The 110,805-nt window shown below is 64.2% G+C and carries 109 protein-coding genes, 1 tRNA gene and 1 pseudogene (2 of these 111 only partly in view); 52 read left to right on the top strand and 59 right to left on the bottom strand.

The genetic code is table 11. The annotated features are described in order from the left end of the window. The 3 genes from LRP30_RS42970 to rpmB all read right to left on the bottom strand — a co-directional run. Positions 1-640 carry the 5' portion of a hypothetical protein gene (locus LRP30_RS42970; protein ID WP_249758751.1) on the bottom strand. The gene continues 284 nt to the left of window position 1, outside the view, so only the first 640 of its 924 coding nucleotides appear in the window; it begins with the start codon at positions 638-640; the stop codon falls past the left edge of the window. Beyond that, entirely contained in the window at positions 641-1,615 is a 975-nt protein-coding gene (locus LRP30_RS42965) for a thymidylate synthase (RefSeq protein WP_249758750.1), read from the bottom strand. Positions 1,616-1,849: 234 nt separating this feature from the next. Continuing rightward, on the bottom strand, positions 1,850-2,158 hold the full coding sequence (gene rpmB / locus LRP30_RS42960; RefSeq protein ID WP_249758749.1) for a 50S ribosomal protein L28: 309 nt from the start codon (positions 2,156-2,158) through the stop codon (positions 1,850-1,852). Between the two features lie 552 nt (positions 2,159-2,710). Between rpmB and LRP30_RS42955 the strand changes: the two genes are divergently transcribed. The 5 genes from LRP30_RS42955 (at position 2,711) to LRP30_RS42935 (ending at position 9,507) form a co-directional block, all read left to right on the top strand. After that, entirely contained in the window at positions 2,711-3,520 is an 810-nt protein-coding gene (locus LRP30_RS42955; RefSeq protein ID WP_164934783.1) for a DUF3108 domain-containing protein, read from the top strand. A gap of 724 nt (positions 3,521-4,244) precedes the next feature. Further along, positions 4,245-7,604, top strand: coding sequence for a helicase-related protein (locus tag LRP30_RS42950; RefSeq protein ID WP_249758748.1), 3,360 nt, complete (start codon positions 4,245-4,247; stop codon positions 7,602-7,604). A 49-nt stretch (positions 7,605-7,653) separates the two neighbouring features. Continuing rightward, entirely contained in the window at positions 7,654-7,878 is a 225-nt protein-coding gene (locus LRP30_RS42945; protein WP_245473591.1) for a S4 domain-containing protein, read from the top strand. Positions 7,879-8,010: 132 nt separating this feature from the next. Then, entirely contained in the window at positions 8,011-8,349 is a 339-nt protein-coding gene (gene fdxA / locus LRP30_RS42940; RefSeq protein WP_018643465.1) for a ferredoxin FdxA, read from the top strand. Positions 8,350-8,694: 345 nt separating this feature from the next. Next, positions 8,695-9,507: a CarD family transcriptional regulator gene (locus LRP30_RS42935; protein ID WP_091893477.1), complete on the top strand. Its 813-nt coding sequence runs from the start codon at positions 8,695-8,697 to the stop codon at positions 9,505-9,507. A 140-nt stretch (positions 9,508-9,647) separates the two neighbouring features. Here the strand turns inward: LRP30_RS42935 and LRP30_RS42930 are convergent, their stop codons facing one another. Further along, positions 9,648-10,016 (bottom strand): helix-turn-helix domain-containing protein, encoded by a 369-nt coding sequence (locus LRP30_RS42930; protein ID WP_249758747.1) that lies wholly within the window; start codon positions 10,014-10,016, stop codon positions 9,648-9,650. A 108-nt stretch (positions 10,017-10,124) separates the two neighbouring features. Here LRP30_RS42930 and LRP30_RS42925 point away from each other — a divergent pair, with 108 nt between their 5' ends. After that, the gene (locus LRP30_RS42925; RefSeq protein WP_249758746.1) at positions 10,125-10,829 is read left to right on the top strand and encodes a glutathione S-transferase family protein; all 705 of its coding nucleotides are present in this window, start codon (positions 10,125-10,127) and stop codon (positions 10,827-10,829) included. A 41-nt stretch (positions 10,830-10,870) separates the two neighbouring features. Here LRP30_RS42925 and LRP30_RS42920 read toward each other — a convergent pair whose 3' ends face one another. The 7 genes from LRP30_RS42920 to cyoA are packed head-to-tail and all read right to left on the bottom strand — an operon-like array spanning position 10,871 to position 17,799. Beyond that, on the bottom strand, positions 10,871-11,404 hold the full coding sequence (locus tag LRP30_RS42920) for a response regulator transcription factor (protein ID WP_091893483.1): 534 nt from the start codon (positions 11,402-11,404) through the stop codon (positions 10,871-10,873). Beyond that, entirely contained in the window at positions 11,394-12,800 is a 1,407-nt protein-coding gene (locus LRP30_RS42915; RefSeq protein WP_249758745.1) for an ATP-binding protein, read from the bottom strand. Before LRP30_RS42915 ends, LRP30_RS42920 begins: the two co-directional genes overlap by 11 nt. Beyond that, the gene (locus LRP30_RS42910; protein WP_249758744.1) at positions 12,772-13,623 is read right to left on the bottom strand and encodes an SURF1 family protein; all 852 of its coding nucleotides are present in this window, start codon (positions 13,621-13,623) and stop codon (positions 12,772-12,774) included. The genes LRP30_RS42915 and LRP30_RS42910 overlap by 29 nt, the downstream gene beginning before the upstream one ends. Further along, a complete protein-coding gene (cyoD, locus tag LRP30_RS42905; protein WP_128937029.1) occupies positions 13,620-14,000 on the bottom strand; it encodes a cytochrome o ubiquinol oxidase subunit IV in 381 nt (126 codons plus the stop codon). The genes LRP30_RS42910 and cyoD overlap by 4 nt, the downstream gene beginning before the upstream one ends. Next, the gene (cyoC, locus tag LRP30_RS42900) at positions 13,997-14,626 is read right to left on the bottom strand and encodes a cytochrome o ubiquinol oxidase subunit III (protein WP_128937028.1); all 630 of its coding nucleotides are present in this window, start codon (positions 14,624-14,626) and stop codon (positions 13,997-13,999) included. The genes cyoD and cyoC overlap by 4 nt, the downstream gene beginning before the upstream one ends. Beyond that, positions 14,627-16,624, bottom strand: a complete 1,998-nt coding sequence (gene cyoB / locus LRP30_RS42895; protein WP_249758743.1) for a cytochrome o ubiquinol oxidase subunit I — start codon at positions 16,622-16,624, stop codon at positions 14,627-14,629. It abuts the gene before it with no gap. An 11-nt stretch (positions 16,625-16,635) separates the two neighbouring features. Next, positions 16,636-17,799, bottom strand: a complete 1,164-nt coding sequence (cyoA, locus tag LRP30_RS42890; protein ID WP_249758742.1) for a ubiquinol oxidase subunit II — start codon at positions 17,797-17,799, stop codon at positions 16,636-16,638. A 182-nt stretch (positions 17,800-17,981) separates the two neighbouring features. Between cyoA and LRP30_RS42885 the strand changes: the two genes are divergently transcribed. Further along, entirely contained in the window at positions 17,982-19,310 is a 1,329-nt protein-coding gene (locus LRP30_RS42885; RefSeq protein ID WP_128937025.1) for an MFS transporter, read from the top strand. 140 nt (positions 19,311-19,450) lie between these two features. Here LRP30_RS42885 and LRP30_RS42880 read toward each other — a convergent pair whose 3' ends face one another. Both LRP30_RS42880 and LRP30_RS42875 read right to left on the bottom strand, forming a co-directional pair. Beyond that, positions 19,451-20,842 (bottom strand): M48 family metalloprotease, encoded by a 1,392-nt coding sequence (locus tag LRP30_RS42880; RefSeq protein ID WP_245508796.1) that lies wholly within the window; start codon positions 20,840-20,842, stop codon positions 19,451-19,453. Positions 20,843-20,976: 134 nt separating this feature from the next. Further along, entirely contained in the window at positions 20,977-21,747 is a 771-nt protein-coding gene (locus LRP30_RS42875) for a thermonuclease family protein (RefSeq protein WP_249758741.1), read from the bottom strand. 472 nt (positions 21,748-22,219) lie between these two features. On the opposite strand from LRP30_RS42875, the gene LRP30_RS42870 reads away from it, so the two are divergent. The 4 genes from LRP30_RS42870 (at position 22,220) to LRP30_RS42855 (ending at position 27,406) form a co-directional block, all read left to right on the top strand. Further along, positions 22,220-23,425: an ABC transporter substrate-binding protein gene (locus LRP30_RS42870; protein WP_249758740.1), complete on the top strand. Its 1,206-nt coding sequence runs from the start codon at positions 22,220-22,222 to the stop codon at positions 23,423-23,425. A 150-nt stretch (positions 23,426-23,575) separates the two neighbouring features. Continuing rightward, positions 23,576-24,364 carry an enoyl-CoA hydratase gene (locus tag LRP30_RS42865; protein ID WP_128940316.1) on the top strand — a complete coding sequence of 263 codons (789 nt, stop codon included), beginning with the start codon at positions 23,576-23,578 and terminating at the stop codon, positions 24,362-24,364. A 2-nt stretch (positions 24,365-24,366) separates the two neighbouring features. Then, on the top strand, positions 24,367-25,113 hold the full coding sequence (locus LRP30_RS42860; RefSeq protein WP_249758739.1) for a hypothetical protein: 747 nt from the start codon (positions 24,367-24,369) through the stop codon (positions 25,111-25,113). Between the two features lie 178 nt (positions 25,114-25,291). Beyond that, positions 25,292-27,406 carry an acetate--CoA ligase family protein gene (locus tag LRP30_RS42855; protein WP_249758738.1) on the top strand — a complete coding sequence of 705 codons (2,115 nt, stop codon included), beginning with the start codon at positions 25,292-25,294 and terminating at the stop codon, positions 27,404-27,406. Positions 27,407-27,592: 186 nt separating this feature from the next. Here LRP30_RS42855 and LRP30_RS42850 read toward each other — a convergent pair whose 3' ends face one another. The 3 genes from LRP30_RS42850 to LRP30_RS42840 form a co-directional block, all read right to left on the bottom strand. Beyond that, entirely contained in the window at positions 27,593-28,411 is an 819-nt protein-coding gene (locus tag LRP30_RS42850; RefSeq protein ID WP_128940313.1) for an enoyl-CoA hydratase/isomerase family protein, read from the bottom strand. 190 nt (positions 28,412-28,601) lie between these two features. Continuing rightward, positions 28,602-29,762: an acyl-CoA dehydrogenase family protein gene (locus LRP30_RS42845; RefSeq protein ID WP_249758737.1), complete on the bottom strand. Its 1,161-nt coding sequence runs from the start codon at positions 29,760-29,762 to the stop codon at positions 28,602-28,604. A 16-nt stretch (positions 29,763-29,778) separates the two neighbouring features. Next, positions 29,779-30,843 carry an acyl-CoA dehydrogenase family protein gene (locus LRP30_RS42840; protein WP_249758736.1) on the bottom strand — a complete coding sequence of 355 codons (1,065 nt, stop codon included), beginning with the start codon at positions 30,841-30,843 and terminating at the stop codon, positions 29,779-29,781. Between the two features lie 248 nt (positions 30,844-31,091). Between LRP30_RS42840 and LRP30_RS42835 the strand changes: the two genes are divergently transcribed. Beyond that, positions 31,092-31,877: an SDR family oxidoreductase gene (locus LRP30_RS42835; protein WP_128937017.1), complete on the top strand. Its 786-nt coding sequence runs from the start codon at positions 31,092-31,094 to the stop codon at positions 31,875-31,877. A gap of 207 nt (positions 31,878-32,084) precedes the next feature. Here the strand turns inward: LRP30_RS42835 and LRP30_RS42830 are convergent, their stop codons facing one another. Together LRP30_RS42830 and LRP30_RS42825 are read right to left on the bottom strand one after the other, a co-directional pair. After that, the gene (locus tag LRP30_RS42830; protein WP_206732771.1) at positions 32,085-32,357 is read right to left on the bottom strand and encodes a GlsB/YeaQ/YmgE family stress response membrane protein; all 273 of its coding nucleotides are present in this window, start codon (positions 32,355-32,357) and stop codon (positions 32,085-32,087) included. A gap of 28 nt (positions 32,358-32,385) precedes the next feature. Further along, the gene (locus LRP30_RS42825) at positions 32,386-32,952 is read right to left on the bottom strand and encodes a YidB family protein (protein WP_249758735.1); all 567 of its coding nucleotides are present in this window, start codon (positions 32,950-32,952) and stop codon (positions 32,386-32,388) included. Between the two features lie 164 nt (positions 32,953-33,116). On the opposite strand from LRP30_RS42825, the gene LRP30_RS42820 reads away from it, so the two are divergent. Continuing rightward, positions 33,117-34,124: a 2-dehydropantoate 2-reductase gene (locus LRP30_RS42820; protein WP_249758734.1), complete on the top strand. Its 1,008-nt coding sequence runs from the start codon at positions 33,117-33,119 to the stop codon at positions 34,122-34,124. An 18-nt stretch (positions 34,125-34,142) separates the two neighbouring features. Further along, positions 34,143-34,358 carry a hypothetical protein gene (locus tag LRP30_RS42815; protein WP_249758733.1) on the top strand — a complete coding sequence of 72 codons (216 nt, stop codon included), beginning with the start codon at positions 34,143-34,145 and terminating at the stop codon, positions 34,356-34,358. Positions 34,359-34,485: 127 nt separating this feature from the next. Here LRP30_RS42815 and LRP30_RS42810 read toward each other — a convergent pair whose 3' ends face one another. Then, positions 34,486-35,103: a hypothetical protein gene (locus LRP30_RS42810; protein ID WP_164934765.1), complete on the bottom strand. Its 618-nt coding sequence runs from the start codon at positions 35,101-35,103 to the stop codon at positions 34,486-34,488. A gap of 208 nt (positions 35,104-35,311) precedes the next feature. On the opposite strand from LRP30_RS42810, the pseudogene LRP30_RS42805 reads away from it, so the two are divergent. The 5 genes and pseudogenes from LRP30_RS42805 to LRP30_RS42785 all read left to right on the top strand — a co-directional run bounded on the left by LRP30_RS42805 (position 35,312) and on the right by LRP30_RS42785 (position 40,128). Then, positions 35,312-36,333, top strand: a pseudogene (locus LRP30_RS42805) (alpha/beta hydrolase). Positions 36,334-36,474: 141 nt separating this feature from the next. Then, complete coding sequence (locus LRP30_RS42800) at positions 36,475-37,992, top strand: AMP-binding protein (protein ID WP_128947638.1); 1,518 nt, start codon at positions 36,475-36,477, stop codon at positions 37,990-37,992. A gap of 25 nt (positions 37,993-38,017) precedes the next feature. Further along, positions 38,018-38,656, top strand: coding sequence for an RraA family protein (locus tag LRP30_RS42795; RefSeq protein ID WP_128947639.1), 639 nt, complete (start codon positions 38,018-38,020; stop codon positions 38,654-38,656). A gap of 27 nt (positions 38,657-38,683) precedes the next feature. Then, on the top strand, positions 38,684-39,055 hold the full coding sequence (locus LRP30_RS42790; RefSeq protein ID WP_249758732.1) for a cupin domain-containing protein: 372 nt from the start codon (positions 38,684-38,686) through the stop codon (positions 39,053-39,055). 164 nt (positions 39,056-39,219) lie between these two features. Next, on the top strand, positions 39,220-40,128 hold the full coding sequence (locus tag LRP30_RS42785; protein ID WP_346016243.1) for a tripartite tricarboxylate transporter substrate-binding protein: 909 nt from the start codon (positions 39,220-39,222) through the stop codon (positions 40,126-40,128). A 57-nt stretch (positions 40,129-40,185) separates the two neighbouring features. Here LRP30_RS42785 and LRP30_RS42780 read toward each other — a convergent pair whose 3' ends face one another. Beyond that, the gene (locus LRP30_RS42780) at positions 40,186-40,479 is read right to left on the bottom strand and encodes a GYD domain-containing protein (protein ID WP_014490344.1); all 294 of its coding nucleotides are present in this window, start codon (positions 40,477-40,479) and stop codon (positions 40,186-40,188) included. A gap of 123 nt (positions 40,480-40,602) precedes the next feature. After that, the gene (locus LRP30_RS42775; protein WP_249758730.1) at positions 40,603-40,956 is read right to left on the bottom strand and encodes a VOC family protein; all 354 of its coding nucleotides are present in this window, start codon (positions 40,954-40,956) and stop codon (positions 40,603-40,605) included. Positions 40,957-41,101: 145 nt separating this feature from the next. On the opposite strand from LRP30_RS42775, the gene LRP30_RS42770 reads away from it, so the two are divergent. The 3 genes from LRP30_RS42770 (at position 41,102) to LRP30_RS42760 (ending at position 43,864) form a co-directional block, all read left to right on the top strand. Continuing rightward, positions 41,102-41,178 (top strand) — tRNA-Arg (locus LRP30_RS42770). A gap of 268 nt (positions 41,179-41,446) precedes the next feature. Continuing rightward, positions 41,447-42,577 (top strand): DUF2252 family protein, encoded by a 1,131-nt coding sequence (locus LRP30_RS42765; protein WP_249758729.1) that lies wholly within the window; start codon positions 41,447-41,449, stop codon positions 42,575-42,577. Positions 42,578-42,724: 147 nt separating this feature from the next. Then, entirely contained in the window at positions 42,725-43,864 is a 1,140-nt protein-coding gene (locus tag LRP30_RS42760; RefSeq protein WP_249761960.1) for an amidohydrolase/deacetylase family metallohydrolase, read from the top strand. Positions 43,865-43,870: 6 nt separating this feature from the next. Here the strand turns inward: LRP30_RS42760 and LRP30_RS42755 are convergent, their stop codons facing one another. From LRP30_RS42755 to LRP30_RS42745, 3 genes are read right to left on the bottom strand one after another with little or no spacing between them, the layout of a single operon-like run. Beyond that, positions 43,871-44,467, bottom strand: a complete 597-nt coding sequence (locus tag LRP30_RS42755; protein ID WP_128940301.1) for a TlpA disulfide reductase family protein — start codon at positions 44,465-44,467, stop codon at positions 43,871-43,873. Beyond that, positions 44,460-44,921, bottom strand: a complete 462-nt coding sequence (locus LRP30_RS42750; protein ID WP_249758728.1) for a DsrE family protein — start codon at positions 44,919-44,921, stop codon at positions 44,460-44,462. The genes LRP30_RS42755 and LRP30_RS42750 overlap by 8 nt, the downstream gene beginning before the upstream one ends. Positions 44,922-44,936: 15 nt before the next feature. Then, positions 44,937-45,365, bottom strand: a complete 429-nt coding sequence (locus LRP30_RS42745) for a DoxX family protein (protein WP_249758727.1) — start codon at positions 45,363-45,365, stop codon at positions 44,937-44,939. A 105-nt stretch (positions 45,366-45,470) separates the two neighbouring features. Here LRP30_RS42745 and LRP30_RS42740 point away from each other — a divergent pair, with 105 nt between their 5' ends. Next, positions 45,471-46,355 (top strand): LysR family transcriptional regulator, encoded by an 885-nt coding sequence (locus tag LRP30_RS42740; protein WP_249758726.1) that lies wholly within the window; start codon positions 45,471-45,473, stop codon positions 46,353-46,355. A 4-nt stretch (positions 46,356-46,359) separates the two neighbouring features. Here the strand turns inward: LRP30_RS42740 and LRP30_RS42735 are convergent, their stop codons facing one another. Both LRP30_RS42735 and LRP30_RS42730 read right to left on the bottom strand, forming a co-directional pair. Beyond that, positions 46,360-47,505 (bottom strand): acyl-CoA dehydrogenase family protein, encoded by a 1,146-nt coding sequence (locus LRP30_RS42735; protein WP_128940402.1) that lies wholly within the window; start codon positions 47,503-47,505, stop codon positions 46,360-46,362. A 140-nt stretch (positions 47,506-47,645) separates the two neighbouring features. Next, positions 47,646-48,587, bottom strand: coding sequence for an SDR family oxidoreductase (locus LRP30_RS42730; protein ID WP_249758725.1), 942 nt, complete (start codon positions 48,585-48,587; stop codon positions 47,646-47,648). A gap of 72 nt (positions 48,588-48,659) precedes the next feature. Between LRP30_RS42730 and LRP30_RS42725 the strand changes: the two genes are divergently transcribed. Further along, positions 48,660-49,316, top strand: a complete 657-nt coding sequence (locus LRP30_RS42725) for a TetR/AcrR family transcriptional regulator (protein WP_249758724.1) — start codon at positions 48,660-48,662, stop codon at positions 49,314-49,316. Between the two features lie 19 nt (positions 49,317-49,335). After that, positions 49,336-50,013, top strand: coding sequence for an alpha/beta family hydrolase (locus LRP30_RS42720; protein WP_249758723.1), 678 nt, complete (start codon positions 49,336-49,338; stop codon positions 50,011-50,013). Positions 50,014-50,016: 3 nt separating this feature from the next. Here LRP30_RS42720 and LRP30_RS42715 read toward each other — a convergent pair whose 3' ends face one another. Next, complete coding sequence (locus tag LRP30_RS42715; protein ID WP_249758722.1) at positions 50,017-50,991, bottom strand: ketopantoate reductase family protein; 975 nt, start codon at positions 50,989-50,991, stop codon at positions 50,017-50,019. Between the two features lie 155 nt (positions 50,992-51,146). Between LRP30_RS42715 and LRP30_RS42710 the strand changes: the two genes are divergently transcribed. Continuing rightward, positions 51,147-51,950 (top strand): enoyl-CoA hydratase-related protein, encoded by an 804-nt coding sequence (locus LRP30_RS42710; protein WP_249758721.1) that lies wholly within the window; start codon positions 51,147-51,149, stop codon positions 51,948-51,950. A 3-nt stretch (positions 51,951-51,953) separates the two neighbouring features. Here LRP30_RS42710 and LRP30_RS42705 read toward each other — a convergent pair whose 3' ends face one another. Next, entirely contained in the window at positions 51,954-52,178 is a 225-nt protein-coding gene (locus tag LRP30_RS42705; protein WP_249758720.1) for a hypothetical protein, read from the bottom strand. Between the two features lie 189 nt (positions 52,179-52,367). Beyond that, a complete protein-coding gene (locus tag LRP30_RS42700; protein WP_249758719.1) occupies positions 52,368-53,252 on the bottom strand; it encodes a LysR family transcriptional regulator in 885 nt (294 codons plus the stop codon). A 111-nt stretch (positions 53,253-53,363) separates the two neighbouring features. Between LRP30_RS42700 and LRP30_RS42695 the strand changes: the two genes are divergently transcribed. From LRP30_RS42695 to LRP30_RS42680, 4 genes are all read left to right on the top strand, one after another. Continuing rightward, a complete protein-coding gene (locus LRP30_RS42695; RefSeq protein ID WP_249758718.1) occupies positions 53,364-54,728 on the top strand; it encodes an FAD-dependent oxidoreductase in 1,365 nt (454 codons plus the stop codon). Positions 54,729-54,770: 42 nt separating this feature from the next. Further along, positions 54,771-55,775 (top strand): ABC transporter substrate-binding protein, encoded by a 1,005-nt coding sequence (locus LRP30_RS42690; protein WP_091893558.1) that lies wholly within the window; start codon positions 54,771-54,773, stop codon positions 55,773-55,775. A gap of 286 nt (positions 55,776-56,061) precedes the next feature. Then, the gene (locus tag LRP30_RS42685) at positions 56,062-56,835 is read left to right on the top strand and encodes an ABC transporter ATP-binding protein (RefSeq protein WP_249758717.1); all 774 of its coding nucleotides are present in this window, start codon (positions 56,062-56,064) and stop codon (positions 56,833-56,835) included. Further along, the gene (locus LRP30_RS42680; protein WP_249758716.1) at positions 56,828-57,652 is read left to right on the top strand and encodes an ABC transporter permease; all 825 of its coding nucleotides are present in this window, start codon (positions 56,828-56,830) and stop codon (positions 57,650-57,652) included. Before LRP30_RS42685 ends, LRP30_RS42680 begins: the two co-directional genes overlap by 8 nt. 282 nt (positions 57,653-57,934) lie before the next feature. Here the strand turns inward: LRP30_RS42680 and gtdA are convergent, their stop codons facing one another. Next, positions 57,935-58,975 (bottom strand): gentisate 1,2-dioxygenase, encoded by a 1,041-nt coding sequence (gene gtdA, locus LRP30_RS42675; protein ID WP_249758715.1) that lies wholly within the window; start codon positions 58,973-58,975, stop codon positions 57,935-57,937. A 104-nt stretch (positions 58,976-59,079) separates the two neighbouring features. On the opposite strand from gtdA, the gene maiA reads away from it, so the two are divergent. After that, the gene (gene maiA / locus LRP30_RS42670; RefSeq protein ID WP_128945503.1) at positions 59,080-59,712 is read left to right on the top strand and encodes a maleylacetoacetate isomerase; all 633 of its coding nucleotides are present in this window, start codon (positions 59,080-59,082) and stop codon (positions 59,710-59,712) included. After that, positions 59,702-60,214 (top strand): MarR family transcriptional regulator, encoded by a 513-nt coding sequence (locus tag LRP30_RS42665; RefSeq protein WP_164934761.1) that lies wholly within the window; start codon positions 59,702-59,704, stop codon positions 60,212-60,214. Before maiA ends, LRP30_RS42665 begins: the two co-directional genes overlap by 11 nt. Before the next feature lie 219 nt (positions 60,215-60,433). Here the strand turns inward: LRP30_RS42665 and LRP30_RS42660 are convergent, their stop codons facing one another. From LRP30_RS42660 to LRP30_RS42640, 5 genes are all read right to left on the bottom strand, one after another. Further along, positions 60,434-62,047 (bottom strand): benzoate-CoA ligase family protein, encoded by a 1,614-nt coding sequence (locus LRP30_RS42660; protein WP_249758714.1) that lies wholly within the window; start codon positions 62,045-62,047, stop codon positions 60,434-60,436. Further along, positions 62,044-63,183: an FAD-dependent monooxygenase gene (locus LRP30_RS42655; RefSeq protein WP_164934760.1), complete on the bottom strand. Its 1,140-nt coding sequence runs from the start codon at positions 63,181-63,183 to the stop codon at positions 62,044-62,046. Before LRP30_RS42655 ends, LRP30_RS42660 begins: the two co-directional genes overlap by 4 nt. Before the next feature lie 193 nt (positions 63,184-63,376). Continuing rightward, entirely contained in the window at positions 63,377-63,592 is a 216-nt protein-coding gene (locus tag LRP30_RS42650) for a hypothetical protein (RefSeq protein WP_249758713.1), read from the bottom strand. Between the two features lie 130 nt (positions 63,593-63,722). Next, complete coding sequence (locus tag LRP30_RS42645; RefSeq protein ID WP_249758712.1) at positions 63,723-64,547, bottom strand: cysteine rich repeat-containing protein; 825 nt, start codon at positions 64,545-64,547, stop codon at positions 63,723-63,725. Positions 64,548-64,778: 231 nt separating this feature from the next. Continuing rightward, a complete protein-coding gene (locus LRP30_RS42640) occupies positions 64,779-65,777 on the bottom strand; it encodes an NADP-dependent oxidoreductase (RefSeq protein ID WP_249758711.1) in 999 nt (332 codons plus the stop codon). 211 nt (positions 65,778-65,988) lie between these two features. Here LRP30_RS42640 and LRP30_RS42635 point away from each other — a divergent pair, with 211 nt between their 5' ends. Both LRP30_RS42635 and LRP30_RS42630 read left to right on the top strand, forming a co-directional pair. After that, positions 65,989-67,287 carry a dicarboxylate/amino acid:cation symporter gene (locus LRP30_RS42635; protein WP_128936980.1) on the top strand — a complete coding sequence of 433 codons (1,299 nt, stop codon included), beginning with the start codon at positions 65,989-65,991 and terminating at the stop codon, positions 67,285-67,287. Positions 67,288-67,296: 9 nt separating this feature from the next. After that, complete coding sequence (locus LRP30_RS42630; RefSeq protein WP_249758710.1) at positions 67,297-68,229, top strand: amino acid ABC transporter substrate-binding protein; 933 nt, start codon at positions 67,297-67,299, stop codon at positions 68,227-68,229. Positions 68,230-68,417: 188 nt separating this feature from the next. On the opposite strand, the gene LRP30_RS42625 is transcribed toward LRP30_RS42630, so the two are convergent. Then, positions 68,418-69,218: an ATP-grasp domain-containing protein gene (locus LRP30_RS42625; RefSeq protein WP_249758709.1), complete on the bottom strand. Its 801-nt coding sequence runs from the start codon at positions 69,216-69,218 to the stop codon at positions 68,418-68,420. Positions 69,219-69,595: 377 nt separating this feature from the next. Between LRP30_RS42625 and LRP30_RS42620 the strand changes: the two genes are divergently transcribed. The 3 genes from LRP30_RS42620 to LRP30_RS42610 all read left to right on the top strand — a co-directional run bounded on the left by LRP30_RS42620 (position 69,596) and on the right by LRP30_RS42610 (position 72,752). Further along, a complete protein-coding gene (locus tag LRP30_RS42620) occupies positions 69,596-70,369 on the top strand; it encodes a ferredoxin--NADP reductase (protein WP_249758708.1) in 774 nt (257 codons plus the stop codon). Between the two features lie 418 nt (positions 70,370-70,787). Beyond that, positions 70,788-72,413, top strand: coding sequence for an FMN-binding glutamate synthase family protein (locus tag LRP30_RS42615; protein WP_128945719.1), 1,626 nt, complete (start codon positions 70,788-70,790; stop codon positions 72,411-72,413). A gap of 99 nt (positions 72,414-72,512) precedes the next feature. After that, complete coding sequence (locus LRP30_RS42610; protein ID WP_249758707.1) at positions 72,513-72,752, top strand: PilZ domain-containing protein; 240 nt, start codon at positions 72,513-72,515, stop codon at positions 72,750-72,752. A 261-nt stretch (positions 72,753-73,013) separates the two neighbouring features. Here LRP30_RS42610 and LRP30_RS42605 read toward each other — a convergent pair whose 3' ends face one another. Further along, positions 73,014-74,309, bottom strand: a complete 1,296-nt coding sequence (locus LRP30_RS42605) for a hemolysin family protein (RefSeq protein ID WP_249758706.1) — start codon at positions 74,307-74,309, stop codon at positions 73,014-73,016. Between the two features lie 241 nt (positions 74,310-74,550). Between LRP30_RS42605 and LRP30_RS42600 the strand changes: the two genes are divergently transcribed. Beyond that, entirely contained in the window at positions 74,551-76,626 is a 2,076-nt protein-coding gene (locus tag LRP30_RS42600) for a HAMP domain-containing methyl-accepting chemotaxis protein (protein WP_249758705.1), read from the top strand. A gap of 203 nt (positions 76,627-76,829) precedes the next feature. Here LRP30_RS42600 and LRP30_RS42595 read toward each other — a convergent pair whose 3' ends face one another. From LRP30_RS42595 to LRP30_RS42585, 3 genes are all read right to left on the bottom strand, one after another. Next, the gene (locus LRP30_RS42595; protein WP_249758704.1) at positions 76,830-78,800 is read right to left on the bottom strand and encodes a carbohydrate porin; all 1,971 of its coding nucleotides are present in this window, start codon (positions 78,798-78,800) and stop codon (positions 76,830-76,832) included. Between the two features lie 397 nt (positions 78,801-79,197). Further along, a complete protein-coding gene (locus tag LRP30_RS42590; protein ID WP_164934759.1) occupies positions 79,198-79,461 on the bottom strand; it encodes a hypothetical protein in 264 nt (87 codons plus the stop codon). A gap of 140 nt (positions 79,462-79,601) precedes the next feature. Beyond that, positions 79,602-80,408 carry a creatininase family protein gene (locus tag LRP30_RS42585; protein WP_249758703.1) on the bottom strand — a complete coding sequence of 269 codons (807 nt, stop codon included), beginning with the start codon at positions 80,406-80,408 and terminating at the stop codon, positions 79,602-79,604. A gap of 162 nt (positions 80,409-80,570) precedes the next feature. On the opposite strand from LRP30_RS42585, the gene LRP30_RS42580 reads away from it, so the two are divergent. From LRP30_RS42580 to LRP30_RS42555, 6 genes are all read left to right on the top strand, one after another. Next, positions 80,571-81,593, top strand: a complete 1,023-nt coding sequence (locus LRP30_RS42580) for an ABC transporter substrate-binding protein (RefSeq protein WP_128940276.1) — start codon at positions 80,571-80,573, stop codon at positions 81,591-81,593. Between the two features lie 200 nt (positions 81,594-81,793). Continuing rightward, positions 81,794-82,609, top strand: coding sequence for an ABC transporter ATP-binding protein (locus LRP30_RS42575; RefSeq protein WP_249758702.1), 816 nt, complete (start codon positions 81,794-81,796; stop codon positions 82,607-82,609). Further along, a complete protein-coding gene (locus tag LRP30_RS42570) occupies positions 82,606-83,424 on the top strand; it encodes an ABC transporter permease (protein ID WP_128940274.1) in 819 nt (272 codons plus the stop codon). Before LRP30_RS42575 ends, LRP30_RS42570 begins: the two co-directional genes overlap by 4 nt. Continuing rightward, positions 83,424-84,413 carry a 2-hydroxyacid dehydrogenase gene (locus LRP30_RS42565; protein WP_128936969.1) on the top strand — a complete coding sequence of 330 codons (990 nt, stop codon included), beginning with the start codon at positions 83,424-83,426 and terminating at the stop codon, positions 84,411-84,413. The genes LRP30_RS42570 and LRP30_RS42565 overlap by 1 nt, the downstream gene beginning before the upstream one ends. Beyond that, complete coding sequence (locus LRP30_RS42560; protein ID WP_128940272.1) at positions 84,413-85,105, top strand: AprI/Inh family metalloprotease inhibitor; 693 nt, start codon at positions 84,413-84,415, stop codon at positions 85,103-85,105. Before LRP30_RS42565 ends, LRP30_RS42560 begins: the two co-directional genes overlap by 1 nt. 109 nt (positions 85,106-85,214) lie before the next feature. Beyond that, complete coding sequence (locus LRP30_RS42555; RefSeq protein ID WP_091896841.1) at positions 85,215-85,589, top strand: hypothetical protein; 375 nt, start codon at positions 85,215-85,217, stop codon at positions 85,587-85,589. A gap of 47 nt (positions 85,590-85,636) precedes the next feature. Here LRP30_RS42555 and radC read toward each other — a convergent pair whose 3' ends face one another. The 4 genes from radC to LRP30_RS42535 all read right to left on the bottom strand — a co-directional run bounded on the left by radC (position 85,637) and on the right by LRP30_RS42535 (position 89,746). After that, entirely contained in the window at positions 85,637-86,350 is a 714-nt protein-coding gene (gene radC / locus LRP30_RS42550; RefSeq protein ID WP_249758701.1) for a DNA repair protein RadC, read from the bottom strand. A gap of 229 nt (positions 86,351-86,579) precedes the next feature. Next, a complete protein-coding gene (locus LRP30_RS42545; protein WP_249758700.1) occupies positions 86,580-87,401 on the bottom strand; it encodes an intradiol ring-cleavage dioxygenase in 822 nt (273 codons plus the stop codon). Between the two features lie 81 nt (positions 87,402-87,482). Further along, positions 87,483-88,301, bottom strand: coding sequence for a type I methionyl aminopeptidase (map, locus tag LRP30_RS42540; RefSeq protein WP_128940269.1), 819 nt, complete (start codon positions 88,299-88,301; stop codon positions 87,483-87,485). A 128-nt stretch (positions 88,302-88,429) separates the two neighbouring features. Then, positions 88,430-89,746: a mechanosensitive ion channel domain-containing protein gene (locus LRP30_RS42535; protein ID WP_128936964.1), complete on the bottom strand. Its 1,317-nt coding sequence runs from the start codon at positions 89,744-89,746 to the stop codon at positions 88,430-88,432. Positions 89,747-89,955: 209 nt separating this feature from the next. Between LRP30_RS42535 and LRP30_RS42530 the strand changes: the two genes are divergently transcribed. After that, positions 89,956-91,749 carry a potassium/proton antiporter gene (locus tag LRP30_RS42530; protein WP_249758699.1) on the top strand — a complete coding sequence of 598 codons (1,794 nt, stop codon included), beginning with the start codon at positions 89,956-89,958 and terminating at the stop codon, positions 91,747-91,749. A 261-nt stretch (positions 91,750-92,010) separates the two neighbouring features. Beyond that, positions 92,011-92,271, top strand: a complete 261-nt coding sequence (locus tag LRP30_RS42525; protein WP_128936962.1) for a PepSY domain-containing protein — start codon at positions 92,011-92,013, stop codon at positions 92,269-92,271. 102 nt (positions 92,272-92,373) lie between these two features. On the opposite strand, the gene modC is transcribed toward LRP30_RS42525, so the two are convergent. The 4 genes from modC to mepA all read right to left on the bottom strand — a co-directional run bounded on the left by modC (position 92,374) and on the right by mepA (position 95,793). Beyond that, on the bottom strand, positions 92,374-93,039 hold the full coding sequence (gene modC / locus LRP30_RS42520) for a molybdenum ABC transporter ATP-binding protein (protein WP_128940266.1): 666 nt from the start codon (positions 93,037-93,039) through the stop codon (positions 92,374-92,376). A gap of 2 nt (positions 93,040-93,041) precedes the next feature. Continuing rightward, positions 93,042-93,737, bottom strand: coding sequence for a molybdate ABC transporter permease subunit (gene modB, locus LRP30_RS42515; RefSeq protein ID WP_128936960.1), 696 nt, complete (start codon positions 93,735-93,737; stop codon positions 93,042-93,044). Positions 93,738-93,750: 13 nt separating this feature from the next. Beyond that, positions 93,751-94,536, bottom strand: a complete 786-nt coding sequence (gene modA / locus LRP30_RS42510) for a molybdate ABC transporter substrate-binding protein (protein ID WP_249758698.1) — start codon at positions 94,534-94,536, stop codon at positions 93,751-93,753. 312 nt (positions 94,537-94,848) lie between these two features. After that, complete coding sequence (gene mepA / locus LRP30_RS42505; protein ID WP_249758697.1) at positions 94,849-95,793, bottom strand: penicillin-insensitive murein endopeptidase; 945 nt, start codon at positions 95,791-95,793, stop codon at positions 94,849-94,851. Between the two features lie 460 nt (positions 95,794-96,253). Between mepA and LRP30_RS42500 the strand changes: the two genes are divergently transcribed. Further along, a complete protein-coding gene (locus tag LRP30_RS42500) occupies positions 96,254-98,422 on the top strand; it encodes an EAL domain-containing protein (protein WP_128936957.1) in 2,169 nt (722 codons plus the stop codon). Positions 98,423-98,606: 184 nt separating this feature from the next. Here LRP30_RS42500 and LRP30_RS42495 read toward each other — a convergent pair whose 3' ends face one another. The 5 genes from LRP30_RS42495 to LRP30_RS42475 all read right to left on the bottom strand — a co-directional run bounded on the left by LRP30_RS42495 (position 98,607) and on the right by LRP30_RS42475 (position 103,459). After that, a complete protein-coding gene (locus tag LRP30_RS42495) occupies positions 98,607-99,758 on the bottom strand; it encodes an acyl-CoA dehydrogenase family protein (protein WP_249758696.1) in 1,152 nt (383 codons plus the stop codon). Positions 99,759-99,860: 102 nt separating this feature from the next. Beyond that, complete coding sequence (locus tag LRP30_RS42490; RefSeq protein WP_249758695.1) at positions 99,861-100,334, bottom strand: GNAT family N-acetyltransferase; 474 nt, start codon at positions 100,332-100,334, stop codon at positions 99,861-99,863. A gap of 156 nt (positions 100,335-100,490) precedes the next feature. Beyond that, positions 100,491-101,417, bottom strand: a complete 927-nt coding sequence (locus LRP30_RS42485; protein ID WP_249758694.1) for a complex I NDUFA9 subunit family protein — start codon at positions 101,415-101,417, stop codon at positions 100,491-100,493. A gap of 175 nt (positions 101,418-101,592) precedes the next feature. Then, complete coding sequence (locus LRP30_RS42480; protein ID WP_091896907.1) at positions 101,593-101,826, bottom strand: hypothetical protein; 234 nt, start codon at positions 101,824-101,826, stop codon at positions 101,593-101,595. 1,201 nt (positions 101,827-103,027) lie between these two features. Beyond that, positions 103,028-103,459: a hypothetical protein gene (locus LRP30_RS42475; protein ID WP_249758693.1), complete on the bottom strand. Its 432-nt coding sequence runs from the start codon at positions 103,457-103,459 to the stop codon at positions 103,028-103,030. 184 nt (positions 103,460-103,643) lie between these two features. On the opposite strand from LRP30_RS42475, the gene LRP30_RS42470 reads away from it, so the two are divergent. After that, positions 103,644-103,853: a hypothetical protein gene (locus LRP30_RS42470; protein WP_063707793.1), complete on the top strand. Its 210-nt coding sequence runs from the start codon at positions 103,644-103,646 to the stop codon at positions 103,851-103,853. 120 nt (positions 103,854-103,973) lie between these two features. Here the strand turns inward: LRP30_RS42470 and LRP30_RS42465 are convergent, their stop codons facing one another. The 6 genes from LRP30_RS42465 to LRP30_RS42440 form a co-directional block, all read right to left on the bottom strand. Next, entirely contained in the window at positions 103,974-104,156 is a 183-nt protein-coding gene (locus LRP30_RS42465; protein ID WP_249758692.1) for a hypothetical protein, read from the bottom strand. 12 nt (positions 104,157-104,168) lie between these two features. Beyond that, positions 104,169-104,597 (bottom strand): hypothetical protein, encoded by a 429-nt coding sequence (locus tag LRP30_RS45330; protein ID WP_346016200.1) that lies wholly within the window; start codon positions 104,595-104,597, stop codon positions 104,169-104,171. 146 nt (positions 104,598-104,743) lie between these two features. Further along, positions 104,744-105,430 (bottom strand): Crp/Fnr family transcriptional regulator, encoded by a 687-nt coding sequence (locus tag LRP30_RS42455; protein ID WP_249758691.1) that lies wholly within the window; start codon positions 105,428-105,430, stop codon positions 104,744-104,746. A gap of 324 nt (positions 105,431-105,754) precedes the next feature. Then, positions 105,755-106,723, bottom strand: a complete 969-nt coding sequence (locus LRP30_RS42450; RefSeq protein WP_249758690.1) for an ABC transporter substrate-binding protein — start codon at positions 106,721-106,723, stop codon at positions 105,755-105,757. Between the two features lie 91 nt (positions 106,724-106,814). Next, positions 106,815-107,222, bottom strand: coding sequence for a cupin domain-containing protein (locus LRP30_RS42445; protein WP_249758689.1), 408 nt, complete (start codon positions 107,220-107,222; stop codon positions 106,815-106,817). Positions 107,223-107,682: 460 nt separating this feature from the next. Then, entirely contained in the window at positions 107,683-107,931 is a 249-nt protein-coding gene (locus LRP30_RS42440; protein ID WP_249758688.1) for a hypothetical protein, read from the bottom strand. Between the two features lie 175 nt (positions 107,932-108,106). On the opposite strand from LRP30_RS42440, the gene LRP30_RS42435 reads away from it, so the two are divergent. The 4 genes in view from LRP30_RS42435 to LRP30_RS42420 are tightly spaced (at most 50 nt apart) and all read left to right on the top strand, a layout consistent with a single transcriptional unit that may run on beyond the window. Beyond that, positions 108,107-108,361: a DUF2933 domain-containing protein gene (locus LRP30_RS42435; RefSeq protein WP_249758687.1), complete on the top strand. Its 255-nt coding sequence runs from the start codon at positions 108,107-108,109 to the stop codon at positions 108,359-108,361. Beyond that, positions 108,361-109,035, top strand: coding sequence for an isoprenylcysteine carboxylmethyltransferase family protein (locus LRP30_RS42430; protein WP_249758686.1), 675 nt, complete (start codon positions 108,361-108,363; stop codon positions 109,033-109,035). Before LRP30_RS42435 ends, LRP30_RS42430 begins: the two co-directional genes overlap by 1 nt. Positions 109,036-109,085: 50 nt before the next feature. Then, positions 109,086-109,793, top strand: a complete 708-nt coding sequence (locus LRP30_RS42425; RefSeq protein WP_249758685.1) for an ABC transporter ATP-binding protein — start codon at positions 109,086-109,088, stop codon at positions 109,791-109,793. A gap of 4 nt (positions 109,794-109,797) precedes the next feature. Further along, positions 109,798-110,805: the beginning of an ABC transporter permease gene (locus LRP30_RS42420; RefSeq protein ID WP_249758684.1), read on the top strand. The gene runs 1,356 nt beyond the window's last position; 1,008 of the gene's 2,364 nt are visible here — the first part of the coding sequence; it begins with the start codon at positions 109,798-109,800; its stop codon lies off the right edge, out of view.

The following is a 110,805-nucleotide window of genomic DNA, read 5'->3' as shown; positions in this document are numbered from 1 at the left end:
CGATCCTGAGTTCGCGATACGCCGCGTCGAAAATAGTGTGTGGATCATTACCGCCCCTTCGTACGAGATCGCGAAACCATTTTTCTGGTGATCGATCGACAGCCCGCACGAAACTTTGAATTACCGCGAGCGTACCTGCTCGAGAGTCAGGCCTTAGGCTTTCGTATTTTCGGTGATTACCGAATGCGCCGCCGATCTTGTCGTGGTTGGCCGTTATCCACTTCCTGAAGTCGTCAGGATTTTCCGATACCTCCTTCCAAGTCCAATTGTGTTGGCCTAGTCCGGAGTAAATATCCTGCATACGCCGCCAGCCGAATCGACCGTGCTTCCCCGTATGGGTAGCTAAAAAGATTAACCAGATGGCTTCATCCGGATTGCCCAACTTTGCATGAAGTAGGGCTGCTCTTTCAGGATCGAATAGGGGGCTGGTTGGATCAGCACGGGCAGCATCAATTGGTCTGCTTTTCAGGATGCGCGTATAGTCCATGCGCCGCAAACTTGCGACCATTTGCATCGCAAGTGTCTTGCGAGCCTCTTTGTCGTTGATTCCGCGAAGGGGGTAGACTTTATCCGAGAACTCCCGAAGTACTCGATCTAGTCGCTTGAGTTCAGATTGCCGAGATGGCCAGAGAACCGACACTTAGCTACTCGCTTGTCCGCCGAACCGATCCTTCATAGGAAGGTTGGTTCGGCTATCAATGTAGTATTTGTAGCAATCAGATGTCATTGCTTGCCGAAGGTCAGCGATAGCAGTTTGGTTGCCCGTTGCTGCGAAGACCTGCAGTAGTCGAATTAGGTCGGACCAGTAAGGGTCTAACCCGAGAGCGCTCGCATCGACCGCTTGGCCTGACCTTATTTCCTCTAGCGCGCTCATTACATGAGCAATCGATGGCCAAGGATCACCATTCGGCATTGAAGGCATTTCGATGCGCGATTGAAAGCCTTCTTCGGTGAGCCGCACTGCATCGTCGCAATTATCGTCATATAGGTGCATGCTTCCCGCGAAGTGTCGGTACGGACCTATGTCGTAGCTCAATGTCCGGGCGAGCATTTCTTGGAGCATTGTGAAGCAGAACACGTCGTGCGGAAGGCCCTTGTACGCGTCGTTGGAGCGCATTGTCGTGATCATCTCCAATTTTCCATCGCGTTGAAGGAACTGAAGAGTTGTAGTGCAGGGGATTTCCGAACGATGTCCGCTCAGATCCTCCGCATTGAAGATTTGAATTAGCGCGCGGCGTGTCGTCGGCCGGTTACTCAGTAATTTTAGAACATTGGCAATCTGGTCTTGCCCTCTTTGCCGGAATAAGCGTGGACCATAGCCGCCATAAACCGTTTTGCCGTCGTCGCTCTCTGTTTTGTAGGCAGGAACGAAAGGAACGATGAAGTCTAGCTGGTTGTCCTTAGAGAGATACCAGAGCAATTCGCCGAGCGCGCTAAACGGCTTGCCGCGTGTTTCAGTGCGGCTCAATCGTGCGCGGGGCTTCATGATCTCGACCGTGACTCCGCGCAGCTCTCTATTGCTCCCCCGTGTTGCGCCATCGACCTTTGGCGCCTTGAGCAGCTGGGGATACAGCTGAAGAAGCGCGTCATCGAGAGTGTCGGCAATGAATTCCATCTCGAAGGGACAAATTTTGAAGCAAATTGAATCTGGAAGGCGCCGGCGACTCAACGATTGGCAACTAAAAGATGCTTAGCGAATTGATGGCACGCAAGTGCACTTTCGTCGGTGGGCTGCATCTCTGCACAAACAAAAACGGCCGGATCTTCCGATCCGGCCGCTACTCAAACTCTACTGGCTAAGCCTACGCCACGCGACGCAACTTAGCCCCCGCCCTAACAGGGAATCTTCTTAGCTCGCCTTCTTGACCGGCGCGGTGTCGCCGACCTTCTTCTGGATGGCGCGCTTCAGCTCGAGGGCGCGCGGCGACAGGAGGTCCGGGTTGGCCTTGAGCAGGAAGGGGTCGAGGCCGCCATTGTGGTCGACGCTCTTGACCGCGGTGGTGGAGACGCGCAGGCGCACGTTGCGGCCCAGGGCTTCCGAGATGAACGTCACGTTGACGAGGTTCGGCAGGAAGCGGCGCTTGGTCTTGATGTTGGAGTGGCTGACCTTGTGGCCGACGAGGGGGCCCTTGGCCGTCAGTTCGCAGCGGCGAGACATGGCAAAAATCCTTATCCTAAACCCCCAACGAGTTGCGGCCGCCATTCTGGGCGCCACGGGGGCGAATTCTCTGTCCTTGCAGGGAGCGGGCGGACGTATAGGGGGGAAGGGGCGGGTAGTCAAGGATTTGGGGTGGGTTTCGTGCCCGCCCCGGCGGTGGTGCGCCCCTCTCCCGCTTGCGGGGAGGGTTGGGGGAGGGGGCTGCCTCCGCGGTGGGGCAAGCGTTTATCACGGGTGGTGCCTCCAAGGAGAGTCCCCAAGAGGAGAGAGCCCTCACCCGCGCGTTGCGCGACCTCTCCCGCAAGCGGGAGAGGTGTCGAAGCCCGCGGCGCCCCGATCACCAAAACGGCAATGATCGGAACGCCTTACCATCACATAAAGGGCGTAATCGCGCCGGAAGAATCCGGTGGAGTTCCGCGTCTGCGCGCCCGGACGCATTGCCTGCCGCCGATTTCGGCTTAAGTAACGCATCGATTGGCGCCCCGATTGGAAAGCTTCGTGCCCACCTCGTCCCCCGTTTCGCCCCGGCGGCGCTCTGCCGGCCAGCTCGCCCTGGCGGCCCTGTGCGGCCTCGCGTTGGCGTGGGCGGCCGAGCCCGTGGCGGCGCAGGGCAAGCTCGAGGCGCAATATGAGGCGACGCTGGCGGGCATTCCCGTCGGCAGGGGCGCCTGGAACATCGACATCCAGGACGACGTGTTCGCGGCCGCGGCCTCCGGCGGCACCACCGGGATCTTGAAGTCGTTCACCGGCGGGTCCGGCACCGGCGCTAGCCAAGGCCGCGTCGTCAATGGCGCGCTGGTTGCGACCGGCTATCAGGCCTCCACCACCACCTCGAAGAAGACCGAAGAGATCCGCATCACCCTCGACAAGGGCAATGTGAAGGAGTTCGCGATCCTGCCGGAGCCGCCGGTCGATCCGGACCGCATCGTCGTCACCGAGGCGCATCGCCGCGGCGTCTGGGACCCCATGACGGCCTCGCTGCTGCGCGTGCCCGGCACCGGCGATCCGGTCTCGCCCGAGGCCTGCCACAACGCCGCGCCCGTGTTCGACGGCCGCATGCGCTACGACCTCAAACTCGATTTCAAGCGCATGGAGAGCGTCAAGGCCGAGAAGGGCTATCGTGGCCCGGTCGTGGTTTGCGCGCTCTATTTCGTGCCTGTGGCGGGCTACATCCCCGACCGCCCCGTGATCAAATACCTCGCCGCCCAGCGCAACATCGAGATCGCGTTCGCGCCGGTTGCGGGCACGCGCATCCTGGTCCCGTTCTGGCTGAAAGTGCCGACGCCGCTGGGACCGGCCATGCTGGAAGCGACCAGCTTCATCACCTCCCCCCAGCCGCCGCGCGTCGCGAAGACGCAGTAGCGCCTTCACCCTCCCCTGGAGGGGGAGGGTCGATAGCGCGAGCGGGGTGGGGTGATCTCTCCACACGAACAGTGCCCGTGGGGAGAGATCACCCCACCCCGTCGCGCATTTCGCTGCGCTCCATGTGCGCCGACCCTCCCCCTCCAGGGGAGGGTAAGAAAGCGTGTAAATTCAATCACATGCTACTGTGCATGGGGTTGTTTTCGCACTTTTTGTTGTGGCAGGCCGGTGGGACGGGAATCCATTTGACTCCCGCCCGATTCTGATTCGACGCCGCGCCATCCCCAATTTTAAGAAACCCGCCGCCGAAACGTCGCTTGTGCGGACGGGCAAAACTCCATCTAGTGCGCAATCAATACGAGTCCCGCGACATGTTGCGTGAACGGAACGGGACTCATCAGGGAGTCAGCGATTCGGCCGCGATTCGTTCTAGAGTCGTTCCGAAGCTTAAGGCCAACGGGAAAAGCGTCGCAAAGTGAGACAGTTGCGCGAGGTTTGGGGAGCTCTCTCTTCTCCCTCTCCCCGTTCTTACGGGGAGAGGGTTGGGGTGAGGGGCTGCATCCGCGAAAGCGGTAACAGTTCGACTCGCGGAGAGCCCCCTCACCCGGCGCTTCGCGCCGACCTCTCCCCGCAAGCGGGGGCGAGGTGACTTTCAAGCGCTTCGCGCTCCCGCCCCAAAACGGCACTGACATTCGCCCAAATCGCCACTACCTAATCCCTGGATATGGCTTTCTCTCCCTCCCCCTTCGCTTCCGAGCGCGCGCCCGGCGCCGGCGTCACTGCGGTGCTCGGTCCGACCAACACCGGCAAGACCCATCTCGCCATCGAGCGGATGCTGGCGCATCCCTCCGGCATGATCGGGCTGCCGCTGCGCCTGTTGGCGCGCGAGGTCTACAACAAGATCGCCGATCGCGCGGGGCCAGAGAGCGTCGCGCTCGTCACCGGCGAGGAGAAGATCAAGCCGAAGAAGCCGCGCTATTGGGTCTCGACCGTCGAGGCGATGCCGCGCGACCTCGACGTCTCGTTCCTCGCCATCGACGAGGTCCAGATCGCCTCGGACCTCGAACGCGGCCACGTCTTCACCGACCGCATCCTCAACCGCCGCGGCCGCGACGAGACGCTGCTGCTCGGCGCCGCGACGATGCGCCCGATCATCGAGCGGCTGTTGCCGGGCGTGTCCATGATCACGCGGCCGCGCCTGTCGAGCCTCGAATTCGCCGGCGACCGCAAGATCACGCGCCAGCCGCGCCGTACCGCCATCGTCGCCTTCTCGGCCGACGAGGTCTACGCCATCGCCGAGCTGATCCGCCGCCAGCATGGCGGCGCCGCCGTGGTGCTGGGCTCGCTGTCGCCGCGCACCCGCAACGCGCAAGTGGCGATGTTCCAGAACGGCGATGTCGACTATCTCGTCGCCACCGACGCAGTCGGCATGGGCCTCAATCTCGACGTCGACCACGTCGCCTTCGCCTCCGACCGCAAGTTCGACGGCTACCAGTTCCGCCGCCTCACCCCGGCCGAGTTCGCGCAGGTCGCCGGCCGCGCGGGCCGCGCCACGCGCAACGGCACCTTCGGCACCACGGGCCGCTGCGCGCCGTTCGAGCCAGAGCTCGTCAACGCGCTGCAGAACCACACCTTCGATGCCGTGAAGATGCTGCAATGGCGCAACTCGAAGCTGGATTTCTCCTCGCTCGGCGCGCTCCAGGTGTCCTTGAACTTACCTCCGGGGCACGAGGCGCTGACGCGCGCGCCTGTTGCCGAGGACATGCGCGTGCTCGACCACGCCGCCCGCGACGGCGAGGTGCGCGATATCGCGCATGGCAAGGACGCCGTGGAACGCCTCTGGGAGGCCTGCCAGGTCCCCGATTACCGAAAGCTGTCGCCCGCCGCCCATGCTGAGCTGGTGACGACGCTCTACGGCTTCCTGATGCAGAAGGGATGCGTCCCCGATGCCTGGTTTGCCGCCCAGGTCGACCAGGCCGACCGCATCGACGGCGACATCGACACGCTGTCGGCCCGGATCGCGCAGATTCGCACCTGGACCTTCGTCGCCAACCGCCCGGACTGGCTGAAAGACCCCGAACGCTGGCAGGGGATCGCGCGGGAGGTCGAAAATAAATTATCGGATGCGCTCCATGAACGCTTGACTGAGCGTTTCGTTGATCGCCGGACCAGTGTATTGATGCGCCGCCTGCGGGAGAACACGAGCTTGAATACTGAAATCGGCAAGACCGGCGAAGTCATCGTCGAAGGCCATGTCATCGGCCGCCTCGACGGCTTCACCTTTGCACCGGACGTGGCGGAAGCCGGCTCGGATGCGAAAGCCTTGCAGGCTGCAGCGCAAGCGGTGCTCGCCGGCGAGATCAACACGCGCGCCGAGAAGCTGGGCAACGCGCCGGACGAGCAGTTCGTGCTGACCTCGGAAGGCATCATCCGCTGGACCGGCGATGCCGTGGCGCGCCTGTCTGCCGCCGACGACGCGCTGCATCCGCGCATTCGCATCATCTCCGACGAGCGCCTGACCGGCGGCCCCCGTGAAAAAGTGCAGGCGCGGCTCGAGCTCTGGCTCAAGACGCATATCGAAAAGCTGCTCGGGCCGATGTTCGAGCTGTCGAAGGCCGAGGATGTCACCGGCATCGCCCGCGGCATCGCTTATCAGCTGGTCGAGGCGCTCGGCGTGCTCGAGCGTCCCAGAATCGCGAACGAGCTGAAGGATCTCGATCAGCCCTCGCGCGCGGTCCTGCGCAAATATGGCGTCCGCTTCGGCGCCTATCACATCTATTTCCCCGGCCTGCTCAAGCCCGCCGCGCGTGCGCTGGCCGCGCTGCTCTGGGCGCTGAAGCAGGACAATGTCGATCTTTCCGCGCTCTCGGGCGCGCAGCATCTGGCATCGTCGGGCCGCACCTCGTTCCCAGTCGACAAGCAGCTGCCGCGCGATGCCTATCGCGTGCTCGGCTACAAGCAGGCCGGCGAGCGCGCCGTGCGCGTCGACATTCTGGAGCGGCTCGCCGATCTGATCCGCCCGGCGCTGGCCTGGCGCGAGAACTCGCCCGGCGAAAAGCCCGCCGGCGCATTCGACGGCCGCAGCTTCGTGGTGACGCAGGCGATGACCTCGCTGACGGGATCGGCCGGCGAGGATTTTGCGTCCGTGCTGCGCGCGCTCGGCTATCGCATGGAGAAGCGTCCGCCGCTGCCGCAAAAGCCTGTGGTGACCGAGACCGTCGCGGCAGAGATGCCGCCCGTCGAGGGCAGCGCGGAGACCTCGACCGAGACCGCGGCGGAAGCCGTGGCGGGCCTGCCCGCGGAGGCATCCACGGATGCCGCCGCTGAACCCGTCACCGTCGAAGACGCGCCCGGCGTGGAACCGCAGGACGAGGCAGTGCCGGCGGAGCCGGCGCTGGAAGTATCGCCCGAGGCTCCCGTCACGCCCGAAGATGCCCCCGGCATCGCGCCGCCGGCGGAAGAGACCGCTGCGCCGGCGGAAGCTGCCGGCCTCGAAGCCGCTGCCGCCGAGACCGCGGCAACGGAAGCTGCCGTATCGCCCGACGCTGCCGCGCCTGAGGCTGCGGCGGAGCCCGAGCTCGTCGAGGTCTGGCGTCCCGGCGGCCGTCACGAGGACCGCAAGCCGCGCCACGAGCGCCATCGCCATCAGCGTCACCATCACCGTCCGCAGGCGGGTGCAGAGGGCGCGACGGCCGCGCCGGGCGAAGCAGCGCAGTCAGCCGACGGCGAGAAACGCGGCGAGCGCCATCGCCATGGTGGTCATCGCCGCGATGGGGCTAAGGATTTTCGCAAGCCGCGTGAAGGTGGCGAGGGCGGTGATCGCCGCGAGGATAGGAATCGCAGCTTCCAGGGCAAGGACCGCGACAACAAGGGCAAGTTCGGCGGCGATCGCGACAAGGGTCGCGAGCATCGTGGCCGCGACCGCGACAAGGGCCGCGACCGCCGCGACCGTGAGTCCGGTCCGTCGCTGCGTCCCTATGCCTCCAGCGCGAATCCGCGCGAACGCGATCGTCCGGTCGATCCGAACTCGCCCTTCGCCAAGCTTGCCGCGCTGAAAGAGCAGCTGTCCGGCCGGAAGGAGTAATCCTACGACCGAGCGGCAGCGCATCGACAAATGGCTGTGGCACGCCCGGGTGGTGAAGGCGCGCACCTCCGCCGCTGAGCTGGTCGTCACCGGCCATGTTCGCGTCAATGGCGCACGCGAGACGTCGCCGGGGCATGCGATCAAGATCGGCGATGTCCTCACCATCGCGCTCGATCGCACCGTGCGCGTCTTGAAGGTCACCGCCTTCAGCGAACGCCGTGGCGATGCAGCCTCGGCCCGCGTGCTCTATGAAGAGCTAGTCGAGCGCAATTAATTGCGCTTTGTATTCATTTCTTGGCCGATCAAACGCACACAAGTGTCATGATCGGCTGTTGCCGACCTTGCAGCGCCGGGCCATCCGCGCTACGCAAGCCGCGACTTTTAAAAGAGCTTTTCGGAGCGTTGGATGACTTACGTCGTCACTGAAAACTGCATCAAGTGCAAGTACACCGACTGCGTCGAGGTCTGCCCGGTCGACTGCTTCTACGAGGGTGACAACATGCTCGTCATCCATCCCGACGAGTGCATCGACTGCGGCGTGTGCGAGCCGGAATGCCCCGCCGACGCCATCAAGCCGGACACGGAACCGGGCCTGGAAAAGTGGCTCCAGGTCAACGCCGACTATGCCAAGAGCTGGCCGAACATCACCCAGAAGAAAGAATCACCCGCCGATGCCAAGGAATTCGACGGCATGGAAGGCAAGTTCGAGAAATATTTTTCTCCGAACCCGGGCTCGGGAGACTAATTAGGGCCCAAACTTAACCCTAATAGCGGCGCCGGCGCCGAAAACCAGCCCTCAAGACCCCTAAATCATTGATTTTTGCGGGAAATGTGCTATATTGGGCGCATTAAGCCGAACCCCGTCAGCCCCGTTGGCCCCTCTGGGTTCCCGTGAAACCAAATGTCGAACAGGGGCGTGGCAGTTTTCCGCGCGCAGGCTGTGTCACAGAAAACGCGTAAAAAGAGTACTTCAGCGAGGGCTTCCCATAAGGAGGCCAAAAAAGTCGCCGCGGCCAGCCGTAGCGCATCCAAGGGTCGGACCGCGACGAAGGCGCCGGCTGCAAAGTCCTCGAAGAACAAAAGAAGCGCAATGCCTAACAAGACTGCCAAACCGGCCGCGAAAGCGACCGTTGCCAAGCCTGCTGCTGCCAAGGCTCATCCTGCGAAGGCTCACGCTGCCAAGCCCGCCGCGCCGAAGGCTCCCGTTGCTGCTGCTCATGCCAAGGCTCCTGCCGCTGCCAAGCCGGCCGCCAAGCCCGCTGCTGCGCCGAAGGTCGAGGAAAAGAAGGTCGTGACCCAGCGTCAGGGCTTCAAGGCCAACGAATTCGTCGTTTATCCCGCTCACGGCGTCGGCCAGATCCTGGCCATCGAGGAGCAGGAGATCGCCGGTGCCAAGCTCGAGCTGTTCGTCATCAATTTCATCAAGGACAAGATGACGCTGCGCGTTCCGACCGCCAAGGTCGCCAATGTCGGCATGCGCAAGCTGTCCGATCCGGCGCTGGTCAAGAAGGCGCTGGAGACGCTCAAGGGCCGCGCCCGCGTCAAGCGCACCATGTGGTCGCGCCGCGCCCAGGAATACGAAGCGAAGATCAATTCGGGCGACATCGTCGCGATCGCGGAAGTCGTGCGCGACCTCTACCGCTCGGAGTCGCAGCCGGAGCAGTCCTACAGCGAACGCCAGCTCTATGAAGCGGCGCTCGATCGTCTCTCCCGCGAGATCGCGGTGGTGCAGCACTCGACCGAGACCGAAGCGGTCAAGGAGATCGAGGCCCAGCTCGCCAAGAGCCCGCGCCGCGCCAACGCCAAGGCGGAAGCCGCCGACGGCGAAGCCGATTCGGATGCCGAGGGCGATACCGACGACACCGATGGCGACGATACCACCGTCGCCGACGAGGCCGCGTAAGCGCCTCGTTGCACGGATCGCAACAGATCGAAAGCCCGGCCATTCGGCCGGGCTTTTCGTTTGGGGCGGAGGCCGTCCTCGTTCGGCGACGTGTCAAATCGGGCAGGTGATCGATTGGGACCGCTCGATCCCGACCAGGATCAAATCCGCGGCGCGTTTCGTGACGAGCCGATCCCGGTCTCGCGGCCTTCGCCGGCCACCGGCGCAACCGTCGACCACCAGTCACCCAATGCATCGATCAACGGCACGAGCGTGTGACCGGCGGAGGTCAGGTCATACTCGACCCGCAGCGGATACCCGTCGAATTCGGTGCGGGTGACGATACCGGCGTCCTCCAGCTTGCGAAGCTCGAGGGTCAGCATTCTGTGCGAGATGGTTGGATTGTCCCGGCGCAAGTCGCTGAAGCGCTTGGTGCCCTGCTTCAAATAGTAGATCAGAAGCGTAGGCCAGCGACCGCTCAGAATCTGCATCACTTCCTCGATGGGGCATCTCGAAACGAGATCTTTCATCGGTCGACTCCAGGTTACAAAAAAGTTCGTAATTTACTTGACGCAGCGAGTGGCTAGGGTCCGGCACCGCTGCGCAGCGTGATCATCAGAAATCACGGAGAATGGATCATGGACCCAATTCTAATCTACGGCTTCCCGATGGGAAGCTCCATGGGACTCGTTGCGGCGCTCGAATGGCTGGGCAAGCCATATCGGCTGTGTCGCGTCGATATGCTGGGCGAGATGCGAAGCCCATCATACGCCCGGATCAATCCGCGACATGAGACGCCCACGTTCATCACGGACGAAGGCGCGGTGCTGACCGAAACAATGGCGATCGCGGCCTGGCTCGAAGCCAGGGACGTCGAACGGCGCATCAGCTTCGATCCGCTGTCGCGGCAAGCCGACCGAATGCATCAGCTCATGGCGTTCGTGAATACGGGCTTTACCGCGGCCTTCGCGCCGCTCTGGGCCGCAATGGAAGGTGAAGCCATGGAGCCCGCAATGAAGTCGGCCCTGCGGGATTTTGGCAGAAGGAAGGTGATCGAGCGCCACGACAAGTTCGAAGAATTGATCGAAGGGACGCGCTTCTTGCTCGGCGACAGGCCGACGCTGGCCGACGCGTTGCTGACAGGCGTGGCGCGCTGGCTCGACTTCCACGCCGTCGCGGAGCGGAGCCGCTGGCCAAAGCTGGCGGCGCTGCGAGAACGCCTCGAAGCTGATCCTGCCGTCGTCTACGCCACCGCCTTGGAGAACGGAGTCTCCGATCCGGGAGCAGGTTTCTGCGCAGGCCATTGCGCGCTAGCCGATATCATTGCGCGGTTCGGCAAATAGACGCTACGAGGGAAGGGAGGAGGGATCTCGATCCCTTCCTCCTACTTCACCGGCCGCTTCTCGAGCTTCCGCGCTAGCGTCCGCCGATGCATCCCCAATCGCCGTGCCGCCTCCGAGATGTTGAAATCCGTCTCGATCAGGGTCTGGTGGATGCGCTCCCATTCCAGCGTCTTGATCGATGTCGGCCGGGTGTCGAGCGCGACCTCGGCGTTGCCCTCGGCCTTGTTGAAGGCGGCCTCGATGTCGTCGGTGTTGGACGGCTTCGCCAGATAGTGGCAGGCCCCCAGCTTGATGGCCTCGACGGCGGTGGAGATGCTGGCGAAGCCGGTCAGCACCACGATCAGCATGTCGGGATCATGCGTGTGCAGAAGCTCGACGCAGGCGAGCCCCGAGGCGCCGCCGAGCTTGAGGTCGACCACGGCATGGCCGAAGGATCGCTCCTCCAGCACTTGGCGCACCTCCTCGATCGAGGCGGCCAGCACGACCTCGTAGCCGCGTCGCTCGAACGAGCGCTTCAGCGTGCGGGCGAAGCCGGCATCGTCCTCGACGACGATGAGCGAGCGGTCAGGCGTCAAAATTCCCTCCGATCGCGAGCGTTGCGAGCGGCAGCGTGAGGCGCACGGTGGCGCCGCGCTTCCTGTGGTTCTCGGCGGTCACGCTGCCCCCTAACTTGCGCACCACGTTCACCACCAGGAACAGGCCGAGCCCGCCGCCGGCACGACCCTTGCTCGACTGATAGGGCTTTCCGAGCTGCGCCAGCATCTCCGGCGCAAAGCCCGGGCCGCGGTCGCTGATCGCCAGCACGAGATTGTCGCCCTCGCGCTCGGCGACGAGCTCGACCCATTCCCGCGAGACCTCGTAGGCATTGTCGAGCACGTTGAAGATCACCTGCTTCAGCGCGACGTCGGAGACGATCGCGACGTCCTCGCCGAACGTATTGACGAAGTAGAGCGTGCGCGCCGAGCGCGCGTCGCGCCATTCCTCCACCAGCGCAGTGACGAAGGCCGTCACCGTCGTCGGCGAGGAGCCTTCGCCGCGCGCTTCGCCCGCCGACACCAGGATGCCCGTGACGATCGATTTGCAGCGTTGCAGCGAGGTTTCCATCTCCGCGAGATCTTCGGCGAGTTCCTGATCGGCGGCGAGATCGGGCATGCGGCGCCAGTCGCTGAGGATCACCGAGAGCGAGGCCAGCGGGGTGCCGAGCTCATGGGCCGCGCCGGAGGCGAGCAGGCCCATGCGCACGATGTGATCCTGCTCGGCCGCGTGCTGGCGCAGCGCCGCCAGATGCGCGTCGCGCTCGCGCAAATTCCTGTTGATGCGGGTGACGAAAACCACCAGCAGCACGGCGTTGAGAACGAAGCCCAGCAGCATGCCGGTTACGGTAAGGCTGTAGGTCTCGCTGATGGGATTTGGCGGCAGGTCGAGCGGCCGGTAAGCGAGCGTCAGCCACACAAAACTCGCGCAAGTCAGTGCCACCAGCGACCAGGTCGAGCGGGCGTCGAGCAGCACCGCGCCCAGCGTCACCTGGAGCAGGAACAGCGAGGTGAAGGGATTGGTGGCGCCGCCGGAGAGGTAGAGCTGCGCGGTCAGCGCGGCGACATCCAGCATCAGCGCGACCAAAAGCTCATTGTTGGTGATCGCCGCGCGATGGCGCACCCAGACCAGGCTGGAGACGTTGAGCAGCACCAGCGCGCCGATCACCGCGCCCATCCGTTCCAATGGCAAGGCAATACCCAGGCCAAAATGCACGACGCCGATGGTCACGATCTGGCCGACCACCGCGGTCCAGCGCAGCTGGATCAGCAGCGCCATGTTCTTGCGGTTGGTCTCGTCGTCGGTGGGAGCAGTGCCGATCAGCTCGCCGCGCGCGTCCGCCTGCGTTTGCAGCGTCACGGCCAGCTCGCCGCCATGGGCAAGCGTCCGGGGACTCGACTTTGCGTCGTCAGGTCGGCTCGACGATCGTTCCAGCATCTGATCCCGTCCTGCGGGCAGCGGCATCGGAGCCGCCGGCCGGTTCGTGGACGAAGCGTTTGCGGCGGAACAGCCCGCCGCCGAATGTGACGAAAAGCCTGCCGACCAGCATGAAAGCCAGGGCAAACCACGTCAGCGCGTAGATCAGGTGGTTATTGGGAAAGTGGATCACGGTCAATCCGCCGATCGGACCGCCGGCAATTTGTGATCCGGCGTCGGCATCCACGAAAAAGGGCGCGACCTCGTGGAGGCCGCGTGCCGCTGCGATCGCGGCGACATCCCGCGAATACCAGCGGTTGTGCTGGGGCACGTTGTTCCGCAGGAATCCGCCCTTCGGCTCCGTCATGCGCAACAGGCCGGTGATCTCGACCTGGCCATCCGGATTACCGTCCCGGCGCGTCGATGCGTCGCGCCGCTCGGACGGCACGAAGCCGCGGTTGATCAGGACCTGCGTGCCGTCGCTGCGCAGAAGCGGCGTCAGCACCCAATAACCGGGGCCTTCTTCCGTGACGGCCTGAACCAGCGTCTCGCGGTCGTGCAGGAAGCGGCCGGTGACGCTCACATGCCTGTATTCGTCGTTCGCGGCGCTGATCGTGGGCCATGAAGCGGCCGAGGGGATCGGCACCGCCTGGGCATGAACGCGCTGCTCAACGCGGTCGATCAGCGCCAGCTTCCAGGCGCGGCGCTCGATCTGCCAGACGCCGAGCGCGATCAGAAGGCCAATCGCCGTCAGCGAGAGGGCCGTGAGCCACAGGGACGGGGATCGCGCAGCCTTGCCGCGCGTCCCGCTTGCCTTGCCCGTCACGGTCCGGGGTTCGCTCACTTCATTCCCGTCATCTGATGGATCGGCATCATGTTGCTGTTGAGGTGGTTCATCACCCACAGCGAACCGGACAGCGCGATCACCACCATGACGATGGTGAAGATCAGCGCCATCATGCTCCAGCCGTTCTCTGACGTCGTGTTCATGTGCAGGAAGTAGATCATATGCACGACGATCTGCACGACCGCGAAAGCCATGATGACGAGCGCGGTGATCTGCTTGCTCGGCAACGCGCCGCTCATCACCAGCCAGAACGGGATCGCGGTGAGCACGACCGAGAGCACGAAGCCGAGCATGTAAGTCGAGAACGTGCCGTGGGCGTGGCTGTCGCCGTGGTGATGGTCGTCGGCGTGGACGGCGTGGGTATCGGTGCTCATCGCAGAACTCCCAGAAGATAGACGAAGGTGAAGACGCCGATCCAGACCACGTCGAGGAAGTGCCAGAACATCGACAGGCACATCAGACGGCGGCGGTTGGCCTCGATCAGGCCGAACTTCCAGACCTGCACCATCAGCGTCACCAGCCAGATCAGGCCGCAAGAGACGTGCAGGCCGTGGGTGCCGACCAAAGTGAAGAAGGCGGACAGGAAGGCGCTGCGCTGCGGCGTTGCGCCTTCATGGATCATGTGGGCGAACTCGGTGAGCTCGATGCCGATGAAGGCGAGGCCGAACAGGCCGGTGATCGCCAGCCACAGCTGAGTCTGGGCGATCTTGTTCTGCTGCATCGTCAGCATGGCAAAACCGTAGGTGATCGACGACAGCAGCAGCATCGAGGTGTTCACCGCGACCAGATCCAGGTCGAACAGATCCTTTGGCGCGGGACCGGCGGCATAGTTGCCGCCGAGCACGCCGAAGGTGGCGAACAGGATCGCGAAGATGAGGCAGTCGCTCATCAGATAGATCCAGAAGCCGAGCGAGGTGCTCCAGCCTTCCGGATGCGGGTGCTCGTCGGCGAGATAGAAGACCGGCTCGCCCGATTGGGTGGGATTGATCGCGACAGTCATTTACTTGGCTCCGGCGAGCAGTTTGGTGCGCGCGTCCTCGGTCCGGATGACGTCTTCAGCCGGAATGTCGAAGTCGCGGTGATAGTTGAAGGTGTGACCGATACCGACGGCGAGCATCGCGATGAAGCTCACCGCGGCCAGCCACCAGATGTACCAGATCAGGCCAAATCCCATCGCGGTGGCAAGGCCGGCGAGGATAATGCCGGTGCCGGTGCTGCTCGGCATGTGGATCGGCCTGAACCCGGTGATCGGACGCTGGTAGCCGCGCTTCTTCATGTCCCACCACGCGTCGTTGTCGTGCACGACGGGCGTGAAGGCGAAGTTGTAGTCCGGCGGGGGCGAGGAGGTCGCCCATTCCAGCGTGCGCGCATCCCAGGGATCGCCGGTGACGTCCTTGAGCTGCTCGCGCTTGAGGAGGCTGACCGCGAACTGCATCAGCATCGAGAGGATACCGATGAAGACGAAGACGGCACCGATCGCTGCGATGATGAACCAGATCTGCAAGGACGGATCATCGAACACGCGCAGGCGGCGGGTCACGCCCATCAGGCCGAGCACGTAGAGCGGCATGAAGGCGAGGTAGAAGCCGGTGACCCAGAACCAGAACGACATCTTGCCCCAGAACGGATCGAGCTTGAAGCCGAACGCCTTCGGGAACCAGTAGTTGATGCCGGCGAACGCGCCGAACACCACGCCGCCGATGATCACGTTGTGGAAGTGCGCGATCAGGAACAGGCTGTTGTGCAGGACGAAGTCGGCCGGCGGCACCGCCAGCAGCACGCCGGTCATGCCGCCGATCACGAAGGTCAGCATGAAGGCGATGGTCCACATCATCGGCAACTCGTAGCGGATGCGACCGCGATACATCGTGAACAGCCAGTTGAACATCTTCGCGCCCGTCGGGATCGAGATGATCATCGTGGTGATGCCGAAGAACGAGTTGACGCTGGCGCCCGAGCCCATCGTGAAGAAGTGGTGCAGCCAGACGAGGTACGACAGGATGGTGATGACGACCGTGGCGTAGACCATCGAGGTGTAGCCGAACAGCCGCTTGCCGGAGAAGGTCGAGGTGACCTCAGAGAAGATGCCGAACGCCGGGAGAACCAGGATGTAGACCTCGGGATGGCCCCAGATCCAGATCAGGTTCACGTACATCATCGGGCTGCCGCCGAAATCGTTCGTGAAGAAGTTGGTGCCGACGTAGCGGTCGAGCGAGAGCAGCGCGAGCACGACGGTCAGAACCGGGAAGGAGGCGACGATCAGGACGTTGGTGCAGAGCGAGGTCCAGGTGAACACCGGCATCTTCATCATGGTCATGCCGGGGCAGCGCAGCTTGACGATGGTGCAGATCAGGTTGATGCCGGATAACGTCGTGCCGACGCCGGCGACCTGCAGCGCCCAGATGTAATAGTCGACGCCGACGTCGGGACTGTAGCCGATGTTCGACAGCGGCGGATAAGCCAGCCAGCCGGTGCGGGCGAATTCACCGATGAACAGCGAGGCCATCACCAGCACCGCGCCGCCGACCGTCATCCAGAAGCTGAAATTGTTCAGGAAGGGAAACGACACGTCGCGCGCGCCGATCTGGAGCGGCACGACGTAGTTCATCAGGCCCGTGACCAACGGCATCGCCACGAAGAAGATCATGATCACGCCGTGGGCGGTGAAGACCTGATCGTAGTGATGGGCGTTGAGATAGCCTTCGGAGCCGCCAAAGGCGAGCATCTGCTGGCCGCGCATCATCAGCGCGTCGGCAAAGCCCCGCAGCAGCATGACGATGCCGAGGATCATGTACATGATGCCGATGCGCTTGTGGTCCACCGTGGTGAACCACTCGCGCCACAGATAGCCCCAGAGGCGGAAATAGGTGAGGCCGCCGAGCAGTGCAGCGCCGCCAAGCGCGACCACCGCGAAGGTGCCGACGACGATCGGCTCGTGCAGCGGCAGCGATTCGAAGCCGAGCCGGCCGAAGATGAGCTTGAGAAGATCAGGAGACATGCGGGATCTCTTTAGGAGTCTGACTTCGGACGCTGTCCGAGGAAGAAGGAAGAGGACTTCAGCGGCGTGAACGACGGCCGCTTCAGGCCGGCGCCGATGAGCGGCGCGGTGTCGGTGGGAGCCTTGATCGACGCGGTGGTCGCGGCGCCTTGCGGCGCATCCGGCGTGCAGGTGCCGGCGACGAAGCTCGGCTCTGGCCCAAGCACCGTGCCGCGGCGGGCGTATTTGTCGTAAGTGAGCGGCAGGGTGTTGTTCAGGCCCTCATGGCCGTTGCCGCCCTTGGCGTCGATCGCCATCATCTCGCTCTGGCACATCTTGCCGGTCTCGACGCACATGTTGAGGATCAGGCGGTAGAGATCGGCATCGACGGTGCCATAGCGGCGGACCGGTTCGTTCTGGCTGGGCTTTTCGAGCTGCAGATATTCGGCGCGGCCGAGCGAGCCGCCGGCCGACTTGGCGCTGGCGATCCAGCCGTCGAAGCCCTTGTCGTCGAGGCCCTGGAAGTTGAAGTGCATGCCGGAGAAGCCGGCGCCGCTATAGTTCGCCGAAAAACCCTTGTAGATGCCGGTGTGGTTGACGACGGCGTGGAGCTTGGTCTCCATGCCCGGCATCGCGTAGATCTGGCCGGCGAGCGCTGGGATGTAGAACGAGTTCATCACCGAGGACGCGGTGATGCGGAAGGTGATCGGACGATCGACCGGAGCTGCCAGCTCGTTGACGGTGGCGATGCCGTAGTCCGGATAGATGAAGAGCCACTTCCAGTCGAGCGCGACGACGTCGACCTCGAGCGGAGCCTTGGACTGGTCCACGGCGCGCTCTGCATGGATGCGGCCGAGCGTGCGATAGGGGTCGAGCAGATGCGTGCCCATCCAGGTCAGTGCGCCCAGGCAGACGATGATCAAGAGCGGTGCCGACCAGATCACCAGCTCGAGCTTGGTCGAGTGGTCCCATTCCGGCTCGTAGCGGGCCGAGCTGTTGGACTGGCGGTAACGCCAGGCAAACAGCACCGTCAGCGCCATCACGGGGACGACGATCAGGAGCATCAGGACGGTGGAGATGATGACGAGGTCGCGCTGCTGGGCAGCGATATCGCCGGCGGGCGCCAGCACGATGTAGTTGCAGCCGCTGAGCGCAACCGCCAGGGGTAGCAGCGCCAGGATCTTGAGACGGGACACGGGCCGAGCCTTATGAGAATGAGTTTCCTTTGCGGGGGCAAGGGGTAGCTGCGGCGCAACAATCCGGACATTGGACAATTTGTCCAATGTTGCAGTGCGGAATGTTAGGTCAGAGAGGACCAGATTGTCTGGCGTCCCGCCGGGCGGTCGGCTTTGGTTTTCAGGACGTTAAGGGCGCACGAATGGCGACGGCACAGACCCCCGCAATGGCAGACCTCCACTCGGGCGAGCACGGCCACGACCAGGCCAGTCCCGGCGAGATCGCCATCGGCGTCATCATCGGCCGCACCTCGGAATTCTTCGACTTCTTCGTCTTCGCGATCGCCTCGGTGATCGTGTTCCCGCGCCTAGTGTTCCCGTTCGCGAGCGAGCTGACCGGCACCCTCTATTCCTTCATGATCTTCGCGCTGGCCTTCATGGCCCGGCCGATCGGCACCGTCATTTTCATGACGGTCGACCGCGCCTACGGCAAGACCGCCAAGCTGATCTCGGCGCTGTTCCTGCTCGGCACCGCCACCGTCGCTCTCGCGTTCCTGCCCGGCTATCACGAGATCGGGGTCGCGGCGATCTGGCTGCTGGCGCTGGCGCGTCTCGCCCAGGGTCTGGCCTGGGGCGGCGCCTGGGACGGTCTCGCTTCGCTGTTGGCGCTGAATGCACCGCCTTCGAAGCGCGGCTGGTACGCGATGGTGCCGCAGCTCGGGGCCCCGCTCGGGTTGATCGTGGCGAGCGCGCTGTTCGCCTATTTCGCCGGCAACCTCTCGGCCGATGATTTCTTCGATTGGGGCTGGCGCTATCCGTTCTTCGTCGCCTTCGCCATCAACGTCGTGGCGCTGTTCGCCCGCCTGCGCATGGTGACGACGGAAGAATATTCCTCGCTGTTCGAGACCCGCGAATTGCAGCCGGCGCGCATCTCCGACACCGTCGCGCGCGAAGGCCAGAACATCATGCTCGGCGCCTTCGCGCCGCTGGCGAGCTTCGCGCTGTTCCACATGGTCACGGTGTTTCCGCTGTCCTGGGTGTTCCTGTTCACCCGCGAAAGCCCAGTGCGCTTCCTGATCATCGAGATCGTCGCCGCCGTGTTCGGGGTCGTCGCGATCGTGCTCTCCGGCATCATCGCCGACCGTGTCGGCCGCAAGTCGCTGCTGATGGGATCGGCGATTGCGATCGCGATCTATAGCGGCTTTGCCCCGCAGCTGCTCGACGCCGGTGCGTTCGGCGAGACCATCTACATGGTGATCGGCTTCATCCTGCTCGGCCTGTCCTTCGGCCAGTCCTCGGGCGCGATCGCCTCGAACTTCAAGCAGACGTACCGTTACACGGCTTCGGCGCTGACTTCGGATATGGCCTGGTTGTTCGGCGCCGGCTTCGCTCCACTGGTGGCGCTGCTGCTCGCGACCAATCTCGGCGTCATTGCCTCGGGTGCGTACCTGCTGTCGGGCGCGTTCTGGACCCTGCTCGCGCTCTGGCTCAGCGGCCAGCGCGAGGCGGGCGATATGGATGCGGGGCGGTAGGGCTCGCGCCGTCCCCACATCACAGGTTTCGTAGGGTGGGCAAAGGCGCGTAAGCGCCGTGCCCACCAATCTTTCAACGATCGTGCTCGGGAATGGTGGGCACGCTACGCTTTGCCCACCCTACGGTAGCTCGGCGTGTGTCAATCCGCCACGATCTTCACGCGATCCCGCACCTTCACCTGCGCGTTGCGATCGAGTCCGTTCAGTACGCGGAAACGTTCCGCGGGATGATCGACGCCGGCCATGCGGTGGGACAGCGATTCCACGGTGTCGCCGGGCTGCACGGTGATGACCTTGATCCGTAGCGGGCGCGCGGCCTGGATCTCGTCGAGCGTCAGGCGGCGGAATGAGTTGACGGTCTCGCGCGCGTTGCGGTCGCTCTCGGTCGACTTCTGCCGTGTCGCGAAGATGAAGCGGTAGACGTCGCTGCCGAAGCGCAGTGCATAGACCTTGAACTGCCACTGATCGCCCTTGGCGGTGGCGGACGCCGCCGGAAAACCGTTGATGGTGAGGTCCTCGGTCGAGGCCTTCTCAACGCCTTCCATCCAGCCGGAGTTCAGGTAATCGCCGAGCGACTGCTCGGCCGGCACCCGCACCACGTCGAAGCGCATCGCCTGCGAGCCGCCGTCGCGCACGCCGATCACGGCCTGCGCGGTGTTGTCGAGCGTGAAATTGTCCGGCGCCTGGAATGTAAAGCCGAGCTTCGGATGCAGGAACCTGCGGCCGCGGACAAAGCCTTCGCTGGGGTCTTCGCCATAGACGAGGTTGTCGATCGCGGCGAGATAGGTTTCGCGGTCGCGTTCGGCGCCCTCGGGCGCAGCATATTGCCGCGCGATCGTCTGCGCGTTCTGCACGCGCTCCGGGGTTGCCGGATGCGACGAGGTGAAATCCTGCGCGCGTGGATCGAGCGAGCTCTTGCCGGCCTTCAGCTCGGCATTGCGCTCCATTGCCGAGAGGAAGCGCGCTGCACCGTAGGGGTCGAAATGCGCGCGGGCGGAAATGCCGACGCCGATGCCGTCGGCCTCGATCTCCTGCTTGCGCGAGAAGCTCGCCATGGTGAGCTTGGTCTTGGCGAGCGCGAGCGCGGTGAGATCGGGATCGTTGCTCATGTCGGTGACGACGCGGGTGACGATAGCGGCCTGGCGCGCCTGATCCTCGCGCATCGCGGCGTGCTTGGACAGCACATGCGCCATCTCGTGGCTAAGCACGGACGACAATTCCGAGGTGTCGCTGGCGAGCGCGAGCAGGCCGCGCGTGACGTAGAGCTGACCGTTCGGCAGCGCGAACGCATTCACCGCGCCGGAATTGAGGATGGTGACCTTGTAGCCCTGATCGGGACGGTCGGAGGCTGCGACCAGCCGGTCGACGGTCTTGCTGACGAGCGATTCCAGCCTGGGATCGTCATAGGTCCCGCCATAGCTCGCCAGGATGCGCTCGTGCTCCTTCTCGGTAGCGGGGGTCTGCGCGACAGCAGGCTTCGGCTTGGGCATCGCCACAACCGGCGGGGTCGCGGCGGTCTGGAACCGGCCCATGTCGCCGCAACCCGCCAACGCCGTGCCTAGGATAAGGCATAGCGCGGCTGGCGCAGCCCGCAGGCGGCGGCCATCACCTCGTTCGTGCCGTTCTAGCACCCCATTCACGTCGCTTAACCCGTGCCCGGCCCCATTTAGGGCCTTACCCCTGTCGGCTCGTTTGCGCCTAGCAACTCGACCTGTCCCACGAGGCGTATATCGATCCGCGGCCCCGTGTTTCCCTCGACCCAGCCCCGAACTCGAATACGTCTATTTTCCAGGGACTTAAGGGTAATTCCGGCGCTTTCGAACGCCGGTAACGTGCGCTTTGAGATAGTCGCCGCAAAGCCGCGTGTCCAGTTCCGTCCGAAGTTGAGGTAGGTCATTGCCCCAGCTTGCCGGACCGACAGGACTTTGCCCTCGACCACCATAAAGCGCCCGATCCCCGCCAAAATATCGTCCGGACTTTCCGCGTTTTTTATGGCCGACGGGTCAGCCCAGCTGCCCTTTTTTTGACGCCGCGCCTCGGCCTCCGACGCCATCAGGGCGGCCGCGCAGTCCCTGTCCGCGATCTCGGCGGAGACGATGGCATCGCCCTGGGCGAGCAGCGTCGCCTGCACGGAGGCGTCGCTTTCGCCGACGAAGACCAGCGCGTTCTGGCGGCCGTAGCGGTCGGGCGGGTCGTCAGAGCTCCGCAGTGTCACGTCGCGGCCGGCGAGCAGCGAGGTCAGCGCCAGCTTCGTCGTCACCGTCGGCTCGATGCCGGTGAGGCGGATCTCGCGGCCGTCGTCGAGGCGGATGCTGCGCGCATCGACGATCGCGGCGACACGGCCCTCGCCTTGGGATTCGAATTGGCATGGCGAGGCGGACGCGGCGTGACCCGCGAAGAGAAGACATGCGACGATGAGGTGAAGCCGTTGCGCCACGTGACCCGGAGAGGTTGTGTTACGCTCCAGTTCTAACCCAAATGTAGCGAACGACGAAGGGCTGTCGTAGGGTGGGCAAAGCGAAGCGTGCCCACGTCTTTGGCCAACCGCGCGGGCGGTGGGCACGGCGCGAAGAGCGCGCCTTTGCCCACCCTACGGCAGATCATGTGATGCTTCGCCATTGCCTCACACGCCGTCATTGCGAGGAGCGGAGCAATCCAGAGTCCCTCCGCTGAAAGATTCTGGATTGCTTCGCTGCGCTCGCAATGACGTGGAAACATTTCGCCGCACTCCACCATTCCGCTTTGCGGAAAACATGCGCGGCAATCATGCGCTTGTAACGGCACCTCGCGCTTGCTGCCCTCTCGCGCATGCGGCATGATTGCCGCCAATAGCGATAGCCAAGACCAATGGCCAAGAGCAATAACCAAGCCGCCATCAGAGCACGGCGCGATAAGGGAGGTCTTTTTCGATGAAGCATATTCTGTCGGGCATTTTTGCTGCCGCGTTTGCCCTGAGTGCGAGCGTCGTGCAGGCGGAGGACAAGCCACCGCTCAAGATCGGCGGCATCCTCGATATGTCGAGCCTCTACGCCGACATCACCGGCCCCGGCAGCGAGACCGCAGCCAAGATGGCTGTCGAGGACTTTGGCGGCGAGGTGCTGGGCCGCAAGATCCAGGTGCTGGCGGCCGACCATCTCAACAAGGCCGATCTCTCCGCCAACATCGCCCGCGACATGCTCGACAATCAGGGCGTCGAGATGATCTATGACGTCGCGGCTTCCGCGACCGCGCTCGCCGCCGGCGAGATCGCGAAAGCGCGCAACAAGATCATCGTCTTCAACGGTCCCGGCTCGATCCGCCTCAGCAACGAAGCCTGCGGTCCCTATACCGTGCATTATGTGTTCGACACGTTCGCCCAGGCCAACGTGACCGGCCTTGCCGCCGTGAAGTCGGGCCTCGATACCTGGTTCTTCCTCACCGCTGATTACGCCTTTGGCCAGGACCTGGAGAAGGACACCAGCAACGTCATCACCAAAACCGGTGGCAAGGTGCTCGGCAGTGTGCGTCATCCGCTCAACACCTCGGATTTCTCGTCGTTCCTGCTCCAGGCGCAGGCCTCGAAGGCCAAGGTGATTGGTCTTGCCAATGCCGGCGGCGACACTGTCAACGCCATCAAGCAGTCGGCGGAGTTCGGCATCATGAAGGGCGGCCAGAAGCTGTCGCCGCTGCTCGCCTTCGTCACCGACATCGACTCGATCGGCTTGGAGACCGCGCAGGGCCTGCTGCTGGCCGAAGCGTTCTACTGGGACATGAACGACGAGACGCGCGCCTTCTCGAAGCGCTTCCAGGAGCGCGTGAAGCGGCCGCCGACCTCGGCACAGGCCGGCGTCTATTCCTCCGTGACGCATTATCTGAAGGCGGTGAAGGCGGCCGGCACGACCGACGCTGCTGCGGTGATGAAGGCGATGAAGGAGACGCCGATCAACGACTTCTTCGCTCATAACGGCAAGATCCGCGAGGACGGCCGCATGATTCACGACATGTACCTGTTCGAGGTGAAGAAGCCGTCGGAGTCCAAGGGCCGCTGGGATGACTACAAGCTGCTCGCCACCGTGCCCGGCAATGAGGCGTTCCAGTCGCTGGAGCAGTCGCGCTGCCCGCTGGTGAAGAAGTGACGGCGTGACGTAGTCACGACGTCATTGCGAGGAGCTCTTGCGGCGAAGCAATCCAGACTGTCTCCGCGGAAACATTCCTGGATTGCTTCGCTTCGCTCGCAATGACGGTGTGGTGATAGCTCGGCTAGACAACAACAAGGAAGGCGTCCCATGAATGACATGGTCCTGCAAAAGCTCGAAGGCGGGCTGCTCACCATCACCATGAACCGGCCGGAGCGCAAGAACGCGCTCAACCCGGACATGGTGCGCGGGCTGGTCGAGGCGGCGCGGCGCGCGGCCGACGATGCGGAAGTGCGCGCGGTGCTGTTCAAGGGCGCGGGCGGCAGCTTCTGTGTCGGCGGCGACGTCAAATCGATGGCGGAGGGTCGGGCGCCGCTGCCGTTCGAGCAGAAACTCGCAAACCTGCGCCGCGGCATGGAGGTCTCGCGCATCCTGCACCAGATGCCAAAGCCCGTCGTGGCGCAGCTCGACGGCGCGGCGGCCGGCGCCGGCCTGTCGATGGCGTTGTCCTGCGACCTGCGCATCGCCAGCGAGTCCTGCAAGATCACCACGGCCTTCGCCAAGGTCGGCTTCTCCGGCGACTACGGCGGGACCTATTTTCTGACGCAGCTGCTCGGCAGCGCGCGGGCGCGCGAGCTCTATCTGATGTCGCCGGTCCTCACCGCGAAGGAGGCGCATGCGATCGGCATGGTGACCAAGGTCGTGCCCGACGCCGAGATCGACGCCGCCGCGCACGAGCTTGCGCTGTCGCTGGCGCAGGGGCCATCGATCGCGCTCGGCTTCATCAAGCGCAACATCAACAATGCCGAGCATCTGGCACTGGAGGATTGCTTCGATGGCGAGGCGATCCATCACACCCGCTGCGGCGACACCGAGGACCACAAGGAGGCCGCCAAGGCCTTCGTCGAGAAGCGCAAGCCGACCTTCAAGGGCGCATGACGATGGCGCCCTATATCCGGCTGCGTCAGATCTGCCTGGTTGCGCCGCAGCTTGAGCCTGTCATCACGGATATGGCCAGGATCATGGGTCTCACCGTGTGCTATCGCGACGGCAATGTCGCGAAATACGGTCTGGAGAACGCGCTGCTGCCGGTCGACACGATCCTGCTGGAAGTCGTTGCGCCCTTCAAGGACGGCACCACGGCCGGCCGCTTCATCGAGAAGACCGGCGGCCGCGGTGGCTACATGGCGATCTTCTGCTGCGACGATCCGGACGAGTGCGGTCGCAACGCCAACGCGCTTGGCGTGCGCACGGCCAATGTCATCGACCATGCACCCTATCACGGCGTGCAGCTCCACCCCCGCGACTGTCGTGCCGCCTTCATCGAGTTCAACCACACCGAAGGCAGCGACGACATTCTGGGCGCCTATCCACCCGCGGGACCCGATTGGCAAAAATTCATCCGCAAGGATGTGACGCAGGCGCTGACGGCCGTCGAGATGCAGAGCCCCGACCCGCAAGGGCTGGCGGAGCACTGGGGCAAGATCATCGGGGTTGCAGCTCGCGACGCCGAACTGAAGCTGCCCAACGCAACCTTCCGCTTCGTCAAGGGCACCAGCGAAATCATGAGCGCACTGGAATTTCGGGTGACTGATGCAGCACGTGTGCTGCATGCCGCGCGGGAGAAGGGGCATGCGGTTGCCGGCAACGAGTTCTTGTTAGGTGGGGTAACGTTCCGCGTCAGTTGATTATCTGCAAATGATCCGTCACCCTGAGGTGCTCGCCTCTTCGGCGAGCGTCGAAGGGCGACGGCCACTGGCGGGGCCGCACATCCTTCGAGGCTCCCCGCACGGCGCTGCGCACCGCGCGGCTCGCACCTCAGGATGACGGGTAGGGTGGGGCAAGAATAAGAAGGGGGATCACGCCATGCCGCATCCGCTCGACAGCTTCTTCGCGCCCGCCAGCATCGCACTGATCGGGGCCTCGCGCGATCACGAGAAGATTCCGGGGCGGCTGCTGTCGATGCTGCGCAAGAACGATTATCCCGGCAAGATCTATCCGGTGAACCCGAACTATGCCGACATCGACGGGCTCGCCTGTTACACATCGATCGCCGAGATCGGCGCGCCGATCGATCTCGCCGTCATCGTCATCCCGGCGCGCGCGGTGCTGCCTGCGCTCGAGCAATGCGCCGTCGCCGGCGTCAAGAACGCCGTCATCATCTCCTCCGGCTTCGCGGAGGAGGGCGGCGACAGCGCAGCGATGCAAGATGCGATCGCGGCGCTGGCCAGGCGCACCGGCATGCGGATCTCCGGGCCCAACGCCGAGGGCTTTTTCAGCCAGATGCAGCGCGTGGCGGCCACCTTCAGTCCCGCGGTGGACGTCAAGCCGGGTGTGGTGCCGCTGGTCGCGACGCAAAAGCGGATCGGCATCGTCGCGCAGAGCGGCGGCATCGGCTTTGCCTACTACCATCGCGCGCGGGCGATCGGCATCGCCGTGAGCTACGTCGTCAGCGCCGGCAACGAATCCGATCTCGGCGCCGGCGAGTTCCTGGATTATCTGGTGCAGGACACCTCGACCGACGTGATCCTGCTATTCATCGAAGGCATCCGCGACGTCGACAAGTTTCTGGCCGCCGCGCGGCGCGCCGCCGAGGCGAGGAAGCCCGTCGTCGTGACAAAAGTCGGCCGCTCTGGCGCCGGCCAGCGCGCGGCGGCCTCGCACACGGCGAGCATGGCCGGCTGGTCGGCGGCCTATGACGCGGTGTTCGCGAAATACGGTTTTATCGTCTCCAACGATCTCGACGAAGCGTTGACGATCGCGGCGCTGCTCGCCAGCAATCCGCTGCCCAAGGGCGATCGCGTCGCCGTCGTCACCGTCTCCGGCGGCGCCGGCATCTGGGGCGCGGATGCCGTGGCACTGCAGGGCTTGCAGGTGCCGGAGCTGTCCGAAACGATCCAGGCGGGGATCCGAACGCTGATGCCGTCCTACGGCACCGCGCGCAACCCGATCGACGTCACCGCGCAAGGCGTGACCTCCGGCGGATTGCAAAAGAGCGTCGACCTGCTCACCGCCTCCGACGAGGTCGATGCGGTGCTGATCGTGCTGTCACTGTCGAGTGAGGTGCGCAAGCCGTTCGACGAGGCCGAGCTGACGCCGGTGCTGGCGGCGCAGAAGAAGCCGGTCGTGTTCTATTCCTACACGGTCCCCTCTGACTTCGCGCGGCGGGAGCTCGCGAAATCCGCTGTCGTGGTCCTCTCGGGTTTGACTCATGTCGGCGTCGCGATGCGGCGGCTCGTCGACTACGCGAAATTCAATCTGCCGAAACCGGCGGACCAGACGCGGTTGCCGGTGCGCGATCTCTCTGCGCATTTGAAGTCGCCAGCATTGTCCGAGGCCGACAGCAAGTCATTGCTCCGCGCCGCCGGCATCGCGCTGCCGGACGAAGTGCTGGTGACGGACAAGTCCGGGCTGGATGAAGCGGTCGCGCGCGTGGGCTTTCCGCTGGTGATGAAGATCCAGTCGCCCGACATCGCGCACAAGAGCGAAGTCGGCGGCGTGCGCGTCAACATCACCACCAAGGGCGAGGTCTTTCTGGCGTTCGAAGCGCTGCTGGACAATGCGCGCGAGCAGCGGCCGGACGCGGCGATCCAGGGTGTGCTGGTCGGTCCGATGGCGAAGAAGGGCGTCGAGATCATCGTGGGAACGATGACGGACCAGACATTTGGGCCGATGGTGATGGTCGGGCTCGGCGGCGTCACCACAGAACTGTTCCGCGATGTTGTCTATCGTCCGGCGCCTGTCGGTGCGGAAGAGGCCGGCGCGATGCTGGCGGGATTGAAGGCGGCGCCGCTGCTGAACGGTTTTCGCGGAGCGGCGCAAGCGGATGTCGCGGCGCTGGCGCGATTGATCGCGGATGTCTCAGTGCTCGCCGCACGGCATGCGCAGGAGATCGCGGAGATCGAGCTCAACCCGGTGCTGGTACACCCGGACGGGCAGGGTGTGACGATCGTCGACGCGCTCGTGGTGGGAAAGAAGTAGGCGGCCACACACCTTGCTGTCGTCCTGGACAAGCGAGCGCTGATCCAGGACCCATTACCCCATGGGTAGTTTGGCGAAGACTCGTTGTTACCAGCTTCGCGCCGCAACTTCTCCCCTGGGGTAATGGGTCCTGGCTTTCGCCAGGACGACAGCGAAGGGTGTGGCAGCGCCGCGGCGCGGCAGCAATCACCTTCCCTTAAAATTGGCCACGCGCCGCTCCTCCGTGGCCTTCACACCCTCCTTGAAGTCTTCCGTCGCACGCAGCCGGGTCTGCTCGGCGAGCTCGTGGTTGGTCGCGGCCATCACGCGGTCGGCGAGGCCGGCGCGCATCGTGGCGCGGGTGGAGAGCAGGCCGAGCGGGGAGCATTCGGCGATCTCGCCGGCGAGCTTCATCGCGGCTGATTTCACCTGGTCCTGCGGCACCAGCTCGTTGGCGAGGCCCCACTTCACCGCTTCTTCGCCGGTGACGCGGCGGCTGGTGTAGAACATCAGCTCGGCGTTGTTCTTGCCGATCAGCTCCGGCAGCGTCACGGTCAGGCCGAAGCCGGGATGGAAGCCGAGCTTGGTGAAATTCGCGGAGAAGCGGGCTTCGGGGCAGGTGACGCGGAAGTCCGCGGATACCGCGAGACCGAGGCCGCCGCCGATGGCGGCGCCCTGCACGGCGGCGACGATCGGCTTCTTGGCGCGGAAGATGCGCACGGCCTGGATGTAGAGATGGTTGATCGGCCCGAGACTGTCGGCCGGATCGCCCTTGGCGGTCTTCTCAGCCTCGCGCGCTTCCTGCGCCTGCCGCGCCGGATCCTGGAAATTGGCGCCAGCGCAAAATGCCTTGCCCTGCGCCGACAGAACCGAGGCGCGGATCTCAATGTCGCGGTCGAACTCGTCGAGCGCATCCGCGATCTGGTTGATCAGCGAGATGTCGAAGAAATTGAGGGGCGGCCTGCGGATCTCGATGGTGCCGACGTGTCCGATCTTCTCGACGCCGATATCTTTGTAGGTGGTCATTTTGTGCCTCCAGTATCTCAGTAGCGAAGAACCACCTCTCCCATAGGGAGAGGTCGATTTGCGCCAGCAAATCGGGTGAGCGGCTCAGCTCTATCGTGGGATCCTAACCCCTCACCCGGCGCTACGCGCCGACCTCTCCCGATGGGAGAGGTGAAGGGCGCGCGCTGCCAGAGCATCGCTCCCATCCACACTATCGAAGTCCCAGTCCGCGGGCGATGATGCCGCGCAGCACCTCGGTGGTGCCGCCCTGGATGGTGAGTTTGGGTGCGGTCTTGATGGCGAAGTCGAGCTGGCGCTCCAGCGTCTCGCGGTTGGTCGCGGTCTCCTCGACGAAGGCGGCGAGATCGCGCACGCGGTGCGGCAGCTGCTGCTCCCAGACCGTGCCGATGTCCTTGACGATCGACGCCTCCACCACCGGCTCCTTGCCGGCCTGCAGCATGCCGGCAACCGAGACCGACATGCGCCGCATGGTGTGGAGCTGCGCGACGAGGCGCCCGATGCCCTCGGCACTGCGCGTGTCCGGGTTGGGACCGATCGCGCGCACCAGCTCGGTCAGCACGTAATAGGTTTCGAGGAAGCGTTCGGGGCCCGAACGCTCATAGGCAAGCTCTGATGTCGCCTGCTTCCAGGCGCCATCGACCTCGCCGAGCACATGATCGTCGGGAATGAAGTGATCGGTGAAGACGACCTCGTTGAACTCGTACTGGCCGGTAATCTGCCCGATCGGGTTCACCTGGATGCCGGGCTGCTTCATCTTGACCAGGAACTGGGTCAGGCCGTGGCGGCGGTTTTCCTTGGTCGGCGGCGAGGTCCGGAAGATTGCGATCATGTAGTCGGCGATATGCGCCGACGAGGTCCAGATCTTGGTGCCGTTGATGAGATAGCCGCCGTCGGTCTTGGTCGCGCGCGTCTTCGCGGCGAACAGGTCGGAGCCGGAGTTCGGTTCGCTCATGCCGATCGCGAAGCAGATCTCGCCGCGGCAGATGCGCGGCAGGATCTCTATCTTGATGTGCTCGGGCGCGTATTTCAGCAGCACCGGCCCGCTCTGGCGGTCGGCGACGAAGAAGCGCCGCGTCGGCGCATTGGCGACGCGCATCTCCTCGGTCACCACGTAGCGTTCGAGGAAAGAGCGCTCCTGGCCGCCATACTTTTTGGGCCAGGTCATGCCGAGCCAGCCCTTGGCGCCGACCCGGCGGGAGAATTCCGGCGCGTCGGTGTCTTCGCGGTTGGGCTTGTGCGGATCGAAAGTGCCAGCGGCGATTTCCTCGGCGAGGAAGGCGCGGACTTCCTTGCGCAATTGCTCGCATTTTTCCGGCAGGCGGATCGGATCGAAACGGAGGGCAGCGGTCATTGTGGTCGTCCCCTGATCAGCGCGAAGCCACGAGCGGCCACAATTCATCGGCGCCGCGGCTTGCAACGAGCTTGCCGAGCTCGACGGCCCAGTGGCTTTCCGAGCCGAAATCGTCGCGCCAGGCCAGTGCCCGCAGCGAATAGCGGTGCAGGATGTGCTCCATGGTGAAGCCGATCGCGCCGTGAACCTGGTGGGCGATGCCGCCGCCTTTCTCTGCTGCTTCCGCGCAGCGGATTTTTGCGGAGGCGGCTTCGAGATAGACCTCGTTGTCGAACGCCTTGGCGTTCGCAATCGCATCGGCCGCAGACGTCGCGGCCGCAAGCGCTGCGGCGGATTCACCGGCGAGGCGTGCGAGATTGTGCTGCACCGCCTGGAATTTCGAGATCTTCTTCTCGAAGGCGACGCGCTCGTTGGAATAGCGCACGGAGATATCGAGCATGGATTCCAGCGCGCCGGCGATCTGGAGGCTGCGCGCGACGCCGCCCATCAGCATCAAGGTGGTCTGATCGAAACCTTCCGGCGCGGGCTTGAGGGTGACGGGCTGAACCTTGTCGAGCGTCACGGTGTCGCTGTGGTCGTAGCCGACGTTGAGCCCGGCTTCGATCCGCGCCTTGGTCGCATCGACCAGCGCGATGGAAATGCCGTCCTTGCCGTGCGCCAGCACCGCAAAATGCTTCGCCGCCTTGGCAAAGGGCGCGCCGCGGGCGCGGCCGGAGAGCGCGCCGTCGGCATCGAGCGTGATGCGATCCTTTGGCGAAGCCGGCAGCACCGTCATCTCGCCCGCGGGCGATGCGATCTTGGCCTGCGCCAGCAGCCAGCCCGCGAGCATGGTCTCGGCCAGGGGGACGGCGACTGCGAAACGGCCGGCAGCGTTCAGAAGGGCAAAACCGTCGGCAAGGCTGGCGCCGGAGCCGCCGAGATCGTCAGGCACCCACGATAGCGGCAGGCCGGCCTCGCTCAGCGCCCGCCACAGCGGTGCCTGCCACGAATTCTTCTTGTCGTTGTTGATGGTTTGCGGATCGGCGAGATCAGCGAAGATTTTTTCCGCGGTCTCGACGACGATATTGTCACTCTCCGCCACAGCGTTCCCCGTGTTTTGCCATTGGCGCGTCTGCCCCGGTGGGGCGGCGCGCAGGTTCTTCTTGCGCCCGATGATCGGAAAAAGCCATGGCCCTGACAAGCGTTGATCGCAGGTCAACCTGCGGCGCAGGCATGGGCGCAAGGACCAATAGGAGGCTAATTCCGCTTAGCGGAGTTTGCTCGATTTGCAGGGCGCGGCAAACTCGCTAAACAAGGCGCCGACGTCAGAGACAGGGGAAGGAAACCAGGATGGCCAAGGATAGTTTGTGCGCAATCGTGACGGGATCGGCATCCGGCCTTGGTGCCGCGACCGCGGAAATTCTCGCACGCAGCGGGGCCCGGCTTGTCATCAACTATTCCTCGAGCCAGAAGGAAGCCGAGGCCACGGCTGACCTCTGCCGCAAGGCCGGCGCCGCGGAAGTTCTGGTCGCGCAGGGCGACGTCTCGAAGGATGACGATTGCCGCAAGATCGTCGCGGCCGCGGCCGGTTGGGGCCGGCTCGACGTGCTCGTCAACAATGCCGGCACCACCAAGCACGTTGCCCATGCCGATCTCGATGGCTTGTCGGCGGAAGATTTCCAGCGCCTCTACGGTGTCAACACCATCGGCCCCTTCCAGATGGTGCGCGCGGCGCGCAGTCTGCTCGAGGCCGGCGCCAAGGCCTCGGGGCGGCCCTCGGCGGTGGTCAATGTGTCGTCGGTCGCCGGCATCAGCGGCGTCGGCTCGTCGATCGCCTATGCCGCCAGCAAGGGCGCGCTCAACACCATGACGCTGTCGCTGTCGCGCGCGCTGGCGCCGCTGATCCGCGTCAACACGGTGTGCCCCGGCTATATCGACACGCCCTGGTTCACCAAGGGCCGCGGCGAGGCCGGGGCAAAGCAGGTGCGCGACAGCGTGGTCGCGAAGGTGCCGCTCAAGGTCGCCTCGAGCGCGGAAGACATCGCGCAGCTCGTTTGCTTCCTGGCGATGCCGGCCTCCAGCAACATGACCGGCGAGGTCGTGCGCATGGATGCGGGGATGCATTTGATTACGTGACGGTGGTGGACCCGTCGCGCTTTCTGTCTCGTCAAACACAGTCGTCGTCCCGGCGAAGGCCGGGACCCATAACCACAGGCCGTAGTTGTGGGGCGAGCAGGCAATTGCCAGTCTTCGCCAAACTGGATTCGGTGACTATGGGTCCCGGCCTTCGCCGGGACGACACCGAGTTTGTTGGTAGACAACGCCACAAAAGCGATGGCGGCCCTACCCCTTGATCACGCCGCTGGCGACCAGGCGGTGCCAGATGAACAACACCACCACTGCGCCGACCGTGGCCATGATGAAGCCGGCGCCCTGGTCGGGGCTGTAATGGCCGATGGCCTGACCGACGAAGGTCGCCAGAAACGCGCCGGCGATGCCGAGGATGGTGGTGAGGATGAAGCCGCTCGGATTGTTCGGCCCCGGCGCGAGCCAGCGCGCGATGAGGCCGGCGACGAAGCCGACGAGGATGATCCACAACAGGCCGCCCATGCTCATGACAGTGCTCCCCTCCCTTTGACGACAATCAGATGCGACCCGAGAGCTCGTTCTCGGTCGGCAGCCTTCCGTCCGGCGTCAAATGATCGATCACCTGCGGCAGATACTGGCTGAGGCCGGACAGCAGCTCCTCGCGTGACAGGCCGCTCTGGGCGGACAGGCTGTCGATCTGGTCGGCGCCGAGCGCGCTGGCGAGATCGCCCGGCGCGATCGGCTTGTTTTCGCCCTTGCCGACCCAGGAATTCGCGGTGTCGCCGTGACCGCTCTGCTGGAGCTGGTTGAGGAGATCGCCGAGCCCGCCGCTGAGCACGGTGCCGGCCGCGCCGCCCGCGAGCAGGCCGCCGAGGCCGCCTTTGAGCAAATCGCTGAGGCCACCGCCTGCGCCGGCGTTGACCGGCGGCGGCGCAGGCGTCGGCGACGGTTGCGGCGCCGTGCCGGATTGGTTTGCGGTCAAATGCTTGAACGCCTTCCAGGCGAGCAGACTGAGCAGCGCCATGGTCATCGGCGACATGCCGCCGGAGGATTTCTCGGAGCTAGGCGCGCTGGGCCCGCGCGGGCCGTTCTGCATGCCGTTGAGGACGTCGAGTAGACCCATGGTGCTCTCCTTTGGCGTCTCGTTCGGCGAGCGCTCGCCGCTGACAGGCTCCCCCGGGGCGAAAACATATGGGGCGGTCATGACGGTTACAAGGCGGCCGCGACGCGATGGGCAGCCGGCCTCGCCTCTGCTATCGAAGGCCGGTCATTCAGGGAGCGAGGTCAGTGGTTACGGATCGACCGATCGTGGTGGCCGGCGCCGGTGCCATCGGCTGTTTCGTCGGCGGCATGCTGGCAGCCGCGGGCCGCCGCGTCGCGCTGCTGGTGCGGCCGCGGGTGAAAACCGAGATCGAGCGGTTCGGCCTGCGGTTGACCGACTTCGACGGCTCCGAGAACAAGCTCGGCGCGGGCCAGCTCGCGTTGTCGGAGGATCCTTCGATCTTCCACAGCGCCGGCATCGTGCTGGTGACGGTGAAGAGCGCCGACACCGCCGATGTCGCGGAGCAGATCGCGCGGCATGCGCCGCGCGACGCCGTTATCGTCTCGCTTCAGAACGGTATTGGCAATGTCGCGGTGCTGCGCGAGCATCTCGGCGATCGGCGTGTGCTCGCCGGCATGGTGCCGTTCAACGTGATCGCGATGGGCGAGGGCCGTTTCCACCGTTCGACCTCCGGCGACATTCATGTTGGTGAGGACGATGCGAACACAGCCCTCGCGCTGTCGGTGGCCGGCCTCACGGTACGCGCGAGCCGTGATATCGCCGGCGTGCAATGGGGCAAGCTGATCATCAATCTGAACAATGCGCTCAGCGCGCTGTCCGACATGCCGCTCGCCGCGCAGCTGGCGAACCGCGACTGGCGAAGGCTGTTCGCCGACCAGATGGCCGAGGGCCTAGCCGCGCTGAAGGCCGCCGGCATCGCGCCGGTCTCGGCAACGCCGATCCCAATGAGATGGACGCCGGCCTTGCTGCGGCTGCCCGACGTGATCTTCAACGCGATCCTGGGACGCACGATGAAGATCGATCCCGAAGCCCGCTCCTCGATGTGGCAGGACCTGAAGCACGGGCGCAAGACCGAGATCGACTATCTCCAGGGTGCGGTCATCGCGCTGGCCGAGCAAAACAACGTGGATGTGCCGCTGATGCGCCGCATTGTTGCGCTGATCAAGGAAGCCGAAGTTGCCGGCAACGGCCCGCCCGGGCTGACGCCGCAGCAGATTCGCGGGTCAGCGTGAGTGCGAAGGAGGAGCGCGATGAAGCGTTGTTTGACGATTGGGATCGCGCTGGCTGCGCTCTGCGGCGCATCGACGCTCGCTCATGCAAGACCGCCGACGGTCGTGAACTCTCCAGGCTATGACGCGCGATTGCAGGAGAGCCGCAAGGCGTTGAGCGCTTCGCCAACGGCAGCGCCGCCGGCGAGTGCGTCGGTGGCCAAACCGAAGCCGAGCAAGAAGAAGCACGCGAATTGAGGAAGGGACGCGAATCTCCATCCAACTCGTCATTGCGAGCGCAGCGAAGCAATCCAGAATCTCTCCGCGGAAGGATTCTGGATTGCTTCGTCGCAAGGGCTCCTCGCAATGACGGCGGTGGCTAGCTCTAGCCCTTCTTCGCCGGCTTGCTCGGCGTTGGATTGAACAACTTCTTCAAATCGTTCAAGCTTTCCGACAGCCGCGGCCATTCGCAGGAGAAGGAGCCCTTGGTGCAGGGCGCGCCCTTTCGCTGGCCGACATTCTGCTGCACTTTCGGCCGCTGGACCGGGACGGGCACGCGCTCGATGTCGGTTCGCAGCGCGACCTGCTGGAACTGCTGTACCTGTTGTTCCTGCTGCTCGCGCTGCTGGCGCGCGGTGGCCTGGGCCGCTTCATTAATGCGGCGCTGGTTGGCGAGATAGGCGGTGTAGGCTGCGTCGATCTTCTTCTGCTCTTCCGGGGTCGGATTCGGCCCGGCGATGTCGAAGGTGCGATCCTGGAGGAAGTCGTAATAGGAATAGCCGCCGCCAGCCTTGCGGCGGCCGGCGAATTTGGCGTTGCAGTCGGCAAGCGCCGCGGTCTTCTCAGCCTTGGTCGGGGATTTTTCGGCGGCGTCGGCGCATTCCTCGAAGTCGACGGGCGCGCGCTTCCACCATTGCGCCTGGGCATGCGGCAAGGTCAGCAGAAAAAATCCTGCTGCGGCAACGAGAAGCGCCGCACGACGCGATGCAACTACGACCGACATTCTACGAGAGCATTCCCTGCAAAACTCAACCCGCCCCGAGTCGAGTCGGATTTTTGCCTCTTTATCGCCGGCTTGTCACCCATGGAACCCGGGAATTTCATGGCTGGGCTGCTGACATTTTTTGCTTGACGTGGCGCGCGAGTCACAGCCGCGCGCAGATGATGTGCTTAGACTTTTATCGATTTGAATTCGAAGGGGAATGTCCGTCATGCGAGCGTTGGCCGGTCTCGTCGCAATCGCGCTGGTGCTGATTTGCGGCCATGCCTTCGCGGCGGACGAAGCTGCGCCCAACCGCAAGCCGGTGAGAGCGGTTGCGGACGCGCGGCTCGCGGTCGGCGGCCAGGGCATTCTGCCGCTCTACCTCTCCAGCGACTGGTCGATGCCGCTGCCGGCGATCTCGCGCGCGATCATCGTGCTGCATGGACGGCTGCGCAATGCCGACGAATATTATCTGTCAGCCCACACCGCGCAGGTCGCAGCGGGCGACGACGGCAAGCGTGCGCTCATGATCGTGCCGCAGTTCTTGGCGGAGATCGATGTCGAGGCCCACAAGCTGCCGGCAGACATGCTGCGCTGGTCGCTGGAGGGTTGGGAGGGCGGCGATGCCGCGCTGGCGCCCAATCCGGTCTCCTCGTTCGAGGCGCTCGATGCGATCCTGGCAAAGCTCACCGACCGGCGCATCTTCCCGAACCTGAAGCAGGTCGTGGTCGCCGGCCATTCCGGCGGCGGGCAGGTCGCGCAGCGCTACGCCATCGCCGGCAAAGGCGAGGCGGCGCTGTCGCGCCAGCACATCGATATCCGCTACGTCGTCGCCAACCCGTCGTCCTATGCCTATTTCAGCGCCGAGCGGCCGGTGCCCGCCATCGCCGCCTCCTGCCCGGGCTACAACAATTGGAAATACGGCATGGACGAGCGGCCGCCCTATCTTGCGAACGTCACGCCGGCTGCGCTCGAACAGCGCTATGTCGAGCGCGAGGTGATCTATCTGCTCGGCACCCTCGACACCAATCCGGAGCATTCCGCGCTCGACAAGAGCTGCATGGCGAAGGCGCCACGCGCTACGCCCGCGGTCACGCCTATGCGGAGGCGATGGCCAAGCGCAACCACGGCACGCCCAATCACCGGGTTTGGGACGTCGCGGGCGTCGGCCACGACGCCGACAAGATGCTGACCTCGACATGCGGGCTCGCGGCACTGTTCGATAGTCCGGGCTGCGGCGCGGAGCGCTGATGCGCATGCGTTGAAGGCTTATGTCTTGAAGGCTTACGTCTTGAAGGCTTGCGGCTTGAAGGCTTGGCTCCGGCTGTTACACTTCGCACCGTGAGCGCCTCATCGTGAGGCGGCGCCAAGAAGACGAAGTGGAAACGCCTGATGCTGCTGCCCCTGTCCGACGTGCCGCGCTGGTACGCTGAACGCAAACCGCACGGCACGATCGCCGTCCGTCATGGGCAGGATACGCTGACATGGGACGAGCTCGAGCGTGGCGCCAACCGGCGCGCGCGGGCGTTCATGGCCAGGGGCGTCAAGCCCGGTGACTTCGTCGCGATCGGATTGCCGAACGGCAACGCGTTCTTCGAGACGTCCTTTGCGGTGTGGAAGTGCGGGGCGACGCCGACCTCGCTGTCATGGCGCCTGCCGCGCGGCGAAGCCGCCGCGGTGCTCGACATCCTCAAGCCGGTGCTGGTGGTCGGCGGCGAGGCCGATTGGAACGCGCCGAACCGTCTGCCCGCGGATTTCGTGCCGCAAGGTTTTTCGGACGAGCCGCTCGATCCGCCGGTGGCGCGCTACTGGAAGGCCATGACCTCAGGCGGCTCGACCGGCCGGCCGAAGGTGATCCTCGATCACCATCCAGCGGTGACCGACACCGTGGCCGCGCCGCCGCTCAACATCCCGTTCGGGGTCTCGTTGCTCAATCCCGGTCCGCTCTATCATAATGCGCCGTTCATCGTGTCGCATTACGCGCTGTTCACGGGCGGCCAGCTCACCGGCCTCGTCAAGTTCGACGCCGAGGAGACGCTGCGGCAGATCGAACGCGAGCGCGTGCAATGGGTCAATTTCGTGCCGACCATGATGCACCGGATCTGGGCGCTGCCGGAGAGCGTGCGCAATGCCTACGATCTGTCGAGTCTTGAGACGGTCTTCCACATGGCAGCTCCGATGCCGCCCTGGCTGAAGGAGAACTGGATCGCCTGGCTCGGGCCTGAGCGGATCTGGGAGCTCTATGGCGGCACCGAGCGCCAGGGCTCCTGCATCATCTCCGGTGCGGAATGGCTGACGCACAGGGGTTCGGTCGGCAAGATCGGCGACATGGCGAAGCTTCGCATCATCGGTGAGGACGGCAACGACGTCGCGCCCGGCGAAACCGGCGAGATCTATTTCCTCAATAATGACGGCAAGGACGCCACCTATCACTATCTCGGGGCCGAGCCGAAGCGCCGCGCCGACGGCTGGGAATCGCTTGGCGATATCGGCCGGCTGGACGCGGAAGGCTATCTCTATCTCGGCGACCGCCTCGCCGACATGGTGCTGCGCGGCGGCGCCAACATCTATCCGGCCGAGGTCGAGGCCGCCGTCTCCGCCTGCCCCGGCGTGCGCTCCTGCGTCGTGGTGGGATTGCCCGATCCGGAATTGGGCCAGCGTGTCCACGCCGTCATCGAGCCGGAGCCGGGCGCGGACGGTCAGGCGCTCGCCGACGGCATGGCGGAGTTTTTGAGGGACAGGCTCAGCCGCTACAAGCATCCGGAGAGCTTCGAGATCGTCAGCACCCCGCCGCGCGATGATTCCGGAAAAGTCCGCCGCACCCTGTTGCGCGACGAGCGCGCGGCGTGGATGAAGCAGGGGCGCGCCTTCCGGATTTGGCCGGCCAAGGCGCGAGCGCACGCCGACTGAGACACATCACGGAAGGACTGACGAGATGCCCATCACCATCGCTGCCAACAGCGTGCCGAAGCCGCCCGCCGACATCATCGAGGGCTTCCGAGGCGCGCCGACTTCGGTGATTTCCGACAATCTCGCCCGGTTGCCGGGCGCGGTGGGACTGAAGCCGTATCATCGCGGCGGCAAGCTGGTGGGGACGGCCTTCACGGTGCGCACCCGCCCCGGCGACAATCTCGCCATCCATCGCGCACTCGAGCTGGTCGGTCCCGGCGACGTCATCGTGGTCGACGGCGGCGGCGACGAGACGCGAGCCCTGGTCGGCGAGATCATGAAGAACATCGCGCAGTGGCGCAAAGCCGAAGGCTACGTCATCGACGGCGCGATCCGCGATGTCGCGGCGTTCGCAGCCGATGACTTTCCCTGCTATGCCCGCGCCGTGATCCACCGCGGCCCCTACAAGAACGGCCCCGGCGAGATCAACGTGCCTGTGACGATCGGCGGCAGCGTGATTGCGCCCGGCGACATCGTCGTCGGCGACGAGGACGGCGTGGTGTCGTTTCCCGCCGCGGGCGCCGCCGCGGTACTGGAAGCCGTCCGCGCCCAGGTCGCGCGCGAGGAGGAGACATTGAAGGCAATCCGCGAGGGACGCTATCAGGGCTCGTATGGAAAATCCTGATCAGGCGAGCACGAAGGGGAGGATGGCATGAGCCAGAAGGACGAATTCCATAACATCGATGATCCCAGCGACGGATTGTTTCGCGAGCTCGCGGCGGGAGTGACCACGCGCATCTTCTCGGGCGAGCAGGCGATGCTGTCGGTGGTGACGCTGGCCCCGCATGCGCAGGGCACGCTGCACCATCATCCCGAGGAGCAATGGGGCGTGCTGCTCGACGGCTCCGCCGTCCGCGTCCAGGGTGACGAGGAAATCCCGGTGAAGAAGGGCGATTTCTGGCGCACGCCCGGCAACGTGCCGCACACCATGCGCGCCGGCCCCGACGGCGCCCGCGTGCTGGACGTCTTCAGCCCGCCGCGGCCAGAATATAGAAAACCGGGGTCGGGCTTCGGGACGACCTAAGCGCTTCGCGCTTAGGTTATTTTCTTGAGCGTGATCTTTGGGAAAACCGCTGCACACTTTGCGCTAACGCGGCCCTTCGGGTCCGGGTCATGCTCTAGCGCCAACGAGCAAAAGCCGGGACGATCACACGACGCACGCTCTTGGCCGCACCGGCCGTTCTCGCGATGGCGCCGGCAGCGGCGCAGGCCGGCAAGATCACGCTGGTGGTGCCGTTCCCGCCGGGCGGTTCGACCGACGCGATGGCGCGGCTGTTGCAGTCCAATCTGCAAACCAAGCTTGGCCGCATCGTCGTGGTCGAGAACAAGTCGGGCGCTGCCGGCGCGCTCGGTGCGGCGCAGGTCGCCAAGAGCCCGGCGGACGGCTCGACGTTCCTGGTGACATTCGATTCCCACGCAGTGATCCCGGCCATCCTCGACAAGCCGCCGGTCGACGTCGAGCGCGAGCTGATGCCGGTCCTGCTGGTGGGCACCGCTCCTTACGTGATCGCCGCGGGCGCCGGCCGTCCCTATAAAAGCTTCGCGGACGTGGTGGCGGCCTGCAAGGCGTCGCCCGGCGCGGTGAAATACGCCTCCGTCGGCATCGGCACGCTCGGCCATCTTGCCATGACCGTGCTCGGCAGCAAGGCCGGTGTCGAGATCATGCACGTGCCCTATCGTGGCGGCGGTCCGGCCATGAACGACGTGCTCGGCGGCCATGTCGATCTCATCGCGGGATCGGCGGCGCTGGTTGCAGCCCAGCTCGGCACCAACATGCTGCGGCCGATCCTGCAGCTCGGCCGCACGCGGCTGTCGGCCTTGCCGGACACGCAGACCGCGATCGAGGCAGGCTTTCCGGATTTCGAGACGCTGGCCTGGTGGGGCATCTTCGCGCCCGCGGGCACGCCGCCGGACATCGTTTCGGCCATGGCGACGGCGTGCAAGGAGATCCTGAGCGAGCCCGCGACTGCAGCTCAGCTCAAGGACACGCAGCACATGACGTTGCTGCTCGAGGACGGCGCCGCCTTCAAGACCTTCTTCGACAAGCAGGTCGCCTATTGGGGCAAGGTGGTCAGGGACAACAATATCAGGGCGTGAGAGGCCTCTGCCCGGGATTGCCATCCCGGGTCCGGTGCGCTCGTGCGGGCTTGAGCGTCAGAGCATCTTGCCGACGATCTTCGTCATATCTGCCGCCGAAAACGCGCGCAGCGTTTCGGTGCGGACATTGCCGAGTGCGCTGAGACTAAGGCTGAGCGACATCGCGGCAGCCTCATCTGGAGCCTCAAGAACGGTTACAACGTCATATCGTCCCTGCGTCCAGACGATCTCTTTCACGGTCACACCGAACGTTTTGGCCATCTCCTTGAAGGCTTCGGCCCGCTTCGGCGAGTCCTTGACGTTGCGGACTCCCTGATCCGTGAAGTTTCCCAGCACGACATAGGTTACCATGGTCGTCCTCCCTGGTTAGAACCCAGATCCAATTCTCGCTTGAGGCAACCGCGCCGAGTTTGCCACGGCGGCTGAGACAGCGCTACTTGCGCGTTGGAACGTCAGCAGATGCGACTTATTCGGTCAGGACAACGGCCGTGCGAAACTGAGCTCATGGCCGTCGGGGTCGGTGAGATGGAAGTAGCGCTCGCCCCATTCCGCATCGCGCGGCGTGGCCGACGGCTGCCATCCGGCGGCGCGCGCCTGCTCAAAGGTCGCGTCGACATCGGCGACATAGAAGATGACGCGGCCCCACCAGGACCAGCGCTTGTCGTCTGGCTGCGCCGTCAGGTTGAGATAGCCGGCGCCGGCGCGAAAGCTGGTAAATGCTGCGGCTTCGCCGCCATGGAGGAGCTCGAACCCCAGCGAGTGGTAGAAGCGCACGGCGCGCGCCATGTCATGCGTGCCGAGCGTGATGGCGCTGATGCTTTCGATCATGTGGGCTGCTCCGCAGAGAGGGATACGGGAGGAGATTGTACAGCCGCCTCGCTTCCCTTGACGACAACCCGGCCCGCCGATGCGGCTGGCGAACGGCATCTTGCTCTGCTATGAGGGGGCCGAACCCGCAACGTTCGGGTTCCGCGGTCCCGTAGCTCAGCCGGATAGAGCGACGGTTTCCTAAACCGTAGGTCGGAAGTTCGAGTCTTCCCGGGATCGCCATAATCTCAGATACTTAACGCATTGCTCGCCAGATGCTGGGTGCGCCTCGCGCGCATATTCCCTATCCTTTAGCTTCGCCCTCGTGTTCGCCTGCCGTGACCCTGCGGCTGGCAATGGCAACGCCATATCATTCGACTAGCGGGAAAGTAGCGCCAGGACTATCATGCTCGCTCTGCGATTGAATATCCGGACGCCTGTTCATAGCGAAACAGCCCGCAATCATTTCCGCGAACTCGCTCATCATCATTCTTTTTGGAAAGTTCTTGCGGTGATCAAGCAGAAGTCAAATAGCCGCGGCGGGATCGGGCCGCGTTCATTTCTGGACGACAATAGAGAGTTCGAGCGCTGGCTGCGTTCCCAATGTAAGGTCGTCGAGCGCGACCTCGACGAAAAGCACAAAAAGATGAAGGACGACCCGTTCGTCTTCCTTCGTGCAACCTTCTTCCGCTGGGCCAGGTCTATCGAAGCGCTCTGCCCGGAGTTGACGGACGCGCCGCGCGTGCTGTCCGTGGGGGACACCCATATCGAAAATTTCGGGACTTGGCGCGACGCGGAGGGACGCCTCGTCTGGGGCGTCAACGATTTCGACGAGGCCGCGAGCATTGCCTATCCCTTCGACCTCGTGCGCCTTGCGACAAGCGCCCGGCTCGCGCCAAAGGCCAAGAAAAAGAAGGCGAGGGCCATGACCCACGTCGGCAATGGTGACGCCGCAAAGGCGATTCTCGATGGTTACAAGCAGGGTCTCAAACAACCGCGGCCCTCGCTCCTGGATGAGCAGGCGAGCTGGATGCGCGCTTACGTGACATGCACCGACGACGAACGCCATGAGTTCTGGGACGACGTGGAGAAATATCCGCGAGCGAAGCCACCGTCTGCTGTTGCCGCAACACTCCGCAAGAAATTACCGCCCGATGCCGCATTCGATCGCTTCGCGACGCGCGTGGCAGGTGTCGGCAGCTTGGGCCGGCCGCGATTCCTCGCCATTGCCGATTGGTGCGGCGGCCAAATCGTCAGGGAAGCTAAGGCGCTGGTGCCGTCGGCCTGGGATTGGGCGCATGATCGGAAAGGCAAGCTGCGCTTTCTCGACCTCGCAAAAGGTTCGTATCGAGCTCCCGATCCACACCTCGTGCTCGAACGCCAAAATGGCTTCGTGATCCGGCGCCTTGCGCCCGACTCCCGCAAGATCAATCTCGGGGATCACGCGAACATGAGCCTGGAGCTCGATCTGCTCAACGTCATGGGCTTTGACATCGGCGCCATTCACGCCGCGACGGCACGCGCATCGACCACGATCGCCGCAGACCTGATTAAACGCGACAACGATTGGCTGCATGCTGCTGCAAAGGCCGCCGCCGCATTCGTCGAAGATGATTTCAAGGAGTGGCGCAGGCACGGTTGACCGGCGAGCGGCGGGCTCCGTTCTCGATCACCTCCGCGCTTTGCCCAGTTGGTGCAAGATTTGCTACAAGATTTGCTATAGGCAGGACGGCGACTAAGGTCGCACGGCCGCCATCTGCAATGCTTGGCCACAATTCCGGAGACCATGATGCCTTTCGACTTGATCCTGCGCGGCGGCCGTGTGGTCGATCCGTCCCAGAAGCTCGACGCCGTGACCGACGTCGCCTTTGCCGGCGGCAAGGTCGCGGCGGTCGGCGGCGGGCTCAAGGCCGATCCGGGCACCGAGGTCCGTGACGTCTCGCGCTACATCGTGACGCCGGGGCTGATCGATCTCCACACCCATGTCTATTGGGGCGGCACCTCGCTCGGCATCGATGCCGAGGAATTTTGCCGCCTCTCCGGCGTCACTACGGCGATCGACACCGGCAGCGCGGGGCCGGGCAATTTCGCCGGCTTCCGCAAGCATGTGATCGAGCCGAGCCAGGTCCGCATCCTCGCATACCTGCACGTCTCGCATGCCGGCATCTTCGGCTTCTCGCACCGGATCATGGTCGGCGAGAGCGAGGAGCTGCGACTGATGAATCCGGTCGATGCGGCCAAGGTAGCCGATGCCAATCGCGATCTCATCGTCGGCATCAAGGTGCGCGTGGGCCTGCATTCGTCGGGCACGTCGGGGACCGTGCCGCTCGACATTGCGCTGGAGGTTGCCGACGAGGTCGGCATGCCCCTGATGGCGCATATAGACCATCCGCCGCCGAGTTACGAGGAGGTGTTGGCGCGCCTGCGTCCCGGCGACGTGCTCACCCACGCGTTCCGGCCCTTCCCCAATACGCCGGCGACTGCGCAGGGCACGGTGAAGAAGGCGGTGCTGGACGCACGCGAGCGCGGCGTCCTGTTCGATATCGGCCATGGCAAGGGCTCGTTCGCGTTCAAGACCGCGCGCGCCATGCTCGCCAACGGCTTCTATCCGGACACGATCTCGTCCGACATCCACATGCTGTGCATCGACGGTCCCGCCTATGACCAGGTCACGACCATGTCGAAGTTCCTGTGCATGGGCATGGAGCTGCCGGATGTGATTGCGGCCTCGACGGTGAATGCGGCGATGGCGCTGCGGCGCCCGGAGCTCGGCAGCCTCAAGCCGGGCAGCGTCGGCGACGCCACGCTGATCTCGGTCAAGCAGGGCCAGTTCGATTACGAGGACGTCGTCGGCGAGCACCTGATCGGTAACAGGAAGATCGTCTCCGAAGGCGTCGTCATCGGCGGCCGCTGGTGGCATCCGAATTGAACGACCCTAAGCTTGCTCGCGATAGAATTGGAGCAGCCGCGCGCCCGCGGGCGAGAGCCAGTCGGGCGCACCGGTAATGTAGCCCTCGACGCGGCCGCTCATTCCGACGAGATAGGTGATGGGCATGCCGACGAGCGAGAACATCGCGGTAGATGCTTCGGCCGCTGTGCCATAGGCGTCGATGTAGCAGGCGAGATTTTGCACGGCGAGGCCGCCGAGGAATGTGCGGATCTTGCGCAGGTCTTTGGTGTCCGTGCAGACCGCAACGATGTCGAGCCGGTCAGGCCGTGATGCCGCCAGACTTGCGAGCATGGGTAGATCGAGCCGGCAGGCGGCGCACCAGGTGGCCCAGAAGTTCACCAATGTGATGTGGCCCGGCTTGGCCGTCACGACAGCGTCCCGACCGTGCGGGTCCTGAAGCCTGAGCTGTGGCATCGGCGCGCGGGGCCGCACCACAGTAAATTGGCTGCGGCCGGCCTCGAACACTGGCGGCCAGCTGTCCTGCGCGCCGCTTGCATGTGGGACAGCGAGAGAGGCTGCCGCGGCCATCAGGATCGATCGTCGCGACAGCACTGAGCCTCCTTCGCGCGCTGTCTCACGCATGGATATAGGCCCAGCCCTTCAGCTGCAGATCGACCACGCGTCCGATGCCGAACGGGACGAGGCTCGCGCCTGCTATCAGCGGGATCGAGACCTGCTCCTTGGCTTCCGCAATCGCCTTGGACGAGGCGCACATGCTGTAGGCGAGGTTCGGCAGCGACTGCCGCAGCGTCGCCAGCGGCTCGACCAGGGGCGTCTTGTCGGCCCGGAAGACGTCGATGCCCTTGCCGTTGGCGACGACCTCGATCAGCAATTTCGCGCCCCTCTCGGCAAAATGCTTGGAGAGATTGGCGGAATAGCTGATCGCGTGACCCATGACGTAGGGCTCGTTGCTGTCGATCAGGATCACGACGCCGTCGGCGAGACGATCCACTTTGGCCGCGGCGGTGCCGCCGGCCGTGAGGATTGATGCGCCGGCGAGCAGCCCCCTGCGGGACCATCCGTTGGCTGAGATCATGGCTGTGGCGACCGGTCAGAACTGCCGCGGTGCGATCGGTGCCTTGCTGTTGCGTCCCCACAGCACGAACAGGCTGAGCGCCAGCAGGACGACGTTGAGCGGCGCGATCGGAGCCTCGCCGCGCGAAATGTGGAAGAAGAGCGCGAACACCTGCAGCACCGCGCAGCCCAGCGCCGCCAACACGGTCAGCCGCGGCAGGATCCGTGTCAGGGCCGGCAGCAGAATGCCGATCCCGCCGGCGAGATCGACCAGCGCGATCGCGCGAACGAACGTTTCGGAATATTGGCCGGCCCAGGGCATCATCGCCGCAAGCTGGGGAATGGGTGTCGTCAGCTTGACCAGCCCCGCCGAGATGAAGACGAAGGCGAGGAGGACCTGCGCGACCCAGAGGCCGATGCGCAAGGCGCGGCCGGGGGCGGCGGTCTCGATGATGGTGCTGGACATGGTGGTTCTCCAGGGGATGTGAGGGTGGCCACCATTTGATGGTTTCCTTATTCTTGATCATTATCTGCTCCAGGATTGGTTCATTTCCTGGATATTGATGATTTCATGGACACCTTGGTCAGCATGAGGGTGTTTTGCCTGGTCGCCGAGCTGAAGAGCTTTGCGGCCGCGGCGCAGCGCCTGCGCATCTCGCCCGCCATGGCGAGCAAGCATGTGATGCAGCTCGAGAAGCGGCTTGGCACCCGGCTGTTGAATCGGACCAGCCGGCGCGTCAGCCTGAGCGAAAGCGGGGCGCTCTATTTCGAGCAGGCGCGGCAGATGCTGGACTCGCTCGACGAGGTCGAGGCCGCCGTCAGCAAGGCGACCGTTGTTCCGCGCGGCACGCTGCGGCTGACCGCGCCGGTGTGGATGGCGAACGCGATCTTTGCCGGCGTGCTGGCAGACTATCAGGCGCGCTATCCGGACGTGCGCCTCGATGTCGATCTCAGCGGACGGCTGGTCAATCTGGTCGAGGAGGGATTCGACCTCGCCTTGCGCGCGACCGGCGCGCCCGACGAGGCGTTGATCGCGCGGCCCATCACCAGAGTCCCGTTCTATTTGGTTGCAGCCCCTGCGTTTCTCAAACGCGCGGGCCGCCCGGCGACCTTTGCCGATCTCTCCGGACAAGCGCTGTTGCACTATGCGCTGTATCCCGGCGAGAGCTTCTCCTTCCAGGGCGAGCACGGCCCCGAGACCGTAAAGCTCAATCCGGTGCTACGCAGCGCCAACGAAACGCTGCTGCACGCGGCTGCGCTCGAAGGCATGGGCCTCGCCTTCCTGCCGAAATGGCTGGTCACTGATGACATCGCCGCCGGACGTCTCGAGCACCTCATGTCCGAGCAGGTCATTTTCGAGGGAAAGCTGTTTGCGGTGTATCCGAGCCGCAAATATCTCTCAGCGAAAGTGCGGACCTTCATCGACTTCATCGCCGCCGACAAGCGGATGAAGTGAACGGCTACAACGACCTTGCAATCAACAGCTTCATGATTTCGTTGGTGCCGCCGTAGATCTTCTGGATGCGGGAATCGATGAAGATGCGCGAGATCGGATATTCCTGCATGTAGCCATAGCCGCCGAACAGCTGCAGGCATTCGTCGGCGGTCTCGACCTGCTTCTCCGAGCACCAATATTTCGCCATCGACGCCGTCACGGTATCGAGGTCTTTGGCGATCAGGCGCTCGATGCACCAGTCGACGAAGACGCGGGCGATCATCGCCTCGGTCTTGCGCTCGGCGAGGGTGAAGGCGGTGTTCTGGAAGTCCATCAGCGGCTTGCCGAACGCCTTCCGCTCCTTGGTGTACTCGGTGGTGAGTTTGACGGCGCGCTCCATCGAGGCGACGGCGCCGACCGCGAGCGCAAGCCGCTCCTGCGGCAACTGCTGCATCAGCTGGACAAAGCCCTGACCTTCCTCCTTGCCGAGCAGGTTTTCCGGCGGCACCGTCACGTTGTCGAAGAACAGTTCCGACGTGTCGGAGGCGTGCAGGCCGATCTTGTCGAGATTGCGCCCGCGCTTGTAGCCGTCCGCGCCGGCGGTCTCGACCACGATCAGCGAAATACCCTTGGCACCAGCATCGCCGGTGCGCGCAACCACGATGACGAGATCGGCGGCCTGGCCGTTGGTGATGAACGTCTTCTGGCCGTTGATGACGTAGGAATTGCCCTGCTTCTTCGCCGTGGTCTTCACGGCCTGCAAATCCGAGCCGGTGCCGGGCTCGGTCATGGCGATGGCCCCGACCATCTCGCCCGAGGCCATCTTCGGCAGCCAGCGCTTCTTCTGCTCCTCCGAGCCGTAATTGAGGATGTAGTGCGCGACGATGGCGCTGTGCACGGAGACGCCGGTCGTCAGCTCCGGCACCGTGCTCTCGAGATCGTCCAGCACCGCCGCGTCATAGGCGAAGGTGGCGCCCAGCCCGCCATATTCCTCCGGCACGCTTGCCAAGAGCGCGCCCATCTCGCCGAGCCCGCGCCAGGCGAAGCGGTCGACCATCTTCTGCTCGCGCCATTTTTCGGCGTGCGGCGCCAGGTCCTTGGCAAGGTATTTCCGGAACTGGTCGCGGAAGATTTCGAGCTCTTCGGTCATCCAGGAGGAGCGGTAGGACATGGAAACCTCGATCGGCGATGTCGCGCCTTGCGACAGCCAGCGTGTCAGGCCTGCCACAACGGTCGGCACGGGCGCAAGGCTGCTCCTCTTGGTACGCCATTCGAGCTCGCCGCGAATTGTGTTTTCAGGCTGCGCCCGGTCTAGCCGCCATGTGCGGTCTTGCCGCCGTCGATGACGAACTGACCGCCGGTCGTGTAGGGATGATCGTCGGAGGCCAGCACGAGCGCAAACGCGGCGATCTCCTCGGGCGTTGCCACGCGCTGCAAGCCCGGAACGTTGGATTTGGCCCATTGCGCAATGCCGACGTGCCAGGCTGCATCGGGCAGATTCTCCATGCCGGCGAGCCGGCGAATCATCGGCGTGTCGGTGGTACCGGGAACCAGTGTGTTGATGCGGATGCCATGTTTTGCGTAGTCGAGTGCCGCGGCCTGGACCAGGCCGACCAGTCCGCGCTTGGCCGCCGAATAGGCCGAGCGTTTGGCTGTCGTGGCAATGGCGTTCGACGACGCCGTGACGACGATCGCGCCGCCTTTCTCCAGCATGTGAGGGATCTCATACTTCATCGACAGAAATACGCCGCGCAGGTCGGTGCTGATCACGTCGTCGAATTCGGCCGCGCTGTATTCGTGAAGGGGGCGCTCGATGGAAATGCCGGCGTTGTTGAAGGCGACGTCGAGCCGTCCGTAGCGTTCGATCGTCTTGTCGACCAGCGCCTTGATCTCGGCCTCGTTGCGGACGTCGGCGCGAATGAAGACCGCGTCGCCGGCCTCGCGCACCTCGTTCTCCACCTGTTTGCCGCGCTCGGCGTTGCGGCCGCAGAAGGCGACCTGGCCGCCTTCGGCCGCGAACATCAGCGTCGCGGCGCGGCCGATGCCGGAGGTGCCGCCCGTGACGATGACGACCTTGCCCTCGAATCGGCGCTTGCCGCTGGGCTTCTGCTGCGGCAGCGTCGCGCTCTGGCCGAGCGCCACGCCGCCGGCGAGGCCACCGACGGCGCCCGCGAGCATGCCGAGCGCGGCGCCTCCGACCAGATGACGCCGCTTTACGGGACTGCTTGCGGTGATATCCTGCATTTCGGTCATTTCGAACTCCGGGGCCACTCATCTAAACAGTGTTAAGATAGATATGCCGCAATCTGAACAGTGTCAAGTTACATGAAGAAACACGCCCCCTCCGCCAAGCGCGGCGCCGGCGCGACGCGGGCAAAGCCGGAGCCCGGTTATCATCACGGTGAATTGCAGGAGGCGTTGATCGCTGCGAGCGAAGCCATTCTCGCCGAGCAGGGTGCCGAGGGTTTCACGCTGCGCGAAGCCGCGCGACGCGCCGGGGTTTCGCCGGCTGCCCCGTCGCATCATTTCGGGAACGCGCAGGGGCTTCTCACCGAAGTCGCGATCCGCGGTTACGACGCGCTTGCCGGCGCCTTGCGCGAGGCGGCATCCGTCAAGCAGGGTGCGAGCGACAAGCTCCATGCCCAGGGACTTGCTTATGTCAATTTTGCGCTGACACATCCCGGCCGGTTCCAGATGATGTTTGCGAACAAGCGCCTCGTGGCAGACGATCCGCGTCTGAGGCAGGCGAGCAGGGCCGCCGGTCACGCGTTCGAGATCGTCGTCGCCGAACTGGTCGGCGGCACCGCGAAGGAGGCGAAGACAGCGGCTGCGGCGGCCTGGTCCACCGTTCACGGCTTTGCCAAGCTTGCGCTCGAGGAGAAATTCGGCTCTGTGAAGAACGAGGCCGGACGCCGCGAGATCATGATGACGCTCGACCAAGTCCTGAACTATCTATGGCCGGCAAGCGGCGCGCACCGTTGAGTGAGGGCCCGACGACGTCATGACAAGCAAGACGACGGAGCTCAAGTTCGACATCGAACGCATCGGCATGGTCTCCGCGATCCTGACGCTTCCGGCCCATGCGCGCGCCTGCTACGTCCTCGCGCACGGCGCCGGCGCGAACATGCGGCATGCCTTCATGGAGAAGGTCGCCGCGGGCCTTGCGGAGCGCGGCATTGCGACGTTCCGCTTCAATTTTCCCTACATGGAGGAGAAGAAGGGGCGTCCCGACCAGCCGGCCGTCGCGCACGCCGCCATCCGCGCGGCGGTTGCTGAGGCTGCCCGGCTCTGCCCCGGCATCACGCTCATCGCCGGCGGAAAATCGTTCGGCGGGCGCATGACATCACAGGCGCAGTCCAAGGCTGCATTACCTGATGTCAAAGGGCTCGCCTTCCTCGGCTTCCCCCTGCACGCCGACAAGAAGCCGTCCTCCGAGCGCGCCGAGCACCTCGCCGGCATCGCTATCCCCATGCTGTTCTTGCAAGGCACCCGCGATGGGCTTGCCGATCTGGGCTATCTCAAGCCTGTCGTCGAGAAGCTCGGCCCGAAGGCGACGCTGCATCAGGTCGAAGCCGGCGACCATTCGTTTGCGGTGCTAAAGAAGTCCGGCCGCACCAATGACGAGGCGCTGACAGAGGTGCTCGATACGCTGGCGGCCTGGATCGACGGGCTCGCCTGAATCTCAGGCCGAGTAAAGCCCCTTGTCGCGCGCCTTCTGGATCGCGAGCGCGGCGATCAGGTCGAGGGTCGGCGTCGACAGCCCGGCGGTGCGGGCGAAAGCGGCAGGCGCTTTCACCAGCACGTCGATCTCCATGGCGCGGCCGAGCTCGTAGTCCTGCAGCAGCGACGGCTTGTGGTTGGGGGCGGGGCCGCTGCGGGTCACGCGTTTGACCTCGGGAATGAAATGCTGGGCGATGTCGTTGGCCTCGTTTAGCATGCGCGGAATGACTTCAGTGAAGGCGGGGTCGTCGCGCACGCCGCGCGCGGTCTGGCCGGTGAGCAGGCACAGCACCGACAGCGACATGTTGGTCAGCAGCTTTGACCAGATCGCCTCGCGGATCTCGGCCACCGGCGGCGATTCCAGCCGGGCATCGTTGAAGACGCCGCGCAGCCTGGTGATGCGCTCGCAATTGCGGTCGTCGCATTCCCCGATCAGCAGGCGGTTGCGGTCCGGCGTCAGGTTCTGCACCACGCCGGGCGCGATCACCTCGTTGGAGGAGAAGACGACGCCACCGACGATCCGCTCCTTCGGGATGCAGGCGCGCAACCGACCGCCGGGGTCGAGAAACGAGATATCCGGCGGCGTCGGGTGCCGCGGCGGCAGGCCGATGCCGTACCACCAGGGAATGCCGTTCTGCGCGAACACGATCGCTGTGTCGTCCTGGAGCAGCGGCTTGATGTTGGAAACCAGTCCCTGAAGTGCGGTCGCCTTCAGCGTCGAGATCACGACGTCCTGCGGGCCGAGCTGGGCCGGATCGCCTGACGCGTTCACCTTGGCGCTGACCTCGGAATCGCCGACGCGCAGCTTGAGGCCGCCGGCGCGCGCCGCCTCCAGATGCGCGCCCCGCATCACGCACGAGACCTCATGGCCGGCGCGTGCCAGCCGGACCGCAATGTGGCTGCCGACGGCGCCCGCGCCGAAAATGCAGATGCGCATGTGATGTCCCGTCCTGATCCCTTGGTGCCATCAGCTGCCAGCATGACACAAGCCGCCATGCGATGGACGCGGCCGCCCCACGCCGGAAAGATATGGATCAGGACACGCGCCCTCGGCCATAGTGCGCAGCAAACAAACCGACCGGAGGATCGCCGATGCCCGCCAACCCTGTCCTGTGGACCCTTGATAAGCGCGGCGTCGCGACCGTCACCTTGAATCGTCCCGAGGTCAACAACGCCTATGACGGCGCGCTGATCGCGGGCGTGCTCGCGGCCATGGACGATCTCGGCAACAAGCCGAACTTGCGTGTCGTGGTGCTCCGCGGCAACGGCAAGCATTTCCAGGCCGGCGCCGACCTCAAATGGATCAATGGCGTGCGGCCGCAATCGACTGAAGCGAACGAGGCGGCGTCACGAGCGACCTTCGAGGCCGTGCAGCGGCTCAACACGCTGCCGGTTCCGACGGTCGCGCTAGTGCAAGGCGGCTGTTTTGGTGGCGGCACCGGCGTGATCGCGGCCTGCGATGTCGTCATCGCGGCCGAAAACGCGCTGTTCTCGATCACCGAGGTGCGCTGGGGCCTGACCGCGGCGATCATCATTCCGCAGCTCTGCGACGCCATCGGCGTGCGCCAGGTCCGCCGGTACGCCCTGACCGGCGAGCGCTTCGGCGCCGAGGACGCCCGCCGCATCGGCCTCGTCCACGAGGTGGTGCCGCTCGCCGATCTCGAAGCCGCCGGCACCAAGGTGGTCGAGCAGCTGCTCGCCAACGGGCCGGAGGCGATGGCCGAAACCAAGCGCCTTGCGCTGGAGAGCTCGTTCGGCGGAATGGCGGTGGACGATGCGGCGTACACGCGGCTCGTGCACCTGCATTCGCTCAAGCGCCAAAGCGCGGAGGCCGCGGAAGGACTGGCGTCCTTCGCGGAGAAGCGGGCGGCGAATTGGGATGGCGCGAAAACTTGAGCCTCAGCAGCCGCGGCAGATGTTGTTGATGCTGCGATAGACCGCGTCGTCGTCCTGCCGCATCTGGCGCAGCGTTTCGAGCGTCTTGCTCTCGCCGGTCGGCGCGGCCGGCTTGCGTCTTTCGGCGAGCTCTTCCTCCTGCCGCTTGTAGCAGGCTTCGCGATCGGGCTTGGCCTGGATGAAGCGGCAGTTCTGCTCCAAGGCTGCGGCGGGAGCAGCTGAGATCAACAGGGCTATCAAAGCGGGGAGGGGAAATTTCATAAGCGTCGAGTCCATGCTGGCACTTCTGTCAGGTCCGTCATTCCCGGGCAACCGTCTCGAGGCAAGCATGTAGCCCGGATGGAGCGGAAGCGAAATCCGGGGCCGGTGTCCCCGCATTCCGCTGCGCTCCATGCGGGCTACGGCGCGCCGCAAGGCTCACAGCGACGTCGCCAGTGACGTTTTCAGCAGCGTGAGCAGCGCCTGCACCGCAGCGGCGTTGCGGCGCCGTTCGGGAATCGCGGCCTTCACCCACAATTCCGGAATCGGGAAATCGCGCAGCACCGGCTTGAGGCTACCGTCACGCAAGGCATCCGCGACGAGATAATGCGACATCAGCGCGATGCCGTTGCCGGCGATGGCGCTGCGCGCCAGCACGTGTCCTTCGTTGGAGGAGAGCAGCGGGCTGACCTGGATGCTGATGCGGCCACGCGGTCCGTCGAAGACCCATTCCGGGCCGGTCGGCATGAAGCTGAGGCAGCGATGCTCGACCAGATCGCGCGGATGTTTTGGCGTGCCGTGCTTCTTCAAATAGGCTGGTGAGGCGCAAAGCAGCCGCTTCAACGGGCACAGCGGCTCGTCGACCACGCCGCCGAAGGAATGCGGGAAGGCGCCGATGGCGATGTCAAATCCTTCGGTGACGGGATCGACCGGGCGATCGATCAGAACGATCTCGAGCTTCAGCCGCGGGTTCTGGGTCTGGAACGCGCTGAAGGCGTCGGCGAGACGCGCCACAGTCAGCGAGGTCGGCGCCTTGATGCGGAGGTGATCGACGAGATCGTGGCCCTTCTCGCCCATGCGCGAGAGCAGGTCGGTGGCGTCAGCCACGACGCCGCGCGCGCGATGCACGTAGCGCTGTCCGGCCTCGGTCAGTCGCAACTGCCGGGTCGAACGGTGAAACAGCGGCGTGCCGATGCGCGCCTCCAGTTGCGTGACGCGCTTGGCGACGACCGAGGTCGAGACATCAAGCTTTCGCGCGGCGGCCGAGAATCCGGCCGCATCCGCCGTGGCGAGGAAGGCTTGCAGGTTCACGAGGATGTCCATAGCGACCTTTCTCGATTCGCGAAAGCTGATCGCGTATTTTGGTGGATTGTAGCCCCTCGCGCGTTAATTCATAGTCGTTCCTAAGCAAAGGATTTCGGGAGCGGACGCGCCATGCGGGCCATGACGATCGAAGAACCGGCACGACAGGTGCCGCTCTATGGCGAGTATGAAGTCGTCGTGCTCGGCGGCGGCCCTGCCGGCATTGTCGCCGCGGCCTCTGCCGCGCGCGCCGGGCGGAAGACGCTGCTGGTCGAGCGCTATGGCTTCCTCGGCGGCATGGGCACGGCGGCCGGCGTCACCAATTTCTGCGGCCTGCACGGCAACGTCCATGGCGAGCACCGGCGGCTGGTGCAGGGCATGGCGTCCGAGCTGCTGGCGCGGATCGATCGGCTCAACGGTCTCAATGCGCCGCACCTGATCCTCGGCAAGGTCTTTGCACAGGCCTATGACACCGCCGCCTACAAGATCGCGGCCGACGAATTGCTTGCCAGCCACAAGGTACACATCCTCTTCCATGCACTCGGCGCCGGCGTGGTGATGGGCGATGACCGCCGCATCGACGCGCTGATGGTCGAGACCAAGGCCGGCCGGCACGCGGTGCGATCTGAGATCTTCATCGACTGCTCCGGCGACGGCGATCTCGCCGTGTGGGCCGGCGCGCCGTTCGAAATCGGCGACGAGCACGGCCATCCGATGTATCCCTCGATGATGCTGCGTCTCAACGGCATCGATCCGGAGAAGGCGGGCGATGCCTGGCGCACCATTCCGCAATTGATGGAAAAGGCCATTGCGGCCGGCACCCACACATTCCCGCGCAAGAGCGCGATCGTGCGGCCGCAAAAATCCGGCATCGAATGGCGGGTGAATTTCACCCAGGTGGCGCGCGAGGACGGCCATGCCATCAACGGCGTCGAGCCCGACGATCTCACCCGCGGCGAGATCGAGGGCCGCAAGCAGGCCCTCGCCGCGTTCGAATTCCTGCGCACCGTGCCGGGCTTCGAAAAGTCCTACATCGTCGACCTGCCGCCGCAGCTCGGGATCCGCGAGACCCGCCGCATCAAGGGTGGCTACCAGCTCAGCGGTGCGGATGTGCTCGGCTGCGCTTCGTTCGAGGATTCCATCGGCGTCAATGGCTGGCCGATCGAGGCCCATGTGCCCGGCGACGTCGTCTTCACCTTCCCGCCGATCCCGGAATCGCGGGGCTATAACGAGCTGCCTTATCGCATGCTGGTACCCGAAGGCGTCGACAATCTCCTGGTCGCCGGCCGCTGTGCCTCGATGACCCATGAGGGCCAGTCGGCGGCGCGGGTCTCCGGGGCCTGCTTCGTGATGGGCGAGGCCGCCGGTTCCGCCGCCGCGCTGGCGCTGTCCGGAAACCGGATCCCGCGTGACATCCCCGTTGAAAAATTGCAGGAAACGTTGAAACAACAGGGCGCCTTCATCGGGCGAGACCAGACGGTGCCCGAGGGCCTGTAGCGGACGGCAAGAACGACCAAGAGAACCACTGGAGGAAACGGGATGATCGGGATTGCGCGGCTCGCGCTAGTGGGCCTTTTGGCGATCATGGCGATGAGCACGGCCAGGGCCGAAGACGCGCTGAAGGCGAAGATCGGCGTGCTTCGTCTGTCGTCCTCCGCGCCGGTCTTCATCGCGCAGGACAAGGGCTATTTTCGTGAGGCCGGCTTAGAGGTCGAGCTGAAATTCTTCGACGCGGCGCAGCCGATCGCGGTCGCCACCACCTCGGGTGACGTCGATTTCGGCATCACCGCCTTCACCGCAGGTCTCTACAATCTCGCCGGCAAGGGCACGCTGAAGGTGATCGGCGGCATGAGCCGCGAGAAGGCCGGCTATCCCCTCATCGGCTATTTCGCCAGCAACAACGCCTATGCCGCCGGCCTGAAGACGCCGAAGGATCTTGCCGGCAAGCGCGTAGCGGTGACGCAGGTCGGATCAAGCTTTCACTATTCGCTCGGCCTGCTCGCCGACAAATACGGCTTCAAGCTTACGGACGTGAAGATCGTGCCGCTGCAATCGCTGTCGAATGCGGCGGCTGCGCTGAAGGGCGAGACCGTCGATGCGGCGCTGCTGCCGATCTCCACCGCACGCAAGCTGATGGATGAGGGCGGCGCAAAGTTTCTGGGCTGGGTCGGCGACGAGACGCCCTGGCAGCTGGGCGCGGTGTTCGCCTCGCCGAAGACGCTGACCAACAAGGTGCTGGTGACAAAACTGCTCGGCGCGCTCGCGAAGGCCGACCGCGAATATCACGACGTCATCCTCGCCGCGATGAAGGACGGCGTTGCGCCGATCAACGACAAGACGAAGCCGCTCTTGGAGATCATTGCCAAGTACACCAATTTGCCGGTCGAGCAGGTGGTCGGCAATTGCGCCTATATCGACCCCGACGGCAAGCTGGACGTGAAGAACGTCGACAACCAGATCAAATGGCTGCAGGAGCAGGGCTTTGCCGACAAAGGCTTCGATGCGAACGCGATCATCGCGAAGGACTATGTGAAGGCGGATTGATGTTGACGATGCAGACTCTTGCGGCGAGCGATCTGCCACCCTCCCCTGGAGGGGGAGGGTCGATCGCACCGGCGATGCGCAGCATCGACCGCGGCGAGCGGGGTGGGGTGAGCCACGGCGGCGGTCTGTCCGTCGTTCGCTCCGATCGTTCGCGGAAAGCGCGAGAGCAGGCATCGTCAGCATCAATGCGGATAGACCGTCACCCCACCCCGGTTCGCATTTCGCTTCGCTCAGTACGAATCGACGCTCCCCCTCCAGGGGAGGGTGAAGAAGGCGGGCTCGCCGCATGGATCTGATCGCCAACCACATCTCCCACCGCTTCGGCGATCTCGCTGTGCTCGACGACGTCTCCTTTACGGTCAGCGCCGGCGAGGTGGTGGCGATCGTCGGTCCCTCCGGTTGCGGCAAGAGCACGCTGCTGTCGATCCTGGGCGGCCTGCTGCAGCCGACCTCCGGTGCGCCCGAGCTGCGCGGGACGCCGCCAGCGGACAGCCTCAATCCGCTGACCTTCGTGTTCCAGGATTTTGCGCTGCTGCCATGGGCGACGGTCGAGGAGAACGTCGAATTCCCGCTGCTGCATACGCAGCTCTCGGCGACGCAGCGCCGCGCGCTGGTCGACGATGCGCTCCGCCGCACCAGCCTGACCGATTTTCGCAAAACCTATCCAAAGCAGCTCTCCGGCGGCATGCGCCAGCGCGTCGGCATTTCGCGCGCGCTTGCGGTCAAACCTGCGATCCTGCTGATGGACGAGCCGCTGTCGGCGCTGGATTCGCAGACGCGTGAGCTGTTGATGGAGGATTTCGTTAGCCTGCTCGCCGATGGTGGCATGGGCGCGGTCTATGTCACCCACAATCTCGAAGAGGCGGCGCGGCTCGCCGACCGCATCGTGGTGCTGTCGCGGCGGCCGGGGCGGATTCGCGAGGTCGTGACCGTGCCGATGACGCGCGCCGAACGCGGCGGGACCGCGGCGCGGGAGAAGCTGCTCGCGCTGCAAGACCAGATCTGGTCGCTCATCCGCAATGAGGCGATCGATGCCGAGCGCGAGGTCCAACATGCTTGATCGGGCCTTGGCGGAAACTTCAGCGAAGGACGAGGCGACCCGGCGCGTCCGCTTCCGCGGTGCGGGCTTCGTGCCTGCGTCGAGCCGCTTCGGCGGCTGGATCGCGCTCGCGCTCGTCATCGCGGTCTGGCAGGCCGCCGGTACCCTGGGCCTCGTCAATCCGCTGTTCCTGCCGGCGCCATCGGCGATCGCGCGCGCGATCTACGAGCTCGCAATCTCCGGCGCGCTCTGGCAGCACGTTTCGGCCTCGCTGCTGCGCATCGGCGTCGGCTGGCTGCTCGGGACTGCGGCCGGCGTTGCCGTCGGCTTCGCCATCGGCCTGTCGCGGCTCGCGCGCAGCGTCGGCATCACCTTCATCTCGGCACTGTTCCCGATCCCCAAGATCGCGCTGCTGCCGCTGTTGATTCTCTGGCTCGGCATCGGCGAAGAGCCGAAGATCGCGACCATTGCGCTCGGGGTGTTCTTCTCGACCGCGATCTCGGTCTATAGCGGCGTCGATGCGGTGCCGCGCAACCTGATCCGCATGGCGCAGAGCTTCAACGTTCCCTTCGCCACCATCGTGCGCAAGGTGATCTGGCCCGGCGCGCTGCCCGCGATTCTCGCCGGCTTCCGTATCACCGCCTCAGTCGCGCTTCTGCTCGTCGTCAGCGCCGAAATGATCGGCGCGCAATACGGCATCGGCGCGTTCGTGCTCCAGGCCGGTAATCTGATGCAGACCGATCAGCTGCTCGCGGGCGTGGTGATCCTGTCGGTGTTCGGGCTTGCGGTGGGGAAAGTGATCGGCTGGCTGGAGATGCGGCTGTTGCACTGGCGGTGAGGCATTCTCCATCATTGCGAGCGCAGCGAAGCAATCCAGGGTTTTTCCACAGTGACAGTCTGGATTGCTTCGCTGCGCTCGCAATGACGATGTGGATGGAGACGCGCGCCAAAATTTCCATCGTGGTCCCGGCGAAGGCCGGGACCCATACCGCGTGATCTAACAAGGAACAGCGGTTCTTGTACCGACGAAGATAACTACAATCTTCGCTAAACTACTTCCTGTGGTTATGGGTCCCGGCCTTCGCCGGGACGACACCGAGTACTTGGCTAGCAGCCCGCCTCACGCGTTCCCGCGATCTTCCCGGAACAGATCCAGCTTCTGCTGCACCGGCCGGTCCGAGAAGCTGAACAGCACGGCGTCCTCGTCCGCCTCGTGCGTGACCCAGTGCCAGCTCGGCACCACGAACAGATCGCGCGGGCCCCATTCGAAAACGGTGTCGCCGATCCGACTGCGCCCCTTGCCCTCGATCGGGCAAAACACCGTCGCATCGGTCGCGCGATAGCGCGCGGTCTTGAAACCCTTCGGCAGCAGCTGGATGAAGGTGCCGATGGTCGGCATCGCGAAATCGCCGGTCTCGGGATTGCTGAACTTCAGCTTCAACCCGTGGCAGGCGTCCCATTCCTGGCTTACGCGGGCTTTCTCCAGGGCTTCGCGGGTGTAGGCATAGGGATAACTGAAGATCGGCGAGGTCTTCGAGCTCCGTTTCACGTCCACCGGCAGCAGATTGTGGCCGTAGCGGGCGAAGCTGTCGCCGGCCGGCTTGGTGATCTTCTGCTGGTCTTCCTTGGAGCCTTCCGCAAAGGAGCAGTCGAAGAACTGCACCAGGGGGATGTCGAGACCGTCGAGCCAGAACATCGGCTGGTCAGTTTCGTTGGAATGATCGTGCCAGGTCATCGACGGCGTGATGATGAAGTCCCCGGGCTCCATCGCGGTGCGCTCGCCGTCGACGGCCGTGTGGGCGCCCTTGCCCTCGAGCACGAAGCGCAGCGCGGACTGGCTGTGGCGATGGGCGGGCGCGACGTCGCCGGGCACCACCATCTGCACGCCGGCATAGAGTGAGGTCGTAATCTTGGACTGTCCGCGCAGGCCCGGGTTCTCCAGCACCAGCACGCGCCGCTCGGCTTCCTTGGCGGTGATCAGCTTGCCGGCTTCCGTCATGTAGTCGCGGATGACGTCGAACTTCCAGAGATGCGGCCGGCAGGCGCTCTTCGGCTCCGGCGTGATCAAATCGCTCATCACCGTCCACAGCGCGGTGAGATTTTCGCCGTCGATCTTCTTGTAGAACGCCTCGCGTTCCGGCGTCTTGGTCACGGCTTCCATGGTTGCTGCTCCCGATCGTTTTGTTGATTGACAGTATACTGACGATCTAGGTAGCGTCAACGTGGCGAACAACGTACAAGCAACGGGAAAACGGGAGGGTTCCGATGAAGCTGCACGGCTATTTCCGCTCGAGCGCCGCCTATCGCGTGCGGATCGCGCTGAACCTGAAGGGCCTCGGGGCCGAGCATTTGCCGCATCATCTGCGCAAGGGCGAGCAATGCGCGCCCGCCTATCTCGCCATCAATCCGCAAGGTCTGGTGCCGGCGCTGGAGAATGATGCGGGCGTAGTGCTGACCCAATCGGTCGCGATCATCGAATGGCTCGACGAAATGCACCCCAATCCGCCGCTGCTGCCAAAGGATCCGCTGCGCCGCGCCAAGGTGCGCGCCTTCGCGCTGGCGATCGCCTGCGACACCCATCCGGTGCAGAACCTGAAGGTGCTGGCGCGGCTGCGCGAGCTCGGCCTTGCCGAGGAGAAAGTCCAGGAGTGGGCGGCCTGGGTCAACCGCGAGGGGCTGTCGGCCTGCGAGACACTGATCAGGAACGAGCCTGGGCCGTTCTGCTTCGGCGATGCGCCGACGCTTGCCGATCTCTGCCTGGTGCCGCAGCTCGCCAATGCCCGCCGCTTCGGCGTCGATGTGTCCGCCTATCCGCGCCTGCTGACGGCAGAAGCCGCCGCCAAGGCGCTAGGGGCCTTTGCCGATGCCGCTCCGGAGAAGCAGCCCGATGCCGAGTAAGCCTCTTCCTCCAATCACGATGGACGCGGTCTATGCCGCGCCGGGCTATCTGTTCCGGCGCATGCAGCAGATCGCGGTCTCGATCTTCATGGAGGAGTGCAAGGCGTTCGATCTGACGCCGGTGCAATATGCGGCGCTGATCGCGATCCACACCCATCCCGGCATCGACGCGACGCGTCTGTCGGCGGTGATCGCCTTCGACCGCTCCACGCTCGGCAGCGTGATCGAACGGCTGCAGGCCAAGGACTATATCGAGCGCAAGCCGGCACCCGAGGACAAGCGGATCAAGCTCCTGTACCTGACGAAATCCGGCGCCGCGATCCTGCGCGAGATCATCCCCGCCGTCGAGCGCGCCCAGGCGCGCATGCTGGAGCCGCTCAAGCCCACTGAGCGCAAGGCGCTGCTGGGCCTCTTGGTGCAGCTGGTCGACCTCAACAACGAGGCCTCACGGGTGCCACTGCGCGCAGAGGACGCGCTAGAGCATCTGGGGAAGGGTGGGTGACTGGCTCCAATTGTGGAGCGACGCTGTCGCCTCAATCTCAACTGTCATTCCCCGCGAAGGCGGGGAATCCAGTACGCCGCGGCGTCTCGGTTCAATCACGACCGTCTCGGCGTACCGGATCGCCCGGTCCCGGCTCCGCCAAGGCTACGCCGGGGCCACAAGGGTGCTTGGCCGCCGAAGCTTCAGCGGAGGCGGCAAGCCGGGCGATGACAGCAGTGGCTACATCCTCAGCAACGCCTGCCTGTCAATCTTCCCCGTGCCCGTCTTCGGCAGCTCGTCGATGAAGATCACCTCGCGCGGATATTTGTAGGGCAATAGCTTACCCTTCACATAATCCTGGAGCTCGCGCGTCGTCTCGCTCTGGTCGACGCTCCGGTTGTTCATCACCACCACCGCCTTCAGGGTCATGCGCCGGTCCGGCAGTTCGGCCGCGAAGACCGCGCATTCGCGGATATCCGGGTGATCGGCGAGGCACAGCTCGACCTCGAGTGGGTAGACCCACTGGCCCGAGATCTTGATGAGATCGTCGGCGCGGCCACGGAAGAAGTGGAAGCCGTCGGCATCGCGGACGAAACGGTCGCCGGTGTAGATCCAGCCGCCGTCGCGGATGGTCTCGGCGGATTTGTCCGGCCGGTTCCAGTACAGCGGCGTGTTGGAATCACCGCGCACCCACAAGATGCCTTCCTCGTCGTCGGCGACGTCGCGGCCGTCCTTGTCGCGCAGCGCGACCTCGTAGCCGGGTACGCGCAGGCCGGCGGCGCCGAGCTTCTTCTGCTCGGGACGATTGGAGAGATAGATGTGCAGCACCTCAGTCGAGCCGAGGCCCTCGACGATCTCGAGGCCCGTGAGCGTCTTCCAGCCGTTGAAGACTTCGGCGGAGAGCACCTCGGCCGCGGAGAGCGACATGCGCAACGACGAGAAGTCGGTCTTCTCGGCGCCTTCGGCCTTGGTCAGCGACGTGTAGAGCGTCGGCAGGCCGAAGAAGACCGTCGGCTTGTACCGCGTGATCGCCGAGAAGATCGCCGCGGGCTTCGGCTGGCCCGGCAGCAGCAGCGTTGCCGCGCCCGCCGAGAACGGGAAGGTAACGGAATTGCCAAAGCCGTAAGCGAAGAAGATCTTCGGCACCGAGAAGCATATGTCGTCAGGCGTCAGCTTCAATACGCTCTGCGCAAAGGCGGCCTCGCTATAGGCCATGTCGTGCTGGAGATGCACGATACCCTTGGGCCGGCCGGTGGAGCCGGAGGAGTACATCCAGAACGCCATCTCGTCGCGATTCGTGTCGGCTTCCGCGAGCTCGACCGGGAATTGCATGAGCCAGCTTGCCGCTGCGATCGCAACAGGCGCCGCGTGGTCGCGCGCTTCGCCATTGACGACGACCAGCGTGCGCAGCTCCGTGTCCTTGCAGGCTTCCGCATTGAAGCGCGTCGCGAATTCGGCATCGGCCACCGCAACGGTCGCGCCGGAATCGGCGAGATAGAATTGCAAGAGGTCTGGCGGCGTCAACGTGTTGATCAGGAGCGGCACGAAGCCGGCACGCACCGCGCCGAAGAAGGCGGCGGGGTAGGCCGGCGTGTCGTCGAGGAACAACAGCACGCGATCGCCGCGCCGGAGACCAAGCGATACGAGGCCGTTGCCCCAGCGGCAGGCCTCCGCGCAGAGTTCGGCATAGGTCCGCTTGCCCGCCGGACCGGTCAGCGCGAGCTTGTCGCCGCGTCCTTTTTCGAGATTGTCGAACAGCACGCGGCTGGCGTTATAGATTTGCGGAACGGCAAAGCCGATCTCGCGTGCGCCCGCGCTGTCCGCGGGCACTTGGTCGCGAATCACGTTGCTCATGCCGCACCTCCGCCGTTCTTGGCGACCTCGTAACGCGCCATGAAGGCTGGGGACATCGCCCGCAGCCGGGAATCGTCGATGCGGCCGGACCGGGTGATGTAGCTGTAGGCGAAATCCATCAGATCGAGCTGCATGTGCTCGGCAAAATGCTCGTACCAGAAGGCCGAGGTGCGCGCGGCGTTGACGAGCTTCTGCACCACCGGCTTGCGCGCGGCCTGGTAGCGATGCAGCGCGGTCGCCAGATGCGCGTCCGATTCCAGCGCCTTGACCAGCGCGATGGCGTCCTCGATCGCGAGCCGCGTGCCCGAGCCGATCGAGAAATGCGCCGAGTGCAGGGCATCGCCGAGCAGCACCATGTTCTTGAACGACCAGTACTCATTCCAGACCCAGGGAAAGTTACGCCAGACCGATTTGTTGGAGATGAGGCAATGGCCGCCAAGCGTATCGGCAAACACCTCCTCGCAAATGCCCTTGGACTGCTCGACGTCCTTGTAGGCGAAGCCATAGGCCTGCCATGTCGCGTGATCGCATTCGACCAGGAAGGTGCTCATGGTGGGCGAGTAGCGGTAGTGATGTGCGTTGAAGGCGCCGCGGTCGGTCTTCACGAAAGTCTGCGACAGCGTGTCGAAGCGCTTCGAGGTGCCGTACCAGACGAACTTGTTGGAGGAGTAGGACAGCGAGGTGCCGAAATCGCCCTCATAGGCACGGCGCACCAGCGAGTTGAGGCCGTCGGCGGCGACGATGAGGTCGTGGCCGTTGAGCTGGTCGATCGCGTGGATCTGGGTATCGAAGCGCGGGGTGACGCCGGCATCGAGCGCGCGCTGCTGCAGGAACTTGAGGAGCTCGAGCCGTCCGATCGAGGAGAAGCCGACCCCGTCGATGGCGACGCTATCGCCGTGCAGGTTCAGCGTGATGTTCTCCCAGCTCTCCATATGCGGCGCGATCGCATCGACCGTTTCAGGGTCGTCGGCGCGCAGGAATTCCAGGGCCTGGTCCGAGAACACGACGCCAAAGCCCCAGGTCGCGTCGGCCGGGTTCTGTTCGAACAGGTCGACCTGATCCTCAGGGTGACGCTTCTTCCAGAGATAGGCGAAGTAGAGCCCACCGGGCCCCCCGCCAATCACGGCGATCCGCAACGTCTGCCTCCCTAATTGACAGTATACTTACTATCTAGGGGTAGACTAATGTGCTCCGGCGTCCGGCGCCAGCAGAATTATCGGCAAAGCGTGGCGCGCCGAGGCTCGCTCTCGGAACGCGCCTTTGGCGCGTGTCCGAAGCAGTTTCGCGCGCAAGCATAGCCAAACCACGCGGGCTTGGCCATCCGCACCGTCAGACGCAGCGCTTCACGTAGACCCCGTTCACCAGCACCCTGGTGCAGCGGACGGCCGGAACCGGCTTGCGGACCACGACGGCCGCGTTCGGGCCGGCGCAGCCGGCGCGATACACGCCGCGGGCGCAGACCACCGCCTTGGCGTCGGTGGCCTCGAACGTCATGGTGGCCGCGAAGGCGAGGAGTGCAGAAGCGACGAGCAGCAATGAACGCATGTTGTCCTCCCGGTCTGGTCGTGATTGAAATCGGATCCTTGCAAAAGATTTGTCGTTGCAGGCGTGCGGGAATTCATTGCGCACGCCGCCAATCATTGCCCCGTGCCTTGGCGCGCGATCGTGCGCCGCCTCATCGCGCTGCGAACGGGGCGAGTACGTCCTTGCACGCCGGCGATAGCGAGGCGGCATTGCTGGAGATGCATTGAACGATGCGGCCGCCGCCGGGCGCGACGCCGGCGCAGAGTGTGCGGATATCGGCGCCGCAGGCCGACCTGACGATGAACAGCTCTTCGCGAGGCCGCAGCGGGCGTAAAACGATCGCCGCTGGCGCTGCTGCCGCGGGAGCCGCACCCGCGGGCGCTGCCGTTGCTGCCGCGCCACCGCCGGCTGCGGCGCTCACGGCCTTCTCGCAGGCCGGCGAGACCTTGACCTTGTTCTTCTCCAGGCATTCGAGCGCAGCGGCGCCGCCCGGCGGCACGCTGGCGCACACCTTGGGATAATCGGCGCGGCACGCGCTCTTGACCGCCGCAATCTGCGCGCTGCTCGGCTGCGTGGCGGCAGCAGCCTTCGGCGCCGGCGCGGCGGTCGGCTTTGCAGCGGGAGCGGAGTCAGCCTTCGGCGTGGCAGGCGCCGCTGCCGCCTTGGGTGCGGCCTCGGTCTTCGGCGCAGCGGGCGCAGCTTCGGTCTTCGGAGCCGCAGCAGGTTCGACCGCGCGAACCGCGGTCTGGCATCCCGATGACAGGCTGGGCATGTTCTTCGCCAGGCATTGATACGCTTCCACCCCGCCGGGCGTCACGCTCGCGCAATGCGCCATGAAGTTCGAGCGGCATGCCGAGCGGATGGCGCCCTTCTGCGCCTCGGTCGGCGTTTGCGCGAATGCGCTTGTTGCAGTTGCGAAGAACGCTGCCGCCAGCAACGCCTTGCGCGTTGATGCATGTTTCAACGTGTTGAACATCTGAGTATTTCCTGCCCCGTCGGTCACGCCGACGATTCTGAAAATGTGATGCGATCGCAATCGTCGCGGGTAATGCCTCGCGAGCGGCATCATTCGCCGCTTTGACCTCTCCCGCAAGTCAATTATGCCGGCGCAATTGCGCCGCAACGAGAGCATGATCCGGATCCGACGGGCCGCGCTAGCGCAAAGTCTGCAGCGGCTTTTCGAAAATCATGCTCAAACGATACGTCGTCAGAGCCTGACCATGCGCTTGCCGCGGTTTTCGCCCGCGAGCAATCCGATCAACGCCTTCGGTGTGTTCTCGAGGCCATCGATGATGTCCTCCTGCACCTTCAGCTTGCCGGATTTGACCCAGGCTTGGAGCTCTGCGAGCGCGCGCTGGCTGTCCTTCATGTAGTCCATCACGATGAAGCCCTGCATCACGAGCCGCTTCACCACGATCAGTCCGGGCACGCCGCGCGGGCCGTGCGCGGCAGGCGCGCCGTCATATTGCGAGATCGCGCCGCAGCAGGCGATGCGGCCGTAATTGTTCATCTGCGGCAGGCAGGCTTCCAGAATGTCGCCTCCGACATTGTCGAAATAGACGTCGATGCCTTTTGGCGCGGCTGCACGTAGCGCCTTGAACACCGCGCCGTCCTTGTAGTCCACGGCGGCATCGAAGCCGAGCTCTGATGTCAGCCAGTTGCACTTGTCCGTGCCGCCGGCGATGCCGATCACGCGGCATCCCCTGATCTTGGCGATCTGTCCGACGATCGAGCCGACCGAGCCTGCTGCCGCGGAGACCACGACCGTCTCGCCCTCCCTGGGCTTGCCGATCTCCAGCAGGCCGAAATAGGCGGTGAGGCCGGCGATGCCGAACACACTGAGCAGATGCGTCATTGGTTCGAGCTTCGGCATCTTGGTGAGGTGCTTCGCAGGCACCGCGGCAAACTCTTGCCAGCCGGTATCGCCGAACACGATGTCGCCCGCCGCAAGCTCCGGCGCCTTCGAGCTCACGACCTCGGCGATGGCGCCGCCGGCCATCACGCTGTTGGCCTCGACGGCGGAGCGATAAGTCGCCCCGTGCATCCAGGCGCGGTTGGCGGCATCGAGCGAGATGTAGCGCACGCGCAGCAGGGCCTCGCCGTCCTTCGGCTCCGGTGGTGCGCTCTCCACCATCTTGAAATGCTCGGGGCCGAGCTTGCCGCTGGGCTTTTCCACCAGGAGAATTTGACGATTGATGCCGCTCATGGCGTTCCCCTCTTCGATTGTTTGGCAATTATTGATGCAACCGCAGCCAAGAAAACGTGCAAGCCGCATTTGTTGTGCGCTGCGTGAAAGCTAGATCGCCGCGCTCCATTTCACAATGGGAACATCCGGCCAACGCGACCACACGCAAAGCGTGTTGCGTCGCCGTGATATCTGCGACATCATGAAGCGCCGGTGTACGTGGGGGTAAGCGATGTCCAACAGGTTCACGCAATACATTCTGGCGGCGATGGTGCTCGGCATCGTCATGGGTTCGGCGATCTACAACTTCCTGCCCGATACGCGCGCCGATTGGGCCTCGTCCATCAACCTGATCGCCATGATGTTCCTGCGCTTGATCAAGATGATCATCGCGCCGCTGGTGTTCGCGACCCTGGTCGGCGGCATCGCTCATATGGGCTCGGGCTCCAAGCTCGGCCGCATCTTCGCCAAGACCATGGGCTGGTTCGTCAGTGCCTCCTTCGTCTCGCTGCTGCTCGGCCTCGTGATGGTCAATCTGCTCCAGCCCGGCGCCAACTTCCCCGGCACGCTGCCCGCGGCAGGCCAATCGACCGGCCTGCCGGTCTCGGCCTTCTCGATCGAGAAATTCCTGACTCATCTGATCCCGACCTCGATTGCGGACGCGATGGCGCAGAACGAGATCCTCCAGATCGTGATCTTCGCCGTGTTCTTCTCGGTGGCGATGGGCGCGATGCCTGAACGCTCCAAATCGATCCTGGCGCTGATCGACGACGTCGGCCACATCATGCTGAAGGTGACAAGCTATGTGATGCTGTTCGCGCCGCTCGCAGTGTGGGCCGCGATCACCGCGACGGTCGCCAAGAACGGGCTCCTGGTGCTCTGGAAGCTTGTCGTCTTCATGGGCGGCTTCTATCTCTCGCTGGCGATCCTGTGGGGCCTTCTGGTCATCGTCGGCTTCATCGTGATCGGGCCGCGCTACAGCCATCTGCTCAAGCTGATCCGCGAGCCGCTGATGATCGCGTTCTCGACGGCGAGCTCGGAGGCGGCCTATCCGAAGACGCTGGAGGGCCTCAACCGCTTCGGCGCCTCGTCGCGGATCTCGAGCTTCGTGCTGCCGCTCGGCTATTCCTTCAACCTCGACGGCACGATGATGTACTGCACCTTCGCGAGCATCTTCATCGCGCAGAGCTACCACATCGACATGCCGCTCGGCACCCAGCTCGCGATGCTGGCGACGCTGATGATCACCTCCAAGGGCGTCGCCGGCGTGCCGCGCGCCTCCCTCGTCGTGATCGCCTCGACGCTGGCACAGTTCAACATCCCCGAGGCCGGCCTCTTGATGATCATGGGCATCGACACCTTCCTCGACATGGGTCGCAGCGCCACCAACGTGATCGGCAACACGCTGGCGACCTCGGTGGTTGCGAAATGGGAAGGTGAGCTCGGGCCCGAGCATGCGCTTGAACCGGGCGACCTCGTGCCTGAGGACATGGTTCCGGGCGAAGTGCCTGCGATGGCCGGCCATGGATAGGAGCGAACCATGGGCCAGATCCTGGCGAGGTCAGTGATCGGCGGCGCCCTGTGGGTCGCAGCGGCATCGTTGCTCGCGACCTCGGCGGTCGCACAGACCGGCGGCAGCGAAGGGCTCAGCCCGACGCTGTCGGCTATCAAGACAGCGCACACCGTGCGGCTCGGCTATCGCGAGAGCTCGCCGCCATTCTCTTTCCTCGACCAGGCGGGTCGCCCGATCGGCTACAGCCTCGAGCTGTGCGAGGCCATCGTCGAGGAGATCGGCGTCGAGGTCGACGACCCCAACCTCAGAATCGACTACGTCAAGGTCACCTCGGACGACCGCATCGAGGCCGTGCTTCAGAACAAGATCGACCTCGAATGCGGCTCGACCACGGCCAATGCCGAGCGTGGCAAGCGCGTCGCGTTCTCGCCGCTGATGTTCGTCGCCGGCACCAAGCTGATGGTGCCGAAGGGAGCGGCCGTTTCCGGTGTCGCGGATTTGAAGGGCAGGACCGTCGTCGTGACCAAGGGCACGACCAACGAGCAGGCGATGCACGCCGTCGACAAGAAGCTCTCGCTCGGCCTTAACATCGTGACCGCGCCGGATCACGAGCAGTCGTTCCGGATGGTGGCCGACGGCAAGGCGGATGCGTTCGCGACCGACGACATCCTGCTCCACGGCCTGATCGCGCGTCACAAGGCGCAGGAATATTTTCGCGTGGTCGGGGACTATCTGTCCTACGATCCCTACGGCATCATGTTCAGGAAGGGCGAGCCGCAACTCGCCGCCGTGGTCGAACGCGCCTTCCGCAAGCTCGGCTCCAACCGCGACCTCGTCCCGCTCTACAACAAATGGTTCACCGCACGGCTTCCCACCGGCGAACGGCTGAACGTGCCGATCTCGCTGCAATTGGAGGAAGCGTTCAAGGCGATGGACGATTCGCCGAGCGCGAATAATTAGCGGCTTCTCTTCTTACCCTCCCCTGGAGGGGGAGGGTCGATCGCGCAAAGCGCGAGCGGGGTGGGGTGATCCCTCCACACGGGCGGTGTGTAAGGTGGAAAGACCGTCACCCCACGCCGTCTCGCATCGCTGATGCGCTGCGAGCCGACCCTCCCCCTCCAGGGGAGGGTGGGCCGAGCTCGCGGCCGCTAGTTCTGGCCAAACACCCGGTCCAGCGCCGCGTCATACGTCGCCTGCACCAGCTCCGGATGCAGCTTGCCCAACGCTTCCATCATCACGCCGGAATTGATCTCGAGCACGCGCCAGGTGCCATCGACGCGGACCACGTCAATTGACGCAAAGGCGATGCCGATGGCGTTTGCTGCGTGGATGGCGAGTCTCACGCAAGCCTCGCGAACCTCGCTGTCCTCCAGCAACACCGGCTTTGCGCCGGCATCGAGATTGTGTCGCCAATCTGTGCCGCGCTGCTTGCTGTAGACGATGAGAGGTACATCATCGAGCAGCACCACACGGACCTCCTCCTCGATCGCGACATAGGGCGAGATCACGAGTCCGGCGCTCATCGAGAAAACTTCGCCAACCGCGTGGTCGAGTTCCGTCTCCGTCGTCACCTTGAACACCGAGCGCCCCGATGTCCCCTCGTTCGGCTTCACCACCACGCCTTGCGGATGGTCGCGAAGCAGCTCGAGCATTGTCTCTCGCCAAGTGGGGCCAACAACATGCTTGCCCAGCTTCGGGTTGAGGAAGAGGTGATGGGGAACGCAGGGCACGCCCGCAAGCGTCAGCGCTTCGGCGGTGGCCGATTTGTCGTTGGCGAGGCGGTGGGCGATGGCGCTGTTGAGGCCGATGTCGTAGCCGAAAGCGAAGCGGCGCTCGTCGCCCCGGCGCATCGCGATCAGCCAGCCACTGGCGCGGACATCGACAGTGATGCCGTGCTGTGCGCAATAGCGCCTAATCGCCTGGACGAAGATCCGCTCGCCGTTTGCCATGTGATTCAGTCGTTCCTGTCGCCAAAAGCCGCAAAAATGCGGAAAACGGCGCCAAACCGGGGTGAAAATCAGAGCTATTCTTAATGAAATTCTCGTTAGCGCGATGGAAATTAAGTGCTGCCGTCGAGCCCCCAAGGGAAAAGAAATTGCCCGCCGCGCGCGCTGGGCAGCAAATTCATTAATGATGCGGCCAATTCAGCCCAAATGCCGGTTTGATCGGCATCAATTGCTTCCGAAACGAGGTTGATTATTGGTCTCAATGGCGTAGATCACACACGCGAAATCCTCCGCCATGGCAGATGGTGCCCGCCCCCGCTGTCAGGGGCCGGGCAACGCTTTTGCCCGAAAACCGCAATATATTCGGAATATCGAGAATCATGAGCGCGTTTTACCGAGAGAAGGTTCTTTCCGTCCACCACTGGACCGATACGCTGTTCAGCTTCCGCGCCACGCGCGACACCGGCTTCCGCTTCCAGAACGGCCAGTTCGCCATGATCGGCCTCGAGGTCGACGGCCGCCCGCTGCTGCGCGCCTACAGCATGGCGAGCGCCAATCACGAGGAACAGCTCGAGTTCTTCTCGATCAAGGTTCAGGACGGTCCGCTGACCTCGCGCCTCCAGAAGATCAAGGAAGGCGACACCATCCTGGTCGGCCGCAAGGCGACCGGCACGCTGATCACCGACAATCTCCTTCCCGGCAAGCGGCTGATGCTGCTCTCGACCGGAACCGGCCTTGCGCCGTTCGCGAGCCTGATCAAGGACCCCGAGGTCTACGACCAGTTCGAGTCGATCGTGCTGGTGCATGGCTGCCGCCAGGTCTCCGAGCTCGCCTATGGCGAGAAGCTCGTCGCGAATTTGCGTGAGGACGAGGTGTTCGGCGAGCTGCTCGCGGACAAGCTGGTCTACTATCCGACCGTGACCCGCGAGCCGTTCCGCAACCGCGGCCGCATCACCGACCTCATCAACTCCGAGCAGATCTTCAACGACATCGGCCAGGGCCCGCTCGACATCGCAACCGACCGCATCATGATGTGCGGCAGCCCGGCGATGCTCGAAGAGCTGAAGCTGATGTTCGAAGGCCGCGACTTCGTCGAGGGCTCCGGCAACAAGCCAGGCCATTTCGTGATCGAGAAGGCGTTCGTCGAGCGGTAAGCCCGCTCTTTGTCGTCTCGGTGTCGTCCTGGCCTTGTGCGCAATTGCGCACGGGAGCCAAGACCCATACCCACCGAGTGAGGTTTGGCGAAGGCTGGTCGTTGTCAGTCTTCGCAACAACCCCGCTTAGGGGTTATGGGTCCTGGCTTTCGCCAGGACGACGGCGGTGGGTGAAGCGTCTTGCCCGGCTGACCGTCCCTTTCTCTCCCATCTTCCTGCTGCACTGCAAAAGCCAGCCCATCGGGCTGATTGATTTGTCTCAGGCGAATTCGCTAGCCTGAAACAAGGGCCGCGTCATATCCGTATGACAGGCACAGGCGTATCGTAGCGCTCATGCTGGCGAGAGGACGTGATCGTGGCCGAGGACAACAAGACGCAAGAAGCTCCGAAACGCCTGCCACTGGCGGAAGAGGGGGTCATGGAAACCCTGCTGCTTCCGTTCTCGCCACGCTTCATCGTGCTGACGATCTGCGCGGTCGTCACCGCGCTCCTGATCGCCATCGGTATCGCCGACCGCAAGATCTTCGACATCCTGCTGGTCCCGATCCTGATCTTCGCCGGGCTGACCCTGCTCGGCGTCCGCGATCTCCTGCAGAAGAGCCACGCGGTGCTGCGCAACTATCCGATTTCGGCGCATATCCGCTTCCTGCTGGAAGAAATCCGCCCCGAAATGCGGCAATACTTCTTCGAGAGCGAGAAGGACGGCATGCCGTTCTCGCGCGACACCCGCGCGGTGGTCTATCAGCGCGCCAAGATGGAGCTCGACAAGCGTCCGTTCGGCACCCAGGAGGACGTCTATCGCGAGGGCTACGAGTGGATGCATCACTCGGTATCGCCGAAGGCGCATGCCAGGGAAAAATTCCGTGTCGCCATCGGCGGGCCGGATTGCGCAAAACCGTATTCGGCCTCGGTGTTCAACATCTCGGCGATGAGCTTCGGCGCGCTCAGCCCGAACGCGGTGCGTGCGCTCAATGCCGGTGCGAAGAAGGGCGGTTTCGCGCATGACACCGGCGAGGGCGGCGTCAGCCCCTATCACCGCGAGATGGGCGGCGACATCATCTGGGAGATCGGCTCCGGCTATTTCGGCTGCCGTCATCGCGATGGCACCTTCGACCCCGAGGCGTTCGCGCGCGTGGCCGGCGAGGACCAGATCAAGATGGTCGAGCTCAAGATCAGTCAGGGCGCCAAGCCGGGTCATGGCGGCGTGCTGCCGGCGGCAAAAGTCTCGGAAGAGATTTCCAAGATCCGCGGCGTCGCGATGGGCGAGGATTGCATCTCGCCGGCCTCGCACCGCGCCTTCTCCACGCCGGTTGGCATGATGCAGTTCATCGCCGAGATGCGCCGCCTGTCCGGAGGCAAGCCGGCGGGCTTCAAGCTGTGCATCGGCCATCCCTGGGAATTCCTGGCGATCTGCAAGGCGATGATGGAGACCGGCATCTATCCCGACTTCATCGTCGTCGACGGCAATGAGGGCGGCACTGGCGCTGCGCCGCTGGAGTTCATGGATCATCTGGGCATGCCGATGCGCGAGGGCGTCAATTTCGTCCACAACGCGCTGGTCGGCATCAATGCGCGCGACCGCATCAAGATCGGCGCGTCCGGCAAGATCGCCACCGCCTTCGACATGGCGCGCGCCATGGCGATCGGCGCCGACTGGTGCAATTCGGCGCGCGGCTTCATGTTCTCGCTCGGCTGCATCCAGTCGCTGAGCTGCCACACCGACCGCTGCCCGACCGGCGTTGCGACGCAGGACCCGACGCGTGCGCGCGCGCTCTACGTGCCGCTCAAGATCGACCGCGTTCAGAATTACCACCATGCGACGCTGCACTCGCTGACCGAGCTGATCGCCGCCGCCGGCCTCGAACATCCGCAGCAGCTGCGCCCGATCCATTTCAGCCAACGGACATCGACGACCCAGGTGCAATCCTTCGCACAGCTCTATCCGGCGCTGCGCCCCGGCGAGCTGCTCGAAGGCACGGAAGATCCGCGGTTCCGCGACGGCTGGCGGATGGCGCGCTCCGAGACGTTCCAGCCAGCGCTGTGAGCGTCGCCTCGATTGCAAGACCGCCGGCTCCGGCGCATAATTCATTGCCGGAGAGGCTGCGTTAAACGCTTGCCTCAACTTTGGGTGTAGATTGGCCCCATGGACGAACGGCGCGACAAGGCGAGACATCGCGTACTGAAAGCCGGAACCATCGAGTTCGGCGGCGGCGCGATCGACTGCACCGTCCGCAACCTGTCCGATACCGGCGCAGCGCTCGACGTCACCAGCCCGGTCGGCATCCCCGACCGTTTCACCCTGTTCGTCCACGCCGACGGAAAGCATCTGGCCTGCACCGTGGTCTGGCGCAAGGAAAAGCGGATCGGGGTGAGGTTCGGGTGAGGGTTTTGTGTTTGGCCTGAGCGCGGGCTCCAATCTCCACTGTCGTCCCGGCGCAGGCCGGGACCCATACCGCGTGATCTAACGATCGCGGTTGGTAGCAATACCGAACGCCGAGTTTCGCCAAACCACTCCCTGTGGCTATCGCGACGAGCGCAAGGGCTCGCTCGGGGGTCCCGGATCGGCGCGCGCTTGAAGGCGCGCTTGTCCGGGACGACGAGTGGAGATTGGCGCGGCAGCATAGCCCATACAAGCGCACTCAACTCACGCCGCCGCCTGCTCGCCCAGCCGGCTCGCCAAAATCTTGTCGATCCGTCGTCCATCGAGATCAACCACTTCGATGTGCCAGCCGGCGAAGTCGAAGGCGTCGCCGACATTGGGCAGCATGCTGAACTGTTGCAGCACGAGGCCAGCCACCGTGTTGTAGCGGTGCGGCGGCAGCTCAATGCCGAGCAGCTCGCCGAACTCGTCGACCGGCATCCAGCCGGAGATCAGGAGCGAGTCGTCGTCGCGCCTGACAAAGGCCGGCTCGGGCGGCCCCTCCTCGGAATGAAAGGCGCCGACGATCGACTGGAGGATGTCTGCGGCCGTCACCATGCCTTCGAACGCGCCGTATTCGTCATAGACGAAGCCGACGTGGACCGGCGCAGCTTTCAGGATGGTCAGCACATCGCGGGCATCCGCCGAGGCCGGAATGCCCGGCGCCTCGCGCACGAGTGCGCGCAGATCCGGCGCGCGCTCGTTCATATAAGCTATCAGCAGGTCCTTGGCCTGGAGCACGCCGATCGGCTTGTCGCGATCGCCGTCCGAGACGGGGAAGCGCGAATGCGGGCTCTTTGCGATGATCTCGTGAATGGTCTCCGGATCGTCGTTCAGGTCGATCTCATCGACCTCGGTGCGCGGCGTCATGACCGCGCCGACCGGGCGGTCGCCGAGCCGCATCACGCCGGCGATCATCTCCTTCTCACCGGGCTCGAGCACGCCTGCGCTCTCGGCCTCGCGGACGAGGTGATGGATCTCGTCCTCCGAGACCTTTTCCTCGGCGCTGCCGCCGCGGCCGAGCAGTGTGAGGATCAGCTTGCCGGAGACATCGAGCAGGAACACGAGCGGCAGCGAGATCCGCGCCAGCACGTGCATCGCGGGCGCGACCCTGACCGCGATGCTCTCGGGATCGCGCAGCGCCACCTGCTTCGGCACCAGCTCGCCGACGATCAGGGTGGCGTAGGTGATGAGCGTGACGACGAGGCCGACGCCGACGATGTCGGCAATGCCTGAGGACATGCCGAGCTCGACCAGCCATTGCGTCAGCCGCTGCCCGAGCGTCGCACCCGAGAATGCGCCGGAGAGCACGCCGACCAGCGTGATGCCGATCTGCACCGTCGAAAGAAATTTGCCGGGATCGGCCGCCAGCGTCAGCGCCCGCTCGGCGCCACGGACGCCCTTGGCCGCGAGCAGCGACAGCCGCGCCGGGCGGGACGACACCACGGCCAGCTCGGACATGGACAACAGGCCGTTGATGACGATCAGGACGACGACGATGACGAGTTCGATCGAGAGCATTGACGTTCCGAGAGTAAGCCAGTGTCGCCGGATGAGGGCACGAGTATTGATATAGGTATTCCGGGAGGAAATGCCGACCATTCTATCGCATCCGGTACCACGTGGAACCCGTGATCGACGGCGTTCCGACAGGTCCGCGACGAGATGGCACTCCGCGGAACTACGGGGCGTTACTTAACGGGCTCTTAGTGGCCGCCGGCTAGGTTTCCGACAATTTGCAGAATGTATTCGGGGACCACGGATGCGGATCGGGAAGCTTTTCGCGCTGTCGATGCTGACGGTGACGGTTTTTGCAGTCATCCTCGGCGCCGAGGTGCTCGTACCCCAGACACGCATCTTCACGAACCGCTCCGATGCGATCAAGACCGTCGACGCTTTTGCGGCGACCCTGATGGTCAGCCAGCAGGTCGCCGGCCTTCGTGCCCCCTACATTGGACCGATCTTCCAGGATGCCGCAGCCACACAGGCCCAGATCGATAATGCCGCGAAGGCGGGGAAAGCCGCCGATGCCGCATTCGAGGGCGCAAGGCGAGCCATCATTGTGCTCGATGACGGTGCTGCGATGGTCGAGAACCTCGACCGTGCCACGCGACGGTTGAAGGAGATCTACACGGCGGCCGATCGCGCGATGGGCCTTCCTCTGGCGGCGCGCGATAGCTCTGCGATCAGGGGCTTCCTGCCCGGAGTCGCCGAGGTGCTCGGCAGCATCGAGCCGATCATGAACCGGCTCGAGGCGAAGGTCATCAATGCCGATTCCTCGCTTGCGGCGCTATTGAGCCTGGCACGGACGGCGCAGGATCTGCGGGTTGCCGCCGGCAGCCGCGCGGCCACGCTGTCCCCCGCGCTGTCCGCGCGTCGCCCGCTCACGTCGGCCGAATTCTCGCTGATGGATCGCATGCAGGGGCGTGTGGAAGCCGACCGCGAGCGCATCGAGGCCGGCATCGACCAGCTCGGGAATCCGCCGCGGATCGCCACCGCGCTGAAGGCGGCAACCGAATCTTATTTCGGAAAATCAGCATCAGCCGTGGACAAGGAGATGGATGCTGCGCGCAGCGATGGCAAATATGGCATCGACAGCGATGAGCTGGCAAAGGTCATCGTACCGGCCATCCAGATGTTCTACGGCGTGCGCGACGCCGCGCTGGCCGAAGCTGCCGATCGCGCCTCGTCCTCTCGTGATGGTGCGCTGGCGATGCTGGCGCTTGCGGCCGTCGCGGTGCTGGCATTGCTCGGGACGCTCGGTGGTGTGACCGTGATGCTGCGCAGCCGTGTGGTGACGCCGCTCGGCCGACTCGCCGACGTGATCGGAACGCTCGCCGTCGGACAGCACGAGGTCGAGATTCCCGCAAGCGGCCGCAACGACGAGATCGGCCAAGTCGCGGGCTCGCTCCGGCACTTCAAGGATTCGCTCGTCGCCAAGAAAGCTGCCGACGAGGCAGCCGCGGTCGAAGCCGAGGCGAAGCTTCGGCGCGGCCAGCGCATGGATCGGATCGCGCGCGAGTTCGAGGCCATGATCGGCGATGTCATCAACACCGTGTCGTCGGCATCGTCGGAGCTGGAAGTCTCGGCGGGAACGCTGACGAACACGGCCGATCAATCGGAAAAGGTCACCGCGACCGTCGCGGCCGCCTCCGAGCAGGCCTCGACCAACGTGCAGACCGTTGCCGCGGCGGCGGAGGAAATGGCCTCGTCGGTCGACGAGATCAGCCGGCAGGTCCAGGATTCCGCGCGCATCGCCGGCGAGGCGGTGCAGCAGGCGGGGCGCACCAACGATTATGTCGGCGAGCTCGCCAAGGCGGCGGGGCGGATCGGGGACGTGGTCGAGCTCATCAGCCAGATCGCAGGCCAGACCAATCTTCTGGCCCTCAACGCCACCATCGAAGCGGCCCGCGCCGGCGAGGCCGGCCGCGGCTTCGCCGTGGTCGCCTCCGAGGTCAAGGCACTGGCCGAGCAGACCGCCAAGGCCACCGGCGAGATCAGCCAGCAGATCACGGGCATTCAGACCGCGACCGAGGATTCGGTCGGCGCCATCAAGGCGATCGGCGACACCATCGCCCGCATGTCCGAGATTGCTTCCGCAATCGCCGCGGCGGTCGAGGAGCAGGGCGCGGCGACGCGGGAGATTTCCCGCAACGTGCAGCAGGCGGCGCGCGGCACTCAACAGGTCTCCGCCAGCATCGTCGACGTGCAGCGCGGCGCCAGTCAGACTGGTTCGGCCTCCGCCAACGTGCTCGCGTCCGCGAGATCGCTGTCCGGCGAGAGCAGCCGTCTCAAGCTCGAGGTCGGAAAATTCCTGGACGCGATCCGCGCCGCGTAGAGCGTCGCGATATCAGAGTTGATTGCTGCAAACGAGGTGCACTCCCTCTCCCGCTTGCGGGAGAGGGTCGGGGAGAGGGTGTTTCCACAATGGGACTATCCCCAAGAGGGGAAAGCCCTCACCCGGCGCTTCGCGCCGACCTCTCCCGCAAGCGGGAGAGGTGAAACGGCCGCAATGATCTGATTTCACCACTCTTGCCGCGTTCAGAACTCCCCGTGCAGCCGCCCTGAAAACACCGACACCGGTCCACGGTCGGCGTTGTAGGCGGGGTTGACGATGAGCTGGTAGTCGGCGGTGAGGGTGAGATTCTTGTTCACGGCGTAGGCGTAATAGGTCTCGAGGATGCGCTCGTTGCGATAATTGAGCGCGCCGTCGCCGATGAGCACGCCGAGGCCGCCGGCGGCTAGGAAGTCGCGATAGTTCTGCGAAATCGCGTTGACCGCGCCGCCGATGCCGATCACGTCGTCAGGCCGGCCCCATTTCGTGCCCTTGATCGACAATCCGGCGGACAGGCTGCGATGAATGTCGGTGAAGGCCAGCGTTTCGAAACGGCCGTCGTTCCAGCTCCAGCGGCCGAACAGCCCGACATCGTCCGTGATCGCCTGTTCGAGGTTGAGCACATAACCGTACTTCACACGGCCACGCCGGGTCTGCGCGATGTCGAGATTGAGCGCGGGATTGTCCAGCGTCTCGCGGAAGCTTCCCATGTTGGCGCTGTCGAGCCAGCCCATGGTCCTGAGCTTGCCGGGCTGGCCGAACAGCGAGAAGCGCGTCTCGAGTTCGAGCACGTATTGGCCGCGCTCCCCGACTTTTGTATCGAAATGATTCGAGTTGGACTCGGAGACCATCAGGAAATAGCCGCCGCGCAGCGCCCAGTGCTTCTGGTTGAGCTCGGCGGTGACGCCATAGGTGAGGCCGACCTTGTCGGCGGAATAGTCGAAGGCGCCCGGCGCCCATAGCGACCAGTTCATGAAGTCCTTGCGGGTGTCCTTGGCGTAAGCATTGCCGTCGAACACGTCGACCACCGCGAACTTGCCGGCCTGCAAGGTGAGCCTGGAAACGTCGACCTTCTGCCCGAGCTGCAGCTGGCTGCTCGCAAGCTCCTCCTGCTCGCCGCCGAAGCCGAAGGTCTGGCGCACGAACAGGCGCGAGGTGTTGTAATGCGGATAGGGGAAATTCGACTTCTGCGCTTCGCCGTTCGGGAATCCGGCGGCGCCAACCGTGTCGTTCAGTCCAAATCCCTGGAGCAGCTCGGGATTGTAATAGACCTCGCCGCCGTCCCAGAGCCGTGCGTTCAGGAACAGGCTGTTGCTCCAGGTCGCCTTGGCCTGCGCTGATGGCGAGAGCGAGTTCGGTCCGGTGTAGAGCGCGGGAAACGACGGATAGCCTTGCGGCAGATAGGTGCTCTGGCCGTGAATCTCCCAGCGATCGGATTCCGTGTCGATCAGCGAGCTCTTCGGGTCATAGCTCGGCATGCCCGGCCAATCGACCTTGCGGTTGAGGCCGAGCCTGACCTGCTGGAAGTCGAGCGACGAGGAGCTGTATTGGGCTCCCGTGGAGAAGGCGACATTGGCGCTGTCGAAGCGGCTGTAGAGATATTCGAGCCGTGCGCTCCAATGCGGCGCAAAGCCGTATTCGATGCCGGCACCCGCGATCCAGCCGGGCCGCGTGTTCAGGATTTTCGGGACTTCGGCGCCGGAGGCCGGCGTGTCGAAATAGCGCTCGCCCATCCAGGCAAAGCCGCCGGTGGCGTAGATCAGCCACGGGCCGCTGGTGTAGCCGACGCGGCCGCGCAGGCTCGCGGTGTAGTCCCATTGCTGGGTGACGGTGTTGGCGGGGGTGGCCAGGAAGGAGACGATCGAGTTCGAGACAATGTAGTTGGGAAACGAGAAATCGCCTTCGACGCCGACCAGCCAGCCGGAATTGAGCCGGTAATTGTAGCCGGCCTGCACGCCGCCGATCATGCCGCTGAAGACGCCGCTGTCACTGACTGCGGTGCCATCGTTCAGCGCAAAGTGCGACGAACCCCGGCTATAGCCGGCATGCGCGCCGATATAGAGGCCCGTCCAATCATAGACCGCTCTCAGCGCCGGCGCCTTCAGCGGCAGATCGGCCGCGGTGCCTGTGGCGGGCAAAGCCAGCACGCCCGTGGCAATCGCCGCGGCTGTCCGCAAGTACCTGTAACGGTGACCTCCCAACGTCAAAACGCACGCCCCCAAACGCGAATGCATCCACCCGCCGCGACATCCCTGCCGATTCGCGGCGACCCTGTCATCAGGTCTTAGGTGCTCACGCGATCGAACGAGATGATCTCGATCCGGCGCGATTTCGTCCCAAGCCCCTGAGCATGTTGCGGACCTTATTGCGATTAATTCGCAATAGCAACTGGCGCGCGTCGCCGCAGAGGATGGTTCGCACCCGTGTGTGACGGGACTGCAACAAAGTCGGAGTCCGAAACAGATGACCCCGCCCGGGGGGACGCCGGGCGGGGTCGGGGGCACGACACGGGGTGGATGAGGCGCCCGTGTCGGACGCAGGATCCACGTGGGAGATCGGCCTCAGATACTCAGATCAGTAGCAGGTACGAACGCGGCCGACGTACTGGCCGAAGGCGTTGTACTGGGCGACCCAGCCGCAGCGGTGATAGCCGTAGTAGTAGGGATCGTTGCTGGCGGCGATCGCGGAGCCGACGACGGCGGCGGTGGCGATGCCGGCGCCCACGCCCCAGACCCAGCCGGGCTGCTTGGCTTCGGCCGAGGAGGTGGTGGACACGATGCTGCCGGTCACGGCGAGCGTAGCGAGAGCGACTGCGGCAAGCTTGGTCTTGATCGACATGTGAAACTCCATCCGGGGTTGAGGCGGTCCGTTGTGGCCCGCGTGCCCAGTTGGACGGAGGCTCCTCGCGTCCGGTTCGAAGCCGGGAAAGGCGGTCGCCGAGCCCTGTGCTTTCCTGAACAATTCCAGGAGGATGGGAGCTAGCCGAGGGGCCCCTTGGCGAGCCTGTTCACGTCGAAGTTATCGACCTCGCTCAGCAGTTCGCAAAAGGCTGTCGCGCCCTGATCGAGAAGCTGCTCGCCCTTTTCCGCCACAGCCAAGGTCGCGTTGCCGACGGCGCCGCTGGCGTTGAGATCTTGCGCCTGCCAGGCGAACGGCGCGGGACGTTGCGTCGACAGCCAGCGATACTGCTGCTCGATCGCGATGCTGCTCGCGGGAAAATCCGCGATCGCATTCATGCGCACCTGATCGGGATAGCGCGCCAGCATGATCGAGGTCTCTACCGCGCCGCCGTGAATGCCGTGGCGCACTTCATCGGCCGGGAACAGTTTGTCGGCGCCTGATAGCCGCGACCACGACGTCGTCACCACGAACAGTTTTTGGTGCGCGCGAAGATCCTGCGCGATCAGCATCATCGCCGCGCTGTTGCCGCCATGGCTGGTGATGATGACGAGCTTCTTCACGCCGCGCCGCGCGACGTCCTCGCCGATTGCGGTCCATCGCTTCAGCGCGACATCAGTCGGCAGCGTCTGCGTGCCCGGATAGTCGATGTGCTCGGTGGAAATGCCAACCGGCTCAACGGGCAGAAAACTGGCCGGAACGGTTTCGGGCAGCAGCTCGCGCACGCGCGCCAGATACGCGTCCGCGATCAGCACGTCGGTTTCGAGCGGCAGATGCGGGCCGTGCTGCTCGGTCGCCGCCAGCGGCAGCACCGCAATCCAGCGCGAGATCTCGGCCGGGGCCGCATCGGCCCAGCGGATCTCGGTCCAGTCGCGCGACGGCATCATTGAGCTTTCCCTGAAGGTTTCTTTGGAGGTTTCTTTGCCTGAATTTGTCACGTAATTTGGGGTATGAGGGGACGCAGGCCCGGCCGGCTCGCGTCCCCGAACTTCATGCGGTTTTATCGCGTTGCGTTCACATCGGCCAGCAACGATCGACGGAGTCCCTTCATGAGCCCTTCTCATCTGCGGCGAGCGTTAACGGCGGGCTTGATGGCCGCTTTGGTCGGAAGCATCCCGGTGCGGGCCGAGACGCTCGACAAGGTCACCTTCGGCACCAATTGGGTCGCCGAAGCCGAGCATGGCGGCTTCTTCCAGGCGGTCGCCGATGGCACCTACAAGAAATACGGCCTCGACGTCACCATCGTCCCCGGCGGGCCGAATGAAAATAATCGGATGCTGCTGATCGCCGGCAAGATCGATTTCTTCATGGCCGCAAACACGCTGATGTCGTTCGATGCGGTCGCCAATAACGTTCCCGTCGTCACCATCGCCGCGATCTTCCAGAAGGATCCGCAGGTGATGCTGACGCAACCCGACGCCAAGGTCGCCAAGATCGAGGATCTCAAGCCGCTGACGCTGTTCGTCTCCAAGGAGGGCATGACCAGCTACTTCCAGTGGCTGAAGTCCGAATATGGATTCAGCGAGAAGAACGTCCGTCCCTATAATTTCAATCCGCAGCCCTTCATCGCCAACCCCAAGAGCGCCATGCAGGGCTACGTGACATCCGAGCCCTTCGCGGTCGAGAAGGCGGCCGGCTTCAAGCCCAACGTGCTGCTGCTCGCCGACTACGGCTTCAACACCTATTCGACCCTGATCGAAACCCGCCGCGAGATCGTCGAGAAGAAACCGGATCTGGTGCAGCGCTTCGTCGATGCCTCCATGATTGGCTGGTACAATTACATCTACCGCGACAATTCCGCCGGCAATGCCATGATCAAGCAGCTCAATCCGGAGATGACCGACGATCTGCTCGCCTATTCCGTCGCCAAGATGAAGGAGCACGGCATCGTCGATTCCGGCGACAGCCTGAAGAACGGCATCGGCGCCATGAGCGATGAGCGCTACACCTCCTTCTTCAACAAGATGGTGAAGGCCGGCGTGGTCAAGCCCGACCTCGATTTCCGCAAATCCTATACGCTGCGCTTCGTCAACAAGGGCGTCGGCGTCGAGCTGCGCCCGAGCAAGCCGTAACGCATGCTGAGATTTGAGCAAGGTGCGTCGGTGTCGTCCACCTCTCCCGAAGGGAGAGGTCGCATCGCATCGTCAGATGCGATGCGGGTGAGGGGTTACGCTCTCTCCTGGGACCTGAGCTCCCTCACCCGGCGCTGCGCGCCGACCTCTCCCCGTTGGGGAGAGGTGAAGTGCGCCCGAAATGCAGCAGCCCGCGATCAATGGTAGCGAGCCAAACGTCATCCACCGTCGAGGCCAGCTTGACGGCTCTCGCCGTCAGCCTGCGCGGCGTGACGAAGATGTATGACAACGGCGTCATGGCGCTCGGCCCGCTCGACCTCGCGGTGCGCAAGGGCGAGTTCATTTCGCTGCTCGGCCCGTCCGGCTGCGGCAAGTCGACCGCACTGCGGCTGATCGCGGGGCTCAGCACGCCCTCGTCCGGAATCGTGCGGGTGGCGCGCCACGAGGGCGTGCCGCAGCCGGGCCACGGCATCGGCTTCGTGTTCCAGGAGCCGACCCTGATGCCCTGGACCAGCGTGCGCGACAACGTGCGACTACCCCTGAGGCTTGGCCGCGTCCCGAAGGCAGAGGCCTGCGCGCGCGCCGACGCGGCGCTCGCCAGTGTCGGGCTCGCCGATTTTGCCGATGCGTTTCCGCGCGAGCTCTCCGGCGGCATGAAGATGCGGGTGTCGCTGGCGCGCGCGCTCGTCACCGACCCCGATATCCTGCTGATGGACGAGCCGTTCGCGGCGCTCGACGAGATCACGCGCTTCCGTCTCAACAATGATTTGCTTGCGCTGTGGCGCAGCCTCGGCAAGACCGTCATCTTCGTCACCCATTCGGTGTTCGAATCCGTCTACCTGTCGCAGCGCGTGGTGGTGATGACGGCGCGGCCCGGCCGCATTCAGGCCGACCTCCGCATCGAGACAATCGAGCCGCGGGCTGAGGAGTTTCGCACCTCGGCGGCCTATTCCGATTATTGCCGAAGAGTGTCGGCCGCGCTGGCGCCGTCCTATGCGGGGCAGTCGACGCTATGAACGCGCAACCTGCCGTCACCGTAAAACCGTCCGGCGCGCAACGCGCGATGCGCTTCGTGCTGCCCGTCATCGTGTTCGCGGCCGGCCTCCTCGCCTGGGAACTGGTGGTCCGCATCAAGGAGATTCCGCCCTACGTGCTGCCGGCGCCCTCAATCATCGTCCTGACGCTGGTCAAGGACTGGGCGGTGCTGTCACAATCGCTTGCGACCACGCTTCTGACTACGCTCGAGGGTTTTATCGCGGCCAGCATCGGCGGCATCGCGCTGGCGCTGCTGTTCAATCAGTCGAAATGGGTCGAGTATTCGCTGTTCCCCTACGCCGTTGTCCTCCAGGTGACGCCTGTCATCGCGATTGCGCCGCTGCTCCTGATCTATCTGGAGCAGCAGACCGCGGTGGTGGTCTGCGCCTTCATCGTCGCCTTTTTTCCGGTGCTGTCCAACACCACGCTTGGGCTCAATTCGGTTGACCGCAATCTCGCCGGCTTGTTCCAGCTCTATGGCGCCTCGCCGCCACAGACCCTGCGCTTTCTCAAGCTGCCCGCGGCGCTGCCCTACATTCTCGGCGGCTTGCGCATTGCCGGCGGCCTGTCGCTGATCGGTGCGGTCGTGGCCGAGATCGCGGCGGGAACGGCGGGTGCCGGCTCTGGGCTCGCCTACAGGATCGCCGAGTCAGGCTATCGATTGAACATACCCCGCATGTTCGCGGCGCTGCTTTTGTTGTCACTCGCCGGGATTGTCATCTATGGGGTGCTGGCGCTAGTTTCGCACCTCGTTTTACGGCGCTGGCATGAGAGCGCGCTTGGAAAGGAAAACTGATGTCTACCGGTTCGATTTCGTCCGAAAAGATCGACCTTCTGATCTATGGGCCGGTGCGGCCGATCCTCGAGAACGGGTTTTCCGACCATTTCGTCGTGCACAAGGCCGAGACGCGTGGTGACCTCGAGCGACTGACGCCGGCCGTGCGCGACAGGATCCGCGGCGTCGCCGTGACCTATCACACCGTGCGGGCCGACAAGGAATCGCTGTCGCAGCTGCCCAAGATCGAGATGGTGGCGAGCTTCGGCGTCGGTTACGACCACATCGACGCCAAATACGCGGCCGAGCACAACATCATCGTCACCAACACGCCCGACGTCCTGACCGAGGAGGTCGCCGACGTTGCGATGGGCCTTCTGATCTCCACCCTGCGCGAGTTCATCAAGGCCGACCGCTACGTCCGCTCCGGATTATGGCAGACGCAGAACTATCCGCTTAGCGTCGGCTCGCTGCGTGACCGCAAGGTCGGCATCGTCGGCATGGGCCGGATCGGCCAGGCCATCGCGCGCCGGCTCGATGCATCGCTGGTGCCGGTGGTCTACCATTCTCGCAATCCGTCCAAGGACGTCTCCTACAAGCACTATCCTGATTTGATCGAGATGGCGAAGGCGGTGGACACGCTGATGGTGATCGTGCCCGGCGGCGCCAGCACGAACAAGATGATCAATGCCGAGGTGCTCAAGGCACTCGGCCCGCGCGGCGTGCTGATCAATGTCGCGCGCGGCTCGGTGGTGGACGAGCCGGCGCTGGTGCAGGCGCTGAAATCCGGCACCATTCTCGCCGCCGGCCTCGACGTGTTCGCGGCCGAGCCGAACGTGCCGGACGAGCTCAAGTCCATGCAGAACGTCGTGCTGCTGCCGCATATCGGCTCGGCCTCGGTGGTGACGCGCAACGCGATGGACCAGCTCGTGGTCGACAATCTCAAGTCCTGGTTCGCCGGCAAGGCGCCGCTGACGCCGGTTGCGGAAACGCCGTTCAGGGGGCGCTGATGAGAGCTCTTCGGGGCGTTGCATTCGCGGTCGCGGCCTGCTTGGCCGCGATCGGCATCGCGCATGCGCAGGATGCGACGACCCTGAAGAAGCAGATGCCCGGGCAGTGGGAGCTGTCGACCACCGAGCGCAGCAAGACCTGCGTCGTCACGCTCAAGGGCGACGCCGCGGGCCAGGGTTTTAAGCTGGAGCTGGAGCCGGCCTGCAAGACCGCGCTGCCTTTCACCAAGGACATCGTCGCCTGGAACGTTCGAGGTCTCGACATCGTCCGCTTGCAGGACGCGACCGGTGAAGCCGTGATCGACTTCACCGAGGTCGAGGCCGGCATCTTCGAGGGCCTGCGCCAGGGCGAAGGCGTCTACATCCTGCAAGATCTTGCCGCCGCGCGCTCGATGGCCAAGTCGATGGACCAGATGATCGGCGACTGGTCGATGGTGCGTGGCAACGGTCAGCCGGTGTGCGGGCTGACGCTGACCAACACCGAGGCGGGCCCGGACAATTTCCAGGTCTTCCTCAAGCCGAAATGCGACGCGGCGATCGCGCAGTTCAACCCGACGCAATGGCGGCTCGAGCGCGGCCAAATCATCCTGATGTCGAAGGCGGGCGAGGCCTGGCAGTTCGAGGCCGACGACAACGCGCAGTGGCGGCGCGTCCCCGACACCGCCGATCCGCTGATCATGCTGCGTCAGTAGGCGACGACATCGTTCAGCATTGCCGCGACGATGACACGGCGAGTTCTCGCGGGAACCGGACCGGCAGGGAATCGGTTAGCGGAACAGGTGATTCCGTTGGGAGATCCGCATGGCCAAACGTGTCCTCGCGATCGGCATCGAACCCGGCAATGCGGATTATAGCGCATTCCCGCAGCTCACGCCCGAACATGTCCGCAGCTACATCGAGGCCCAGCTCCTGCGTTTGCGCGGCCTCGGCTTCGAGGTCACGAGCTGTCTGATCGATCTCGATGCGACCGCCGAGGCCGCCGTGACGGCGGCGCTGCGCGACGAGCGCTTCGACTGCATCGTGATCGGCGCCGGGCTCCGCGAGCCCAAGGAACGGCTGCTGCTGTTCGAGAAGGTGCTCAACCTCGTCCACCGCCTGGCGCCGGAAGCCGCGATCTGCTTCAACACCACGCCGGCCGACACAGTCGAAGCGGTGCAGCGCTGGGTCGAACCGTAAGCGACAAGCGCTAGCAAGGCGCGCCATGAAAGGACAATTTAGATGCCTTAGATCAGCCGCATCCCGCGCAAACTGGCATGCCCGCTTCTGCCGACGATGATGTGGTCGTGCACGGAAATCCCCAGCGGCTTTGCGATGTCGATGATCGCCTTCGTCATCTGGATGTCGGCCTGCGAGGGCGAGGGATCGCCTGAGGGGTGGTTGTGCACCAGGATCAGCGCGGTCGCGGAGAGTTCGAGCGCGCGCTTGATCACTTCGCGTGGATAGACCGGGGTATGGTCGACGGTGCCGGTCTGCTGCACCTCGTCGGCGATGAGCTGGTTGCGCTTGTCGAGGAAGAGCAGGCGGAATTGCTCCTTGTCGGCGAAGGCCATGCTCGTGCGGCAGTAGTCGATCACCTCGTTCCAGGACGACAGCGCGTTGCGGCTGTTGACCTCGCCTTTGGCGACGCGGTGGACCGCCGCTGCGATCAGCTTGAGCTGGTGGATTGCGGCCTCGCCGACGCCGTCCACCTCGCGCAGGCGCGCCACGGGGGCATGCACGACCTCGGCGAACGAGCCAAAGGTCTTGATCAGCGTCTTCGCTAGCGGTTTTGTGTCCCGCCGCGGCAGCGCGGCAAACAGCGCCATCTCCAGCAGCTCGTAGTCGCTGAGCGCATCCGCGCCCGCGTTGTAGAAGCGCTCGCGCAGCCGCTCGCGATGGCCGTGATAATGCGGCGTGTCCTCAGGCTTGCTTTTGTCGTGGTCTGGCTTGGCGGGCATCGGCCGCCAGCATTGCCGGGGGCCGGCGTTTTTGCAACCGTCAATTGCGGCACGGCGCCGCTCTGGCGTTGTGACCCCAACAGTCCATTCCGTCATTCCGCGGCTCGAGCGGAGCGAGAGAGCCCGGAATCCATCGGGCCACAGCGTACGCGGCTGAATGGATTCCGGGCTCGCGACTTCGTCGCGCCCCGGAATGACATTGAGTGAACCAGACGTCAGAGACGCAGCTCTAGCGCCCCGGCTTCAACCCCGGCACCAGTGCGGCGAGCCTGTCCTTGATCGGGCGGCCGAACATCGATCCGCCCATGCCTGACGGCGGTGGACCCGGCGGACGTCCGCGGCGCCCGACGGTCGCATCGGTGCGGCGGTCGACGCCGAGCGTCAGCGTCGCAACGTAGCGGTCGCGCTCCTCCTTCACCGCGCAGAAGGCGCGATGCTCGGGATCGGAGCGTCCGATCACGAGGTCATTGGCGTTGATGATCGTGCGCTGACGGGCGCGGTCCTTGTAGGCGGGAACGTTGATGTAGATGAACTCGTTCAGTGCGTCCGGCAGGAAAGTCTGCCCGGTCAGCACCGTGCGGTCGTCCAAAAATACCTTGAAATGGACGTGCGTGGCGCGGCCGTCGTACCAGCCGGGATAGATGGTATTGAACGCAACCCAGCCGGCCTCGTCGGTCATCTGCGTGCCGCGCAAAAACGTCTTGCTGGTCGCGTCGATGTTGTGGCCGTCGCCCTGGCCGGGAAACGCCGAATAGAGGCCTTTTGCATCGCAATGCCAGATGTCGACCCGGGCGTCCCTGATTGCCGTGCAGGGCCCGGCTTCGATCACGCGCAGCCGTAGTGTCAGTGGCACACCGGGCCTGCCCTCCGTGATGTCGGACCGAACGAGTTTCGGGTCGGCATAGAACGGCCCTTCCTCCGCCTGGGGCGTCAGGATGCAGGCCGGCTCAGCGTCCGTTGAAGCGGGAGCGGCCTTCGCGCCGCTCTGGAGCAATCCCGCCGCACTGGCCGATACAAACCCCAGGAATCCGCGCCGCGTCGATCCGTTCACTCATCTCTCTCCCATTAGCTCTGGCGGGAGATCGTGATCGGCCGAGAGGACGGCAAGATCGCGCTGCGATGGTGCCGGCAATCAGCCGATCTGCTTCTCGCCGTGCCGCTCCGACAGCGTGAAGATCTCGACGCCCGTCGCCGTCACGCCGACCGAATGCTCGAACTGCGCCGACAGCGAGCGGTCGCGGGTGACTGCGGTCCAGCCGTCGGAGAGGATTTTGACGTGCGGCTTGCCGAGATTGATCATCGGCTCGATGGTGAAGAACATGCCGGGCTTGAGCTGCACGCCTTCGCCGGGCCGGCCGATGTGGATGATGTTCGGCTCGTCGTGGAACATGCGCCCGAGGCCGTGGCCGCAGAAATCGCGCACCACGCTCATGCCCTGCGGCTCGACGAAACTCTGGATGGCGTAGCCGATGTCGCCGGTGGTGGCGCCGGGCTTCACCGCGGCGATGCCGCGCATCATCGCTTCATAGGTGACTTCGATCAGCCGCTCGGCCTTCCGGGCGATCGGGCCGACCGCATACATCCGGCTGGAATCGCCGTACCAGCCGTCGACGATGAAGGTGACGTCGATGTTGACGATGTCGCCTTCCTTCAGCGGGCGGTCGCCGGGCATGCCGTGGCAGACCACGTGATTGAGCGAGGTGCAGGTCGAGTAACGGTAGCCGCGATACATCAGCGTCGCCGGATAGGCGTTGTTGCTGAAGGCGAAGTCGCGGACGAATTCGTCGATGCGCGAGGTCGGCACGCCGGGCCCGACGATGTCGGTGAGCTCGTCGAGGCACTTGGCCACCAGTGCGCCCGCCTTGCGCATGCCGGCAAAGGCGCTCGGCCCATGCAGCTTGATCTGTCCGGTCTTGCGCAGGGAGGTATCAGTGGCTTCGACGTAGCTCATGCGGGAACTGTCTTCCGGGCTCGGGGGCCTAATTTCGATGTTCGGCGGAAAGGCTTGATTTCAGGCCCTAATTTAATGATTGCGGGCCTTCATGCAAGCCGAGCGTGACTTTGCACCCAAAAGCGGGCCTAATTCGGGACTTCTACGGTGGTTTCCACCGGTAGCGCGCCACCTCGAATGCGGATTTCGCGGACGGGGTAGGGAACCCGGATGCCCTCGCGCTTGAAGGCGTCCCACAGCGCCAGCATCACGTCGCTCTTGACGGTGTCCATGCCGTCGGGATCGGCGAGCCACAGGGTCAGCGAGAACTTCATGCCGGCCTCGGCAAACTCGGTCAAAATGCAATTCGGCGGCTTGCCCTTCTGCGCGCGCGGATGGGCGGCGGCGGTCTCGGCGGCGAGCTTGCAAACCAGGCGCGGGTCGGCGTCGTAATTGGTGCCGAAGGCGATCTTCACCAGCGTGTTCTTGTCGGTATAGGTCCAGTTGACGACCTTCTGCGTCACCAGATCCTCGTTCGGCACCAGGAATTCGCGGCCGTCGCCGGCAGCGACCGAAATATAGCGCGTCTTCATCGCGCTGATGCGCCCGGTGTTGTCGCCGATGGTGACGAGGTCACCGGGCTTCACCGACTTGTCGGCGAGCAGGATGATCCCCGAGATGAAATTGGCGACGATCTTCTGCAGGCCGATACCGATGCCGACGCCGACCGCGCCGGAGAATACCGCGAGCGCCGACAGATCGATCCCGACCGCGCCGAGCGCGATTACGATCGCAACCGCAAGCAGCCCGATGCGGATGATTTTCACCAGCAGCACCTGCACCGACGGCGTCAGATCGGTGGTCGCATTGATCCGGCTCTCGGCGAAATTGCTCGCGATGTTGGTGAGCCACAGCGCGATCAGCAGCAGCGCGCCGGCCTTGAGCGCCAACAGCGGGGTCAGCCGCAGGCCGCCGAGCACGATGGCGAAGGAATCGAGCAGCTCGACCGTCGCATCGAGCTGGCCGAGGATGGAGAGCGCGGCGACGAACCACGCCGTGATCGAGACCAGCTTGACGATGAAGGCGTTGCGCAGCACCGAGGTGAGCAGCCGGATCACGAGCCACGCCAGCCCGAGCTTGGCCGCGACCATCAACAGATAGCTGCGGCTCGGCCAGGTCGCATGGTACATCACCACGCGCGAAATGATCACGAGCAGCGTGAACACCGCCGTCGAGGCGCTTGCGACCATCACCCGGACGAAGTGCCGGAGCGGCAGCGGCCAGCGCATCGCCAGCGACGTCATATCGACGCGGATGCGAATGGCCGCCTCCGCGGCATAGGCGATGCCGGCCGCGGTCAGGATGAGACCGAATTGCAGGTAGAACCAGGGTGAGGAGATTTCCGCCCCGACACTGCGTGCGGTGGTCTGCACGAACTCCATGAAATCCTTGAGGTCCATGTCCATCGGGTCGGTCTCGTCGGGAAGCAGGCGATTGATTCGAGGGAGCCGCAGAATCCCACAAAGGGCACCGCCGGACCATCGATACACCGCGAAGTGATGCGCGTTAAGGCCGCAAAATGCGGCCAGATTGCCGCGAGCGGGAGAAAATGGGTTGGCGCGCGAGTCCGCCGACGATAAGGATGCAATTCCAGCGATTTGTACCCGGAAGGTGGATGGCCTCCCTCGACTCCGTCAGTCTCGCCATATTGCTCGGCGCTGTCCTCGTCATGGCCGGCATCCTCTCGAGCCTGCTTGCGCTGCGCTTCGGCGCGCCGCTGCTGCTCGTCTTCCTTGCGATTGGCATGCTCGCGGGCGATTCCGGCCCCGGGCAGCTCCAGTTCGACGACGTCCGCACCACCTATCTGGTCGGCTCGGTCGCGCTCGCCTTGATCCTGTTCGATGGCGGCTTGCGGACGCGCTTTGCCAGCATCCGCACCGTGCTCGCGCCTTCCGTGGTGCTCGCGACGATCGGCGTGCTGCTGACGGCGCTGATCACGGCGCCATTCGCGAAATACGCGCTCGATCTCAACTGGACGGAATCGCTGCTGGTCGGCGCCGTGGTCGCTTCGACCGACGCCGCCGCGGTTTTCCTGCTGGTGCACACCCAGGGTCTGCGCCTGCGCCCGCGCGTCGGCGCGACGCTGGAGGCGGAATCCGGCACCAACGATCCGTTTGCGATCTTCCTCACGCTCATGCTGGTCGAGTACATCTCGCTGGGATCGAGCTCGCCCGGCCATGTGCTGATCGAATTCGTCCAGGAGGCGGTGCTGGGTGCCGTGGTCGGCGTCATCGGCGGACGCCTGGTCGTGATCGCGCTCAATCAGGTGGCGCTGCCGCAGGGCCTGCATGCGCCGTTCGTGACGACAGGCGCGCTCGTCATCTTCGGCGGCTCGCAGATCATGCACGCATCAGGCTTCCTCGCGGTCTATCTCGCCGGCATCATCATCGGCAACCGGCCGACGCGGGCGCATAATTCGGTGGTGGCCTTCCTGGACGCCGCGACCTGGCTGGCGCAGATCGTGATGTTCGTGCTGCTTGGCCTCCTGGTCTCGCCGAGCCGGCTCGGTGCCAGCGTGCTGCCGGCAGTCGCCGTTGCTCTCATGCTGATGCTGGTCGCACGGCCGCTCGCGGTGCTCGCGTGCCTTGCGCCGTTCCGCTTCAACTGGCGCGAGAAGGTCTTCATCGCCTGGACGGGCTTACGCGGTGCCGTCGCGATCTTCCTGGCGTCGATCCCGATGCTGGTCGGCCTGTCCAAGGCCTATCTCTATTTCGACGTCGCTTTCGTCGTTGTCATCATCTCGCTGCTGCTGCAAGGCTGGACGCTGGCGCCCGCCGCGCGCAAGCTGCATGTCGCGTTGCCGCGCGCCGAGCGCGGTCCGCGCCGCGTCGAGTTGGATCTGCCCGGCCAGCTCGAGCAGCAGCTGGTCGGCTATCCGGTGCGGCCGAAGAGCCTGTATTTCCGCCGCGGCCTGATCCCGTCCTGGTCCAAGCCGACGCTGGTGATCCGCAACGAGAGCATCTTGACGCCGACGGAGGCCGATCCGGTCGCGCCGGGCGACTACATCTACCTGCTGGCGCCGCCGGAAAAGGCCGAGGCGCTCGACCGCTTCTTCGTCGACATGCAGCCGAGCTCGGCGCCGGATCCGCATCTGCTCGGCGACTTCATGGTCTCCGGCGAGCACACGCTTGCCGAGCTCGCCGAGATCTACGGCGTGAAGCTCGGCGCGGACGACGGCAAGCTGACGCTGGCCGATTATTTCGATGTTCATCTCGATCGCGCGCCGAAGGAGGGCGCCGAGCTCGCGTTGGATACGATCGTGCTGGTCGCGCGCTCGATCTCCGGCGGCCGCGTCAACGTCGTCGGTCTACGCCTGCCGGAAGAGGACGAGACCCCCGCGCCACTGACCCGCACGCAAGCGCTGCGGCGCAAGCTCGCCGATGTGTGGGCGTCGGTGGCGGGGGTTTAACTTGGGTGTCGTCCTGGCGAAAGCCAGGATCCATCACCCCAGAAACAAGTTGTTGCCGAGAGTGGCAACCACGAGTCCTCACTAAACCGCAGTCGGTGGTTATGGGTCTTGGCTTTCGCCAGGACGACCACGAAGAGGAACCGCCACCAAATCGCCGCAACCGCCGAAGATTTGCGCGGTTTCGTGACCTTGAAACCCGGAACACTCCGCCATGCCGCTCGTTCTAAGGCGCGTAGCCGCCTGGACTGACAGGAGTATGCAATGCGAAAGTTCATCCTTCCGATTCTCACAGCCCTTGCGCTCGGCGCTGCCGCACCGGCGATGGCCTATGACACCGGCGATCAGATCTCGATGCAGGCCGCCCTCGATGTCGCGACAGATCTCGGCGTCGTGACGGTCTCGCACACCAACTTCCTCGGCGACGAATGGGAGGTTGATGGACGGGATCGTGTCGGCCGCTGGATGGAAGTCTATGTCGATGCGAGGACGGGCGAGGTGCGCAACGTCGAGCGCGGCTGGTAGCTCTGAATGATGCTGCCGCGTAGCCCGGATGGAGCGAAAGCGAAATCCGGGTGCGCTCTCACCCGCGGCACCGCCCCGGATTACGCTTGCGCTCCATCCGGGCTACGATGTCAACACCTTCACCCCGCCAAAACTCGTCACGCGGCCCTGCTTCAGCATCACGATCTGCGTGGCGAGCTGGCGCAGCTCGGCGGCGTCGTGGCTGACATAGACCATCGGCACGTTGGCCTCGTCCCGCAGCCGCACCAGATAGGGCAGGATCTCGAGCTTGCGGCTCTCGTCGAGCGCCCCGAGCGGCTCGTCGAGCAGCAGGAGGCGCGGCTTCGACAGCAGCGCGCGGCCGAGCGCGACGCGCTGGCGCTCGCCGCCGGAGAGCTTTCCGGGCCGGCGGCCGAGCAGGGCGCCGATGTCGAGGAGATCAATGATGCGCTTGTGCTGGGCCGGATCGGCGGCGAGGCCGTTCATCCGCCGTCCATAGTCGAGATTCTGCGCCACGTTGAGATGCGGAAACAGCCGCGCGTCCTGGAACACATAGCCGATGCGGCGGCGCCAGGCCGGCACATGGACGCCGGCCGCGGTGTCGTCGACGGTCTCGCCGTCGATCACGATGCTGCCGCGGTCGGGCCGCAACAGGCCCGCGATCATGTTGACCAGTGAGGTCTTGCCGGCGCCCGAGGCGCCGAACAGGCCGATGACGCGGCCCTCGCTGGTGAAGGACGCGTGCAGCGAAAACTCACCCAGCTGTTTCTCGACATCGACGCGCAGCATGGTCAATTCCCGTGCAGCCGCGCCGTGGCGCGGCGGGCGAACCATTCTGCCGCAATCAGCGCGCCGAGCGCGAGCACGATCGAGACGATGACGAGCCGTCCCGCCGCGGCGTCGCCGTCGGGCGTCTGGATCAGCGAATAGATCGCGGACGAGATCGTCTGGGTCTCACCGGGAATGTTGGAGACGAAGGTGATGGTGGCGCCGAACTCGCCGATCGCCTTGGCGAAGCCCAGCACCATGCCGGCGAGCACGCCGGGCAGCGCCAGCGGCAGCGTCACCGTGAAGAACACCTTCCAGGGTGCCGCGCCAAGCGTCTCGGCGGCCTGCTCGAGCCGGCGGTCGATCGCCTCGATCGACAGCCGCATCGGCCGCACCAGCAGCGGAAACGCCATCACGCCGCAGGCGAGCGCAGCGCCGGTCCAGCGGAAAGAGAAGACGATGCCGAAATGGTCGGCGAGGAAACTGCCGACGGGGCCGCGGCGGCCGAAGCTGAGCAGCAGCAGATAGCCGGTGACCACAGGCGGCAGCACCAGCGGCAGATGCACGGTCGCGTCGAGCAGCGACTTGCCCCAGAAATCGCGCCGCGCGAGCAGCCATGCCAGGGCGATGCCGAACGGCGTCGCCACCAGCGTTGCGATGATGGCGACCCTGAGCGAAAGCAGGATCGCCGTCCATTCGGCGGGTGAAATCTCGGACATCAAGCCGGAGATATCACGTGGTGGGGCTGATCAGGAATTTGAAACCGTATTTTTCCAGAATGGTCTTGGCGGCCGTCGAGCGCAGGAAGGCGAGATAGTCGCTGCTCTCGCCCTTCGCGGTCGTGGTCGCCGCGACGGGATAGATGATCGCGGGGTGCGAATCCGCCGGGAAGGTGCCGACGATCTTCACGCCCGGCTCGACCTTGGCGTCGGTCGCATAGACGATGCCGAGCACGGCCTCGCCGCGCGCCACCAGCGTCAGCGCGCCGCGCACGCTCTCGGCCATGGCGAATTTCGGCTCGGCGGCCTGCCAGGCGCCCAGCTTCTCGAGCGCAGCCTTGGCGTATTTGCCGACCGGCACGGATTTCACGTCGCCGGTCGCGATCCTGCCATCGCCGGCGAGCTTGGCGAGATCGAAGCCTTGCGCGATCGTGACGTTGTCGACCTTGGAGTCCTTCGGCGCGATCAGCACGATGCTGTTGCCGAGCAGGTTGACGCGGGTGGATTCGTTGATGGTCTTCCTGGCGATCGCGTAGTCCATCCAGTCGGTATCGGCCGAGACGAATATGTCGGCCGGCGCGCCCTGCTCGATCTGCCTGGCCAGCACCGAGCTTGCGGCATAGCTGACGGAGAACTTGACGCCGGTCTTGGCGGTGTAGGCCGCGTCGATCTCGTCGAGCGCGTTCTTCATCGAAGCGGCCGCGAACACGGTGATGGTCTTGTCCTCGGCGGCGGCGGGCGACGGGCTTGCGCCCGCGAGGATGACGACGGCGGTGACAAGTGCGGCAATACGAAACATGGATAGCGCTCCGTGCAAGCTCGCGCGCGGTGACGCGCGCAAATCTGGCGTTGGGTGGGTCTGATGCGACGGGCGGACGCGCTGTTCCACGGGCCTTGCGACGGCTTACGGCCGGCAGGGATATCGCTGCTCGCGAAGATAGCAGCCCTCGGCCTCAGGTCAAACCTCGTTCGTCGTCCCGGACCGGCGGAGCGCCGATCCAGGACCCATTACCCCAGGAGTAGTTTTGCGAAGACTGGAGTTATCAGCTCGTGTCACGTCTCCTCCCTGGGGTAATGGGTCCTGGCTTTCGCCAGGACGACGGCTGAGAGGCTACGGCTTCGCATCCGCTGCATGCAGCACGGCTTTGCATGCCGCCGGCATGTCGGCCAGCGTCATCGGCGGCTTCGGTTTCGGCGGCTCCGGCGGCGGCTTGGGGTGCAGCACGGCATCCGAGAACCAATAGGCGAGATCGGAGGCCTTGCAGCCTTCGTCCTCGGATTGCGACGGCTGGCCCTCGCATTCCCCGGCGCCCGCGGGACAGTGCATGCGGATGTGGAAGTGATAGTCGTGGCCCCACCAGGGGCGGATCTTCGACAGCCAGGCGCGGTCGCCCTTGGCCTCGCGGCACAGCGCCTTCTTGATCGCGGCATTGACGAAGATGCGCTGCACCGCCGGCTCCCGCGCCGCATCGCGCAGCACCAGCACATGGCCTGGCGTGAACACCTTCGGATCGACGTCGAGCCGGTCGGGGCGAACCATCATCACCGCCGACATCTCCTCGCGTTCCTCGCGCGAGAGCCGGCGGTCCGGCATCGGCGTCAGCCAGATGTCGGCATCGAGACCGATCTGGTGGCTGGCATGGCCTGACAGCGCCGGCCCGCCGCGGGGTTGCGCGATGTCGCCGACCAGGATGCCGGGCCAGCCGGCGTCCTTGTGCGCTTTGGCCGCGAGCCGCTTGATCAGGGCGATCATGTCGGGGTGGCCGTAATTGCGGTTGCGCGACAGCCGCATCACCTGCCAATTGTCGCCGTTGAGCGGCATCTGCATGGCGCCGCCGATGCAGCCCTTGGTGTAGGAGCCGATGACATGGGCCGATCCCTTCGACGGCAGCAGCTTGCGCGCGAACAGCTCCTTGGCGGCGAGGGAGGGGTCGTTCGGATTGGTGAGCGGCGGCAGCGGTTTTGGGGTGACGCTGCCCTTGTCCTGGGCCAGCGCGCGACCGGCGGCCAGGAGTGTCACAAAAAGCAGGAGAGGAGCGAGGCGGCGGGGACTCATGCCGAATCCTTATAACCCAACGCCGCGTCAGGGTTAAGGAGAGGGCAATGCAGCGATCACACGGGCAGCCAACATCCGTCGCGTCATCCCAAAGTCGCACGCGCGATGGTCGATCCTTAATCGCGCGATAACCCTGTTCTGCATTGACCAAAATTCGTGCGCGACGTGAGGAATAACCGCGGTTCGCATGCAATCGCGCGCGATTTCGGAAATGATTCAAGCGCGCGCGCAATTTTGCGCCAGATCGGTCCTTCACCGCGGCGCCGGGATGAGGTTGGCGACGCCCGTCGACGCAGCCACGCCTCGCAAACAGGCAGCAAGCGGCCACTCGCGCGGGCCGCAGCCTGGCAAGATTACTTTTTTTTCAGACACTTGCCCCAAAGCTTGCGGTCACTGGGCGTGACTGGGACGAGTGAAGTTGAGTTTGGGGTCTCGAAAGACAGGAAAGCGAAAGCGCAACGTGCTTGCCCAAGCCGGCCGACAGCCGCGCAAGCCGCGCTTCGCGCGCACGCCTCATCCGCCTGCCGACCGCGATGAACTCTTGCGCAGCCGCGCCGAGGCGGAAGCCGCGATCGCGGAAGCGCACAAATCCCATGAGCGCTTGCGCCAGGCCATCGACATTCTGCCGCAGGGCATCGTGTTTCTCGATGCCGACGGCCGCTACGTGCTCTGGAACAAGAAATACGCCGAGATCTACAGCAAGACCGCCGATCTGTTCGTCGAAGGCGCGCGCCTGGAGGACACGCTACGCATCGGCGTGGCCCGCGGCGATTATCCCGAGGCCGTCGGCCACGAAGACGAGTGGATCGCGCAGCGGCTGCAAAAGCTCTATCAGCCCGGCGCGCGTCACGAGCAGAAGCTCGCTGACGGCCGCGTCATCCTGATCGACGAGCGATTGACCGATGACGGCGGCGTCGTCGGCCTGCGCGTCGACATCACCGAATTGAAGCAGCGCGAGGCCTCGTTCCGGCTGCTGTTCGACGGCAATCCCGTGCCCATGATCGTCTGCGCGCTGGACGACGAACGCATCCTCGGCGTCAACGATGCCGCGATCGCTCATTATGGCTATAGCCGCGCCGAGTTCGAGCGGCTCAAGATTCGCTCCTTGCAGGCCTTCGACAGCGAGCCGCCCTGGACCCCCGATCCAACCGGCGCGGAGCAGGCCGGGCGCACCTGGAAGCACGTCAAGGCCGACGGTGCGCTGATCGACCTTGCGATCTACTCGCGCGAACTGACCTATGCCGAGCGGCCCGCAGTCCTGCTCGCGCTGATGGACATCACCGAGCGCAAGCGCGCCGAGGCGCGGCTCGCCTTCATGGCCCAGCATGACGGGCTGACCGGGCTGCCGAACCGCAATTTGCTGCGCCAGCAGGTCGACGAGATGCTGCTGCATACGCGGCGCAGCACCGACAAGGTCGCGCTGCTGATGCTGGGGCTCGACAATTTCAAGGCGGTCAACGACACGCTGGGACACGCGGTCGGCGACAAGCTGCTCCGCGGCGTCGCCAAGCGGCTGCGCTCGACCTTGCGCGAGGAAGACGCGCTGGCGCGGTTGAACTCGGACGAGTTCGCCATTGTCCAAAGTGGCCTGGCACGTCCCGAGGACGCGGTGATGCTGGCAAAGCGCCTGCTCGAAGCCATCGCCGATCCCTATCTGCTCGACGGCCATTCCGTGGTGATCGGCGCCTCGATCGGCATCGCCATGGCACCCGGCGACGGCGATGAGTCCGAAAAGCTGCTCAAGAGCGCCGACATGGCGCTGTCGCGCGCCAAGGCCGATTCGCGCGGCACCTTTGCCTTCTTCGAGGCGGCGCTGGATGCAAAAGCGCAGAGCCGGCGCAAGATCGAGGTTGAGCTGCGCGACGCGATCCAGAATGACGTGCTGCGTCCCTATTACCAGCCGCTGATCGACCTCCAGAGCGGCCGCATCACCGGGTTCGAGGCGCTGGTGCGCTGGCCGCATGCCGAGCGCGGCATGGTCTCGCCGGCCGAGTTCATTCCGGTCGCCGAAGACACCGGCCTCATCAACCCGCTCGGCGGCCTGATGCTGCGCCGCGCGTGCCTGGATGCCGCGGCCTGGCCGGACGACGTCCGTGTCGCCGTCAACCTGTCCCCGCTGCAATTCCGCAGCGGCAATCTGCTGTCGATGGTGACGGACGCGCTGAAACATTCCGGCCTGCCGCCGCGGCGGCTCGAGCTCGAGATCACCGAGACGCTGCTTTTGGAGAAGAGCGCGCAGGTGCTGGCGACCTTGCATGCGCTGCGCGCGCTCGACGTGCGCATCTCGATGGACGATTTCGGCACCGGCTATTCCAGCCTCAGCTATTTGCGCAGCTTCCCCTTCGACAAGATCAAGATCGATCAGTCCTTCGTGCGCGATTTAGGCGCCAACCGCGAAGCCCAGGCGATCATCCGCTCCATCGTCAGCCTCGGCAAGGGCTTGGGGGTCACCATCACCGCCGAGGGCGTCGAGACTGAAGCCGAGCTCAGCTGCTTGCGCACCGAGGGCTGCGACGAGGGTCAGGGCTTTCTGTTCAGCAAGGCAAGGCCGAATGCGGAGATCATCAGCCTCTTGGCGGCGCAGCGTGGCATCGACGCCACGGACGAGGACGCCGCGCTGGTGGCGTGAGTGCGGCGCAAGAGCGTGATGCTGCCTCACCTCTCCCTGCTTGCGGGGAGAGGTCGGATTGCGCAGCAATCCGGGTGAGGGGGTACTGGTCTCACGCCGATCGCATCCGCGGAGAGAGGCCCCTCACCCCAACCCTCTCCCGTAAGAACGGGGCGAGGGAGTGCAACGTCATCGCGGCTGCCGTTCAGCGTCCCGCCAAAATCGCCTTCCCCACATCCTCATAATGCGTGTCGCGCGCCTGGATCTGCTGCGCGATCGCATGCATGTCGCGAAACCGCCGCTCGAACGGATTGCTGCGGAACACCGCGGTCGCGCCGGCCATGTGATAGGCGGCGTCGACCACCTTTGCCGATTGATGGATGGTCCAGGTCGCCGCCAGCCGCACCGCACTGCGATGCGCGGCGCTGAACTCGCCGGTCGCGGACAGATCGCGCCACATCGCATGCGCGGTCGCATAGAGATAAGCGCGCGCGGCGCGCAAATCGCCCTCGGTGCGGCCGATCAGTCCCTGGACCGCGCCGTTGTCGCGCATGGCGCTGGCCGCGAGTGACTGATGTTTTCCACGCGCCAGCGCGATTGCCGCATCCAGTGTCGCCCGCGCCACGCCGAGCGAGACCGCGGCGAAGCCAAGGCTGAAGGTCGAGCCGGTACCGATCTTGTAGAGCGGACCCTTCTCGCGCAGCGCCCACGGCACGTCGCGAAACGCTGTAAAGCGCTCGGGAATGAAGAGATCGCTGACCTCGTAGGAATCGGTGCCGGTGCCCGCGAGCCCGATCGCCTGCCACACATCGTGCAGCACGGCGCTCGCGACCGGAAACAGAATGGTGCGCACCTCCGGCGCCCCGTCGGCATTCCTCCGTGGCGTGCCGTCGGCATTGACGATACGCACATGCGCCCCCAGCCAGCTCGCCTGCCGCGAGCCCGAGGCAAAATCCCAGCGCGCCGTGACGCGATAGCCGCCCTCGACCGCGCGCGCCTCATGCGCGATCGCACCCCAGGCGAGGATGCCGGGCGGCGTGTTGAAGATCTCTTGCGCGGTGTCATGGTCGAGCGAGGCCGCGATCATCGCGCAGACGCTGCACTGGCCGAGACACCAGGCGGTCGAGGCATCCGCCTTCGCGATCTCCTCTAGCATCTGCATGAAGATCTCGATCGGGGCTTCAGCGCCGCCGAGGCTTTGCGGGAGGAGGGCGCGATAGAGCCCGTTCCCGATCAGCGCGGAAACGACCGCGGGTGTCAGCCGCCGCGTGAGCTCGATCTCATTCGCTTCGCTCGCAATCAGCGGCGCGATGGCGCGGGCACGTTCGACCAGGCCAACTCCGGGAGTTGCGTTCATTGCTGCGTTTCCTCGCCCATTCTGCCGTGAGCGGTCAGGAACGCGATGGTCGTCTATTTGGCGCCGAGGATCAAGATCACTTCGCTCCATCCGGGCTACGTACTATGGCGCGGACCGGCTCGGATCATCGAGCGATCGCTCCATGATGATCGTGCGTTCGTCATCGTGATAGCTGTCGCGCAGGGCCTTGAACCCGAGCCGTGCGTAGAATGCTTCAGCGGTGATCGAAGACGAAACGGTCAGCGAGGGAATGCTTCGCTCGCGCGCTGTGCGCTCGATCTCTGCCATCAGCCGCTTGCCGATACCTCGGGCCTGAATATCGGGAGCCACGAAGACCGTACGGACCACGCTTCCGTCGAGGCTTGCCGTTCCAACCACGCGGCTGCCCATCGAGGCGACGAAAACGGTGCGTTTCCCGATCAGCTGGTGCACTGCGTCTGGGCTGAAGCTGCGCTCGACCCTTTTGATGATCTCGCCCGTATAGTCCTTCGCGTTGGTTTCGCGCAGCGCGCGCAGGATGACCGCGCTGATGTCAGCAGCGTCGTCCTCACGTGCCAGTCGGATCGTGCATTCCATTATCGCTCCACTCGCTCAGCAGTAGTTCGTAGGATGGGTAGAGCAAAGCGAAACCCATCAAACCTCTTCCTCACAAATCGGATCGAGCTAACAAAGCATTACCAGATTCTGCGTCCGCCCATCTGGGCGATGGGTTTCGCAAGAACTCAACCCATCCTACGAGCTTTCCCGTAGCATTGCCGGTACAATTTGTTCGACTGATTGCGGCGGGATTCCAAGCTCGGAAAACCCTGGCATTCCCACCGACGCTATGTTGTCGATCTGCATCAACTCCACCTGATTCCGTGTGATGGGCGGCCTTGGAAGCAGCTCCGAAATCCATCCCGCGACATGCCAAGCAGCAAACGGTACTGGAATGAGCATGGGGCTGCGGCCGGCTGCGTGCGCGACGGTTCTGAGAAGCTCTTCGTAGGTGTAGATGCGAGGACCCGCGCATTCATACGTGATTGCGTTCGATTCGGTGCTCGGAAGCGCTCTTGTGATCGCGTCGGCCACATCGTCAACATAGGCCGGCTGCAATCGCGTCGATCCGCGGCCGAACATCGGATAGATCGGATATCGGCGGAGCAGCTTGAGGATGATGGTGAGAAACGCGTCATCCGGGCCGAACATGACCGCCGGGCGAACCAGCGTAGCCTCAGGAAATGCTGCGCGGACCGCGAGTTCGCCTTCGCCACGCTTGCGAATATAGAGGGACGGCGACGTGGCATCAGAGCCGATACCGGAAACGTGGATGAGCCGCTTGACGCCAGCTCGATGTGCCCTGGCAGCCAATCGCCGGGCTGATTCCACATGCACGGAATGAAAAGTCTCCTGTCCGTGTTCAACATAGAGGCTGACCGCGTTGACGGCGCCATATGCGCCATCAACAGCAGCGGCTATCGAACCTTCGTCGCGTAGATCGACGTTCACGGATTGGAGGCGTGGCTCGTCGTGACCAAAAAGCTGTCTGCCTCGTTCGGGATGTCTTGATGCAATCCGAACGAAAAACTCGGGCGACCGGAGCAAATGTTGAACAACGCGGCGGCCGAGAAACCCCGTTCCACCGAACACCGTAACAAGGCGATTATTTGCGGGCGCCATAGCGCAACTCGTACTGAGATCGTCTCAAGCCAGCGGAGACCGCAGGCTCGTCGGTCGTCTATTCTCGCGAAAGCGGTGCCCAGCAACGGCAGTCCGTTTCATTTCACCGTCCCCCGCGTGAGCGCCAAAATTCCCGAGGAAGCTGCGTGCAACGCCGCCGGGTCTATTCCTGGCTTTACACACGATCGCGGAGGTCGGTCACGCCTTCCTTCTGGGCGCAGTGGTCGCAGCAATAGTAGGTGCCGCTCTTTTCCAGGCCGTGTCCCACGATGCGCGTTCCGCAATGCTTGCACGTTGGCGCCAAGGCATGAATTGCGCACTCGAAGCTGTCGAACGTGTGCGCCTGGCCGTTCATCACCACCTGAAAACTCTTGTCATAGTCATTGCCGCAGGTTTCGCATGTCGACATTGTGCCTCCTTCACGCCACGCGGCGTTTGCGAGTTTGAGCTGCCTTCTTGGCTGACCTGGAACGTTCATCGGCCGGTGCGCTACGAACGGCGGAGTTCACCAATTGTTCCTATTCGACCTGACTTGCTTCAGATCGTCTAGGAGCCAGTGTGCACCGGCCGCTGAAGCACCTCAGTCGACATCCCGAGGACAACTTTAGAGACGGGATCAAGTTGATTGGTCGAATCGTCAACTTGCGCCATGCCTTTCGAAAATCCGAGGATGTGCGCGATTTTTGCCAATGCAGTTTGCGGGCTGCGGCGAATGTTTAGCCGCCATTTCCCGCCAGGGGCTCGGACCTTTCGTCCCCTTGTGTAGCTGCAGAAATGCACCGCCGCTTTGGCTCGATGCAGACCTCTGCAAACTCCGCCTTGATGTCGGCTGATTGAAGTAAGGCTGACTCGTTGTGCTGAAAGCGAGTTCTTCGGAGGCTGACCCTCAACAGACATTCCGGTCGGTATTTGTTTGGTTCAGGAATATGCGCGGCGGGCCAGCACCGTTCGTGTTCCGAGGCGGGCGACCTAAGTCTGAGCCGTCCGCCGTTTGGATGAGTTTCGTGCAGGAACCTTGCCCTACCTGGGATGTTGGAAGGCAATTGCGAGAACTCAGGAGGAACTCGTATGAGAACTCTGTTATTGGCCGGTGTAATGGCGGTTGCTGGTTTCGCTATCGCCACGCCGATCTCCATCGCGCCCGCGTCAGCTCAAGTTGCCGTTGAAACTCCGCTCGGTGGCGTGAGAGTGGGCCCGGAGCGGCGTTACTACCGAGAGTACGATCGACCCGCTTATCGCGCTTACGGATATGATCGCGGATATCGCGGTGGATGCCGCACCGTCACGATCGAGCGCGACGACGGTTCGGTCCGCAGGGTCCGCCGTTGCGATTAGCAATACCGGACTAGAAGAGTGACCCCCGGCGCTCACAAAAGAGCGCCCGAGCCGAAGGAATTGGGAGCGATACTAAGGCCGCTTCAGTTGGCGGCCTCTTTCAGTTTGCGGTTCAAACAAGTCAGGAATTGAGTGAGCCGTAAACCATGCCCAGTGTTACGCTGTAGGTTAGAAACAGTGCGGGTGAAATGCCAAGTCCAACCTGGTGTGCAACCGCAGCAAATGACGTGAAGGGCCCATGAGCCGACATCGCTCCAATCAAGCGGCGATACTTGTCAGGCTCCTTGGCGGCCGTAGGGGAAGCAGCGGTTGCGATCGAGTGTGAGACCGAAATGCGCTCCCAGTGCAGCGATGGCCGCGCCCTGCTGAGGATAAGGATCGGCATTGGATGCGGCAACGATGATGATCCGGAACCCGCCGCGATCCTTGCCACCGGGTGGCAGCATCGCTGTCGTCAGTGCATTGCCCTCCCTGTCGCGCAGCGTGAGGAAAAGCGGCATCTCTCGCTGTATATGGGCCTCGAGGCCGATGTCGCGCTCAATCGCGTTGGGCCGCTCGGGACGCCAGGACTGGATTGCCTTCTCCCGCTCGCGGCGGAAATATTTCTCAACTGTGTGACCCATCAGGCGCGACTCATGCATCGCTTCACCTTCCGTCTCGATACGGAACCAGGTCTTGCCCTTCGGCGCGTCGCAAACAAACTGCATTTCGCCCGTCCTGCGATCGCCGCAATTCTAGGACGGCGGGCCTGCAAAGCCAATATGAGACTCGCTCCCGTGTATAGCGCCGCACGATCAGAGGGGCTAAGAGTTCTTGATTCGACGTTGAAGTTCTAGTGAGCCCAAACAATACTAGGTCGACCGGAATAAATCCTCTTCAAGGAGCGTCCCGATGCCTGACGTAAGGGAAAAGCAACGCGAAGCCCGCCGGAAGATCATTCGCCAATGGGCGAAGCTTCCGAAGGATAAACGGCAGTCTATGGAGGGGATTTCTGAATTCGCCAGAACAGCCGCTCAGCAGAACGAGAACGCATTCGTCCGCAGTCGTCGCGATCCGTATCAGAAGATCATGGGATGGCTATTGCCGCGTGCTCATCTCTGAACGACTGAGTCCTCTGCACATCCTATGCCCCCGTTAGCGACCGGGATCGCGCGGCAGTGCAATGTCGCGACGGGCCAACAGGTGACGTTCGAAATGAAAAAGGCCGCCAACCGAGGCGGCTTACTTTTGCACCTCCAGCTCTGCCAGGATTTTCGTGAGCGTCTCAAGCAAGCGTAAGGAGCGGGTCGCTGGGCGACCTTCGCACAGCGCTTCGCTCACCTCTTCAATTTCGCAATCGATACGGGCCCGAACTCGCGAGATCAGCTCGGCGCGGTGCTCCGGATTGTCGATTAGAATGAGCATCGCGTTGCTTCGCTATTTAGCAGGCGGGAGCGTGGCGGCAGCACTCGGCGCTGCATCATCGGCGTCAAGGATCGCGACCTTGCGACCGAGTTGCCATATCTCGATGCCGTGGCGGTTGATGAAGCGCCGTGCGGCCTTGACAGCGGCTTCATCACTGGCCGCCTCAATCACCCGCGCATCGCAGATGTGACCATCCTCGCCGATAATAAATGCTCGGTATCCGACCATATTAAATTGCTGCTCCGCGCTAGGTTGGCGGCCGCAATTCCTTGGACGAAGCCAGTCGTTGACGCGGGAAGCGGTTTCGGCTTGGCGCGCACGACGCAAAAGTCCTTCGCGTTCAACGCCGGGCGGAGTGGCTTGGGCCCGCTGGCGCAGACGTTCTGCCTGTTCGAGCAGCCGCTGTTCGAGGGTGCTGGTTTGTTTGAAACGGCGTCGCATCGGCGCTGCTCCATTTAAGTTGGGGCGGGAGCGCAACCGGCGTTCTCTTCACCGATAACTGCCTTAAGGACGGTGCGGTGATCGAAGAAGTAGATACCCGTTATGTCTGGTTGTCGACGTAAATATTCGCGAGCTCGAAAGAAATGCTAGGAACTATTTCGCTTGAGAAGGCCATAGCACTCGCACGATAAATCTCGCACGAGGCTGCGATCCAGGATCTGAAGTTTTCCCCGCGAATAGGCAATGGCTCCTCGTTTTTGCAGCCTGTTTGCGACATCCGTGATGTATGTGCGGTGCACGCCCAGCATCTCGGACAGTAGCTCCTGTTTCAGTACGAAGTGATCGCTTTCCGCGCGGTCCGCCGTGTGTAGCAACCACCGACAGAAGCGCTGCTCGACGCCATGCAGCGCATTACAGGCAGCTGTCATCCTGGTTTGGTCGAGCAACACGTCAGCACTCCTGACACACAGCTCCGCCATAGGCGCGCTGTGCGTCACCAAGTTCCGAAACTCCTTCACTGAAATTTTCAAGGCTTGAACCGGTAGCTGGGCGACGACGCGAACGAGGGACCTGCGCGGCGGCCCAAGGCCCGCACGGGCTCCGATCATGCCTTCCCGCCCGACGACGGACGTTTCGGCCGTCCGACCATCTTTCAGCACGACCAAAAGCGAGAACATGCCCGATAGCGGGAAGTGAACGGCCGTGATTTCCTGCCCCTCCTTTTGAACAACATCGCCTTGGGCATACCCGACGACCGACGACCTCTCCCTTACAGACTCGAGGTCCCGTAGCGGAAGAAGGGCCAAGAGCTTGTTGCGAAGAGGATCATCCACTTGCGCACCTATCGCCCCATCGGTCGGGCCGGTCCGCAGGGGGTAAATCAACGCTCCGAGGGCGTTACCACGGAAGGGGTACGTGACGACAAAGTCGGATGAGGTCGATCCGTTCCTCACAATTCTTACGTTGCCGTGCAGGGGGCCCGGCAATCGTTCGTGCGCTCTGGATACCTAAACGGGAGCTTGGTGGATGATAGTTGAGGTCCGTTTGGGGTCATTTTCGTCGGTTTAATCGAAGTTTTCGGCTGATCGATGTCCGCTGCCCACCGGCCATCGACTAGCCCATTGCATTGTCCGGTATGGCCCAAGCGGACGTTAGTCTTATTCGATCACCTCGTCCGCAAACGCCAGCAGACCGGGCGGGATTTCGAGGTTCAGCGTCTTTGCGACCTTGAGGTTGATCACGAACTCAAATCTGGTGGGCTGCCAAATCGGCAGGTCGGCCGGCTTGTCCCCCTTCAGAATGCGGCCGACATAGATCCCGCCTTGCCGAAAGGCGTCGGTCAGACTGTTGCCGTAGCTCATCAAGCCGCCGGCGTCAGCAAAATCGCGCCACGGGTACATTGTGGGCATGGCGCTACGCGCCGCTAGATCAACGACACGACGACGTTCAAGATTGAAGAGGCGGTCGGAGGTTACAAGCAGCGCGTTTGCTCGACGTTCGACCGATGTCGCAAACGCCTGTTGCAGCTCGGCGAGGTTTCGCGCCTCCAGAACAAGCAGTTGCAGCCCCGAGGAGGATGCGGCTGATCGCAGGCTTGTTACATCCGCATTTGGATTGTCCGGATTGACCAGCACGCCCACCAAAGACGCGTGGGGTAGTAGAGCATGCAGCAATTCGAACCGCTTCGGCTCCAGCGCGCTCACCTGGAACGCAACCCCAGTGGCATTACCGGCCGGGCGATTGATGGAGGCAGCCAGGCCCATAGCGACTGGATCGAGGCCCACCACGAACACGATGGGGATTTCCGAGGTCGTCGCTTTGGCGGCCAATGCCCCGCCATTGTCGGCGGTAAAGATCAGAGCGACGCGCTTACGAACCAAGTCGGCTGCGGCGTCTCGCAGTTCTTCATTGGCGTTGGGCCAACGTCCCGCGATGGAAACGTTCTGGCCTTCAACAAATCCCATTTGCTTGAGGCCGCGGCGAAACGCCTCTCCGAACGTCTCCGACCCGGGGCTCGGGCGATTGAGAGAGCCGATCACCGGCATTGCCAATTTCTGCGCCTGAGCGGGCAATGGCAAAGTCATTGCCGCAGCGCCAAAGGCCGTAATGAATTCGCGCCGTTTCATGCGTGCGACCTCGGAAAGCGCCTTGGACCAACTGAAGGCAGAGGTGCCAACGATAGAGGTCCAAGAACGGAAATCGCAGATTCGAGAATCTCTACCGCTTCACTGGTTCAGTTACTGGTTTTCCCTTCTCAACCACGAAGACGTTGAATGTTTTTGCAGGAACGCTTCCCTTGTTGTTTGCTTCGTGAACGACGCCGGGTTCATTGTGATAGGATTGTCCCGCCGTATAGGTCTTGGCCTCACTGCCCTCTTTTCGACCGATGACCTCGCCTTCGAGCACGGTCGTGTATTCGTCGCCGGGATGGGTATGGAGGCCGGTGCCGGAGCCAGGCGGCCACTCGACGATCAGGGAGATAACTTCCTTGTCCGATTGCCCCGTCAGCGGCTCCTTCTGCAATGGAGTCACTTTCAGCTTCGGAGGCTCTTGTGCGAGAGCGACAGGATTCACGACGACGATTGTGGCCAGCGCAATCGACGCCAAAATGTGAGCGAGCTTCATTGAGATCTCCCCCAGAATAATAAAAAGATAAACGCCTGTTTCAGTATAAGCGCGGCTAGATTATTCGTCGCGGTGCTTATTGCCAAGGCCGTTGGAGACAAGCTTTGTGACAGCCAGCTCGTAGGATGGGTAGAGCGAAGCGAAACCCATCAAGCTTCATCCTCACAAATCGGATCGAGCTCATCTCGATTCTGCGTCCGCCAATTTGAGCGATAGTTTGGCAAGAGCTCAACCCGTCCTATCCGGCCAGCTGTTCGAACAGTGCGTGGACGAGGAATGCTACTATTGGAAGCACCACGATCCCCGTTAAAAAACGTTGCTTCAGATATTGCCGCCGTTGATCGTCTCTTGGCAGCGCTCGCCGTCATTCCGGGGCGCGCGAAGCGCGAGCCCGGAATCCGTCGTGCGGCAAGCAAGGTGGAGAAGTGGATTCGGGCTCACGCCCCCCGAAACGGTGGTCTTACTTCTTGTCGCTCATGTGGTGAGGCGTCGAGGTGCTGGGTCCGCCGGTGTAATGATGACCGCCCGATGAGGACTTCGTCGAGGCGCCGGTGGTCTCCTTCTTGCTGCCCATGTGATGCGGGACTTCGGTCTTCGGCCCGCCGCTGTAGTGATGGCCATTCTTCTCTTTGTCCGTGGTTTGAGCCACCGCAGGAACGGCCAGCAGGGAAACGATGCCAATGGCGACGACGAATTTCTTGGTGATCATGTTCGGTCCTCCGGATTGCGGGAGCTTTCATGGTAGGCCTCCGCGGCACATCGGCTTTGAGCAAGGTCAAGGAATGAGCTTCGTAGCTCTGTCGCCGCAGTTTGAGAGCGGTTGATCTGCGTCAACAAGGATAGCAGCGGTGCTCCTATGCTCTGTAAATCATAGGAGCGCGCCAATGTCGGTGCAGGACCATTCCGGGTATCGAGAGCCCCCGCAGGAGGGCATGTCCGTCAAAGCCAAGGCCAGCCTGGTCCTGATCGGATTTCTGGCCATCGCCGCTGCGCTCCTGTTCACCGAGCACAGGGCTCACGTGCTCGGGCTCCTGATTTGGCTCCCGCTCCTCGCCTGTCCGCTGATGCATCTCTTCATGCATGGCGGACATGCTCACCATCACGGCAGCGGCCGGCCGAACGATTCGAGGAGCGCGTGATGCACGACGCCGCGCCCGCCTACGGCCTCTGGGGCCTCGTCATCGTCAACTCGGCGGTGTTCATCCTGTTCGCCTACAGCTTCTTCAAGCCGCAGACCTCCCGCGACTGGCGCTCCTTCGGCGCCTTCAGCGCGTTTTTGGTGGCGCTGTTCGTGGAGATGTACGGCTTCCCGCTCACCATCTACTTCCTGTCGGGCTGGCTGCAGTCGCACTACCCGAATGTCGATTGGTTCTCGCATGATGCCGGCCACCTGCTCGAGATGATGTTCGGTTGGAAGACCAATCCGCACGCCGGACCCTTCCACATTCTCAGTTTCATCTTCATCGGCGCCGGGTTCGTCCTGATCTCCGCCGCCTGGAAAGTGCTCTACGACGCGCAGCAGACCCGCAGCTTAGCCACCACCGGCCCCTACAACTACGTCCGGCACCCGCAATATGTCGGCTTCGTCCTGGTGATGTTCGGCTTCCTGTTGCAGTGGCCGACCATCCTCACGCTGGCGATGTTTCCGGTGCTGACCGTCATGTATGTGAAGCTTGCCAGAGACGAGGAGCGCGAGACCCGGGCCCAGTTCGGCGAGACCTATGCGCGGTACGCTGCGCAGGTGCCGGCGTTCTTTCCCCATCCCAACCGGCAATCCGGTCAGGGCCCTTCCGGCGGCTATCGTCACGGCTGACCCTCGCGCGAGGAGATGCCCGCGAACGGCACTGGCTTGAAAGGACGTCGATGGGCGTGCCAGTCTTCACCGCGAAAGCGCTGACCAAGACCTACGTCTCGGGCGAGGTGGTGGTGCATGCCCTCAACGACGTGGATCTCGAAATCGCCGAGAAGGAGGTGGTCGTGCTGCTCGGCCCCTCCGGAAGCGGCAAGACGACTTTGCTCAACATCATGGGCGGCCTCGACCGACCGACCGGCGGCAGGCTGTTCTTCCGCGACCTTGACCTGACGGATCTCGAGGATCGCGAGCTGACGAAGTATCGCCGCGACCATGTCGGCTTCGTCTTCCAGTTCTACAATCTGGTGCCGAGCCTCACCGCGTATGAAAACGTTGCGCTGGTCACCGAGGTTGCGAGGAACCCGATGCGGCCAGCCGACGCGCTGGCGCTCGTCGGGCTCGAGGAGCGGATGCATCACTTCCCCGCCCAGCTCTCCGGCGGCGAGCAGCAGCGGGTCGCCATCGCTCGCGCGATCGCGAAGCGACCGGCGGTGCTGCTGTGCGACGAGCCGACCGGGGCGCTGGATTCGAAAACCGGCATCCGCGTCATCGAAGCGCTGCTCGGGGTGAACCGGCAACTCGGCACCACCACGGTCATCATCACCCACAATGCCAGCATCCAGGAGGTCGCCGACCGGGTGCTGTTCTTCGCCGACGGTCGGATCTCCCGGATCCAGAAGAACGCGAGCCGGCGGCAAGCCGCCGAGCTCACCTGGTGACGACATGACAGCGCTCGACATCAAATTGTTTCGCGACGTCAGGCGGCTCTGGGCTCAGGTGCTCGCCGTCGCCTTGGTCGTTGGAGGCGGCGTTGCGACGCTGGTGCTTGCGGTCGGCTCCCATCGTTCCCTGGAAGAGACCCGGATCGCCTATTACGAGCGCTATGGCTTCGCCGACGTGTTCGCGCAAGCGAAGCGCGCGCCTAAGGCGCTCGCCGCCAGGATCGGCGAGATCCCCGGTGTCGCCGTCGTCGACACCCGCATCGCCAAGCTGGCGCTGCTGGATATTCCCGGCTTCTCCGAGCCCGCCAGCGCCCAGTTCGTCTCGCTGCCCGATAACGGCGAGCCGCACCTCAATCGACTCTACATGCGTTCCGGACGTCTTCCTGAGGCCGGACGGACCGAAGAGGTCGTCGTGAACGAGCCGTTTGCACGGGCTCACGGCTTCTCCGAGGGGGCGCGGTTCTCGGCCATCCTGAACGGCAAGAAGCGCGAGCTCGTCATCGTCGGCACCGCGCTGTCCCCCGAGTTCGTCTACACCGTCGGGCCGGGCGATCTGATGCCGGATGACCGTCGCTACGCGATCGTCTGGATGTCGGAGAAGGCGCTCGCCGGCGTCTATGATCTCGACGGCGCTTTTTCGGCGGTCTCGGTGAAGCTGCAGCCCGGCACCTCGGAGCGCGAGGTGATCTCGCGGCTCGACACCTTGCTCGACCCCTATGGCGGGCAGGCTGCTCATGGCCGCAAGGACCAGACCTCGCACGCCTGGCTCGATCATGAGCTCGACATGCTCAACAACATGAGCCGCACGCTGCCGCCGATCTTCCTGCTGGTCGCCGCATTCCTGGTCAATCTCACTCTGACCCGGCTGGTCGCGCTCGAGCGCGAGCAGATCGGTCTGCTGAAGGCGCTCGGCTATGCCGACAGCAGCATCGTGCTGCACTATTTCAAGTTCGTGGCGCTGATCGTCGTGATCGGAATCCTCCTGGGCGGCGTTGCCGGCACCTGGCTC

The organism is Bradyrhizobium sp. C-145 (assembly GCF_023375135.1).
Classification (GTDB): Bacteria; Pseudomonadota; Alphaproteobacteria; order Rhizobiales; family Xanthobacteraceae; genus Bradyrhizobium; species Bradyrhizobium zhanjiangense.
This window is presented reverse-complemented; position numbering and strand designations above follow the sequence as displayed.

What these genes read in the sequence shown, in the direction of transcription:
- LRP30_RS42965 (WP_249758750.1), bottom strand. Translation starts at nt 1,615, where the DNA reads ATGGAATTCATTGCCGACACTCTCGATGACGCGCTTCTTCAGCTGTAT.
- rpmB (WP_249758749.1), bottom strand. Translation starts at nt 2,158, where the DNA reads ATGTCTCGCCGCTGCGAACTGACGGCCAAGGGCCCCCTCGTCGGCCAC.
- LRP30_RS42950 (WP_249758748.1), top strand. Translation starts at nt 4,245, where the DNA reads ATGGCTTTCTCTCCCTCCCCCTTCGCTTCCGAGCGCGCGCCCGGCGCC.
- fdxA (WP_018643465.1), top strand. Translation starts at nt 8,011, where the DNA reads ATGACTTACGTCGTCACTGAAAACTGCATCAAGTGCAAGTACACCGAC.
- LRP30_RS42935 (WP_091893477.1), top strand. Translation starts at nt 8,695, where the DNA reads ATGCCTAACAAGACTGCCAAACCGGCCGCGAAAGCGACCGTTGCCAAG.
- LRP30_RS42930 (WP_249758747.1), bottom strand. Translation starts at nt 10,016, where the DNA reads ATGAAAGATCTCGTTTCGAGATGCCCCATCGAGGAAGTGATGCAGATT.
- LRP30_RS42925 (WP_249758746.1), top strand. Translation starts at nt 10,125, where the DNA reads ATGGACCCAATTCTAATCTACGGCTTCCCGATGGGAAGCTCCATGGGA.
- LRP30_RS42915 (WP_249758745.1), bottom strand. Translation starts at nt 12,800, where the DNA reads ATGCTGGAACGATCGTCGAGCCGACCTGACGACGCAAAGTCGAGTCCC.
- cyoD (WP_128937029.1), bottom strand. Translation starts at nt 14,000, where the DNA reads ATGAGCACCGATACCCACGCCGTCCACGCCGACGACCATCACCACGGC.
- cyoC (WP_128937028.1), bottom strand. Translation starts at nt 14,626, where the DNA reads ATGACTGTCGCGATCAATCCCACCCAATCGGGCGAGCCGGTCTTCTAT.
- cyoB (WP_249758743.1), bottom strand. Translation starts at nt 16,624, where the DNA reads ATGTCTCCTGATCTTCTCAAGCTCATCTTCGGCCGGCTCGGCTTCGAA.
- LRP30_RS42885 (WP_128937025.1), top strand. Translation starts at nt 17,982, where the DNA reads ATGGCGACGGCACAGACCCCCGCAATGGCAGACCTCCACTCGGGCGAG.
- LRP30_RS42880 (WP_245508796.1), bottom strand. Translation starts at nt 20,842, where the DNA reads ATGGGCCGGTTCCAGACCGCCGCGACCCCGCCGGTTGTGGCGATGCCC.
- LRP30_RS42870 (WP_249758740.1), top strand. Translation starts at nt 22,220, where the DNA reads ATGAAGCATATTCTGTCGGGCATTTTTGCTGCCGCGTTTGCCCTGAGT.
- LRP30_RS42865 (WP_128940316.1), top strand. Translation starts at nt 23,576, where the DNA reads ATGAATGACATGGTCCTGCAAAAGCTCGAAGGCGGGCTGCTCACCATC.
- LRP30_RS42860 (WP_249758739.1), top strand. Translation starts at nt 24,367, where the DNA reads ATGGCGCCCTATATCCGGCTGCGTCAGATCTGCCTGGTTGCGCCGCAG.
- LRP30_RS42855 (WP_249758738.1), top strand. Translation starts at nt 25,292, where the DNA reads ATGCCGCATCCGCTCGACAGCTTCTTCGCGCCCGCCAGCATCGCACTG.
- LRP30_RS42850 (WP_128940313.1), bottom strand. Translation starts at nt 28,411, where the DNA reads ATGACCACCTACAAAGATATCGGCGTCGAGAAGATCGGACACGTCGGC.
- LRP30_RS42845 (WP_249758737.1), bottom strand. Translation starts at nt 29,762, where the DNA reads ATGACCGCTGCCCTCCGTTTCGATCCGATCCGCCTGCCGGAAAAATGC.
- LRP30_RS42835 (WP_128937017.1), top strand. Translation starts at nt 31,092, where the DNA reads ATGGCCAAGGATAGTTTGTGCGCAATCGTGACGGGATCGGCATCCGGC.
- LRP30_RS42830 (WP_206732771.1), bottom strand. Translation starts at nt 32,357, where the DNA reads ATGAGCATGGGCGGCCTGTTGTGGATCATCCTCGTCGGCTTCGTCGCC.
- LRP30_RS42825 (WP_249758735.1), bottom strand. Translation starts at nt 32,952, where the DNA reads ATGGGTCTACTCGACGTCCTCAACGGCATGCAGAACGGCCCGCGCGGG.
- LRP30_RS42815 (WP_249758733.1), top strand. Translation starts at nt 34,143, where the DNA reads ATGAAGCGTTGTTTGACGATTGGGATCGCGCTGGCTGCGCTCTGCGGC.
- LRP30_RS42810 (WP_164934765.1), bottom strand. Translation starts at nt 35,103, where the DNA reads ATGTCGGTCGTAGTTGCATCGCGTCGTGCGGCGCTTCTCGTTGCCGCA.
- LRP30_RS42800 (WP_128947638.1), top strand. Translation starts at nt 36,475, where the DNA reads ATGCTGCTGCCCCTGTCCGACGTGCCGCGCTGGTACGCTGAACGCAAA.
- LRP30_RS42795 (WP_128947639.1), top strand. Translation starts at nt 38,018, where the DNA reads ATGCCCATCACCATCGCTGCCAACAGCGTGCCGAAGCCGCCCGCCGAC.
- LRP30_RS42790 (WP_249758732.1), top strand. Translation starts at nt 38,684, where the DNA reads ATGAGCCAGAAGGACGAATTCCATAACATCGATGATCCCAGCGACGGA.
- LRP30_RS42785 (WP_346016243.1), top strand. Translation starts at nt 39,220, where the DNA reads ATGGCGCCGGCAGCGGCGCAGGCCGGCAAGATCACGCTGGTGGTGCCG.
- LRP30_RS42780 (WP_014490344.1), bottom strand. Translation starts at nt 40,479, where the DNA reads ATGGTAACCTATGTCGTGCTGGGAAACTTCACGGATCAGGGAGTCCGC.
- LRP30_RS42775 (WP_249758730.1), bottom strand. Translation starts at nt 40,956, where the DNA reads ATGATCGAAAGCATCAGCGCCATCACGCTCGGCACGCATGACATGGCG.
- LRP30_RS42760 (WP_249761960.1), top strand. Translation starts at nt 42,725, where the DNA reads ATGCCTTTCGACTTGATCCTGCGCGGCGGCCGTGTGGTCGATCCGTCC.
- LRP30_RS42755 (WP_128940301.1), bottom strand. Translation starts at nt 44,467, where the DNA reads ATGCGTGAGACAGCGCGCGAAGGAGGCTCAGTGCTGTCGCGACGATCG.
- LRP30_RS42750 (WP_249758728.1), bottom strand. Translation starts at nt 44,921, where the DNA reads ATGATCTCAGCCAACGGATGGTCCCGCAGGGGGCTGCTCGCCGGCGCA.
- LRP30_RS42745 (WP_249758727.1), bottom strand. Translation starts at nt 45,365, where the DNA reads ATGTCCAGCACCATCATCGAGACCGCCGCCCCCGGCCGCGCCTTGCGC.
- LRP30_RS42740 (WP_249758726.1), top strand. Translation starts at nt 45,471, where the DNA reads ATGGACACCTTGGTCAGCATGAGGGTGTTTTGCCTGGTCGCCGAGCTG.
- LRP30_RS42735 (WP_128940402.1), bottom strand. Translation starts at nt 47,505, where the DNA reads ATGTCCTACCGCTCCTCCTGGATGACCGAAGAGCTCGAAATCTTCCGC.
- LRP30_RS42730 (WP_249758725.1), bottom strand. Translation starts at nt 48,587, where the DNA reads ATGACCGAAATGCAGGATATCACCGCAAGCAGTCCCGTAAAGCGGCGT.
- LRP30_RS42725 (WP_249758724.1), top strand. Translation starts at nt 48,660, where the DNA reads ATGAAGAAACACGCCCCCTCCGCCAAGCGCGGCGCCGGCGCGACGCGG.
- LRP30_RS42720 (WP_249758723.1), top strand. Translation starts at nt 49,336, where the DNA reads ATGACAAGCAAGACGACGGAGCTCAAGTTCGACATCGAACGCATCGGC.
- LRP30_RS42715 (WP_249758722.1), bottom strand. Translation starts at nt 50,991, where the DNA reads ATGCGCATCTGCATTTTCGGCGCGGGCGCCGTCGGCAGCCACATTGCG.
- LRP30_RS42710 (WP_249758721.1), top strand. Translation starts at nt 51,147, where the DNA reads ATGCCCGCCAACCCTGTCCTGTGGACCCTTGATAAGCGCGGCGTCGCG.
- LRP30_RS42700 (WP_249758719.1), bottom strand. Translation starts at nt 53,252, where the DNA reads ATGGACATCCTCGTGAACCTGCAAGCCTTCCTCGCCACGGCGGATGCG.
- LRP30_RS42695 (WP_249758718.1), top strand. Translation starts at nt 53,364, where the DNA reads ATGCGGGCCATGACGATCGAAGAACCGGCACGACAGGTGCCGCTCTAT.
- LRP30_RS42690 (WP_091893558.1), top strand. Translation starts at nt 54,771, where the DNA reads ATGATCGGGATTGCGCGGCTCGCGCTAGTGGGCCTTTTGGCGATCATG.
- LRP30_RS42685 (WP_249758717.1), top strand. Translation starts at nt 56,062, where the DNA reads ATGGATCTGATCGCCAACCACATCTCCCACCGCTTCGGCGATCTCGCT.
- LRP30_RS42680 (WP_249758716.1), top strand. Translation starts at nt 56,828, where the DNA reads ATGCTTGATCGGGCCTTGGCGGAAACTTCAGCGAAGGACGAGGCGACC.
- gtdA (WP_249758715.1), bottom strand. Translation starts at nt 58,975, where the DNA reads ATGGAAGCCGTGACCAAGACGCCGGAACGCGAGGCGTTCTACAAGAAG.
- maiA (WP_128945503.1), top strand. Translation starts at nt 59,080, where the DNA reads ATGAAGCTGCACGGCTATTTCCGCTCGAGCGCCGCCTATCGCGTGCGG.
- LRP30_RS42665 (WP_164934761.1), top strand. Translation starts at nt 59,702, where the DNA reads ATGCCGAGTAAGCCTCTTCCTCCAATCACGATGGACGCGGTCTATGCC.
- LRP30_RS42660 (WP_249758714.1), bottom strand. Translation starts at nt 62,047, where the DNA reads ATGAGCAACGTGATTCGCGACCAAGTGCCCGCGGACAGCGCGGGCGCA.
- LRP30_RS42650 (WP_249758713.1), bottom strand. Translation starts at nt 63,592, where the DNA reads ATGCGTTCATTGCTGCTCGTCGCTTCTGCACTCCTCGCCTTCGCGGCC.
- LRP30_RS42645 (WP_249758712.1), bottom strand. Translation starts at nt 64,547, where the DNA reads ATGTTCAACACGTTGAAACATGCATCAACGCGCAAGGCGTTGCTGGCG.
- LRP30_RS42640 (WP_249758711.1), bottom strand. Translation starts at nt 65,777, where the DNA reads ATGAGCGGCATCAATCGTCAAATTCTCCTGGTGGAAAAGCCCAGCGGC.
- LRP30_RS42635 (WP_128936980.1), top strand. Translation starts at nt 65,989, where the DNA reads ATGTCCAACAGGTTCACGCAATACATTCTGGCGGCGATGGTGCTCGGC.
- LRP30_RS42630 (WP_249758710.1), top strand. Translation starts at nt 67,297, where the DNA reads ATGGGCCAGATCCTGGCGAGGTCAGTGATCGGCGGCGCCCTGTGGGTC.
- LRP30_RS42625 (WP_249758709.1), bottom strand. Translation starts at nt 69,218, where the DNA reads ATGGCAAACGGCGAGCGGATCTTCGTCCAGGCGATTAGGCGCTATTGC.
- LRP30_RS42620 (WP_249758708.1), top strand. Translation starts at nt 69,596, where the DNA reads ATGAGCGCGTTTTACCGAGAGAAGGTTCTTTCCGTCCACCACTGGACC.
- LRP30_RS42615 (WP_128945719.1), top strand. Translation starts at nt 70,788, where the DNA reads ATGGAAACCCTGCTGCTTCCGTTCTCGCCACGCTTCATCGTGCTGACG.
- LRP30_RS42610 (WP_249758707.1), top strand. Translation starts at nt 72,513, where the DNA reads ATGGACGAACGGCGCGACAAGGCGAGACATCGCGTACTGAAAGCCGGA.
- LRP30_RS42605 (WP_249758706.1), bottom strand. Translation starts at nt 74,309, where the DNA reads ATGCTCTCGATCGAACTCGTCATCGTCGTCGTCCTGATCGTCATCAAC.
- LRP30_RS42600 (WP_249758705.1), top strand. Translation starts at nt 74,551, where the DNA reads ATGCGGATCGGGAAGCTTTTCGCGCTGTCGATGCTGACGGTGACGGTT.
- LRP30_RS42590 (WP_164934759.1), bottom strand. Translation starts at nt 79,461, where the DNA reads ATGTCGATCAAGACCAAGCTTGCCGCAGTCGCTCTCGCTACGCTCGCC.
- LRP30_RS42585 (WP_249758703.1), bottom strand. Translation starts at nt 80,408, where the DNA reads ATGATGCCGTCGCGCGACTGGACCGAGATCCGCTGGGCCGATGCGGCC.
- LRP30_RS42580 (WP_128940276.1), top strand. Translation starts at nt 80,571, where the DNA reads ATGAGCCCTTCTCATCTGCGGCGAGCGTTAACGGCGGGCTTGATGGCC.
- LRP30_RS42575 (WP_249758702.1), top strand. Translation starts at nt 81,794, where the DNA reads ATGGTAGCGAGCCAAACGTCATCCACCGTCGAGGCCAGCTTGACGGCT.
- LRP30_RS42570 (WP_128940274.1), top strand. Translation starts at nt 82,606, where the DNA reads ATGAACGCGCAACCTGCCGTCACCGTAAAACCGTCCGGCGCGCAACGC.
- LRP30_RS42565 (WP_128936969.1), top strand. Translation starts at nt 83,424, where the DNA reads ATGTCTACCGGTTCGATTTCGTCCGAAAAGATCGACCTTCTGATCTAT.
- LRP30_RS42560 (WP_128940272.1), top strand. Translation starts at nt 84,413, where the DNA reads ATGAGAGCTCTTCGGGGCGTTGCATTCGCGGTCGCGGCCTGCTTGGCC.
- LRP30_RS42555 (WP_091896841.1), top strand. Translation starts at nt 85,215, where the DNA reads ATGGCCAAACGTGTCCTCGCGATCGGCATCGAACCCGGCAATGCGGAT.
- radC (WP_249758701.1), bottom strand. Translation starts at nt 86,350, where the DNA reads ATGCCCGCCAAGCCAGACCACGACAAAAGCAAGCCTGAGGACACGCCG.
- map (WP_128940269.1), bottom strand. Translation starts at nt 88,301, where the DNA reads ATGAGCTACGTCGAAGCCACTGATACCTCCCTGCGCAAGACCGGACAG.
- LRP30_RS42535 (WP_128936964.1), bottom strand. Translation starts at nt 89,746, where the DNA reads ATGGACATGGACCTCAAGGATTTCATGGAGTTCGTGCAGACCACCGCA.
- LRP30_RS42530 (WP_249758699.1), top strand. Translation starts at nt 89,956, where the DNA reads ATGGCCTCCCTCGACTCCGTCAGTCTCGCCATATTGCTCGGCGCTGTC.
- LRP30_RS42525 (WP_128936962.1), top strand. Translation starts at nt 92,011, where the DNA reads ATGCGAAAGTTCATCCTTCCGATTCTCACAGCCCTTGCGCTCGGCGCT.
- modC (WP_128940266.1), bottom strand. Translation starts at nt 93,039, where the DNA reads ATGCTGCGCGTCGATGTCGAGAAACAGCTGGGTGAGTTTTCGCTGCAC.
- modB (WP_128936960.1), bottom strand. Translation starts at nt 93,737, where the DNA reads ATGTCCGAGATTTCACCCGCCGAATGGACGGCGATCCTGCTTTCGCTC.
- modA (WP_249758698.1), bottom strand. Translation starts at nt 94,536, where the DNA reads ATGTTTCGTATTGCCGCACTTGTCACCGCCGTCGTCATCCTCGCGGGC.
- mepA (WP_249758697.1), bottom strand. Translation starts at nt 95,793, where the DNA reads ATGAGTCCCCGCCGCCTCGCTCCTCTCCTGCTTTTTGTGACACTCCTG.
- LRP30_RS42495 (WP_249758696.1), bottom strand. Translation starts at nt 99,758, where the DNA reads ATGAACGCAACTCCCGGAGTTGGCCTGGTCGAACGTGCCCGCGCCATC.
- LRP30_RS42490 (WP_249758695.1), bottom strand. Translation starts at nt 100,334, where the DNA reads ATGGAATGCACGATCCGACTGGCACGTGAGGACGACGCTGCTGACATC.
- LRP30_RS42485 (WP_249758694.1), bottom strand. Translation starts at nt 101,417, where the DNA reads ATGGCGCCCGCAAATAATCGCCTTGTTACGGTGTTCGGTGGAACGGGG.
- LRP30_RS42480 (WP_091896907.1), bottom strand. Translation starts at nt 101,826, where the DNA reads ATGTCGACATGCGAAACCTGCGGCAATGACTATGACAAGAGTTTTCAG.
- LRP30_RS42475 (WP_249758693.1), bottom strand. Translation starts at nt 103,459, where the DNA reads ATGCAGTTTGTTTGCGACGCGCCGAAGGGCAAGACCTGGTTCCGTATC.
- LRP30_RS42470 (WP_063707793.1), top strand. Translation starts at nt 103,644, where the DNA reads ATGCCTGACGTAAGGGAAAAGCAACGCGAAGCCCGCCGGAAGATCATT.
- LRP30_RS42465 (WP_249758692.1), bottom strand. Translation starts at nt 104,156, where the DNA reads ATGCTCATTCTAATCGACAATCCGGAGCACCGCGCCGAGCTGATCTCG.
- LRP30_RS45330 (WP_346016200.1), bottom strand. Translation starts at nt 104,597, where the DNA reads ATGCGACGCCGTTTCAAACAAACCAGCACCCTCGAACAGCGGCTGCTC.
- LRP30_RS42450 (WP_249758690.1), bottom strand. Translation starts at nt 106,723, where the DNA reads ATGAAACGGCGCGAATTCATTACGGCCTTTGGCGCTGCGGCAATGACT.
- LRP30_RS42445 (WP_249758689.1), bottom strand. Translation starts at nt 107,222, where the DNA reads ATGAAGCTCGCTCACATTTTGGCGTCGATTGCGCTGGCCACAATCGTC.
- LRP30_RS42440 (WP_249758688.1), bottom strand. Translation starts at nt 107,931, where the DNA reads ATGATCACCAAGAAATTCGTCGTCGCCATTGGCATCGTTTCCCTGCTG.
- LRP30_RS42435 (WP_249758687.1), top strand. Translation starts at nt 108,107, where the DNA reads ATGTCGGTGCAGGACCATTCCGGGTATCGAGAGCCCCCGCAGGAGGGC.
- LRP30_RS42430 (WP_249758686.1), top strand. Translation starts at nt 108,361, where the DNA reads ATGCACGACGCCGCGCCCGCCTACGGCCTCTGGGGCCTCGTCATCGTC.
- LRP30_RS42425 (WP_249758685.1), top strand. Translation starts at nt 109,086, where the DNA reads ATGGGCGTGCCAGTCTTCACCGCGAAAGCGCTGACCAAGACCTACGTC.